The sequence below is a fragment of the Macrococcus capreoli genome, assembly GCF_025628935.1.
In the GTDB taxonomy this organism is placed as follows: Bacteria; Bacillota; Bacilli; order Staphylococcales; family Staphylococcaceae; genus Macrococcoides; species Macrococcoides capreoli.
Genome location: NZ_JAOTIS010000005.1, coordinates 57,672 through 144,691, shown reverse-complemented (window position 1 = coordinate 144,691; position 87,020 = coordinate 57,672). Strand labels below are relative to the sequence as shown.

Here is an 87,020-nt window from a genome sequence, read left to right as displayed (position 1 = left end):
GCAATCTTAAACCGCTAAAAAACGACATTTTCAAACCGCCATAAAACAGCATTTTTAAACCGCTATTGACAACGCACGTTACGTCCCACTACTCACATTATCAATAAATTGATTGAATGATGGTTCGTAGTACTTTCTAAACTGTTCAACTAGCCTTGCGATTGTTTTCTTCACATGCGATATATCATGCATCACGCGATCTTTCACTAAAATGTAAATACAAAAAAATTTCTAAAAAAATTGTTCTTCCATTATTTTATTTTCGAAATATTTAGCTATATAGTTAATCTATTTGTTTAGATTTACAACATTGCCAAAATCAAATATTTATAAAAATAAAACAGAAATCCTTCATCATGAACTTCTGTTTTAAATTATATTTTATTTATTGTTTATTAAATTTTTTATCTCTTTAAAAAACAAATCAATATCTTTTTCTAATAATATCTCATCTTTTTCTGTAATAACTTTATCACTGTGTAATATCTCATCCTTAATTAATACTATCTTATAATTTTCATTTTCTATTTTTAAGCAAATTGCTGATGTATCAAATATATCACAATTATATGAAACAAGTAGAAATGGCACTAATTTTCCAAATCGTTGTTTTCCACCTTTATTTAATAGATAATTTTCATAATTTAAAGTAGAATTTTTATTAAAATTTAATACGTGAGTTATTTCAAAATTATGTTCCGAATAGTTAACTTCACCTATATCAATTCTATGTCCACCATATGCTTTCATGAATTTTATATATGATGATGGTAATTTTGTTTTATAATTTTTTAAGAAGTCTTCAAATGTTCCTACATCAAATTCATAAATGTTTTTTTAATTTTATCACTTGAAACTGATATTGTTAAATTATTAATAAATGCATTAAATGAATCTGCTACGAAATGGATAGCCCATGGAAAGTCTTCTAATTTCTCACTACTCATCATTTTATCCAATTCTTCTTCTTTAAAATCATTTTCAGAAGTACCTTCTGGAAGTTCAATGATACCTAATTCTTCATGATCTATAAAAACGACAGAAGGATTTAATTCATCTTTAGAATAATCAAATGCGATATAGTTTCCCCCTGGGTCCTCACCGAATAAAACATATGGTCCGAAATCTGTAATATCATATGCTTCATCCACATAAATCGATGAATACCCCTTTTTTGAAAACCTCAAAAAATCACTTATCATTGAAACTGGTCTTCCATCCGCATCAAACTCTGCACTCATATGCGCAAATGGGTATTTTAATGTAAATTCTACAAAATCCTTTGGAAGCTTATATCCACACCATTCTTCAAACTTTTCTATTTCAGTTTTATTTATTTTCTTCCCTCTAATTTTAATGAAATCTTCCACATCTTGAATACCCATATTTGTTTTCCCCTTGTGACTGTATGATTTCTTAAAGATTTATCATATATCTATCCTTCTATAATTGCTGTTAAATCTTCAAAGAACTTATCAATATTATCAGTAATATAGATTAAATCTTTTTCATTAATAACATCCTTTTTATGAAGAACGTCATGAGGTATTACTACAATACTCATTTTATCATTTTCCATATTTAAAGCTATCATTGAACTATCTCTTAATTCGTTATTATAACTAATTAACAAAAATGGTATTAAATTTTTAAATTTTTCCTCTCCACCTTTTAACGAAATATATTCATAGTAATCAATTATTGATTTTTTGTTAAAGTTAATAACAGTATCTATCCTGACAACATGTTTCTCTAAATTTACAACCCGACCATTAAATTTTACACCAGCATAGTGAATAATAAATTTTCTGAATGAATCTGGCACATCTGGTTTTATATCATGAATGAATTTCTCAAATTCATTAATATCTAACTTTTCATAAGGTAGATCGTATTTTTGAGGGACTGAATATTTTAAACTATTCATAAAATCAGTAAATGATGGAGAGACATAATGAATCGCCCATGGAAAATCGATAAGTTTATCGCTATTCATCATCTTATCTATTTCAGCTGCGGTAAAATCATCTTCGGTAGTGCCTTCAGGTAGTTCTATCAAACCCAATTCTTCATGATCTAGAAATACTACAGACGGATTTAACTCATCTTTCGAATAATCAAATGCGATGAAGTTTCCACCGGGATCTTCTCCAAATATGACAAAAGATCCAAAATCCTTAATTCCATATGCTTCATCTATATATATTGAATCTTCATCATCCTTACTAAATAATAATATATTTGATATTAATGAATTCTTTCTTCCCACGGCATCAAATTCACCTTCGAAATATGCTCCAGGTAACTTCAAATTAAATTCAATGAAATCTTCAGGAAGTTTATATCCACGCCAAATTTCAAACAATTTGATATCTTTTTCAGTAACTTCTCGGCTTTTTGAAACAATGCTTTCTAAATTATTAATGTTCATTTTTAAAACTCCTTTTTCTACCTAATATTTTCTCCCCAAAAAACATTACCACCAGTATGGCCAGTTAATTGATGTATTTTTCTGTCAACTAAAAAGATTATTCCGGGTTTATCAGAGTGATGCCATGTTAAATTTTTAATTCTTTCTGAACCTTTAATTATTGATTCTAGTTGTTCGTTAGTAAATCTTTCTGATAAATTGAAATCATTTTTCACTAAATCTTGTAACATTTTAGTTGCATACTTAAATTGTTTTTCATCACTTGCAATCCATAGTTCCTTAGGAAGTGTTATTTTTCCATACACATATTTATCATCAAACCTTGGCTGTGCTAAACAATTTATTTTTTGTTCACTTATTTCATGAACTCCACCGGCATATTTTTGATTAATGATTCTAGGGTTTTTAGAATTTTCTAAATAACTTTTCATGTATGCAATCGTTAATTTCGCTTGCTCTATACTCTCAAACTCTTCATGTTCCATAAATTCTTTATTTATTCTCATATGCTCAATATAACTATCCGCATCTTCAAAGCCTTTAGGGGTTATTAATATACTACCATCCTCTAGTTCTTTAAATACAATTCGGCACTTATTATGCACCAGCGCTCTTACATTCCCAACGAAATAAGTATGATAATCCTCCACCTCAAAGTTATATACTTCCGTGCCCTTCTCGTTTGTTTCAATTGATTTAATTCTTATCAACTGATTTTGACACAACAGCGTATCACTATCAGTTAATTCCTCTGCCACGATGAATCCTCTATTCGTAGTGAAGTATAAATATTGTGGTGTGGATTGAATCGTTTCACCATTTGTGAGTGTGATAGTTTTGATGACATCTGCTTGTTTACTGAACGTTTCAGTGACTGCCTTGTAGCTGACATACCCTGTTTCCATGCATCGAGATAAAACTTCATCTCCGACTTGAATCGTTTCAATTGGTTTTAAACCAAACTTAGTTTGTACTAAAGTTCCCCCCACGAAACAGTTCTTAATAAGATTCAACTCACACAACTTAGCTTTGACATCCGTCATCCTACTTCTTAGTATAATCCCTAATTCCTCTCGTGTTAAACGAAACACAGGCTTATCAAACATCTTCACATGCAGATGATTGCCGACAAGTTTACTATATTCTAAGTTGTTAAACGCGCGTTTCGTCCCACTACTCACATTATCAATAAATTGATTGAATGCTGGTTCGTAGTACTTTCTAAACTGTTCAACCGGTCTTGCGATTGTTTTCTTCACATGCGATATATCATGCAACACACGATCTTTCACTACATGATATGGAATTACTTTCTGACTCATATGTCAAAATGAGTTTATTTTATAGATAAGAGTCTAAGGGATTAAAATCACCTTAGACTCTTCGTTTTTTATATTCATTTTCTTACTTTTCAGGTATCTAATTTATTATAATCCACTTTGCTACACCCATTACACATTCAATTCTTTAAACAACAGTATAAAAATTTTAATTAAATTCATTTTAAATTCAAAATTTTTGAAATTACTATAACGTTTTTCCTTCAGTATGACTTTCATCTTCATGAATTTCAGTATATACTAAGTGTTTTTAAAGTTATTTCATAACCATGTTATCAAAGTTATACAAAATATGATTAACTTGATATTACAAACAAATATATATTTATTAATTATTTGTTGTATTTTATAATTATTATAAATAAATTTTATCAAGTAATTTTTCTATAAACTCATCAATATCATCAGATAAAAAAATTAAATTTTCATCAATTATCATTTCATCTTTTTCAAATTCATCATTTGGTATCAAGTAAAGAGAAATTTGATTACCAATTTGTTTTAATGTAATTGCAGAATATCCATATATCTCATCTTCCATTTTTACTAAAATAAATGGAAAAAGTCCCACATATTTTGAAATTCCACCTTTATTCGAGATAATGTTTCTGTAGTCCAAACTATCTCGATAATTAAAATTCAATATAACTTTTAAATTAAATTTTACATTGTTTATCTCGATATTTGTTTTTCCTGATATTTTCGAACCACCATATTTTTTTAAAAAAGAGTATATCTTCGAATTTGAATTTACATAATTCGTTTTTAAAATTTCATAATATTCATCTTCATTAAAAGTATATTTTGAGTATCTTACTTTATTATTTTTTAATATTTTTAATATTTTTAAAAAATCTGTAAAGGATTCACTAACATAATGTATTGATCCTGGATAATCTATGATTCTATTACTATTTTGTAATTTTATATATTCAATTTCAGACAGTTTTTCAACTGTTTTACTTTCTGGTAATTGAATTAATCCTAACTTCTCATGATCAATAAATACTACTGATGGGTTCAGTTCATCATTTGAATAATCAAACGCGATATAATTTCCACCTGGATCTTCTCCAAATAACACATATGGTCCAAAATCATTTATATCATAGGCTTCATCTACATAAATCGATGAATACCCATCTTTTGAAAATCTCAACATATTACTTATCATCGAATCTGGTCTTCCTTCAGCATCAAATTCAGCACTCATATGCGCAAATGGATACTTTAATGTAAATTCTACAAAATCATTGGGTAGTTTGTATCCTCTCCATTTTTCAAATGATTTAATATCGTTTAGATTCAATTCAGAACCTTTTACTATTAAACTATCAAAATTCAATGTAATCTCTCCTTATAATTTATCTATTACCATTGCCCCAAGTTGCTCTTCCACCTAAATGTCCAGACTTTTTATGAAGTTCTTCCGGTACAAGTTCTAATTTTCCAGGTTTATCCGAATGATGCCATGTGAGGCCGGGTATCTTTTCCGCTCCATTTTCAATAGCTTCTATTTGTTCACTTGTAAATCTTTTTACTAAATCTTTATCTTGTAATATTTTGTCATAAAGCTCTTCTGTTGCTTTCTTAAACTGTCTAGAGTCACTTATCGTCCAATCTGCATCTTCTAACTTAAATTCAAATTTTATATCCTCAGGTTTAAATCTTGGTGCTGCGATACAATTGTATCGCAAACCTGTTTTTTTATGGTATCCATTCGCATATCTTTGATTAATTAACACAGGCTTTTCCGTTTCTTCTAAATAGTTCTTTAAATGCTTTATTGTACCACTAGCTTCTGTTAAATCTTTGTAACCTTCAAAATCCATGAATGATTTATTTCTTGACATATAATCAAGATAACTTTCTGCATCTTTAAATCCTTTAGGAGTTATTTTAATAGTACCATCCTCTAATTCTTTAAATACTATTCGGCACTTATTATGCACCAACACACCCGCTGTTCCTACGAAGTATGTATGATTATCTGCTACTTCAAAGTTATATACTTGTGTCGTCTTCTCAGTTGTCTCAACGGATGAGATTGATAAGATGTTGTGCTCACCTAATAGCTTATCACCATCAGTTAACTGTTCTGCTACGATAAAGCCTCGATTCGTAGTGAAGTATAAATGATGTGGTGTGGATTGAATGGTTTCACCATTTGTGAGGGTGATTGTAGTGATAACATCTGCTTGTTTACTGAACGTTTCAGTGACTGACTTATAGCTAACATACCCAGTTTCCATGCATCGAGATAAAACTTCATCTCCGACTTGAATCGTTTCAATTGGTTTTAAACCAAACTTAGTTTGTACTAAAGTTCCCGCCAAGAAACAGTTCTTAATAAGATTAAACTCACACAACTTAGCTTTGACATCCGTCATCCTACTTCTTAGTATAATCCCTAATTCTTCTCGTGTTAAACGAAACACAGGCTTATCAAACATCTTCACATGCAAATGTTCACCAACAAGTTTAGTATATTCTAAGTTATTAAATGCGCGTTTCGTCCCACTACTCACATTATCAATAAATTGATTGAATGCTGGTTCGTAGTGCTTTCTAAACTGTTCAACTGGCCTTGCGATTGTTTTCTTCACATGCGATATATCATGCATCACGCGATCTTTCACTACACGATAAGGAATTACTTTCTGACTCAATACAGATGGTAGACGTTGTATGTTTGTATTTTTAACGATTTGGTTTAATACATGATCACCTGACATCTTAGGTTTTAAGAAACTATCTAACCCAAAGCTTTTGTCAAACGTATGCTCTACCGCTTGCTTAACAAATTGATTTGACTTTGAAACCCATTCCCTGGATTGATTCACCACCGTATGTCCATTGATTTGGTCGACTAATCCTTGAATTCTTGCTTGATTTAACCTTTCTGCGAAATTGGATTTCAATGTAATCAAATGTTCAGGCATTTTGAGATGACGTGCCATCCCACTCGTAATCACTTTCGTCGATGCCTTTAACCCCGTCTTCTCAATCGACTTCATTAATAATTTCTTTCCTGCGCCTTTCAGCGCCGGCGGAACAGGAATTAGTGACGCTGCTTCAACCCCTCGCTCAAGATTAGACAACTTTCTACCGGATACCAGATTCCTTCCAGACACCGCATTATGTACAGAATACGCTGAATATGCAGCAGCTGCCGCTGCACCTGCAAGGGGGTTGATAATAGAAAGCACAATTATCCCCGCGGTCGCTTTCATCTCAAACCAGAATTCTTTACTTTCCTGCGCTTCTCTCTTTAATTCCGCCTGCCTTTCGGCCTCAAGCCGTTTCGCTTCCTCTTCATAACTTTCATAATCAAAGCTTTGCCCTTTCAGCACCATATTTTGAAAGTCAGTTCGCTTTAAATCTTTATTTTCTTTCTGTTTTTTTAATTGTGCATAATTTTGATCAATAATCTTCTGAATATTTTTATCAGATTTAAGTAATTCCTCTAACGTATACACATCTTCTTTTTCAGCGTTTTTCACTTTCTCTTTAACAACATGTGCTGATGAATCGTGTAATGAAGGCGTATCTACACCATTCTTCTTTATATGAAATGCATTGATATTTATATTTGAAATACTTTCCATCACTTGATCAAGCTTTGTCGTAAATGGATCATCCACCCGTTCTTTCAATCGATGATCGATTTGTGATACGTAATCCAGCATTTCATATTGATAGTAATCCATCACTTTCTTACCCGTTAGACCTATTTCTTTCGCTTCAACGTGACATACATGATCGACGTCATATGCGTTAATTGCCGACTGTATTTCTTGAATGGCGTCATCAATTTTTTGAAAGTCCGAACCCGATACTGCATCAAGTATACTTTGAATCTTCCGACGTTCATTATCATAATCGTGCGATAAGTAATCTATGGATCTCAAAATCACCATTCCTTTATATATGATATTTAGAAAACTATTTAATCAATTTTTTTATTTTCTTTTATTCTAATTTTTTGATTATATTCTTATTTATTTGCCTATTAATTTAATTATTTAATAATTTATTTATCCAATAATTTATTTATTTGCTTATTAACTTATTTAAATTCTTTTAGATCTACGTAATTGTTTTTATATATTCAAGTTTAATTTGTATTCTAGTTATTCGACTTCATGAATAATCTAGCATTTTAATTTTATTATCATTATTTGTTAATCATCCTAAGTTACTTAGCTGCATTATTTGTTGTTCTACCTATGTTACTTCGCAACATTATTCATTAATGTTGTAATACAACTTAGCAAATTCCATTCCCCATGCTTCATCTTGCTTAATAAATTCCTCAACAGCATACCCAACAGAACCAGCTACAAGAGAGAATTTATCGTCTAAATTTGCTACAACAACACCTGCTGCTTCATACGTCCCCATTGATTTAACGGCACGTTCACTTTGATAATAAGAATTATCTTTTACCCGATTAAATGCTTCAACACCTTCTTTATATTTCGCATTTATCGCTTCTAATTTCGACATTACTTCGTATATCGTATCAGGTGACACTTGTATTTTACTCATTCACTACCACCTCTTTTGCTGATAAATTTAAACTTTCAATAATAAATGTATTGATAACCCCAATATTAACTACTTTGATGGTTTCATCTGCCACATCGTACATATAAAGGACATCATTTTGTTCAAACAATTGATATATACGATGTGCTTTATTTAATGATTGATGGTATATCTCTACTTCCAGTGTATTTGTCACACTTTCTATACCTGCTTCCTGAATAAATGCATGTGCTTCCTGTTCTACGTCCATAAAGTCAAAATCAATTGCATCTTCCTGGCGAAGCAAAATCGGATACTGATCAATTAGAGATGCAAACAGTGTTTGATTACTAACAATTCGAATCTGAAACTTATTTTCTTCGAATCTACTCAACATAAAATATCTATGCTCTAAATCGATACAAGGACTAAAATGAATATCACCGATTCTGACATTACTTAAATGCATACAATACGCTTTTATTAATGTCGCAATTTCATACCCAGTTTCTGTTAAAGATAAATCCTCAGTAAAATATCCTTTATCTATTAATGCGTATACTGCCTCATTCAAATCATCCGGTTGACGCCATTCAAAATGAACAAGTGGTATATCACTACCTGCAAGCAATTTCAATTCTTCATAAGTATAATAATCTGTTCTATTAACCATTACACATTCACTCCTCTTACAGCTTGTGTAATCGATAATGCATCGTATTCACTTAAACTTTGATATAATGCATCAATCGCTTCGACATGTTCAGATATTGCTCCATTTAAATCACCCTGAAATGATGCCATAATATTTATCATGTTATACACCGATTCCTTATACTCTCCATGCCATTCTGATCCTTCAATAAAACTGACTAATTCTTTTGTCATTCGATATGCTTCGTTAAATGCTTGCTCTGCTTTCTTCGCATCATTTAATGCTTGTTGTATTCTATCTTCTTTCGCTTTTATCCCAGGATAACCACCATTTGAGCTCCCTGCATAACATACTTCATGCATCATTACCCCTCCTAACTAAATATTTTACTTTCATATTCTGATTGTTTCATACGTGCCTGTTCAATTGCCTGATCAACACTTTGTTTCGCTTGTTGTGCATCTTGTTTTAACGAAGTTAGCTTTTCTTTAAGTAAATCACTTTTTTCTATGTATAATTGATTTGGATTATCTTGATGAATCGATAATTGATTTCGCATTGCATTACTTAATGCTTCTTCAATATTCCGATAAGCTTGTTGAATTGTATAACTTTCCTCTTCAAGCTTACTAACGAGTTGTGCATAAGATATCGCTTTACTTGCAAATTCAGTTCTTCTGCCAATTTCTGCTGCAATTTCAGAAGCAAACTTTTCAACATCTTCATATTTACTTTTTACAAATTGCTCAATATCGTGAAACATAGCGATACCTCATTTCAAATATTTTTGTCTTTTCTATTATAATAAATTTATTCCTATAATTTCAAAAAATCGTATGCTTTCATGAAACAAAAATATAAAAAAAGAAAATAGAAAATAGAAAAAAATAGAAAAAAAAAGAAATAGGCACAATCGCCTATTTCTTCTTCTCATAATACGTTATAATTTTTAATATGCTTATTGTAATTCAAAATGAAAACTAAATGCTGATAAAACATACAACGGTGCGGTTTCTGCTCTTAATATACGTGGCCCTAAACCTACAGTTGTTCCACCAAACAACTCAATTTCCGTCTCACTAAGTCCACCTTCCGGACCAAATATAACACAAACTTTATCACCATGTTTAATATGCTTTATCGCTTCAGTAAAACTTTTCGTTTCACCCGTTTTCGCAGTTTCTTCATATGCAATAAGCACATGATCAAACACTTCTAATTCCTTTACAAGTGATTTCCCGCTATTTGCAAATTGAACATAAGGTACAATTTGTCGATAACTCTGCTCAGCAGCTTCTTTCACAATCTTCTCAAATCGTTCTAATTTCTTCTGAAACTTCTTCTCATCAACTTTAACAATCGTTCGTTCACTTACAAATGGTATAAAGCTATGCGCGCCGAGTTCTGTTGCCTTTTGAATCATCCACTCATACTTGTCATTCTTCAGTAATCCGCTCGCAATCGTCACTGATATCGGCATTTCTGTTTGGATATCGAGTTGATCAATCGCCCTTACCGTCACTTCATTTCCGATGTCAGTCAGTTCCACAACCATCGTGCCATTCATAAAGTTGATAATACACTGATCTCCAACTTGTTGGCGCATCACATTCTTAATATGATGTACGTCATCTTTCTGTGCAATCGTATAATGTTCACCTAATTCAGCATGTGCCTCAAGAAAATATCGCTGCATCTTATGCCTCTTTTCTAGCGGCAATTGCAATCCATCCACTGTCTCGCGTAATTTCAAGTATGCGATAACCTACGCGTTCTAAATGCTCCACAATCATTGTTTCTTTTTCTTCGATAATACCAGAAGTAATAAATAGTCCATTATCATTTAACAATGCGTAACTATCATCAATCATTAAATCAACAATGTGAGCTAATATATTCGCAAAGATTACATCACGTTTTTCTGTTTCACCTTTTAATAAATTACCTGGTTCAGCCGTAATCGCATCCAGACAATCATTTTTCTCAAAATTATCTTGTGCAACTTTCACTGCAACCGCATCTAAATCCAGCGCTTTTATCGGTGCAGCGCCAAGTTTATGTGCTGCAATACTTAAGATTCCAGACCCTGTCCCGACATCAATCACGGATTGATTCGGCAAGACATACTTTTCAATTAATTTTAAGCACATTGATGTCGTTGCATGATCACCTGTACCAAACGCCATACCAGGATCTAAATGAATTGCGTGTTCACCTTCTTGTAACGCGTCATAACTTTCCCAGCTCGGCACGATCACAAATTTATCAGACACTTTAAATGCATGAAAATGATTCTTCCATTCATTCGCCCAATCTTCTTCCTGTACTTCATCTGTCGAAATTTCCAGACGCGTCACTTTCACATCATGCAATTGATTAATTTTCTCTTCTATCGTTTCGATGATGCCATCATGATAATCCAATTCGCTAAAATACACTTTCACACGTACATCTGACTCTGGATAATCCGCAGGGTCAAGTTCGTATATTTCACCAAATGTTTCAATGCGTCCTTTTTTTAATTCTTCACTGTCTTCAATCACGACACCGTTGGCACCTACTTCATTTAATATATCCGCAATAAAAGGTTCCAGTTCGTGATTAATCATTAACGTAATTTCTTTATAATTCATTATTATTCTCCTTTAAAGAAGCGTTTAGTTTTATCAAAGAAATTAGAAGGTTGTTCTGTAATATCCGTGCCATCAATTTCAGCAAATTCACGTAATAATTCCGCTTGACGATTTGTCATTTTCACTGGTGTCTTCACATTTACTGTAACATATAAGTCACCATTACCATAACCATGAACATTCGCAACACCTTTATCACGTAGTCTAAAGCGTTTACCTGTTTGTGTACCTGCTGGAATCGTCAACATGACTTTACCAGTCAATGTCGGTACTTGAATTTCATCACCTAATGCAGCTTGAGCAATCGTTAAATCCAACGTGTAGAATAAATCATCGCCTTCACGCTCAAACTTATCACTTGGTTGTACTCGGAATACAACATATAAATCACCTGCTGGTCCACCATTCACGCCAGGTTCACCTTGACCAGATAAACGAATTTGTTGTCCATTATCTACACCTGCAGGTACAGTTACTTTAATTTTTACCGTTTTGATGACGCGTCCAGTACCGTGACAGTCATGACATTTCTCTTCGAAAGTTTTTCCTGTACCGCCACAATCCGGACATGGTCTTTCTGTTCTTACTCGACCAAATGGTGTGTTTTGCTCAACATGAACATTACCACGGCCATGACATGTACTACATGTATTTACTTTCGTACCAGGTTTAGCACCTGTACCATGACATGTATCACACTCTACTTCTTTCTTCACTGAAATTTCTTTCTCTGTACCAAATACTGCATCCTCAAATGAAATATTCATTTGATATTGCAAATCGTCACCTTTACGTGGTGCATTTGGGTCACGTCGCGTAGCACCACCAAAGAATGAACTGAAGATATCTTCAAATCCGCCAAAGCCGCCGAAGTCTTGTCCACCAAATCCTTGTCCCATGCCTGCATGACCAAATTGATCATACTGTGCTTTCTTTTGTTCATCACTTAATACTTCATATGCTTCTGCAATTTCTTTAAATTTTACATCAGCATCTGGCTCTTTGTTAATGTCAGGATGATATTTTTTTGATAACTTTTTATATGCGCGTTTTATCTCTTCTTTAGAAGCACCTTTTTGAAGGCCAAGTACTTCGTAATAATCTCTTTTCGCCACGTTTCATTCTCCTTTACTACACATCAATTTAAGAAAAAGCCAAAGCCAATAAATTGACTTTGACTTTTAAGATCTTACTTATTATTTTTTGTCGTCATCTTTAACTTCAGTGAAGTCAGCATCAACTACATCGTCTTGAGGTTTGCTTTCAGCGCCTTCAGCACCTTGTTGTGCTTGTGCCATTTGCTCATATAATTTCATTGATAATGCTTGAACCACTTCATTTAAAGCATCTTTTTTCGCTTTAATTGCTTCGATGTCATTACCTTCTAATGCTTTTTTCAATTCTTCTTTTGCAGCTTCTGCCTTTTCTTTCTCAGAAGCATCAACTTTATCTTCTAAATCTTTAATTGCTTTATCTGTAGCAAAGATCATTTGATCTGCTTCGTTACGTAAATCTACTTCTTCACGGCGTTTTTTATCTGCTTCAGCATTTGCTTCTGCATCTTTCACCATACGTTCGATTTCTTCGTCACTTAAAGAAGATGAAGATTGGATAGTGATTTTTTGTTCTTTTTGAGTACCTAAATCTTTTGCAGTTACATTAACGATACCGTTCTTATCGATATCGAATGTTACTTCAATTTGTGGTACACCACGTGGTGCTGGTGGAATATCTGTTAATTGGAAGCGACCTAATGTTTTATTGTCTGCTGCCATTTGACGTTCACCTTGTAATACGTGAATGTCAACTGCTGGTTGATTATCTGCTGCTGTAGAGAATACTTGTGATTTAGATGTTGGAATTGTAGTGTTACGTTCGATTAATACTGTAGATACACCACCCATTGTTTCAATACCTAATGATAATGGTGTTACGTCTAATAATACGATATCTTGTACATCACCAGTTAATACCCCACCTTGAATCGCAGCACCCATCGCTACTACTTCATCAGGGTTTACACCTTTGTTTGGTTCTTTACCTAATTCTTTTTTGATTGCTTCTTGAACAGCTGGGATACGTGTTGATCCACCTACTAATAATACTTCATCGATATCTGAATTTGATAATCCAGCGTCTTTCATCGCTTGACGCGTAGGACCCATTGTACGTTCTACTAAATGACGAGATAAATCTTCGAATTTTGCACGAGATAATGTCACTTCTAAGTGTAATGGTCCCGCTTCTCCAGCAGAGATAAATGGTAATGAAATTTGAGTAGAAGATACACCTGATAAGTCTTTTTTCGCTTTTTCAGCAGCATCTTTTAAACGTTGCATTGCCATTTTGTCATTTGATAAATCTAAACCATTTTCTTTTTTGAATTCTTCTACTAAGTAGTCAATGATGACTTGGTCGAAATCATCTCCACCTAAACGGTTATCCCCAGCAGTAGATAATACTTCGAATACACCGTCACCTAATTCTAAAATAGAAACGTCGAATGTACCGCCACCTAAGTCGAATACTAATACTTTTTGTTCTTTGTCTGTTTTATCTAAACCATAAGCTAAAGCTGCTGCTGTTGGCTCGTTGATGATACGTTCAACTTCAAGACCAGCAATTTTTCCAGCATCTTTAGTTGCTTGACGTTCTGCATCGTTGAAGTATGCAGGTACTGTAATAACAGCTTTAGAAACTTTTTCACCTAAGTAAGCTTCTGCAGTAGCTTTTAAGTTTTGTAAAATCATTGCTGAAATTTCTTGTGGTGAATATTGTTTTCCATCAATATTTTCTTTATGGTCAGTACCCATATGACGTTTAATTGAAATGATTGTGTTTGGATTTGTAATTGCTTGGCGTTTTGCTACTTCACCAACTTGTGTTTCTCCATTTTTAAATGCAACAACTGATGGTGTTGTACGGTTACCTTCTGGATTTGCGATTACTTTCGGCTCGCCACCTTCTAATACAGATACACATGAATTTGTTGTTCCTAAGTCAATTCCGATTACTTTACTCATTATATAATTCCTCCATTATTTAACGTTTTAAAAAAAACATTGTGTTTGATTCAAGTTACTTCGTAAAATCTATAGCACAATAATACGATGCAATCGCATTACTCATTCACTTTAACCATTGATGCACGTAATACGCGCTCTTTTAATTTATAACCTTTTTGAAGCTCTTCTAATACGATACCAGAAGCTTTATCAGGATCACTTTCCTGCATCACTGCCTGATGATAATTTGGATCAAACGGTTGGTCTTTCGCTTCAATCACTTCAAGACCATTGTCTTTTAAAGAGCTTAATAAACTTTCATAAACCATCTCTACACCTTTATGTAGTGATTTAAATTCTTCACTTTCACCTTTTTGGGCGAGTGCGCGTTCGATATTATCGACTGCAGGTAAGATATCTCTTAATACACTTTGCGCACGATAAGCTCTTTCAGTATCTAATTCAGCACGTGTGCGTTTTTTATAATTTTCAAATTCAGCATAAAGTCGTAAATACTTCTCTTCTGCTGCATTTAATGCATTTTTCGTTTCAGTTAATTCATCAATTTCTTCTTGTTCAGTTGCTTCTACAGGTGCTTCTGGTGCAATTTCATCAGTAACATCTTGTTCAACTGTTTCATTTGATTCGTTTACTACTTCTACTTTTTTATCTTCATTTGTTTCTGACAAGATAGTACCTCCTTATAACAAGTGATGAATACTTGCTAATTTATTAAAGACTTTTCGGTAGCTCATTTGTGTCGGTCCAATGACTGCAATCTTCCCATTCACTTTATTTAAATGAATCGGTGTCGTTACAATTGAGATGCCTTGTAAGTTCTTATCAATTTCCTGACCTAAAGTCACTTGAATATTATTGGATTCTAAATTACTCAACACTGCAGGTAAATTGTCAGAATCAATAAACTTCAAAGTTTCTTTTACTGCTTGCACATTATCTGGATCAATCAATTCATACAAATATTCTCTACCCTCAAAATAAATGGCGTGAGATGTTGTTTGTGCTTTCTTGACAATTTCAGATTTTAAATGTGTCAATGGCAATTGTTTAAATCCTTGATGATTCACATCAAAGTGAATATTACCTTCAATAATTGCAAGTAAATTCTGATTTAAATAATTGTTCATACGCTCAATTTCTTGTCTCGTTAAACGTACTTGCCATGAAATTTGTTGATGTTCAACATTACCATTTTCATAGACAATAATTAATACCAAATTGGTCGGTGTTAAATACGTCAAATGAATTTGTGAAATTGATCGCTTATCGATTTCTGTCGTCGTTGCAATAGATAAATATTGTGTATCCATCGCAATTTCCTTCGCGAGCATTCTAAAGTCAACAAAGTTTGTTTGATCTGAAAAGAAATGTTCTTCATAAGGAAATTCCTTTTGCAACGCTTCAACATAAAATTTGTAGCCTGCTTCAGATGGGATACGTCCGCTTGAAGAATGCATCTTTTCAATTAAACCATGGTCTTCAAGTCGTTTCATTTCCGCTCTGATGGTTGCCGGACTTACGTTTAAATTATGTTGTTCAATCAGTTTCTTAGAACCGATAGGTGATCCACTATCAACAAAATCCTCAACAATTACGTTTAGTAAATGTAATTGTCTATCTGTTAGCATATTCCACCTCGTTAGCACTCTATTACCTCAAGTGCTAATAACAATTTATCAAATTGGTCAAAGTATGTCAACATATAACCCTCAAAAATAATAAAAACAAAAAAAGTTCTTAAAAACCGTGTTATTACACAGTTAATAAGAACTTTTCAAATACATCATTACCACGCATACGGCCTTGATTCGTCAACTTTATTTGATTATTTTCAAAAGTAATTTGACCTTCATTTAGCAAACGTTGAACGACAGTGCCAAACACTGCGTTAAAAGTAACGCCATAGCGCTGTTCGAAATCAAGCACATTAATCCCTTCATTTAACCGTAATCCTAAAAACATATATTCTTCCATTGATGCTTCTTTATCGACGGGTATCACTTCTTTAACAGCATTGCCTGCTTTCATCGCTTTTATATAATGTGGTACAGGCACAACATTGTAATACCGTTTCCCATTGACATACCCGTGACTACCTGCACCGGCTCCATAATACTCATTATTTGTCCAGTATACTTTATTATGCAGTGATTCAAAGTCGCCTTTCGCATAGTTCGAAATTTCATACTGATGAAATCCATGCTTCGCTAAGAAATCCATCGTGTATTCATACATTTCCTGAGCCAACGTTTCATCCGGCATTTGAAGTAAACCTTTCTTATATTGATTATAGAATTGAGTCTTCGGTTCCAATATAAGTGAATAACTAGAAATGTGATTAATGTCTAGTTGAACCGCTTGTTCAAGGTCATACATACATTCTTCTAATGTTTGTGTGGGCAAATGGTACATTAAATCAATACTCACCGATTCAATGCCTAAACGATTCGCATCATCTACAGCACGTTTTATATCACTTTCCACATGCGTCCTACCTAAAGACTTTAATAAACGATTATTGAACGTTTGGACACCAAGTGATAAACGATTGACACCAAAATGCTTCATAATCGCAATTTTATCAGTTGTGAGTTCATCAGGATTAGCTTCGACCGTAAATTCACTAGCAATTTCAAATCGGTTCGTCACAAAGTGAAGTAAACGTTCTAACTGATTGTTAGATAATGCTGTCGGCGTTCCTCCTCCAATAAAAACGGTATAAATGACATCCTCTGGAATCATATCCAGTTCTTTTATTAGCGCGTCTAAATAATCATCCACCGGCTGATTCTTAATTAAAAATTTATTAAAGTCACAATACGTACAAATACGATTACAAAAAGGAATATGAATATATAGACTTCTCACGTTTGTCCCTCCAAATTGAAAACACGATTGCTCTTTATAAGATACAATCGTGTTCCAAATTTATTCTTCGTCCATTTTTAATACGGCTAAGAAAGCATCTTGCGGGATTTCAACAGATCCAACTGCTTTCATCTTCGCTTTACCTGCTTTTTGTTTTTCAAGTAACTTACGTTTACGTGATATATCTCCACCGTAACATTTTGCAAGGACGTTCTTACCAATTGATTTGATATTTGTTCGTGCAATAATCTTTTGACCAATAGCAGCCTGGACAGGTACTTCGAATTGTTGACGCGGGATTAACGTTTTTAATTTTTCTACGATGACTTTACCACGTTCATAAGCGAAATCTCTATGCACGATAAAGCTTAATGCATCGACACTTTCTCCATTTAATAAAATATCCATCTTCACTAAACGACTTTCCTGATAGCCGATTAATTCATAATCAAATGAAGCGTAGCCTTTTGTATTTGATTTTAACTGATCAAAGAAATCAAACACAACTTCAGATAACGGAATTTCGTAAATAATATTCACTCGAATATCATCCATATAGTCCATCGTCTTAAAGTTACCACGTTTTCTTTGGCATAATTCCATAACAGAACCTACGTAATCATTCGGTACCATAATACTTGCTTTTACATATGGTTCATAAATTTTGTCAATTTTTTGTGGATCCGGCATTTTTGATGGATTATCTACAATCACTTCAGTTCTATCCGTCATTTCACATTTGTATATAACAGATGGTGCCGTTGCGATTAACTCAATACCGAACTCACGTTCAATACGTTCCTGAATAATTTCCATATGTAATAAACCTAAGAAACCAACACGGAAACCAAAGCCTAACGCTTGAGATGTTTCGGCTTCAAATTCAAGTGAAGCATCATTTAATTGAAGCTTTTCAAGTGCTTCACGTAAATCGTTGTATTTACCAGTATCTATCGGATAAATTCCGCAGAATACCATCGGATTCATCTTCTTATAACCTTGTAATGGTTCTGGTGCCGGGTTATTCGCTAACGTAATCGTATCCCCTACACGAGAATCTGCTACGTTTTTAATAGAAGCAGCGATATATCCTACATCTCCGACTGTCAATTCCTCAACCGGTAATTGTTTCGGTGTATTAATCCCAACTTCAACGACTTCAAATGTTTTACCTGTCGACATCATTTTAATTTTATCGCCGGCTTTCACCGTTCCATCAATAATTCTAATAGAAGAAATAACACCACGATACGCATCGAAAGCACTATCAAAGATTAACGCTTTTAATGGCGCTTCAGGATCACCAGTTGGTGCCGGAACTTTCTCGACGATTTGTTCTAATATTTCATCGATTCCAATATTTGCTTTCGCTGAAGCTAATACGGCTTCACTTGCATCCAAACCAATCACGTCTTCAATTTCCTGACGGACACGTTCTGGTTCTGCTGCCGGTAAATCAATCTTATTAATTACTGGTAATAATTCTAAATCATTGTCTAGAGCAAGGTAAACGTTCGCAAGTGTTTGTGCTTCAATACCTTGCGCCGCATCGACAACGAGAATCGCACCTTCACATGCTGCTAAACTACGCGATACTTCATACGTAAAATCGACGTGTCCTGGCGTATCTATTAAATGGAAAATATACGTTTCTCCATCTTTAGCAGTATAATTCAGTTGTACTGCATTTAGTTTAATGGTGATGCCGCGTTCACGTTCTAAATCCATAGAGTCAAGTAACTGCGACTTCATTTCACGCGATGCCACTGATTTTGTATTTTCTAATATTCTATCTGCTAATGTCGACTTCCCATGATCGATATGTGCGATAATAGAGAAGTTTCTAATTCTTTCCTGACGGCTTAATCGCTGTTCATTATTCATGTTTATTTGCCCAACTTTCTTAAATTGTACGTATATTTGATTATAACAACTCTTAAACAGTTCTTCAATTAGTTTTAAAAATATAGATTGCATATAACGCGTGAATTTGATAAAATATTTCTTGTTGCAATCAAAATATCTATTTTAAGTGCAAGACATTTCTAGGAGGTGACATTATGCCAAACATTAAATCTGCAATCAAACGTGTTACAACTAACAATAAAGCACAACAAGCTAACATTTCTCAAAAGAATGATATGCGTACTGCTGTGAAAAATGCAAAAGCGGCAATTGAAAACAACGCTGACAATAAATCAGAATTAGTACAAGTAGCTGTTAAAAAGATTGATAAAGCTGCGAAAAGCAACTTAATCCACTCTAACAAAGCTGACCGTTTAAAATCACAAGTTATGCGTAACAACTAATCACAATAAATGAAGCGACCCTCGGGTCGCTTTTTTTAATGGATTAAATCTTTAATATGAATAATTCTAATATTAATACTTTATCTAAGTAGCTCGATTTCAATGCATAATCTGTTTCAGCACAATCTTTCATTATTGCGAGTAATCGATTTAAATCCATTGCTTTCACTTTACGTAAAGCCAGTTTAACACGATACGGATGCACGCCTACTTGTTTGGCAATTTGTGCTTCACTAAATCCTTTTTGAGATAATATTTTTACCTGGTAATAAAGGCGATATTGTCCACTAATTAAAGCCAACAATTTAATCGGTTCTTCTTTCATATTAATCAAATCTTTCAATAATGTGATGGCGCTTTTTTTATCACCTTTTGCAATATAATCTGTTAATAAAAAGACATTCTGTTCTAAACTACGACTAACGACTTCGTTTACATCTTTTTTTGTAATAATCGGCTGCTCTCCGATGAATAACATTAATTTATCCATTTCTTTAACAACATTACTATAGTTAAGGCCAGTTAAATGTACAAATGCATCTAATGCATCTGCTTTTATATCTTTAAATTGCTGGTTAAAGTTCGATTTAATAAGCTGCTTCATACCCTGCTCATCTAAAGGTTCAATTTTTTCAACGGTATGCATCTTTTTTATACGTTTAACGATTTTTTTACGCTCATCTAATTTATCGTTTAACACATTAAAGATCACTATGTTAGGCCCATCAAATTTTTCTAAAAAATCGACCACTTTATCTAGATTGATTTCATGTGGTGTCTTTACTTTTTCACCAGTAAAAATAAAACTATTGTTAACTAAAATTACTTTTTGATCACTTAAGAAAGGTAAAGTCATCGCATCTTCAGCAATCGCTTCAAAAGTTGATTCCTGTAAATCATAACGACTGAAATTAAAATCATCTTGTTCGCTAATAAATTGTGCGATTATACTTTGAATTTTATCTTCTACGAGTGGTTTTGTACTGCCGTGAACTAAATATATGTGACTCAATATGAGCGCTCCTTACATTAAAATCTTAATTTCATTATAGCTTTTTTTTGAACATTATCATATACTTAAATAGATACAAAAGTAGGGGGTTTTAGAAATGAATCATTTCGAGAAAAACACACAATCTAAAAATAATGACGTTCAAGATTCAGGATTTGCATTTTTATTTGGCTTTGGTGGATTCGCTACAATTTACATCATCGCACAAATCTTTGACTTAGTCGCTGGGAAATAAGAGAGGCTATTTTTAATGCGTTAAGGGCCGAACAAATTGGAAGCTCAACCGTAAATCAATTTTGATTTTGGTTGAGCTTTTTTATTTGTTCATTAACGATTGATATTGCGTTAATATTTTTCCCTCCTCTAAATCTATCGTTATCCTTCCCTCTGTCTGTGTATTCAGCACTTGTACACCTGCATTGTGTAATGCATCCATCGTCTCATTATGAGGATGTTGAAATCGATTGTTTCTTCCAGCTGAAATTATACCTACTTTTGGTTGACGAGCTAACAAATTTTCACTCGTGCTAGTACGACTACCATGATGTCCAATTTTCACAATATCGATAGGCGCTTTGATTTGCTTCAAAATTTCTGCTTCATAATCTTTACCTAAGTCTGCTAAAAATAAAATATTTCGTCCCTTTTTACCATATTCCAAAAACACAATAATACTATCGTTGTTCTCTTCACCTGTTGGTCCAACAGTTAAAAATTTTAAGGAAGATTTTTTTGTGTTGTTTAAACCTTTGGATTGTACGAATTGCATATCGTCATGTGTAATCAGTAGATTCACATCAATTAACGGTATATGTTTTTCTCGTGCTAATTGAATCACTTGTTGATATTTTTCACTGCCATGCGCACGCGGGTTGAATATTATACTGTATATCATATCCTGTTGTATTAAATACGATGTTTCACCAAAATGATCTGCATCTGGATGCGTTAATATTAATGTATCAACTTTCTTTATCCCACGATGTTTCAAAAATGGGATCGTCACTTTATCACTAATCGTCTGTGCATTATGTCGTTTCTCCCATTGCTCACTAAAGTCCGGTTTCCCACCTGTATCAATCATCATTACTTTATTCTCCAGTTCAAGTATCATCGCATCCCCTTGTCCTATATCTAAAAAGTGCACACTATCATTCGCTTGTTTTCCACTGACGACTATCAAAAGCATCATTAATATAATACTTATGCCACGTTTTAATTTTTTAGTACTAAAAACCAACATTAATACGATAAAAAGCAATATATACAGCAAAATATGCTGTTGTCCGACAACCATTTCAAATCTCGGCAACTGCATAAAAATTGTTGTAAGCATTTCATTGATGCTAAAAGCTATATTAATGAGCGGAATAATCCAGTCCACCGGAATATTAAACATCATTAACAATAATCCAAATGTACAAACCGGGAAAATAAAAAACGAAAACAACGGAATGAAAAATAAATTTGTCATTAGTCCGATAAAATAATTATTATTAAAGTGAAAGAGCAATATAGGAATCGTTACCAATTGAGAGATAAAATTGACGAGGAAAAACTGAAACAGATTTGAATATTCTCGATAAATCGGTAATATGAACACAAAACTATAACAAATGATATAGGATAATTGAAAGCCAACATCATAAATTGAAAAAGGTTCATACAACAAATTAATGATGAATGTAAGCGATAATAAGTCAGATATTTGTACTACACGTTTTGGATACAATAATATGAGCAGAATAAAAATTGTCGATCGAAAGACTGACGGCTGACCCCCGGTAAAAATCATATACAAAGGCAATAAAAATATTAGAATACATGTACAAAGTATGAGTGGTACATGCATTCTGCGTAAACAATAAAATAATTGAACTGATAATAGTGCAACATGACTACCACTAATCGCATACAAATGATAAATGCCCAGCGATTTAAGACGATCCATTTCTGCCTTACTTAAGAAAGACGTATCACCTAAAGTTAATGCTATAAAATATCCAGTATGTTCAATGTTTGTCCTGGACATTGTTAACGCGAGAGACTTTCGATATGCTTTAATCCATTCAATAAATGATAGCTCTGAAGGTGTACATTGCTGCCAATTAACATTTGAAAGTTTAACACTTCCCCATTTATGATGATGATATAAAAATGTATCAAAGTGAAAACCAGAAAAATTAGTATTCGGTAATACGTGTTGCCGCGTCACTTGTGCGTCACATTGCAAAAAAGAAAGATGCTTTGTTTGCAGTTGATGTTTCTCAATTTCATTTTTTATTTTATAAAAAAACTGAAACTCACCATCACGTGTCGTCATCGTTCCAGTTAATAAATTGCCATCGATTTGATAATCGTCCAATATTCTGATAGTCGTTACAGCTGACTGATTAATTTCATAATCAAACGGCAATCTTTCTCTTTTATAATCATACGTATGATAGAAATAATATGACAGTAAGAACATACTCATAAAAACAAAACACCATTTATAATATTGTTTCTTAAAAATGATGACGATGGATAAGATGATTAAACATAAAGCGGCAAGAATAGAATGTGACCATAATACGCCTGCAATAATGAGCAAAACGACAATAAAACCCACATACGCCTCCAATCTTTACATTTGTTCAAAATACCCCGCAACATGCTCTGGATTAAATTCAATCTTTTCAGTCTCAATATTTGCTTTTTGTAACAGTTCTACTGCATACGGATGATTCTTATAATCATTTGCATAGTAAATTTTCTTAATACCCGCCTGAATAATAGATTTCGTACAATGAATACACGGGAAATGTGTTACATAAATTTCTGCACCTTCTGTTGATACACCCATTTTTGCACATTGCAATAAAGCATTCATTTCAGCATGAATCGTACGGATACAGTGTCCATTCTCTACGTAACATCCTTCATCAATACAATGCACTTCACCCGAAACAGAACCGTTATAGCCACCAGCAATAACACGATTATCTTTCACAATCGTAGCACCTACACTTAAACGTGTACATGTAGAGCGTAAAGCTAATAATTGAGATTGTGCCATAAAATACTCTTTCCATTGAATTCTTTCCATGAGATCACCTACGTCGTTTTGAACTCATTGTAATATTTATTCAAACTTTATTCAAGTTGCATATTTTCCAGTTGTTTTGTGTATTATAATGAATACGTATCAAATTGATTTAATGTGCTATCATTCGTATAACATAATTACACCGAAATATAATCTTTTAAATGCTCAAACGTTTTATCCCCTATGCCTTTAATTTCTTTTATTTCTTCAATCGATTTAAATCCTCCATTCGTTTCCCTATAATGAATGATATCCTGCGCCTTTTTCTCCCCAATCCCAGGTATTTCTTCCAGTGCACTTTGTTCTGCCGTATTAATGTTGATGACCTTTTGATTTGTCTTTAACGGACTTTGACTACGTTGAATAGCTTGTTGATACATCGCATATTTATTTTCTTTTACTTCACCTTTATAAGGAATATAAATCACCATTCCATCCTGGACGGTTTGTGCTAAATTCACTGCATCCAGATCAGCATTTTTTAAGGGTACAGCTAATTTTATAAGTTCATCAACAACTTGATTATTTTTCGCCGGATATACGCCACTAAACTTCACTGCTCCTTTAATATCCACTTTAACTTCATCAGTCTTTTCTTGCTTTGGCTTACTTTCCTGTTGCGTTGTTTGTTCTAAAGCTAGCGTTGCTGATTTTGATTTTTTATCACCTAAAGTAGCAAACTGACTTATCGGTAATGCTTCCTTATCACCTTGATTGGCAGGCTGCCTTTGTGTAATAATCACGCAAACAAGTAAAAGTATCACAGCGACTACACCTAATATCAGTTTATTTTTGATGAGCCATTGTTTTATTTGATCTAAATCCATAAAAAAACACCTCCACATAATTATCTGTAGAAGTGCTCAATCTATTTTATTTGTCACAAATTAAATTTTATTTTAATGATTCTTTCTTTTTCACAACAAAAAATACACGTTCAACGTTATGCAAGTCTACTGAGGTAATCGTTGCATCGGGATTAAAATCAGCAAATATAGAGGTTGCTTCTAAACCTGCCTGATTAAGCATCGCGTTATATTCATCAATTGCAAACGTTCTTTGATAATGTTGCTCATCAAAACGCGCATATAGCCCTTGTGTTTCAATAAAAAACGTTAAGTCATGATAAACTGAATAAGGTGCTTCACCTTGAATCGCATGCCAAACGTATAGCATATCTTCCAGTTCATCACTGTATGTTTGATTCTCAAAATACGTTTCAAATTTAGCTGTACTATGCACATCAAAAATAAAAACACCATCATCATCTAAATGCTCTGCAACGCGTTGAAATGTTGTAATGACATCGTTACGTTCTGGCAAATAGTTAAGACTGTCACACAAACAAGTAATCGTTTGAAACTTCTGATTTAATTCAAGTTCCATCATATTTTGCGCAATAAATGTCACATCATTGCGTTTAGATGCAGCGATCGCAAGCATTTCCTCACTTAAATCAACACCGGTCACTTTCACTGACTGAGGTATCTTTTCAACAAATGTACCTGTCCCTGTTGCTAAATCGAGTAAATTTCCCTTTAAATAAGGCGCTATTACTTCAAGCCATTTGTCATACGGCTGATCATACATAAACTGATCATATATCGATGCAAATTGACCGTATGCCATTAAATTTGCTCCGGCATGTATTCGATAATTTCCTGATCACGATATAATTTTTCTAAATTATAGTAATCACGTTCTTCATGATGGAAGACATGCACTACAACATCCCCTAAATCAACTAATATCCAGCGGGCTTCGTTAAATCCTTCTAAACGGTTCACTTCAACACCATGTTTTTGCGCTTCGTCTTTTACTTCACGGGCAATCGCTTGTACTTGACGGTCACTATTACCTTCACAAATTACGAAATAATCTGTAATTCCTGTGACATTTGCTACATTAATTCCAATAATATCTTCTGCACGCTTGTTGTCACAAGCGTTAAAAGCAAATTCTAATAATGCTTTCGCTTCCATTTCATCATTCCTTTTCATTTTACTTTTCTAAATTATAATAGTTTAAACATTCAATTGTTTTCGGATAAATCGGTTTATCATGTTCAATTAAATACAATACGGTGCGTTTAGAAATTTCATATATTGCTTTGTCAAGATTCTTTTCTTTGAACACGATATCACGAATATCTTCAACACCCGGTTGTGTACGTCCTGGCTCAATATAATCGCTGATAAAAATAATCTTTTCATTTAATCCCATACGCGCACGACCTGTCGTATGATAATAAATCGCATCATATGTTTCTGAATCAATATCATGTTTATCTTGCATATATGCTGCTGCGACAGGTCCATGCAGAATCTCTGAATTATACGTTAATAAATCATTATCTAATTTGTATTGCGTCACAGCCTGGTATAACACACTTAATTCATCATATTTCGCATAATCATGTAAAATACCAGCCATTTCAACGATGTCTTTATCACCATCATAAATTTCTGCCATCTTCACTGCTGTTTCAGCAACACGTATTGAATGTTCATACCTTTTCTTTGGTAACTTCTCTTCAACGAGCTTTCTCGCTTTCTTTTGTTTCATATAAATGTTCCTTTCTAATAAAGCGTTCAATCGTATCAATCACAAAACAACGAATTGTCTTATGATTCGCGATACGTTCACGAATCATTGTTGAACTAATATCCATTCTCGGAATTTGAAATGGTTGAAATGGCGACGGTAAATCAAGCATTTCAACGTCACGATTCACAACGATAAAACGTACCATTGATTTAAGCTTTTCAACTTCAAACCATTGATTGAGTGACATATATTGATCCGTGCCGATAACTATTGAAAGCTCTGCATGAGGATATTTATCTTGTAAATATCGCATCGTATGATACGTATAACTTTTACCTTCGCGTTCCATTTCAACTGTATATACAGACCCAAATCCAAGATAATGGATTGCCAGTTTAAGCATTTCAACTCTCGCCTCATCACTAGCACGCGCACCTGTTTGCTTTAATGGACTATGACCTGTCGGAATAAATAGAAATAGATCTGGTCGTTCTTGCTCATACACTTCGTTTGCCACCGTTAAGTGACCAATATGGATAGGGTCAAATGATCCGCCATATACGATGATTTTCATCGTGGTAATTCAATCTTCTTATTGTTGACTGAAGGTTTGTATAAAATAATCGTAGATCCTATCACTTGCACAAGTTCCCCGTACACACGACGTGCAATTGTTTCAGCTAGTTCTTGTTTATCATCATCATTATTTTGCAACACGCTCACTTTAATGAGTTCACGTTTTTCTAACACATCATTTAATTGTTCAATTAAATGATCGTTAATGCCACCTTTACCAATCTGGAAAATTGGATTTAAATGATGGGCTTCTGCTCTTAAAAACCTCTTTTGTTTACCTGTTAACATTATTTTCTTCCTTTCAAGGCTGTTGTAACTGCTTCGGTCATCGCTTGAACATTTGCCACTTGCCCTGTCCAAATTTCAAAACTTCTGGCACCTTGCATTACAAACATACCTAATCCATTTATAGTATTTAATTGATGCTGTTGTGCATCTTTAAGTAAAGCTGTAGTTTCTGGTGTATAAATAATATCACTTACGATACAACTTGCTTTCAACTGGTCACATGCAATTAATGACGTATCTTCATAACCAGTCATACCGACTGGTGTAGTATTAATGACTAAATCATAAACAGATAAGTCATCCAGCTGGTCATAAGTTTTGCACGCTACTTCGAAAGGCCATGATTGCACGCGTGAAACTGTTCGATTAGCCACAGTAACACGATGATGTTGCACCAGAGTATAACTGATGGCTCGACTCGCTCCACCTGCACCTAATATCAAGACGTTCATATTGTCTTTTAAATGTTCCTGGATACTAAATAAATACCCGATTCCGTCTGTATTATAGCCAATCCACTGTCCATTTTTAATATGTACAGTATTCACTGCACCTATCATTTGCGCTGCTGTATCGATTTCATCACAATATTGCATAATATCAACCTTAAATGGAATTGTTACATTAAATCCATCTAATGCTTTTTCAGCAATGATATCTTTAATATGATGAAAATGTTTCGGTTCAATATTTAATGCACAATATTCATCGTCACGCCATAGTGCTTTAAAGTTCGCATGGTGCATGACTGGAGATAATGAGTGACTAATCGGATGGCCAATGACTGCAAAGTTCATAGCACCACCTGCTTTATAAAATACTAGGTCTTAAATATACATCGACTTGTTTCGGTGCATATACGTCAATTACAGCACCTTGTTCGACGGTAATGAACCCAAGACCAGAGATTATTATATCCTGCTTATCGTCTTTAATCGATAGTGTCGTTTTCTTTACATTACCGAAATCAAAATCTTTCGTTCCCGGTGGTGTTAATAATTCACCGATTTGGCGATGCCATAAATCTTCTGCATTGACTTGCTTTGTGCGATGAATATTTAGTAAGTTTGATACGAAACAGTTTAAGCTGCGACGACCACCTGTCATATAATCGACGCGTACTAATCCACCTAAGAATAATGTTTGACCTTCATTTAATTGGAAGTTACGAGGCTTAATTTCATCTTTCGGCATAATGATTTTTAATTCTTTATCACTTACATAATGCGTCATTTGATGTGCCTGAATAATCCCTGGTGTATCATACATGAAAGAATGTTCATCTAACGGAATATCGATTAAATCAAGTGTCGTACCCGGGAAGTGTGATGTTGTAATCACATTCTTCTCACCAACACTCGTCTCGATTAATTTATTGATTAATGTTGATTTCCCTACATTTGTAGTACCTATGACATAAACATCTTTACCTTCACGGTGTGATTCAATCGTTTCTAATAATTCATCAATACCATGATTCTTTTGGGCTGAGATTAATACGACATCATCAGCTTTCATACCAAGTTCTTTTGCTTGTTTCTCGATCCACAGCTTCACACGACGTTTGTTGATGAGTTTCGGTAATAAGTCCATTTTATTTGCTGCAATAATGACCTTCTTATTCCCAACGATACGCTTTAAACCATTAATCCACGAACCCTGGAAATCAAATACGTCGATAACGTTTACCACAATACCGTCTTTATCGCTTAGCGCATTCAACATTGTTAAGAAATCATCACTTGTTAAATGAACATCTTGAATTTCGTTGTAATGCTTTAATCTAAAGCAACGTTTACAGATGACATCTTCTTTATTTAAACTTGAATTTGGAACGTACCCTGGCTTTGATTGATCAGTAGATTGCAAAATCGCGCCACAGCCAATACACTTCATTTCATTACTCAAATATTGTTCCTCCTGAATATCAATTATCAATACTTCTATTCTAGCACATAACACACTTTAAGTATTGTAAGACAAAATAAAAGGGCAGTGCGTTCATGCACGACCCTCTCTTTAAGCGGGTGATCGGAATCGAACCGACAACATCAGCTTGGAAGGCTGAGGTTTTACCACTAAACTACACCCGCATATATTAAATTCGTATAAATATAATAACGAATAATCAATACTTTGTAAAGCCTTCGTGATTATTTTTATTCATTTGTTTTTAATGTTTCATCGATTCATTAATCCTTTAAAATATACGATTGTTCGTTTACGCTTGAGATAACGCATAATTATCCTAAATTCGGTACCAATTGCTCGTTTGATTCACGCCAAATGCTATTGCTCAGTTAAAGAAAAAAGAGACAACATACGTTATCCCCTAATTTTCCCAGTTTATTAAACCTTTCTTTTTGAAGTAAGCTAAAAACTTACGTTCTATCATACGATTAACACGTGTTTTCCACTCATCATTAGATTTCACAGGCACAACCATAATAGAATAAAAACCATTTGAATTCGCTGCTAATACATCTGTCATCATTTGATCACCAATGACAACTGTTTCTTCTGGTTTTACACCCATCGCTGCACAAGCTTTCTTGAAGGATTGTCCCATAGGTTTACGTGCATTAAAGATATAATCGACTTCCAAAGGCGTCGCAAATGTTGCAACACGTGCCTGATTATTATTGGATACAATCGTTACTTTAATATTGTGTTCTTTCATACTGTTAAACCATTGAATCACTTCAGGCGTAGCAAGTGCAACATCCCAACCGACTAATGTGTTATCTAAATCAGTAATAATAGCTTTCACGCCACGACCAGACAATTCTTCTGGTGTAATCTCAAATATTGATTTTGCATACTTACTTGGTAATAAATACTTTTGAATCATTCCCATATGTCACCTCAAAATAATGTGTTATTACTCTATTACCCCATTCATACAATCAATAACCCCAATCCATGATGGACTGGGGTTTATATCACTATTCGATTTCTTGATTTGGAGCGTAATCTACTTCAGTACCAGTGTAAATTAAAAACCCGATAATTGCTGTTGCAATCACAGATAAAGCCATAATAAAAATCATCAATGCGCCCTCCTATCCCTTTAAGCAGGTAATGTCTCTAATACTGATTTTACAATTTTAGAACTTGATACGCAAGCAACTTTTAAAAACTCATCGAATGTTATGCCCGCTTCACCGTTTGCTAAATCAGAAATCGCACGCGTAATAATAAATGGTACATTAAACTGATAACATGTTTGTGCAACTGCAGCAGCTTCCATTTCAACAGCTAAACTTTCATTAAAATGTGTTAAAATGGCTTGTTTTTGTTCAGCAGAACCGATGAAACTGTCCCCTGATACAATTAAGCCGATATGCGCTGTTAAATCATTTTCTTTTATTGCCTGTTCAGCAACTTCAATCAATTTAACGTCTGCATCGTATCGTTCCGGCATACCAGGAACTTGCCCTAATGCATAGCCGAATGCTGTCGCTACGACATCATGATGTAATACGCTCTGACTCACTACGATATCGCCTACGGATAGTTCAGCGCCTAAACCACCCGCACTACCTGTATTAATAATCATCTCAGGATTATATTCTTTAATTAATAATGTTGTACATATCGCAGCATTCACTTTACCAATACCGCTTTGCATTAATACTACATCCTGCCCATATAAACGACCTTTATAAATTTCAACATGCGCTTGTTGTTCTGTCACTAAATCAACCATGTCGTTTTTTAAAATTTCTATTTCTTCCTGCATTGCACCGATAATTCCAATCATTTATATTCCTCCTAAATAAAAAGCAGATCATTAAGATCTACTTTTAAATTATCACTATTTTATATTAGCTGATTTCTACGATTTTAACACGCATTTCATTACCATTTGGTAATGGTACGTTAATTTCATCGCCAACTTTTTTTCCTAATAACGCTTTCGCGATTGGTGATTCATTTGAAATCTTACCTTCGAAAGGATCAGCCTCTGCAGAACCTACGATTTTATATGATTCTTCTTCATTACCTGGAATTTCAGTAAATGTCACTGTTCTTCCTAATTGAACTTCTGATTTAGAACCGTCGTCTTCAATAATAACGGCATGACGTAACATCATTTCGATTTTTGTAATTTCTTGTTCAACGAATCCTTGCTCGTCTTTTGCTGCATCGTATTCTGAGTTCTCTGAAAGATCACCGAAACTACGTGCAACTTTAATTTTTTCTACTACTTCTGGACGACGTACAGTTTTTAAATGTTCTAATTCAACTTCTAATTTTTCAAAGCCTTCTTTTGTCATTGGGTATTCTTTTTGCATTTCCATGGATAAATCCTTCTTTCTACTAATTCACGCGAATTAATGATTGTATTTTTGTTGTCATAATATCGATCGCTACTGCATTACTTCCACCTTCAGGAATAATAATGTCAGCGTATCGTTTCGTTGGTTCAATGAATTGATTATGCATCGGTCGAACAACCGTTAAGTACTGATCAATAACTGACTCCATCGTACGTCCACGTTGTTCTATATCTCTAACAAGCCTTCTTAAAATACGAAGATCTGCATCTGTATCTACATAAATCTTAACATCCATTAAATCACGAAGCGTTTCATTCTCTAAAGCAAAAATGCCTTCTACTATAATAACATCTTTCGGCTCAAATGTAATCGTTTTCTCGCTTCTCGTATGTTTTGTATAATCATACGTCGGCACTTTTACCGTTTCACCGTTACGCAAATCAATTAAATTTTGAATTAATAAATCATTATCGAACGCTAGTGGATGGTCATAATTCGTTTTTAAACGCTCATCAAAACTTAAATGTGCCTGATCTTTATAATAATAATCTTGTTCGATTAAAGCGACGCTATAACCTTCTAAATTTTTAAGTATTTTTGAAGTTACTGATGTCTTTCCAGAACCAGAACCCCCTGCTATTCCGATGATCGTTGTAGATGCCATTAGTTCAGTTCCTTCCTCATCATGTTCATTGGGTAAACTGGATGATCAACTTTAATTTGAACGATTTGAAGTGGATGACGTGCTGCATCTAATGCTATACCCTCTTCATCGTAAATTACGTCAATCACTTGTTTAAAGTTTTCAATTTCAGGACCAAAGAATTCTACTTCCTGACCTGGTTTAAAGTTATTTCTTTGTTGTATTGTTGCAATTTGCGTTTCTTCAGAATAGTCTAACACTAATCCACAGAAATCGAAAGGAGTTTTTTTAGATTGTTCATGCCCAAACATTTGCTCCTCAAATCCTGGCACACCTTCAAAGAACGCACTTGCAGTGTCACGGTTTGCACATTTGTCTAATTCAATTAACCATTCCGGATCAATTTTAAAGTTTTCAGGATCTGCACAATACGCATCAATCACTTTTCGGTATACAGAAACAACTGTTGCAATATAGTGAATCGATTTCATACGTCCTTCGATTTTTAATGAATCGACACCGATATCAATCATTTTAGGGATTGATTCAACTAATTTTAAGTCTTTCGGGCTCATCGCAAATGGTGTCGCATCACCGTCATATACAACGTCCAGTTCCCCATCATCGACTGATAATAAATCATAGTCCCAGCGACAACTTTGACAACATCCACCACGATTTGAGTCACGTGCTGTCATATGGTTACTCAATGTACAACGACCTGAGTATGCAATACACATCGCACCATGAATAAATGCCTCAATTTCGATATCAATTTTTTCTTTCATTTCTTTAATTTCTTCTGCACTTGTCTCACGTGCCAGTACGACACGTTCTAACCCTTCAGACTTCCAGTACTCAACAGCTTTAACGTTAGACAATGATTGTTGGGTAGATAAATGGATTTCTAAACGTGGTGCTACGCGTTTACATGTTTCGATGATAAGTGGGTCAGCAACGATAATACCTGTCGCGCCTGTACCTTCTAATGCGATCAAATAATCTTCTAAACCATCCATATTTTCGTCATGTGCGATAATATTAGTCGTAACGTAAATCTTTGCACCATATTGATTTGCAAATTCTACGCCTTCTTTAATTTCTTCAATAGTGAAATTATCTGCGTTTGAACGCAAACCGTATTCCTGTCCACCAAGGAATACTGCGTCTGCACCGTAATGTACTGCGATTTTAAGCTTTTCTAGGTTACCTGCTGGTGCTAATAACTCAGGTTTTTTTAATATTTGTTTTGGTTTTTTAATTTCTAATTCCGTTTTCATCAAATCATTCCTTAATATACAGTTTGTTTAAATAAGAACCCTTGGTCTAATGGACGGTGTTCCGGTTGAATTTCCTCTATCATATCGATCAAATCAAATTTAGCATCTTCGTATGCTTCAACATCTTCTTCATATAAATCTAATGCTTTGCGATATGCACCAGTCACTGTTGTAATATACTCTTCAGAATGTAAGACACCATCAATCTTGAAAGCATCAATACCAGCTTCAATTAACTCCTCTAACTCTTCAATGACACAAATATCGTTCGGACTCATTATATGTGTACCGTTACCATCTTCAAAGATTGGATATTTATTATTTCGTTCTTCATCATATAACAACATTTGATCCTTTATTTCACGGTTCTCAATCTTCATCACTTTATCCTGATACATAAAGTAATTGCCTAATAATTGACGCTTCGATTGGAACATACACGTCATGCCATGCACTTGAACTTCAATCTCAACGTTGCTATGCGCCTTAATATTAAGTACTTCATCAAGCGATAATTCACGTGCTAATACTGCACGATTCGCACCACGTTCACCCCAGTAATTCACCTGGAAGTGGTTTGTCACTAATGTTTCCTGGTTCCATTGAAGGGGTATCGAGTTACCTAATTCACGTTCATACATCACGATAGCCGGATCGCCAAACAGAATTGCATCAGGATGAACTTCATGTAAATATTTCATATAATCTTCTACAGCATCTAGATGTTCATTATGAAAAATGCCGTTCACTGCGACATACGCTTTTTTACCATGTGCATGGATTAATTCAATGGCAGCTTTTAAATCTTCACGGTTAAATTCACCTGCTAAACGCAATCCAAATTGTTGTTCTCCAATTACAAAGGCATCAGCACCTGCTTTAATTAAATCTTTAATATGTGATAACGACTTTGGTGTTACTAATAATTCTGTCATAATAGTCTCCTTTATTTTTTCACTGAAATACTCATACCATCGCCAATATCGATGAAATTCGTATCATAATCTTTATTTTCACTGAGCCAGGCATTATACTTTTCAATCTTTCTTACCATTTGTTTCACATTACGACTTCGTACAATTTCAATATTGCCTACAAAATCATGATATAAAATATTGTCAGTAATGATGAGGCCGCCTTGTCTTACAAATGGACTATATAACTCAAAAAACTTGAGCGACTGTGCTTTTGCAGCATCGATAAATAATATATCATATTCTTTATCGTTTACATCATTTAATGCTTCCAGTGCATCTTTAAATATCGGTCTAATTTGATGCTGTTTTTTGTAATCATCAATATGTTGTAATGCAAATTGATACATCATTTCATTGCGTTCAATTGTCGTAACGTGCACATTATCATTGACAGATGCAAAATGCAATGCACTATAGCCGATTGCCGTTCCAATTTCTAATATATTGTGTGCTTGATGTATACGAATCAGTTGTTTTACAAATTCAACCGATATCTTATCCATAATCGGCACTTCATGTGTCTTTGCAACTTCAATTAAATCGTCAATCGCATTGACTGGATTTAATCTGCTAATATAGGTTTCTTCTTTTATCAAATTAAAACAATCCTTTAACGAAAAAATTACCAACCAATACGGCTGGTAGTTTTGTTTTTTATTTTCATGATATTGTATCATAAATCAAGAAAAATTGTAATGGTAAATTTACAATCTACTGCATCAACAGAAAACCCAATGCGCATTTCATATTTGATTGCGCATTGGGTTCATTTTGAAGCAAGCTTTATTGCTGGCTATCAATATGTTCTTCTTTTAATTTTAAATGTTCATCATACGTTTTTGAAAAGTAGTTCTTACCATCTTTAGCCGCTAAGAAATATAAATATTCCGTTTTCGCAGGGTTTAATACGCTTTCCATCGATTCTCTACCACTCGTAGCAATTGGTCCGGGTGGTAAACCTGTATGAATATACGTATTATATGGCGATTCTACTTTTAAATCATCTTCATATGTTACAGATTTATGTCGACCTAATGCATAAAGAACAGTCGGATCAGTCTGTAAAGGCATTTCTGGATTTTCTGCCATACGATTAATAAATACTGAAGCGATTTTCGCTCGATCAGTTAACCCTGATGCTTCACGTTCCACAAGTGATGAAAATGTTAAGAATTCATGGAATGTTAATCGTTTTTCTTTGCCTTGTTCTTTTATCACAATACCTCCATACTTATCCCATAAAGGGAAAGCATTTTCTTCGGTAGCTTTTAACATTTTCTCAACAATTTCTTCAGTTGTAGGATTTTTCTCGGTAAAATCATACGTAGCAGGGAATAAATAACCTTCTAATGGATATTTAATATTTTTATTAAACACATCATTCGTTATTAATTTCGGATGTTTTTTCTGCATTTTTTTCACAAATTCCGGATCGTTTACAGCCTTTAAAAATTCTTCTTTCGTAATTTTCGTATTTTGAGCTACAACGTCAGCAATTTGATCAATCGTTTTACCTTCAGGAATACTCATTTTAAAAGCTACAGGTATATAAACTTCACCTTTTTGTAAACTTTTCGCAATTTGCTTATATGTCATTGAAGGTGAAAATTCATAACTTCCAGCCTGGAAATTTGAGATATTATTAAATTTCAAATAGTACTTGAACATCGTACTATTTTTAATAATTTTTTCTTTTTCTAATTTTTCTCCAATCATTGTCGCAGACTCACCTGGTAATACTTCAATCTTAGTCGTTGACTTATCATTTGGATTCAGTGGTTTCTGGCTAGCATTAATGTAAAAGTAGCTACCTAGCCCAATAAGACACACGCCAATCAAAATAACACCTATAATGATAGAAGAAAGAAGTTTAGAGAAAGATTTCGAATCTCTAATTTCTTTATTTCTATTCGCCATATTTAGACTCCTTTAATATTAAAGCTCTTCTTCGTCAAAGTTTGTATTAACAAACTCTTCAATCATATCCCACTCTTCATCTGTTTCGATAGGCATGAATTTTCCGCCGTCACCTTCACTGTCAGGTTCGTTAATCATTGGGATTAATTCGATTTCTTCATCTTCAGCTGAACCTTCTTCTGCTAAAATAACATATTCCTTCTCAAAGCCAGGGTGATAGAAGCTCACTAGTTTACGATATAATACTTCATTACCCTCTTCATCGAATAATGTTAATAATTCTTCTTCATTGTTAATATCTAATGTTGCTTCGTTTACTGCTTGATTGTTCATTTCATCTGTCATGTTAATCATCCTTTTTATTTTGAATTTAAATACCCTTGCAGTATAAATACTGCAGCCATCTTATCTATAACCTGTTTTCTTTTCTTGCGGGACACATCAGCTTCTAGTAATGTTCTCTCAGCACCAACTGTTGAAAGGCGTTCATCCCACATCACTATTGTAATATTCGGACAAACACTTTTCAACAATTCACTAAACTTGATCGATGCTTCTCCGCGCGGACCTACTGAATTGTTCATATTTTTCGGTAATCCGATGACAGCAGTATCGACTTGATGTTCATCAATGATTGCTTTGAGTTCATCCAGACCGAATTCATTTTGCGCTTCATTGATGCGGAGTGTAGTTAAACCTTGTGCAGTCCAACCCATTGCGTCACTTAATGCGACACCGATTGTTTTTGAACCGACATCTAATCCGATTACTTTATTCATTTCCTTTTGTCTCAGTCTGGATATAGCTAGATACAAGTTGTTCCATAATATCATCTCTGTCTAAGCGACGAATCTGATTACGCGCATCGTTATGTCTTGGAATATAAGCGGGATCACCAGATAATAAATAGCCTACGATTTGATTAATTGGGCTATATCCTCTTTCTTCTAAAGTATTATACACGTTCAATAATACAGTTCTAACTTCTTCTTTCGGTAATTCATCAAAATTGAACTTCATCGTTTTATCGAAATTTTCCACTGCAATACACTCCTTTGTATGACATTTGTTCAATCATATCATACTATAAATCAATTTTTAATTACAATGTATTCATATAGTCCTTTACAAATTGTAATGCTGTTGTAATACCAGATGGATTATTTGCAGCACCTTGTGCAGAATCAGGTCGGCCGCCACCTTTACCACCTGTCGCATTTGCAACGCCTTTGATGATGTCACCCGCTTTAACTTTTGCAACTAAATCTTTCGGTACGCTTGCCATATAATTTAATTTATCATTCGCTGCCGCTATAAATATTACTGCATCCTGTAATTTAGAACGGTAGTCATCCATTAACTCTCGTAACATTTTATTATCTTCAGCATCCACTTCAACTGCTAATACTTTAAAGCCATTAATGACTTCAACTTGCTCCGTTATATCTCCCATTTTAAGTGATGCAACAGTTTTATTTAAATCTGTAATCGTTTTTTCCTGAGAACGAATCGTTGTCGTTAATTCATCAATCTTACCGACTAATTGATCTTGATGCTTCACTTTCACTTTCGGTAAAATTGTATTCACTGTCTCTTGATATGTTGATAAATATTCAAATGCTGCTTTACTTGTAACAGCCTCGATACGGCGGACACCTGCACCTGTTCCTGATTCAGAAACAATTTTGAATAAACCAATTTCTCCTGTATTACGGACGTGAACACCTCCACATAATTCGATAGAGTAATCACTCATTTCAACAACGCGCACGATATCGCCATATTTTTCACCGAATAATGCCATCGCGCCTTTTGCTTTCGCGTCTTTAATCGGCATTTCATTAATTTCAACAGGTAAGTTAGCCCAAATCTTTTCGTTAACAATTTGTTCGATTTTAGTAATTTCTTCCTGAGTTACAGGCCCAAAGTGAGAGAAGTCAAAACGTAAACGTTCAGGTGTAACTAATGATCCTGCCTGATTAACGTGTGTTCCTAATACGTCTTTTAAGGCCTGATGCATTAAATGTGTTGCACTATGGTTCTTAATAACAAATGTTCTAAAGTTCGGATCAACTTGCGTTGTCACTTTTGCCCCAACACTTACTTTACCGAAACGGATTGTTCCAGTGTGTAAGTTTTGACCGTTTGGCGCTTTCGTCACTTCAGTTACTTCGATTTCAAAGTCATCATTTGTAATAATACCTGTATCAGCTACTTGTCCACCACTCACTGCGTAGAAAGGTGTTTCTGTTAAAATAAATTGAATGGTATCCTCTTTAGAACTTTCAACACTTTCACCGTTCTCAATGATTGCAACAAGTTCTGTTTCGTTTGACAATGCTTCATACCCAATAAATGTACTTGGCATTGTCAGACTTGATAGTACTTCGTTTTGAACTTGCATACTTTGCGTTTTTTGACGCGACTCACGAGCACGTGTACGTTGAGCTTCCATCGCGATTTCAAACCCTTCGTGATCCACTTCAACACCCGCTTCTTCTGCAAGTTCTTCTGTTAATTCAACCGGGAAACCGAATGTATCATATAATTTAAATACATCTTCGCCTTTTAATTGGTTGTTCGAATTTTTAGCTGCATCTTTTAATGCATTGAAATGGACCAAACCTTCTTCAAGTGTCTCGTGGAAACGGTCTTCTTCAGATTTAATCACTTTCTTGATGAAGTCTTTATTTTTATCAACATCTGGATAATACGGTTTCATAATGCTTGCTACGATGTCAACCAGTTCATACATAAATGGTTTATTAATGTCTAATTTTTGTGCGAAACGTACTGCACGACGTAATAAACGTCGTAATACGTAGCCACGTCCTTCGTTTGAAGGTAATGCACCGTCACCAATTGCAAAGCTTACAGTACGAATATGGTCTGCAATCACTTTAAACGCAACGTCATCTTCTTTGTGCTCACGGTATTTCTTACCTGAAATCGCTTCAGTCTGTTCAATAATCGGCATAAATAAATCTGTATCATAGTTTGTTGGGACGTCTTGTGAGATTGAAGCCATACGCTCTAATCCCATACCCGTATCGATGTTTTGCTTTGGAAGTGGTGAATAAGTATGATCTGGATTATGGTTAAATTCAGAGAATACTAAGTTCCATACTTCTAAATAACGTTCGTTTTCCCCGCCTGGGTACATTTCTTCAGCAGGATCGTCTTGCCCGTATGCCGGCCCGCGGTCATAGAAAATTTCTGTATTTGGACCACTCGGACCTTCCCCGATATCCCAGAAGTTACCTTCGATACGTGTGATACGATCATCTGTTAAACCAATTTCATTCACCCATAAATCATAGGCTTCAGTATCTTCCGGATGAATCGTCACGTATAATTTTTCAGGTTCAATCGCCATCCATTTTTCACTCGTTAAGAATTCCCATGCAAATAAAATCGCTTCTTTTTTGAAATAATCACCTATAGAGAAATTCCCTAACATTTCGAAGAATGTATGGTGACGCGCTGTAAATCCAACGTTCTCAATATCATTTGTACGAATTGATTTCTGTGCATTCGTAATACGGGGATTTTTTGGGATAACACGACCATCAAAATATTTCTTTAATGTCGCAACACCTGAGTTAATCCATAATAATGTGTCATCATCAATCGGCACAAGTGGTGCTGAAGGTTCTATCATATGTCCTTTCTCTACGAAAAAGTCTAAATACATTTGTCTAATTTCTGCTGCTGTTAAACGTTTCATTCATATCTCTCCCTTTAAATAAAAATACACGTCCATCCCTAAAAAAGGGACGAACGTGTTCGCGGTACCACCCTAGTTATGACAATGTCATCACTCGTTACATATTCATCTTGAATGAGATAAAGTAGCTTCAGTAATATCAAGCATATCTTGCACCAACCGATATGTCTCTTAGTCTTGAGTGATTACTTACTCATCTTTAAATTTGAATTATTTAAATTATAATTGATATGAATGATACACGTCAACTTAAAGATAATCATAAGGCGTAATATCTTCCATATTTATCATTGGTGAAACCAGATGCATGTTATCTGCTGTCATTTCACCCACTTTAAAAGGTAATACATTTGAAACGTGTTCAATATTATTTTGATTGATATTTTTTTGTTCATCTGTATTAAAATAATCTAATAGAAACTGATAAAACGAAGTAAATCTGGCATTGCCTAATCGCTTTATCCCTTCATTAAATGCATTGACATCCCCGCAAAATATAAGCGATTGTTTCGCACGGGTTAGGCCAGTATATAATATATTTTTCTGTAGCATTCTAAAGTATTGATTTACAACCGGCATGATCACAATCGGAAATTCTGAACCTTGCGATTTATGGATCGAACAGCAATACGCATGTGTAATCTCAATTAAATCAGCTTTTGTATACGTTACTTCATTGCCATCATAATCAACAATGACAACATCTTTATTCAATGCATTCTCAGCAGCTGTAAAAATGCCGACGATTTCACCAATATCTCCATTAAAGACACCATCTTCTGGTCGGTTGACGAGTTGCAGTACTTTATCTTGTTTACGATAGATTACATCTCCAAACTCCATTTCACGCTTATCTTCATCAGCTGGATTTAATATTTTCTGCAGCACTTTATTAAGTGCACGAATACCTGCATTTCCACGATAAATCGGTGCCAGTACTTGTATATCACGCATATCATAACCTTTATTCACAGCTGACGTCACAATTTTTTCGATGACTTCAGGAATTTGATCCGCTGTACAAGGAATAAAGCTACGGTCACTATAACGCTTTGTAATATCAAATGGTTCATTGCGTTTAATTTGATGTGCCAGTTCAACTATAGACGAACCTTCTTGCTGACGATACACTTCATTCAGTTCAATTTGAGGCATAATTTGAGACTCGATTAAATCTTTAAACACTTGACCCGGACCTACAGATGGTAACTGATCCTGGTCTCCAACGAAAATGATTTGTGCGTCATTCGGTACAGCTTTCATCAACTGGAACATCAGCCACGTATCCACCATCGACATTTCGTCGATGATGATAAGTTTGGCCGTAATTTCATTGTCCAGTATATCATCAGGTTTATTATCACGTGTCCAACCAATCAGTCGATGGATCGTTGTCGCTTCGAGCCCTGTTGATTCGTACAACCGCTTGGAAGCACGTCCTGTAGGGGCTGCAACGACAATCGGAAAGTCCTGACCATCATAATCATCGTAATCGAGACTGAGTCCATGCAGTTCAGCATATAACGTTACAATCCCACGGACAACTGTTGTCTTACCTGTCCCGGGTCCACCAGAAAGAATCATGAGTTTACTATTCATCGCCTGCATTAATGCTTCTTTTTGCTTTTCAGCGTAACTCACTTCAAACAGCTGTTCAATTTCACCGATTGCTAACATCACTTCTGACTGTTCGAATTGTTTCAAATGTTCTTTATGATGCATCAAACGATGTAAGATTTGTACTGTTTTCGTTTCCGAATAAAAAAGACTTGGAATATAAATATTTTTGTCATGTTCTACTAACAATTTCTTCTCTTCACATAATTCCGTTAACGCATGCACAAGACTATCAGGATTAACTTGTGAACCATTTTTCGTTAGTAGTTCATAACTTGTTTCCAGTAAGATCTGATCTGGAATATACGTATGACCATTTTGAAGTGATGCCTGGTCAAGACCATATACAAGCGCTGCCTTTAATCGTTCAGGATGGTTATTATCAATGCCGATATGCTTTGCTAAATCATCTGCTTTATTAAATCCGATACCATCAATATCTAACACAAGTTGATACGGAGATTCTTTTATAGCACGAATCGTATCATCTTTATAGAATTGATAAATTTTCATCGCAAGTTGCGGACCAAATCCCCAGTCGTTCAACTGAATCATTATTTTTTCGATGGCTTGATTTTCATTGATTGTATTATAGATTAGATCCTTCTTTTCCTGAGATAATTTCGGAATCTTATCTAGACTTGATTTATCATCCAGAATAATATTCAGCGCATCTTCACCAAGTGTTTCAACAATCGTACGTGCTGTTTTCTTCCCGACACCTTTAAACATTTCACTGGACAAATAATGAATAATACCATCTTTAGACTGTGGTAAGTCTTTTTCAAACTTTTCTGCCTGTAATTGCTTACCGTACTTTGCATGCGTTACAAGTTTACCTGTAAACGTATAAGTATCCCCTTCTGCAATTTGTGGGAGAAATCCTGTGACCGTCACTTCATCGTCAAAATCTTCATTTGTATCCATAACTTCGGCTTTTAATACCGTATAAAAGTTATCGTTATTTTGAAAAAGTATACGGGTGATTGTGCCTTTTACGTAAGATTGATCAAATAAAGTGGCGTTCTCCAAGTTTATTCCTCCTTCATTGCTTTAAATGTTGTGATGGCATGGCCTGCAAGTAAATGGTCTGGCTGAATTGCTATGACACGCTCAAATTCAGTAATAGCTGCATCGATATTCTCTGTCATCATATAGTCTGCGAGTGCTTTATTGTAAATCGCATCCGTATGTTCTGGATCATCACTTAAGACGCGTTGCAATGTCTTTGATGCTTCAGCAAACATATTCATCTGGCACATCACTAACCCATACTGGAATGTAATTTCGGTATCATCTGGTTTCAATTCATTAGCACGCATTAAAAACGGTAGCGCTGATGCGAAGTCACTTAAATTCACAAATGACATCCCTAACATATAATATGTATCCCCGTCTTCAAGACCATTTTCGATAGCTTTATGATATAACTTCACCGCTTCATCAAAGCGATCGACATTATAATAAATATTGGCTAAACCATAATAAGCGCCGCCGTGTGTCGGATCAACCGTTATTGCTTTCTGGAAGAAGCGTTCTGCTTCTACCGGTTTATTTGAATCGAGTAAAATAGTTCCGACGTTAATGTAATGTGTCACTTCTTCAGGTTCTGCTTCAATTGCCTCGATTAATATTTTTAAAGCTGCTTCGTATTGTTTATTTTCAATGAGTTGCATTAAATGTTTATCGTCCATGCTTGAACTCCCTTTTCCATAGTCGTTGTTATATTATATCAAAAAATAAAAAAGAAGACATCGCTGCCTTCTTTAAAAAATTATTGTGTTACGACGTATTCTAATTGACCTGATTTTTTGAATACATCATCAATTGTTGCGCCACCTAGACATACTTCGTCTTGATAGAATACAACCGCTTGACCTGGTGTAATCGCTCTTACAGGTTCAGCAAAGATGACTTTCACTGTATTATCGTCAATTTGTTCAATCGTGACTTTCGTATCTTTTTGACGGTATCTGAATTTCGCAGTACATTCAAATCCATTTGTTAAATCAACGGGATTAATAAATGATACGTCAGAAGCGATTAAATAATCACTGTATAATGCATCGTGATCAAAGCCTTGTTCAACATATAAGACATTTTCTTTTAAGTTTTTACCAACAACAAACCAAGGATCTCCGTCGCCACCAATTCCTAAACCGTGTCGTTGACCAATTGTATAGTACATTAATCCCGAATGTTGCCCCATCTCAACGCCATCTAAAGTCATCATTTTACCGTTTTGAGCCGGTAAATATCCGCTTAAGAATGCTTTAAAGTTACGTTCACCGATAAAACAAATGCCTGTAGAATCTTTCTTTTTCGCTGTCGCTAAATCGTGTTTAATCGCAATTTCACGCACTTCTGGTTTTTGTAAATGTCCAAGTGGGAACATAACATGTTGTAATTGTGCTTGGGATAATTGATTTAGGAAGTATGTTTGATCTTTGTTATTATCAACACCACGTAACATTTCGACAGTACCATCATCATTGCGTCGTATTTGTGCATAATGACCCGTTGCAACATAGTCAGCACCTAATGCTAAAGCATGATCTAAAAATGCTTTAAATTTAATTTCTTTATTACACATCACATCTGGATTCGGCGTTCTACCCTTTTTATATTCATCTAAGAAGTAAGTAAACACTTTATCCCAATATTCTTTTTCGAAGTTAACAGCATAATAAGGAATACCGATCTGATTACATACGCGAATCACATCTTCGTAATCTTCTGTCGCTGTACATACGCCGAATTCATCCGTGTCATCCCAGTTTTTCATAAAGATGCCGATGACATCATATCCTTGTTCTTTTAATAGTAAGGCAGTGACTGAGCTATCAACGCCACCACTCATACCGACGACTACTTTTATATTTTCATTTGTCATATTATCTACTCATTTCATATATTTTCTTAATTTGTTGTGCAATATAAGTGACTTCTTCTTCTGTGTTCTGATGTGACAGGCTAAACCTGATAGATTGTTTCGTTCTTGGATGTTCACCAAACATCGACGTCAAGACATGACTTGGCTCAATACTGCCAGCAGTACAAGCGGAGCCACTAGAAACATATACACCATTCATATCTAAGATGGTTAACATCTTTTCTACATCACTAAATGGGAAATATAAATTTGTAATATGCGGTAACGTCATATTCATATCACCATTCAGTTCGAACGGAATTTCAAGCGTTTGTAAAGCATTGATAAAGGTTTGTTTAAGCTGAGACAATTGAATATTTGATGATGCGATGTTTTCAGTAGCAAGCTCTAACGCTTTTGCCATCCCTGCAATATACGCAATATTTTCTGTTCCCGCACGACGCTTCGTCTCTTGAGCACCGCCGAGCTGCTGAAATTGAATTGGCGTCTTGTCTTTAACATATAAAAGTCCCACACCTTTCGGACCGTAAAACTTATGCGCAGTAATTGTAAATAAATCCACATCAAGTGCTTTTAAATCAATCGGCATATGTCCAATTGTTTGGACACCATCAGTATGGAAGATTGCTTGGTGATCCTTTAATAACTGTGCAATTTCATCGATAGGCTGAACAGTTCCAACTTCATTATTACCAAACATGATAGATACTAGGATGGTATCATCACGAAGTGCATGCTTTAGCGCTTCTATTGTAACAAACCCGTGTGAATCTACAGGTAAATAGGTCACTTCGAAACCTTCTTTTTCTAATTGCTCGAACACATGTAATACAGAATGATGCTCAATCGATGAAGTAATCAAGTGCTTACCTTTATGCTGGTTCTTATATGCAACACCTTTAATTGCTAAATTATTCGATTCAGTTGCACCACTTGTAAAGATGATTTCTCTTGGTGTAACGTTTAATCGTTTAGCGATGGTTGATCGTGCTTGATCTAAAATTCTACGACCCTCTCGACCAATTGTATGAATTGACGATGCGTTTCCATATTGATTGCTTAATACATCCGTAATCTCAGCCACCACATCAGGCGCTACATTCGTTGTTGCTGCATAATCTGCATATACCTTCATGATTTGAACATCCTTTCGTTTTTTTCAATAACTTATCATAACACCCTTTTAATAAAAACTCTATCTAATTTGCTCAAGTGTAAAAATTGTAAAGATTTATGTTGTTAAAAATACTTTGACGATTCTCCGCTTTATATGTAGGGAGAGATATTATGCAAAAAACAATATTTGTGATATTAAGGGGAAGAATTCATTTAATGTAAAGGCTTTTCATGATTACATTGGTAAAATAATTACTAAACGTGCATTAGAAAAGTATTTTACAAAATGGATTGACTGAAAACTACTTCTTTATATAAAAAATGCAAATATCAATTGTTGGATAGTTTATTTTATGAAGGCTAGCGTACTATTTATATTTTGATTAACTCGATTGTTCGTTCGTACTAATCCAACCTCTAAGCAAATAATTATCCTTATTCCCGACCCAAGTGCTAAACTATCGGTACAAAAATAAAAGGAGATTATCGAATGTCTAATATTAATATCCCTGTTTCAATCCTTAACCTGGCCCCCGTTCGTAAAGGTGATACGAATAAAGATGCAATTGACCAGGTCGTTGCGTTGGCTCAACTAGCAGAAGAGCTCGGCTATAACCGATACTGGATTGCTGAGCATCACAATACGCCAAGCTTAGTGAGTTCAGCAACAACAATACTTATGAGTCACGTATTACAAAATACGAAAACAATTCCTGTCGGTTCAGGTGGCATCATGTTACCAAACCACGCACCACTTGTTGTTGCAGAACAAATTGGTACGCTTGCTACCATTTATCCAAACCGCTTAAACTTAGGGTTAGGTCGTGCGCCTGGAACAGATATGATGACAGCAAGTGCATTACGTCGTGATCGTCATGACAGTGTCTATACTTTCCCGGAAGAAATCCAGGAATTATTAAAGTATTTCGGACCTGAAGAAAAACAAGGATTCGTCAAAGCCTATCCTGGTGCCGATACAAATGTTCCGATTTACGTATTAGGCTCATCAACTGACTCAGCTCATTTAGCTGCGCGAATTGGATTACCGTATGCCTTCGCCGGTCACTTCGCACCAGAACAAATGAAAGAAGCGATTGCAATATACCGCAATCTATTCCAGAAATCAGAGTATCTAGATCAACCTTATGTCATGGTTGGAACAAATGTCATCATAGGAGAAACTGATGAAGAGGCAGAATATTTAGCAACGTCTACACACCAATTCTTCTTAAGTGTCGTTAGAAATTCAAGATTACCACTACAACCTCCTGTAGAAGATATGGATTTATTATGGACGGCTCAAGAAAAACAAATGGCAATGTCACGAACAAGAACAGGATTTATTGGTTCTAAAGAAACTGTAAAAAAAGAACTACAAGCTTTCCAGGATGAATACAATGTCGATGAATTAATAGTTGTGAGCTACATTTATGATTTAGATAAATTATATCAAAGTTATCGCTGGCTAAAAGAAATAACCGAAGAAAAATAGTGGTCGCATTCTCGCGACCACTATTTTTTATGTTGACGGTATAACTCTTTCGTTTTATAACCTTCTCTTAAAATATGATGCATTTCTTCGATTCGTTTTAACCGTGTTTTTTCTTGTTTCGCACTGAATAAATAACGTGCCCAGTCTTTCTTATAACCAGGTGTTAAGCTATTAAAGAAAGGTATAACATCTTGTTGTAATATTGCTATAACGTCATCTACTTTATCCGCATAATCTGCAACACACTGACTTGCAGCTTTTGACACTTTTCGTTCTGGTACATATTTAATACCAACAACCGTATATACTTCGTCCATTGATACCATACGATTAAACTTATAATCTGTTCCTTGAATATAGCCATCATCCATCACTTTTAAAGCTGGAAATATTTCATCGCGATGTATATATGAATCATATTTCTTATTACCTTTCTTCGGATAAGCGACAAATAACAGGCCACCTTTATTCAAAGATGATGAAGCCAGACAACTTTGAACGGTTTGTTTAAACCCTTTAATATCTACTACAAACGCAAAAATAATATCATGATGCCCAGTGATATGATCATGACTTTCACTAAATACATTATAATCTGCCGGTTGATTTACGACAAAAACGGATTTATCTTCAATTTTTAATTTTTGAAATATCGTCATATTATTCACCTAAATATAGAACATATAACCTTCTATAATATCTTCATCTTTATAATTCATTAAATCCTCTAACGTCGTTTCATCCAGCACTTTCTTCACTGCATCGCGAATGTCCATCCATAGCTGCTTTTGTGCTGGCGGTTCTTCTTCAATACCTTCAACAGGTGTAATCGGGCCTTCCAGTAATCGAATAATATCTGCAGCCGTCACCTCTTTAGGAGATTTTACTAACATATAACCGCCTTTTGCACCACGAACACTTTTGATTAATCCTGCATTACGTAATGGACCAACCAGTTGTTCTAAATATAAATCACTTAATTGATTTTCTTCTGCTATTATTTTTAATGATACAGGCTTTGTCTCATATCGTTTCGCTAGTGAAATCATTAATGTTAAGCCGTATCTACCTTTTGTGGAAATTTTCATTTTGCTACGCTCCTTTTCAATAAATCAATTTTATCACATTTTCACTTAAAATAAGGTACACTTTTGCTAAAGGAGTGAATAAATTGGAACCTTTAGCTTATAGAATGCGTCCGACAACGATTGATGAAGTCATAGGCCAGCAACATCTAGTTGGCGAACAAGGCATCATACGTAGAATGGTTAATGCAAAGCGCCTTTCATCAATGATTCTGTATGGTCCACCAGGTGTCGGTAAGACGAGTATTGCAAGAGCAATTGCTGGTAGTACCGCTGTTAAATTTCGACAGCTCAACGCAGTAACCCATACTAAAAAAGATATGCAAATGATAGCAGATGAAGCAAAAATGAGTGGTCAGGTGATTCTGTTACTCGACGAAATTCATCGCCTTGATAAAGGAAAACAAGATTTCTTGTTACCTCATCTTGAAAATGGTCAAATAATATTAATCGGGGCGACAACGAGCAATCCATATCACGCCATTAATCCTGCAATTCGTAGCAGAACACAAATATTTGAGCTTCATACATTGTCAGAGGAAGAAATAAAAACTGCGCTGTTACGTGCGATACACGACAAAGCAAATGGATTTGGTAACGAAACAATTGAAATTGAAGACGCTGCTCTCAACCATTTCGTCCAAAGTGCGCAAGGTGATATTCGTACGAGTTTAAATGCATTAGAACTTGCAATACTTTCATCAGAATCGAAAGATCCGATAAACATTACTTTAAAAGATGCTAAAGATTGTTTACAAAAATCGAGTTTCCAGTTCGATAAAGATGGTGATATGCATTACGACTTAATGAGCGCATTCCAGAAATCGATTCGCGGGAGTGATGTTGATGCCGCACTGCATTATTTAGCCCGCCTGATAGAAGGTGGTGACTTACCGACCATTGCCCGAAGATTGCTCGTTATTAGTTATGAAGATGTAGGACTCGCCAGCCCATCCGCTGGTAGTCGCACACTTGCCGCTATTGAATCTGCTGAACGACTTGGCTTTCCGGAAGCACGCATTCCGTTAGCGCAGGCGGTTATTGAACTCTGTTTATCACCGAAATCTAATTCAGGTATTGTGGCAATTGATGCTGCATTATCAGACGTACGTAACGGGAAGATCGGTGCAATTCCGAAACATTTAAAGGATGCACATTATCAAGGTGCGAAAGACTTAGGCAATGGAATGGGGTATCAATATCCACATCACGCAGCATCAGGATTTATCGCCCAGCAATATTTACCGGATACTATGAAACAGAAACAATACTACATACCGAAGACTACGAGTAAAGCAGAAACTCAATTTAAACAAATTTACGATAATATAAAAGCACAGCAAAACAAGCATTGAGATAAGGATACACCTTCTCAATGCTTGTTTAATTAATTTGCTACGTCACGTTTATTAAAGATCCATGCTGCTACAGTCAAAATTACGATAAGCATTACAATATCATAACTTAAACTAAACGCAAACGATAAATCTTTATCCACCAGTTCCGATGAATTTGTCGCTAAGTATTTTGATAAATCCCAGTTCGCCGGCCATATCCATTCTACCAACTTCGTCTTACTGCTTAAGAACATAACAACTAAATCACCGAAGAACATCAATGCAAATGTTACACCTAAGCTAAGTGCAGTATTTTTAAAAATGACAGATAGTACGAATGCAATTGTTGCGAATGTTACGATAAATAACAGGTTAGCAAATAACTGCTGACCTAATACATCATATACGTTGATCATTTTTAATCCTTTTCGACCAGAAACAGCAAGTGTTGCTGACGGGTTCATTTTTGTAGAGAACAGACTTATGAGCGCTGTCATACCGTAAGTAAAAATTAAGAAAATGAATGAAACTAAAATTGCAAAAATATATTTCGAGAAGAATATCTTTAATCTAGATGCTGGTCTAATCAGCAATAACTTAATCGTGCCTTGCTGATGTTCTCTTGACATTAAACTGCTACAGATGATGATGATCATAATTGTTACAAATGAAATAAAACCGTTTGTATCTAATAATGTTTGATAAAAATTATTCGTTGCAGGAGGCTGAACGTCTTCCTTTAAGTAAAATTCTAACTTCTGAATTTTTTCTCCTAACGTCGCTTCGTCTGTAATATCATTCAGTGACTTATTATCTTCCTTCTTTTTGGCAATAGTTGCTAAACGTTGATGATATTTTTCAATATCTTGCTTCACTTCCGTTTTCCAGTTACTAGTATATTCTTTACTATTATCTGCACTGCTAAACTTCATTCCTAAAAAAGTTCCCAGCAACATAAAAGCAACAATGATGACAAGCATCATATACGTACCGAGTCGATTAAAATATTTATTAAATTCATTTATCACTAACTTAAACAATGCTACCGCCTCCTTCTTTTGTTAATGCCATAAAACGATCTTCTAAAGATAATTTCTCTTTTGTCACACCGTATATATCAACATTTGCATTAACGAGATCGCGCACCATTTGTGGTACATCTTTTGGGGCGATATCGACGGTAATCATATTTTCGGTTAATGTAAAAGGGATATTTTTTTCGTTTAAGCATTTTACTGCCTGATCTACTGGATATACATCGAAATGATGTTTTACAACATCATTAACAGTTACGACAGTATTTACGTCTTCAATGCGCACCATTTTTCCATTTTGAATGATACCGAATCTGTCACACATCAATTCCATTTCACTCATTAAATGGCTGGACACGATGACTGACATATTTTCTTCACGGGCTAATTTTTTAATGTAGTCACGAATTTCGCGAATCCCTGCTGGATCTAAACCGTTTGTTGGTTCATCTAATATTAATATTTTCGGTTGGTGAAGTAATGCTTGTGCTAAACCTAGGCGTTGACGCATACCTAATGAATAACGTTTCACTTTTTCTTTAATACGATTTTCAAGCCCAACTAATTTAACTACTCTGTCAATATCCGACTTGCTAATACCTTTTTGCATTCTTGCGTATTGCTTTAAATTTTCTAAACCGCTTAAAAATGGGTATAATTCAGGATTCTCAACAATCGCACCGATATCTTTCATTACTTCATGTCGATCTGTAACTACTGAACGTCCGAATACTTTAATATCACCTGAAGTGGGTGATGTAAGGCCAACAATCATACGAATCGTCGTTGTTTTCCCGGCGCCATTAGGCCCTAGAAACCCAAAGACCTCACCTTTTTTTACGTCGAAACTTAAATCTTTAATGATGTGTTTCTTGTTGATTGTTTTGTTTAAATGACTCACTTGTAAACTATAATGATTTTCTTCCATTTTTACACCTCCGTTAAAACAATCATACACTATAAATCCAAGTATTTACTTTAAAGGGGACATTTTTAAGGTAAATTTAAGGTTAGAAAAACCCAGGACATTTCCATCCTAGGTTTTTAAATGTTATTATTTATCTTTCACGCGTGTCACAGGGAAGTCTTTTAATATATCGTTAACGACCCAACTTGCACAAATCAGTCCTACAACACTCGGTACAAACGCATTACTTGATGGTGGCATTTGTGCTTTACGTACTGGCGCATCCGCATTGCCTACATATGCTTTTACATCTTCACGAATAACAATCGGACTTTCATCACTGAATACAACTGGTATTCCTTTATGAATACGTTCTTTCTTTAATTTCGTACGTATGACTTTTGCCATCGGGTCTGTATGCGTCTTTGAAATATCGACAATTTTAAAGCGTGTCGGATCAGTCTTATTCGCTGCACCCATACTTGAAATAATCTTTATTCCACGTTTTAAACACTCTTTCATCAAATGGATCTTATACATGATCGTATCACTTGCGTCAACGACATAGTCGATATCATAGTTAAAGATTTCTTCATACGTTTCATCGGTATAAAACATATGGAGCGGTGTCACTTTACAATCTGGATTTATCAGTTTAATACGCTCTTCCATTAATGTTACTTTAGACTGACCGACTGTCGTTGTTAATGCATGAATTTGTCGATTCACGTTCGTAATATCGACATCATCCTTATCGATTAAGATAATATGTCCAATATTTGTTCTCGCTAAAGCTTCTGCAGCAAACGATCCTACGCCACCTACACCTAGTATCATTACTGTCTTACCCTTAAGTGCATCTAAACCTTCTTTACCATATGCTAATTCATTTCTAGAAAATTGATGTTTCATTTTATTTCTCCATTTCTTATATTCAATAAATATATCCTACCACATTACTATGTCTTAATCATTACAAAATAAAAGACGAGAGACAAAAGTCTCTCGCCTTACGATAGTATCCAAGTGAGCCGTTGTTTTTAAGTGTTGATCATTTTGGCCTGCTATAAACAGGTGGGTGTCCCGTTTCTAATTTTGCAAGTCCTCCATTATGAGGCGTGTGCGCTAAAAGAAAACCTATTAGACTCCCGATCAGAAAGTGTTAGGTCAAAATAGAATAAACAAACATCGAACTCTTCAGACACCTATCTTATGACTATATAATAGCACATATTTTTCGTTTTGCAACTATTTCATTCTTATTTTTTATTCTTTTTCATCTTTTGATTTTTCTATTGCTTTAACGTTTAATGCAATGTGTAAATCGTCTAATTGTACTGTTTCAACCGCACTTGGTGCTTCAGTTAAAAGGTCTGTTGCAGATGCAGTTTTAGGGAATGCAATGACGTCACGTAAGTTTGTGCGTCCTGCAAGTAACATCACCATTCTATCTAATCCTAAAGCGATACCGCCATGTGGTGGTGCACCATATTTAAATGCATTCATCAGGAAACCAAATTGCGCTTCAGCTTCTTCCTTCGTAAAGCCTAATGCTTCAAACATTTGCGCCTGTACTTCCTGATCGTGAATTCGGATAGAACCACCACCTAATTCATAACCATTTAATACAACGTCATACGCATTCGCTTCAGCCGCTTCTGGATTTGATTTCAATAATTCTAAATGTTCAGGTTTAGGTGCTGTGAATGGGTGGTGTGCCGCAAAGTAACGATCAAGTTCTTCATCATACTCAAATAATGGCCAGTCCGTTACCCATAAGAAATTAAATTTATTGTCGTCGATTAATCCTAAGTCTTTACCTAATTTGTTACGTAAGTTTGCTAAGCTCGCATTAACGACAGATAATTTATCAGCAACAAATAATATTAAATCACCAGTTTCAGCTTCAGTTGTTGCAATGAGTTCGGCCGTAATTGCTTCATCAAAGAATTTAGCAATCGGTCCGTTTAATCCTTCTGCAACAACTTTAACCCATGCTAAACCTTTTGCACCGTAAATTTTTGCAAATTCTTGTAATGCATCAATATCTTTTCTTGAATACTGATCAGCTGCGCCTTTAACGACGATTGCTTTTACCGCTCCACCGTTTTTCACAGCTTCACTAAATACTTTAAAGTCCATTTTAGATGCTAAGTCATTTAACGTTTTTAACTTCATGTCAAAACGTGTATCTGGTTTATCAATACCGTAATCACGCATCGCTTCTGCATAAGTCATACGTGGGAATGGTGTTGTAATGTCAATGCCTTTAACGTCTTTCATAATACGGGCAAGCATGCCTTCGTTCATCGCCATCACGTCTTCCTGATTTACGAAACTCATTTCAATATCGATTTGCGTAAATTCAGGTTGACGGTCTGCACGTAAATCTTCATCACGGAAACATTTAACGATTTGATAGTATTTATCGAATCCACCAATCATTAATAACTGCTTAAAGATTTGAGGAGATTGTGGTAAGGCAAAGAATTTACCTTCCTGTACACGTGATGGTACTAAATAGTCACGTGCTCCTTCAGGCGTTGATTTCGTTAATACCGGTGTTTCCACTTCATAAAATCCTGATTCGTCTAAATAGTTACGCACTGCACGTGTGATTTGATGACGCATCTTAAATGTATTCGCAAGTGGCTCACGACGTAAGTCTAAATAACGATATTTTAGACGGATATCTTCTGCAATATCTGTTTCTGCTTCGATTTGGAACGGTGGTGTTTCAGATTTATTGATAATATTAACTTCAGCAACTTGAACTTCAATTTTACCAGTCTTGATTTTAGGATTAACAACCGCTTCGTCACGTGCAGTTACTTTCCCTTTCACTTCAATTACATATTCAGAACGAATTGTTTCAGCAATCGCTAACGCATCTTTTGAAAAATCCGGATTAAATACGATTTGTACAATACCTTCTCTATCGCGCAAATCAATGAAAATTAATCCACCTAAATCACGGCGTTTTTGCACCCACCCTTTTAATACAACTTCTTGTCCAATATATGATTCCGTGACTAAGCCACAATATGTTGTTCTTTTCTCCATGTTATTTCTCTCCTTTAATGAATGATGCTAATTGATCAATGTCAATTTCAGTACTTTCCCCTGTTACCATAGATTTTACATTTATCTTACCGCTCTCAAGCTCATTCGAACCTAATACGATCGTATTTTTAGCATGAATTCGGTCTGCCTGTTTCATCTGACCTTTCATTTTTCGGTTTAAATAATCGATATCAGCTTTTATGCCATTATTACGTAAATCAGCTAATATTTTAATCCCTGCATCAACTGTTTCCGGCATTGTGACGATATATAAATCAATTTGATCTTCAATATCTAATGTGATACCTTCCGCTTCAATTGCAAGTAATAAACGCTCGATACTTAACGCAAATCCAATACCTGTTTCTTTTGGTCCATCTAACATTTCTAATAAACCGTTATAACGTCCACCACCACATAAAGTCGTAATAGCACCAAATCCTTCAGCATCACTCATCACTTCAAATGCTGTATGTGTGTAATAATCTAATCCACGTACTAAATTCGCATCTTCAACGTAAGGCACGTTTAATAAATCTAAATAGCGCTTCACTTCTTTATAATAATTTAAAGAATAGTCATTTAAGTATTCAGTTATTTTCGGTGCATTTTTTACAGATGGCTGATCACGATCCACTTTACAATCTAATATACGCATCGGATTAGTATGCAAACGGTTCTTACAGTCATTACAGAAATGTTCAATATGAGGCTCAAAGTGTTTCACTAACGCTTCTTTATATGTGGTACGACTTTCCATATCACCGATAGAATTTAAGACAATCTTAATATGCTTTAAACCAAAAGATTTATAGATGGTATAAATCATATGAATCACTTCTGCATCCATCGCTGGATTTTCAGCGCCGATTGCTTCTACACCAAATTGTACGAATTGACGATAGCGTCCTTTTTGTTTACGTTCATATCGAAACATCGGGCCATTGTAATACAATTTGATTGGTTGATTTGCATCACCATTCATTTTATTTTCAATATAACTTCTTACGACTGCTGCTGTACCTTCAGGACGAAGCGTAATGCTTCTGTCACCTTTATCTTTAAATGTGTACATTTCTTTCTGAACGATATCTGTCGTATCTCCCACACCTCTGGCAAATAGGTCCGTTGATTCAAAAATAGGTGTACGTATTTCTTTATAATTAAATGATGCTGCAATTGCATGTAGTTGATTTTCGATATAACGCCATTTCGGTGTTTCACTTGGTAAAATATCTTGCGTACCTCTAGGTATATTAATCATAATGATTTCCTCCTCATATCATAAAAACGTCATCTAATAAAAAAGTCCCTTATGCATCATAAATAATGCATAAGGGACGTAAAATATTCCGTGTTGCCACCCTAATTGGTACTAAACGCGTACCCACTCCAGTACATTTAACGCATGTAAAACGGTGATACTTTCATATCACAGCCTCATCTATTGTTACACAATATAAGTATTTATCATCTAATTTCAGCAAATTTAGATGTCTCTATTCAATAAATTTCTTATAAATGATAGATTAAAACGGCTTATTGTTAAGTTTGAATAGGTTTATATTACTAAGTTAACTCACTAAAGTCAAGTTAATAAGAAAAGTAATTGCGCAAACCATCTACGATACTCGTCGTAATAATTTGTCGATATACTTTATCATTCATTAACTTTTCATCTGTAGGATTACTGATATAACCTAGTTCTAATAACACTGCTGGTGATTTTGTCTGACGTATCACTTGATAATTTTCGATACGAACACCACGATCTGATAATAATGCTTTTTGTTTAATCGCCAGATGCAACGTATCAGCAAGCGCCTTTTGTTTATCATGATAATAATAAACGGTTAAACCATGTGGATTCGACGAGGCTAGTGCGTCTGCATGAATACTAATAAATACATCAGCAGCACCTTTACGGTCATCCAGCTTGACGTATTCATCCGTCGTTCTTGTCATAACTACAGTCGCTCCGGCATCTTCAAGCTTTTGCTTGAGCATCATACCAGTTGCAAGTGTAATTTCTTTTTCTACCGTGCCAGCTTTACTGGAAGCGCCTTGATCACTTCCACCATGTCCCGGGTCGAGTAATACAACTTTACCTTTGAAAGGATTCGCGCCTGTTACTGTATCTTTTTTTATATTTAAATTGGTATGCCAGCCCGCAATCCAGCCCTTTTTCTTACCATTATCGACGTAATACCATTTACCCGTATGTTTTAATATTTTAAATGTATCACCTTTACTCACATTAAAAATGACTGGATAAAATGCCTGTGGACCTGTTCGCAGCTCACTATCTTCTTTCATAGATAGTTGCGTCGGTTCAGCTTTTTGTTTCGTGAATAACCAGAACAGTAAGGTAACAATTAAGATTATTAAAAGTGATAATAAAACGAGACGTAAAGGTCTTGATCTTTGTATCGGTCTTAAATCAATTTTTTTCATTGTATTTTACCTTCGATACTTTCAAATAAAATCGTAACCGGACCATCATTGATTAAATCAATCTCCATCGATTCGCCAAATGCTCCTGGGAGCACGTCAATACCATATGATTTAAGCAAGTCATTAAATTGATGATACATTGCTTCAGCAATGTCAGGTGTCTTCGCATCAGTAAAACTTGGACGATTCCCCTTTTTCACATTTGCATACAATGTAAATTGTGATATGGATAATATTTTACCTTTGACGTCATGAATGGATAAATTCATTTTACCAGCATCGTCTTCAAAAAGGCGTGTATTTGCAATTTTCTTAGCAACAGCATGTAAATCTTCCTCAGTCGTATGCTCACCAATGCCTACAAATAAGCAGAACCCTTGCTCAATGGATTGATAATAGTTATCTGCTGTAACAGATGCTTGTTTCACTTTCTGTAATACGACACGCATGATGGACACCTCAATTTAATATTCTAGTGACAGTATATATATCACCAAGTTGTTTAATTTTATCTACGACACGCATCAGTTCGTTCACATTTTTAACCATAATACTAATATTGATTTTAGCATTTTTATCAATATCTGCTTTACCGATAACTTGTGTCAATGTAGTCTTCGTCGCATTGACTGCCTGTAATACTTCATTTAATAATCCGAGGCGATCATATGCAGTGATTTCAAGATCAACTTGATACGTTTTATTTTCAGATGCTTTAACCCACTCTACATCGATGATACGTTCAGTTTCGTTAATAATATTTGGACACTCTGCACGGTGCACTTTCACACCATGGCCTTTTGTGATATAACCGAGGATTTCATCGCCCGGTATAGGATTACAACATTTCGATAATTTAATCAGCATGTTATCCATGCCTTCAACATAAACACCAGTTTCTGTTTGGATATCTCGCTTCACATTTAACGTTTTATTGACTTCCTGAACTTGATTTAAACGTTGTTCTTTTTCTTTTATGCGATAGCGCTCCGTTAATTTGTTAACAACAGCTGAAGCAGTTAAACCACCAAACCCAACAGCTGCATACACATCATCAATCGTTGAAAAATTATATTTATCAATTACTACTGATATATTTTCTTCAACCATGATGTCATCCATATTAATATGTTGTTCTTTAAATTCAGCTTCGATCATGAATTTACCTTTTTCAACATTGCTTGAACGATCCTGCTTTTTAAAGAAGCTTTTAATTTTACTTTTAGCGCTAGCTGATTTACATATCTTTAACCAGTCGCGACTTGGTCCATATGAATGTTTAGATGTACGTATTTCAATAATATCGCCGGTTTGTAACACATAATCAATCGGCACAATCTTCCCATTGACTTTAGCACCGATCATTTTGTTACCGACTTCACTATGTACAGCATATGCAAAGTCTATCGGTACAGCACCAATTGGTAATTCAACAACATCGCTTTCTGGTGTAAAGACGTAAACTTTATCAGATTGCAAATCGTATTTCAATGATTCCATAAATGCTTCTGCGTCAGGAGACGTTGAATCCGTTTCTTCAATTTCTTTCATCCAGCTCATCTTACTTAAGCTTTTCGCTTCATCTGGATTGACTAACGTCTTTCCTTCTTTATAGGCCCAGTGTGCTGCTACCCCATGTTCTGCAATTTCATGCATTTCATGTGTTCTGATTTGTATTTCAAGCGGATCACCATTTGGTCCTACTACTGTAGTATGTAATGACTGATACATATTCGGTTTCGGCATCGCAATATAATCTTTAAATCGACCTGGCATGGGCTTCCATAATGTATGCACAAGTCCTAATACTGCATAACAATCTTTAATAGAATCAACAATGATTCTGATAGCTAATAAATCAAAGATTTGATCGAAATGTTTCTTTTGTTTAACCATTTTGCGATAAATACTATAAATATGCTTAGGTCGACCTGTAATATCGCCTTCAATACCTGTTATCATCATTTCTTTACGAATATTTTCAATTGCATTTTCAATATAAGCTTCACGTTCACTACGTTTCTTCTTCATTAAATGAACGATTCTAAAATATTGAATACTATCAATATAGCGCAATGAGATATCTTCCAGTTCCCATTTAATTGTGTTAATCCCTAATCGATGCGCTAATGGAGAATAAATTTCTAACGTTTCTTTAGCAATACGGACTTGTTTTTCATGCGGCATCGCTTTTAACGTACGCATATTATGTAATCTATCTGCTAATTTTACGAGGATGACACGCACATCTTTTGCGATAGCAATAAATAACTTGCGGTGATTCTCAGCTTGTTGTTCGGCTTTTGAACGATATTTTACTTTTTCTAATTTCGTTACACCATCAACTATGTACGCGACTTCTTCATTAAACATTGCCTTTAAATCTTCATAAGTATAAGGCGTGTCCTCCACAACATCATGCAGAAATCCAGCGACAATCGTCGGACCATCTAATTTCATTTCTGCTAATATACCAGCCACTTGAATCGGATGCATAATATAAGGTAAACCATTTTTTCTGAACTGACCTGTGTGCGCTTTCTCGGCAAGTTGATAGCTTTTTACAACGAATTGATAGTCCTCTTCTGATAAATACGCTTTCGTCATTGCAAGGACATCGTCTTTTGTATAAGGATATTCATTGTTCATTCTATCACCACCTCTTTTTATAATGTATTAATAATACTATATTATCACGTATTTTTAAATGAAATATAAAAAAGACTGAGTCAATTTATTGCAACTCAATCTTTTTTACAAATATTTCACTATTCTGCGTCATATTCTACTAATGTTAATACGTCATAGCCTTTTAATTTTTCCATACCATTTAAATATTTTAAATCGATGATAAATGCAATACCAGCTACAATACCACCAAGCTGTTCGATTAATTTAATTGTCGCTTCAATCGTCCCACCTGTTGCGAGTAAATCATCTGTAATTAATACACGTTGTCCCGGTTTAATCGCATCTTTATGCATCGTTAAGACGTTACTACCATATTCTAAATCATATTCGTAACGAATCACTTCACGTGGTAATTTACCTTCTTTACGTACTGGTGCGAAACCGATACCCATTGCATAAGCGACTGGACAACCGATAATAAATCCGCGTGCTTCAGGTCCTACGACGATATCAATTTGTTTTTCTTTTGCAAATGCAACAATTTGATCAGTAGCATATGAATACGCTTCTCCATTGTCCATTAATGTTGTAATATCTTTAAAGCTGATGCCTGCTTTCGGCCAATCTTTCACTTCTGCAATATACTTTTTTAAATCCATTGATGTGCCTCCATGGTCTATTCATTTTTTTAATGATTATCTGAAGTAATGTGTGCTTTCAATTGTTCAAGTGTAGAGAACAAGAAAGTTTGTTCTAACTTTAATGCATTTAATCTTTTTAAATAGCTTTCTGATGACTGAATATCTGCTTTTTGAATTGTTGGATTTAACTGATATGTTAAATCAGACTGGTGAATAAAGTTTAAATCTTTATATACCGATAACATAAAGAGCAGCGTTTCAGGTTTAACCTTAAGCAGGTCAATAAGATATCCACCGTCAGCTTTTAAATCAATTGTCGGTTTCATTTTAAAACATTTAAACAACACTTTGAATTTCTCTAAACTTGGCATACCTTCAAAGAAGATTTGGTTTTTTTTATGGAAAATAAAATATACCGTATCTGCATCGATTGCGTCAAATGTTTTTTTGAAATTATCAAAAGAGTCAGGAATGTCTCTAAACACTATTTTATCATGACCGGATACGAATTCGCCATAATAATAATAAAATTCGTTAAGTTTAGGCTGACTTGGGTGAATTACATAGGCCACTTGTTCATCTTTCAAAAATGCAAACTTACGCGGATGCGTATTCCGAAAATCAATAAATTTTACAGCTTCTGATTGCATTGACTGAACAATCATTTGTGGCGACACATTACCATTCCATTCGTTTAACTGTAAAGTTCCAGCTAAATTAACTTGTGTTCCTACCGTAAATTCATTGATTAATTCACCTTGTTGCCACATTAAACAATTTAAATCTGACATCGTCTTAAACTTTAAATGTGCTGCATTTTGTCCTATTTGCTTAATTTCACTAATAGTTTGATTAAATATGCCTAAACACGGAGCTGGAAAGTCTGTTCCAAAAGGTCGAAGCAGCGTTAAATCACTGATGTTCTTTACGGTAATATCATTCATTTCAATCACTGCATCAATACTCAGTTGAGGAACGATTGGTTCTCCTTGCAATATTTCTTCTAAATAAAGATTAATACGACGTTCGAGCTGCTCAATATGATCAATTGGTAAAGTCATCCCTGCTGCCATATGGTGTCCACCAAACTTTGTGATTAATTCACGTGCTTGATCCAGACTTTCGTACATCGATATTTGTTCGACACTACGTGCTGAACCTTTTGCATAATCATTAACATAATCTATGTTTAACACGATGGTTGGTAAATGATATTTTTCTACGATACGACTTGCAACGATACCGACGACGCCTTCGTTCCAGTTTTCTTTTGCAAGTACTAGAAAGCGATTCCCATTATTAATTTTTTCTTCTGCTTCTATCATTGCTTCTTCAGTAATTGTGTCGACGATGGCCTTTCGCTCATCATTAAAGGCATCCACTTGTTCAGCAATCCATTCCGCTTCTTCAGGATCATCTAATTGTAATAATTCTGCAGCGATTCGCGCATCATCTAATCGTCCGACTGCATTTAATCTCGGACCTATAATAAAACCTATCGTTTCTTCATTCACTTCGCCGCTAAATTTAGCCTGTTTTAATAGTGCTGCTATGCCAACAGGTGGTGTGTCATTTAATATCGTTAGTCCGCGCTTTACCAATGCTCTGTTTTCTCCAGTCATCGATACAAGGTCACTAATCGTACCAATCGTAACAAACGGTAAATAGTTTACGTTTGGTTCACCCAACAGTGCATGACTCACTTTATAAGCAACACCGACGCCAGCTAAATGTTGAAATGGATAGTTGCCTTCTGGATGCATCGGATGAATAATAGCAAATGCATTCGGTAACGTTTGACCAATTTCATGGTGATCCGTAATAATGACGTCCATTCCCAGTTCATTTGCCACATCAATTTCATGATGACCTTGTATACCATTATCCACTGTAATAATGAGCTTTACGCCCTCATCTGCAGCTTGTCGGAAAGCCTCTTCATTTGGTCCGTATCCTTCTGTAAAGCGGTTTGGAATATACCATCCGACCGTTGCGCCCAACGATTGTAATGTCTTTACAAGTACAGTCACACTCGTTACACCATCTGCATCATAATCACCATACACGAGTATTGGCTCTGCATGATCAATTGCAGATTTTATACGCGTCACAGCTTTCTCCATGTCAAATAGAAGGTAAGGATCGTGAATCTTACCTTCTGAGAATATATCATTGAGCTGTTCTTCTGTAATAATATTGCGGCTACTTAATATTTTTTGATTGATACTAGAGATTTTATATTTTTTTATCAAGTCATCAGGAATTGTTTGTTCTATCCTGGACACTTGCCATTTCATTTTGTTCATAACAATCCCCCTACAATCTAGCATTATACATGAAGGCATTCATTTTAGAAAATGAATGCCTTCAAATTAACTTACTTTTTTATCTAATTTTTTGATAACATCATAATAAATATTAATTGCAGTAAATATCGACTCTTTATCGTATTTCATTTCGGGATGATGTAAACCGTGATTCATGTTACAACCAATGCCAAGCATCGTTGTTTTAATTTCAGGTAATGCGTGTGAATACGTGTGAAAATCTTCGGCTCCTGGCGTAACGATCGTTTCTATATATTCGTGTTGTTGTTCTCGTAAAACTTCAGATAAGATATTTTTTGCTTCATCGCTAATATCTGCTGCAACTGTATTACTCGTATAATAATATTTCAGCGTGCAGTCATATTGTCCACGAACTGTTTCACATATCTTATCAATATTATGTTGTAACGATGCCATCGTATTGTTATACTGGGCACGAACATCAAATACACAATTGACAGTACCAGGAATCGTATTATGTGTACCCCCTAATGTTTCAATCGTTGTCATTTTCACAGAATAAGAGCGGTCATTTACATCGTTTAAACCTTTAATTTGTTGATTTAAATCCATTGCAATATCAATACTATTAATCGATTCCCAAGGACGACCAGCATGACCTTCTGTCGTTGTAATATCTACATGAAGCGTCGCACTCGCACCATGTTGAATACTACTTGAGAATTCATTCCCTTTTAATTCATTTTTCGGGCGCACATGCATTCCAAACATATATTCAACATTATCTAATATATCATGTTCTAATACATATTTTGCACCGCTTCCCGCTTCTTCAGCCGGCTGAAAAATAAATAATAAATTATATTTCGGTTTATAATTCGTAATCTTTAATTTAAACAATAAACCGATTAACGTTGTCATATGCGCATCATGACCACATGCGTGGATTACCTTTAAACCATCATCAAAATTATACGGCAATGCATCAATATCACTTCTAAATGCGATTGTCTTATCGATTTCGCCTGGTACTTTAATATAAAGTCCAGTTTTGTTAAAACGCTGCACATCGAACTCATCTTTAAATAATTTCTCGATATACTTTGTTGTTTTTTCCTCATCCCAGCTTACTTCTGCTCTTAAATTCAATTCACGATTAATATCCAATATCTTGTCATGAAAATCCGTATTGTCCATGCTTATCCCCTTTTATTTTTAGCTTTATCCTGATTATTTGCTTTATTGTTTTTATTATATAAATTAATTATTATTTTTTTACATTACACTTCAAATTGTTTTACTGTTAGCTTTGCTAATACATTTGTGTCAATTTGAATCCCTAATCCTGCACCATTACCTAAATCGACATAAGGAATATTGTATGTCAAATCACCAATATCCTGGCTAAATAATAACGGCCCAGTCAGCTCAGTAGTTTTCACGTTTTCAAGCGCCATCGCTGTGTGATATCCTGCAGCACTGCCTATAGATGACTCAACCATTGATCCAATTTGACATTCTATGCCTAAAGCTTCTGCAATGTGTATAAGTTTCACAGCATTATGAATGCCGCCACACTTCATTAATTTCACATTTAATAAATTAAAATGCGGTGTCTTTAAACGTACTAAATCATCAACATCTTTAATCATTTCATCAGCCATTAAACTCACATTCATATGGTCATATAAATACTTCATGCCATCCATATCGTTGTATTTTAGGGGTTGTTCAATCCATTTTAACTTTGGATCATGAATCGAACTAAATGCCTGTACGATTGCTTTCGGATTTGACCACGCTTGATTACAATCAACACGTATTTCTGCATCTGTATCTTTAATATAATCCAGAATCTGTTTCAGCTTCTGAATATCATCATTAATATTGTCTCCTAATTTAACTTTAATCACTTTATAACCTGATGCTAGTAAAGTATCGATATCTTTTCTTGTTGCTTCAATTGATTTTACGCTTAAGACTTTAGCATAATCCAATCGTTCAACAGTTTTCCCGCCGAGCAACTGATACACTGGAAGATTGGCATGCTTTCCTAATATATCATACAGCGCAATATCAATACTTGCTTTCAACTCTGGATTACCTAATATTAATGTATTTATATATTGGTGCATTGATTCTATGTTTAAAGGATCTTGCCCAATTAGTTTTGGTGCTATCCATTGCAGGTTAGCATAAATTCCTTCCGCACTTTCACCCGTTACATGTTCATCTGCAACACCTTCGCCATATCCGACGATACCAGCATCCGTATGCATTTCAACAATTACTGAATGCATACAATGATACGTTGCATAATTGATAACGAACGGTTCAATTAAAGGAAGTTCAATATAATACCCAACAATTTTTGTTATTTTCATATTACCCCTCCTGAAATACAGTTATGTATATCATAATAAAAATTGAGTGAAATTTGTGCATTTTACGTAAAAAAAAGAAAAATCATGTATAGACATGATTTTTCTTTTGACATTCAGCTTATACGTATATCTTTTCATCATTTGCTTTCTTTTCTTCATAAACAGTTAAACGGCCACCATTTGCTTTCAACTGACGTTTCTTTAAAATACCCCAAAGTGGTACTGCGATAAAGATAGAACTGAATACACCTGAAATTAATCCAACAAATAATGCAAGCGTAAAGTTAAAGATGCTTGCAGCACCTAATAACATTAATGCAACAACTACGATAATTACTGTCAATACTGTATTGATTGAACGTGTCAATGTTTGACGGATTGAGCTGTTAACGATGTTGTCGATTTGTTCCGGTGAAGTAATCACTTTCATCTTCTGTAAGTTCTCACGTACACGGTCGAATGTTACGATTGTATCATTAATTGAATAACCGATGATCGTAAGAATAGCTGCAATAAATGTTACATCCACTTCAATTCTAAAGATACTAAAGAATGCAATGATTAAAAATGCATCATGTAATAATGAAAGTACAGACGTTAACCCCATTCTCCATTCAAATCGGAATGTCACATAAATGATAATTCCAATTGATGCATAAATCACTGATTTAATCGCATTTTTCGCTAATTCTTTACCAATTTCACTTGAAACGGTATTCACATTTGGCTCATGGCCATATGCTTTCGTAAATGTCGATTTTAAATCTTTAATTTCATTTTTCGTTAATGGATCTTTAAACTGAATTACACCCATTTTATTAGATTCTGAATTGATAACGATATTGTCTGTTTCTAATCCAATCGATTTTAATTGTTGCTTCACATTATCTGCTTTTAATACTTGCTCACTTTTCACATCAACGCGTGAACCAGATTTGAAATCAATACCTAAATTTAATCCCATCATCGCAAGGATGATACTACCAATAATAATAGATGCAAGCGATGCTGCGAGTAATGGTTTTGCTAATTTCACAAAATTGATACGATCCCAGCGTGTTTTTAAGTCATATACGTCGATACCTTCAGAAATATTGTGACGTTTCTTATTGCTAACGCCAAAGAAACTAAATTTATTATCAAAGAAACCTGAATTCACCGCTAAACTTAATAATAAACGTGTAAAGAATACTTGCGTCACAAAGATCATAATAATACCTAATAATAACATCGTGGCAAATCCTTTAACACTGCTAGTTCCAAAGAAGAATAGTACTAGAGCTGCAAGAACTGTCGTAAGGTTGGCATCAAGAATCGTTAAGAATGATGAATTTGATCCTTTCTTAAACGCTTGCTTCACACTGCGTCCAATTTTCAGTTCATCTTTTATGCGTTCATACATGATAATATTTGCATCGACTGCCATACCGACACCTAATACTAATGCGGCAATTCCTGGTAATGTCAGGACACCGTGTATCATATTAAATGCAATCATCGTTAACCATACATAAGCTGATAATGAAATCACGGCTAATATACCTGGTAATCGGTAGTAAATAATCATAAAGATAAAGATAATCCCTACACCGATGGCAGAAGCTAACATTGTATTATGTAATGCATCTTGACCAAACTGTGCACCAACTGACGTAGAATATACTTCTGTTAATTTCACTGGTAATGATCCTGAATTTAATAAATCAGCAATTTTCTTTGCTCGAAGTAATCCTTCTTCACCTTTAAATCCACCTGAAATTTCTACGTTTTGTGAGTTAATTTCTTGTGCTACACCCGCTGCACTTACGTATTTTGGTTGTTTGCCTTCTTGCTCTTTTTTCACTTCTTTTTTATAGCTGTCTTTACCTTCTTCAAAGTCCATCCAGATAACCATAATATTTGGGTTTTGCTTTGAAATTTTTCGTGTCACATCAGCAAACTTCTTCGCTGATTTTAACTTTAATGTAACGACTGGTGCGTTAGAGTTTTGGTCGAAAGCTTGTTTAGCGCCGCCTTGTACTAAATCTTTACCTGACAATAATAATTTATCGTTGGCATCACGTATTGATAAATTCGCACTCGTAGATAAAATTTCACGCGCTTCATTTTGATTCTTTACACCTGCAAGTTGTACACGTATTCTGTCTTGATTCTCGATTTGAATTTTCGGTTCTGATACCCCTAATACGTTGACACGAGATTCTAACGTTTTACTTGTTGCTTTAACTACTTCACTATCAATTTTGTCGCCTTTATCTAGTTTATCAACTTTATAAAGTACTTCAAAACCACCTTGCAAGTCTAATCCAAGGTTTACTTTCTCCAAAATTCCTTTTACTGTTACACCCATAGAACTAAATAATAGAATTGTTAATAACAACAATGCTATTAACCTGCTTCGCTTTTTCACATTTCCACCTCGAAATCAAATTATTGTATGATGGCAAACCATTTATTCAATTATAATATCATAAAGTTAATATTATGATAAATTTACTTCGCTTTTTTGATCGCAAGTTTATCAAATGTCATTTCTGTACCTTTATTGTTCACAATAATTGTCACAAAATTTGTATCTACAGATTTTACTGTCCCTTGTAATCCTCCGATTGTAGCGACTTTATCACCACGTTTTAAATTACGGAGCAGTTCCTGCTGTTCTTTCGTGCGTTTTTGTTGTGGACGTATCATTAAGAAATACGCAACAACTAACAATACGATAAGAGGTAATATTTGTACGATTAATGCTTGCATTTCAGCTGTCATAACGACCTCCTAGAAATTTTTTGGGTTTTCTACATTTAAACCGTATGCTTCAAAGAATTCTTCTTTGAAATCGAGTAAACGGTCGTTACGGATTGCTTCTCTTACTTGTTCCATTAAATTCAGTAAGAAATGTAAGTTATGGATGGTCGTTAAACGAATACCAAACGTTTCGTCTGCTTTAATTAAATGACGAATATAAGCTTTCGTATAATTTTTACAAGTATAGCAATCACAGTTTTCATCTAATGGTGTATAATCACGTTCGTATTTCGCGTTCTTAACAACAACGCGCCCTTTACTTGTCATACACGTTCCATTACGTGCAATACGTGTCGGTAATACACAGTCAAACATATCAATTCCACGAATCGCACCTTCAATTAATGCATCCGGTGATCCTACTCCCATTAAATAACGTGGTTTATCAAATGGCATGAGCGGTGTCGTATGTTCTAACATTCTATACATGACAGGCTTCGGTTCTCCTACAGACAAGCCACCGATTGCATAACCAGGGAAGTCTAATGAAATTAAATCTTTCGCAGATTGTGAACGTAAGTCTTCATATTCACCACCTTGAATAATGCCAAATAATGCTTGGTCTTCAGGTCGTTGATGCGCTTTTAAACATCTTTCCGCCCAGCGACTCGTTCTTTCTATACTTGCTTTTACATATTCATAGGATGCTGGCATAGGTGGACATTCATCAAAAGCCATCATAATGTCAGACCCTAAATCATTTTGAATATGCATCGCTTTTTCTGGGCTTAAGAATAATTTTGAGCCATTTAAATGATGTCTAAAGTGCACACCTTCTTCTTCAATTTTGCGCATATCACTTAAACTGAAGACCTGAAATCCTCCACTATCTGTTAAGATTGGTCGGTCCCAGTTCATAAATTTGTGCAACCCACCCGCTTCTCGAATAATATCACTACCTGGTCTCAACCATAAATGATACGTATTACTCAAAATGATTTTTGCGTTCATTGTCTTTAATTCTTCCGGACTCATCGTTTTTACTGTCGCTTGTGTTCCGACGGGCATAAACATCGGCGTTTCAAAAGAACCATGAGGTGTATGTACGATACCTAATCGTGCACCTGACTGTTTACAAGTTTTTATATGTTCATAAGTTACTGCTGGCATAATAATCTCCTTTAATAAATAAACATTGCATCACCGAAACTAAAGAATCGATATTCTTCTTTTACTGCTTCGTTGTATGCATTTAATATTATTTCTTTTGTCGCTAAGCTAGATACAAGCATAACGAGTGTAGATTTCGGTAAATGAAAATTCGTAATCATCGCATCGATTGCTTTGAACGTATAACCTGGATAAATAAAAATATCTGTCCAGCCACTTTGCGCTTTAAAATGACCAGTATCATCTGCAATTGTTTCAAGTGTACGTGTTGATGTCGTTCCTACAGAAATGATTCGATTGCCATTAGCTCGCGTTTCATTTAATAATTGAGCCGTTTGTTCTGTCATTTCATAATATTCACTATGCATATTATGATCTTCAATTGTATCAACACTGACAGGTCTAAAGGTTCCTAAACCAACGTGTAGTGTAATATAAGTGATGTTCACACCTTTTGCTTCGATCTCATTTAACAATGCTTTAGTAAAATGCAGACCTGCTGTTGGTGCTGCAGCTGAACCTAACGCTTTTGCATAAACCGTTTGATAACGACCCTGATCGTCTAATGTTTCTTTAATATAAGGTGGTAAGGGCATAAGTCCTAGTTCATCTAAACGTTCCTGCAATATGCCGTCGTATTTCAACTGCATAATACGACCACCTTGCTCAAGTGTGTCAACACATGTTGCGATAATCTTACCGTCACCAAATGAAACTTCAGTGCCTATTTGCACACGTTTAGCCGGTTTAATCAATACTTCCCATCCATTTTCGTGTTCTGTTAACATCAACATTTCAATTTTAGCTCCGGTATCACTTTTCACACCAAATAAACGCGCCGGCATAACTTTCGTATCATTTAAAACTAACGTGTCACCCGGATTTAAGTAGTCAATGATTGACTTGAAATGCGTGTGCTTTATTTCCCCGGTCGTTTTATTTAATGCGAGCAACCGGCTTGCTGTACGATCGAGTAAAGGTGTTTGTGCAATAAGTCGCTCTGGTAATTCAAAATCAAATTCATTTACGTCCAAATTTATTTCCTCTTTTCATTATCATACGGTAAATTAAAGTGTTCGTATGCAAGTGGTGTTGCAATACGCCCACGTTGCGTTCTTTCTAAAAAACCTTGTTGAATGAGATACGGTTCATATACATCTTCTAAAGTCATTCGTTCTTCCCCGATAGATACAGCTATCGTATCTAATCCAACAGGACCACCATTGTAACGCTCAATGATAGCTAATAATATTTTATGATCAATATGGTCTAATCCATAGGCATCGACTTGTAATAAGTTTAAAGCGCTAGATGTAATTTCAAAATCAATTTTACCTTCATTTTTCACTTGGGCAAAATCTCTTACTCGTCGCAGTAATCGATTAGCAATACGTGGTGTCCCTCTACTTCTCATTGCAAGTTCCGTAACTGATGCATCATCTATTGCTACATCAAACACATCTGCAGTTCGACTGACGACTTGTGACAAATCTTCTATAGAATAGTAATCCAGTCTTAAATGCACACCGAATCGATCACGTAAAGGGGCAGAAAGGCTGCCTGCTCGAGTTGTCGCACCAATTAAAGTAAATGGTGGCAACTCAATGCGAATACTACGTGCCTCTTCACCTTTACCAACGACGATATCCAGCATAAAGTCTTCCATAGCAGGATATAATACTTCCTCAACAACACGACTCAGTCTATGAATTTCATCGATGAAGAGCACATCTCCAGCATTTAAGCTTGATAATATTGCTGCTAAGTCACCCGGCCGTTCAATTGAAGGGCCTGATGTTGTTCGAATATTGACATCTAACTCATTTGCAACAATTGTTGCAAGTGTTGTCTTACCAAGACCTGGTGGACCATACAGTAGCACATGATCTAATGATTCGTTTCGTAGTTTCGCCGCTTGAATAAAGACATCTAAATTATGTTTAATTTTTTCCTGTCCAATATATTGTGAAAGTTTCGTTGGACGGAGACTTAATTCATCTTGATATTCATCAGCATTTAATAGCGATTCGTCTATTATTCTGTCATCCAATCAATCCAACTCCTTTAAGACACAAGCATTTGAAAGGCACGCTTAACATTTTCATCTACTGTTGCAAGTTGTTCCTGTTTCAATACTTTTTCAACTTTTTGTAATTCACGTTTCGTATAGCCTAAAGCTTCCAATGCGAGTAACGCTTCTGCAATCACTTCAGTTTTCTGTTCAGTTATTTCTTTAAATACGTCCGTTTCATCCGTAATGACAAGCTTACCTTTTAAATCTAGGATTATTTGACGTGCAGTCTTTTTACCGATGCCCGGGAATTTAATTAAATAGCTCTCATTTTCACTCTCAATCGCATTTTTAATTTCACTTGGTGAACTTGAAGCTAATATCGCAAGTGCAGATTTTGGACCAATGCCGGTTACTTTATTAAGTGATAGAAATAATTGCTTTTCTTCAACCGAATCAAACCCATAAAGCGTATGGGCGTCTTCGCGCACAACTAATTGTGTATATAATTTAAAATCTTTCTTAAAATACTTTTGAAATCGATAAGGATTCGGGACTAAACATTCAAAACCAATCCCATTTACACCAACGACTAAATGTGTTGGTAAAATGACTTCTAGTTTACCTTCTAAATACGCGTACATAGTGCCTCCTACAAACTCATACCAAGTAATTGAACATGATTCACATTATCCATTAATTTTATTTTTTCGAGTAACTCATTAATAGTCAAATCCATATTTGTTGCATTTAAAGAAATGGTTATCGTCGTCTTATCTTTAATCGGAATCGTCTGGTGTATTGTTAATACTGAACCATTTTCCGATGCGATAAACTTCAATATTTGACTTAATAAACCGACTGAATCATTAACTTGTATCATCATCGTAATATTACGTTCACGTGTTTTTTCATCTACTGGAAAAATGGTATCTTTATATTTATAAAAAGCACTTCGAGATAAATCGTGCGCTTTTACAGCATCAAAAATCGAAAGTTTTGGATTTTCATCCAGCATATCTTTAATGAGTAGTGTTTTCTTAACGGATTCAGGTAGTACATCTTCACGAATAAGATAAAACTTTTTATTTTGCTCTGACACATTTATCACCTACTACTCTACAAATTCAAATTCACCGCGCATAATACGAACGATATCACCGTTCTTACATCCACGTTCACGTAATGCATCGTCGATACCCATCGTACGCATTTGACGTGCGAAACGACGAACAGAAGCATCACGCGTGAAATCTGTCATTTTGAATAAACGTTCGATTGAGTTACCACTAACGACATATGCGCCATCATCCGCACGTGTAATTTCGAAATGGTCTGCTGATTTTTCATGTTTATACAATACTCGGTGTACAGCAGTATCTTCTTCATCAACATCATAATCCACATCTTTCGTAGCATCTAATAGATCAGCTGCACGATATAATAATGTATCAATATTCTGGTATGTCGCTGCACTTAATTCGATAATTTCAATATCATCACCAATTTGTTTCTTAAATTCAGCTAAATATTCTTCAGCATTTGGCATATCCATTTTATTAGCTACGACGATTTGTGGACGACGCGCTAATTTTTTATTATAGTTTTCTAATTCTTTATTAATTGTTACGTAATCTTCATATGGATCACGACCATCCGTACGTCCCATATCAATAATGTGGATAATGACACGTGTACGTTCTACATGTTTTAAGAACTGATGTCCTAAACCAACGCCTTCAGACGCACCTTCGATTAAACCAGGTAAATCCGCCATAACAAAGCTTCGGTTATCTTTCGTCTGTACAACGCCTAAATTGGGTTTAATCGTTGTAAAGTGATATGCACCGATTTTTGGCTTAGCTTTAGAAACGATTGATAATAATGTCGATTTTCCAACACTCGGGTAACCTACTAAACCAACATCTGCTAATAATTTAAGTTCTAATGCAACTTCTAATTCTTCACCTGGTTCACCATTTTCACAGAAATCAGGTGCCGGATTGCTTGCTGATGCAAATCTTGAATTACCACGACCACCGCGACCACCACGTGCCACGACAGCACTTTGTTCGTGCATTACTAAATCGGCAATAATTTCGCCAGTTTCAGCATTTTTGATGATAGTGCCAGGTGGTACTTTAAGAATTAAATCTTTTGCGCCACGACCATGCATGTTACTCGTTTGCCCGTTTTCACCTTTTTCAGCTTTAAACATACGTTGGAAGCGGAAATCAAGTAATGTACGTAGTCCTTCGTCTACCTGGAAGATGATTGACGCCCCTTTACCTCCGTCTCCACCTGCTGGTCCACCTAATGGTACATATTTCTCACGACGATATGCAACGATTCCATTACCACCATCACCTGCTTTTAAATTAATCTTGACCTGATCTATAAACATATAAACACCTCTTATTTTATTATTTCTAATTTGTATTCAATTATTTCTGTCGTCGCAATGATCATATTGGGCAGTAAATACTGCGTATCAATAATTTCACCGGTTAATGCGAGCATACATTCAATCGTTTGTTCATTTTCAAACAAACTTAATGTTAAGAGTGACTTTGTAGCAACACGTTTCTCAAAATCTTTGACACACACATCGATAAAGGATGTAAGCACACTATCATTAAGTCCAATTGCACTGGTTAAAAGCTCAATTTCAAACGTCCAATCAAACAATTTATTTTCAAGTACTGTATCAATATAATAATGAATTGCATTTGGACAATTTAATTTTAAAAATTGTTGTTCATCCCTAAATTGCATTGTTATACGACGCGCAAAATGTCTTGCCTTATCAACTTGTCCTAACGAAAAATAAGCTTCTAACAACTGCAATTGGTTGGCTATATCATGTTTCGTCTTATAGTACGTCTCTATATTATGCATTAAATCACCTTTTATCATTATACCATGTAAACATCATTTGTACGACTGACGTGAACAAAAAAAGAAAAGCACTGGATAAACATCCAGTGCTTTATTGACATTATTTTGCTTCAGCGTATACTGAAACTTTCTTTTTATCGCGTCCGAAACGCTCAAATTTAACAACGCCATCGATTTTAGCAAATAAAGTATCATCGCCACCACGACCTACGTTTTCACCTGGATAAATTTTAGTACCGCGTTGACGGTATAAAATTGAACCACCTGTTACGAATTGACCATCAGCACGTTTAGCACCTAAACGTTTTGATTCAGAGTCACGTCCGTTACGTGTAGAACCTACCCCTTTTTTCGATGCGAAGAATTGTAAGTTTAATTTTAACATGAGTTACACCTCACTTATAGTTTAATTTAATATATTGTCCGTATTCTGCTTCTATCGTTTGTAATGACACGAGCATTGATTGAATGATTAATTGTGCTTCTTTATTGTTTAAATCTAAGATTCTCGCAGTAAAGTAGCCACCATCATCCGCATAATCAATATCCGGTCTTTCATCTGTCAAACCAATGACTGCGTTCATACTACCAAAGACGACAGCGGATGCGCCAGCACAAACAAGATCTTGTCCATGAGGTGCACTATCGGCATGCCCTTCCATAGTAAACTCGGTCACTTGACCTTCTTCATTTACTAAGATAGTAACGTTAATCATTACGCGTTAATCGCTTCGATAACTAATTTAGTGTAAGGTTGACGATGACCTTGTTTACGTTTGTAGTTCTTTTTAGGTTTGTATTTGAATACAGTAATCTTTTTACCGCGACCGTGTTTTTCAACTTTAGCTGTAACAGTAGCACCTTCAACTACAGGTGAACCAATCTTAACTGAATCTCCACCAACCATTAATACTTGATCAAACGTAAATGTTGAACCTGCTTCTGCGTCTAATTTCTCAACCCAGATTTCTTGACCTTGCTCAACTTTTAATTGTTTTCCACCAGTTTCAATAATTGCAAACATACTTGCACCTCCTATTTTATTTAAGTCACGCCATCTTTAGGTGGATTACTCACTTTAAACCCAAAGTTGTGCGGTTGTATGTAGCTTCTGAAACTACTCAACTTCAATATAATATCATTTCCACAGTTTGCCGTCAATATTTATTTAGCATACTTATCCAGCAATTTTAATATTAACGGAAATATTAATAAAATAAGCACTAAATTAATGATCAATGCCGGGATGACATGAGTCCATAAAAATAAGAAATAATTAATATGCACGATGCCTAACACTGCAAAGGTAATGTAATAAAAATGTTCAAATAGGAAAATGAATCCTAAAAATAAAACAATCATCATTTTTAAATCTTTATAAAATACTTTAAACAATTGATTCATTAAAAGTATGGCGATGATAAATCCAAATAAGTGTACTCCATAAATTGTATTAAAGTAAATATCTGAAATCATCCCGAATAATATACCAAGGATTAATGCAATTTTTGGATTTTTATAAACCGTAATGATTAGCAAATACATCAGTAGCAAATGCGACTTAAAGAAATAATCCATTCCAAAGATTGTCACAGGCCACGCTGTGTTGATGAGTGAATCGATATAAAACAAAATGAGCGCTAGCAGTGGAATCATTACTAACTGCATTATTCGCCACTTCCTTCAAACGTCATCACTTTAGGACTTTTTTTCGCGATATAGACTTGATTCAAATCTTTAATGTCAGCTTTTGTTTCAACATAAGCAATTTGACTTAATCCAAACTCATCATTTTCTACTTTTTTAACTTCTCCGATTAAAATACCTTTCGGGAACTGACCGCCAAGTCCACTCGTTACAACTTTTGTCCCGATTTTAACTTTTACGTTATTATTAATATCTGAGAGCACGAGCAAATTCTTGCTTTCATCAAAATGATCAATCATACCAAAGATATCCTGACCTTCTTGTTGTAAAGTAACACTGATTTTACTTGTTTTAATACTTGATGTAATTAGTTCAACTTGCGAAGAATAACTATTCACTTTTTTAATACGTCCTACTAAACCTTCTGTTGTCATCACAGCCATATTTTCTTTCAATCCAGATGACTTCCCTTTATTAATAATAAATGTGTTCATCCATTGATCTTGATTTCTGGCAATAATTGTTGAAATCACAGGTGCGTATTCCGCAATACTATCTGTTTTTAATGCATTTTTTAATTCCTGATTTTCTTTTTGAAGGCGATAATTATCTGCTTCAATTTGAGCGAATCCTTTAATTTTTTCTTTTAGTTTTTTATTTTCTTCATTGGCATGCCACATATCGATTAAATTATTAATATTGCCATTGATAAACATAGCAGGATACGAGACTACACGTTGTCCAGCTGCTGTTGAATCTCCTACGAATGATTCAACAGTTGAAGTCTCTCGCTCTCTTAATGAAAAGCCGATGCATACCATAAAAATAATTAATCCAAAGAGGAAAAATACTAACTTGTTTCTTTTATAAAAATTGGGCAAACTTAACACCTCGTTCAATTGACTTTAATATATTATACGATACCATATTTATGCTTTAACTTGAGAATTTTTTGTACATTTTCTTCAATAATTTTGCGATCAATCTTTCCAGTTTCGACTTGTACTTTAAGATATTGAATTTGCGACTTGATATCCCCGATATCTGAACCGATGAGTAACATCGTTTCACCTGCGTTTAACGCTTGCGTGAGCGCTGCTTCACGAGAATAACTATTTTTAATTGCACCCATTGCTAAATCATCTGTAATTACAATGCCATTATATTTCATTTGCTTTTGTAAAAGTGATTGAATCATTTTAGGACTTAGTGAGCTTGGATGCGTTGCATCAATGTCAGGGAATAATATATGACTGACCATAATCATGTCAATATTTTGCGCAATCGCCGCTTTAAATGGCATCAATTCCTTCTTTTGTAACTGTTCGAGTGTTAGATTGCTGACTGGTAGCGTATCATGACTATCAACAAAAGTATCACCATGCCCAGGAAAGTGTTTCGCACTTGTGATTATCTGTTGTTCATTAATCCCTTTGTTAAAAGGCAAACCATATCGAATTACATCTTGTGATGTTTGCCCAAAACTACGATCGCCGATAACTTTATTGCCAGGATTACTCCAAATATCGAGTGAAGGTGCAAAATCAACATTAAATCCTAATCGTTTTAAGTTCTTACCGATAAATGCACCACTTTGATAAGCATGGTCGGTACTTCCAGATAACCCAATTTGGTAAGCTGATTCTATATTCGGGATATTGGATGGCAGACGATTCACCCTTCCACCTTCCTGATCGACTGCGATAAACATCGGAATAGACTGGGCATTTGACTGAATTGTTTCATTTAATGTTTTAACTTCTTCAGACCCCGCAATATTATTTGCAAACATTAATACGCCACCTATATTAAGGTCATTATATTGTGCTAATGTTTCATTATAAGAAGTACCTTGAAAACCTAAAATAAAAAGCTGTGCGATTTTTTCTTCAAGTGTCAGTTGATCTGCTATCACTTGAATCATTGCGACATTTTTTATTGGTTTGACTGAAAATGTTCGAGGTGATTGTTCGTATTTGATAGGTTGATGACATGATGATAATAGTAGAACTGTTATAGAAAAAATCAAAAAAGAAATTAATTTGTTTATATTTAAAGGCAAAAAAACACATCCAATTCATTTCTGTTTATGTATTTACCGTATTCATTATAAACAAATTCAAGAAAAAAACAAAATGATGGGAGAAATTGAGCTGATACGATATATATTTTTTCAGTTGAGTTGAGGAGATTCATTGCCGGTATTTTTAGTTTACCGGCAATCATTTTGTAAAATGGCTGTTAATTCTGGATTCATTGCCGGTATTTTTAATTTACCGGCAATCATTTTGTGAAATGGCTGTTAATTCTGGATTCATTGCCGGTATTTTTGATTTACCGGCAATCATTTTGTAAAATGACTGTTAATTCTGGATTCATTGCCGTTATTTTTGATTTACCGGCAATGAGCATCAATCTATGTGTGCCGCAAACAAACCAAACAAAAAAGAAGATATGAAATTCATTCATACCTTCTCTTTTATAAACGGCGTCTCATGAGCAGACGCCTGATAATCTTCGACAAATCTTTCAAAATCAAAGATCGATTTTTCAGCTTTGTCTCCAGTTTCCTTGCGTCTGAACGCTCATTCGTCAGCCTCTCTTATTAATACTGATTTCTGTCTTTCATTTGTATATTTTGCTGACGTTCTGCCAACGCTTTATATAAATCCGCCTCATTTTGAAATACAGTGACTTGTCGTTCGCCAAATCGATACATGATATAATCGTTGCCACGCAGTCCAATTAAATACGTATCGTTATATCCCATCAAAGACAATCCCGATACATCCATAAACTCTTGTTTATCCATAAAGTTAAATACATTTCTTACTTGTGATAACGGAATATTCTGGAACAAAGCATTATCTTCAAGTGTATAACTTTTCCCGTTCGTCACTGTCGTTGCATTAGAATTACTTGTCGGATGCTGCGTGAACGGATTATTCTGTACAATTAAATATATCATTATTGCAATAATAATAAGTAATGTTAATTTAATTAATCTTTTTATTAATCTAAACATAAAATCCCCTACCTTCAAAATCTATTGTATATCGTTTGAAGGTAAATGACATCCGTCCTGAGATTGATTACGTAACATAATATAAAAAGCAACATCCTCATTTTCAATTTGTTCAGAAAATGTATCTGTAATAACAAACCCATATTTTTTATACAATGCAATTGCACGATTATTAAATACTGCAACGGTCAGCCTGAATTGATGATAATCCGCATAATAATCAAATATTAATTCTAGCAACGTGCGGCCATATCCTTGTCCAATAAATGATGGATTAAGCGCAAAGCCAATATCTATCATATCTGGGTCTATTTCATAATCATCGTGCATCCGTGCACTTTCTCCATCACAAAAGAACCCAAATATAACACCATCTTTCATGACCGTTTGATAATGACCGTTTAGAAACGTTTCAATGACATACGGATCTTCGTTTATATTGTAAAATTCATAACCAGAACCAAAGTCCCACCGACTAATCAATTCAGCAGTTGGACGGTCCATCGGTATCACTTTATACATTGACTATCGCCTCATTTTACACCTGATTGTAATGCATACATTTTAGCATAAACTTGGCCTAGTTGTATTAATGTATCATGCGTACCACGTTCTATGATATGACCTTTATCCAGCACAATAATTTCATTTGCATGTTTAATCGTTGATAAACGATGCGCAATAATAAATGTCGTTCGACCTTCTTTTAATACATCCATCGCTTGTTGTATAACCGCTTCTGTTTCGCTATCGATACTTGCAGTCGCTTCATCTAATATTAGTATTTTAGGATTAAACGCTAACGCACGCGCAAAACTAATCAATTGGCGTTGACCACTCGATAATGTTGCCCCTTTTTCTACGACTGGTGTATCGATTCCGTTCTCCAAAGATTGGAGTACACGATTCCCACCAACACGTTCTAACGCTTGAATTGCCATTTCACGCGTAATTCTCGGATCATTTAATGTAATATTGGATAGAATCGTTCCCGTATATAAATATGGGTCTTGTAATACAATTCCCATATGTCGACGCATTGACTGCTTCGTTACAGTTGAAGTATCAACACCATCAATGGTCACTCTACCTGTTGTCGGGTCATAAAACCTAAATAATAAATTCATAATTGAACTTTTACCTGATCCTGTATGACCGACTAAACCAATCGTATCACCAGGGCGCGCATCAATATTGATATGTTGTAATACGAGCTCGTCTGGTTTATATCCAAATGAAACATCTTCAAACTTTACATGACCAAGACAATGATCCAGCGTTTGTTGTTCTTGTATTTCAGCTGGTTCATCCAGCATTTCAAATACACGATTACTCGATACTCGCGCTTGTTCTAATACACTTAATTGATTGACCATATTAAACATTGGATTAAATAATCGTGTTAAATAATCTACTAATATATACATCATCCCAGCCGTAAGTGCCAGTTGTTCATTTAAAAATGATTGTCCAAATATATATATCATTATAAGGAACACAAAAGAACGAATCGTTCCCATTAAATTATGACTTGTTAAAGAATCAAGTTGAATAATCTTGCTATAATTCTTCAAATATTCATCATTTAGCGCATTGAATTCTGATTGTATTTTCGCTTCCTGATTGAACGATTGAATAATTGTCATACCATTTATCGACTCATTTAGCATGGCATTCATATCACTATTACGTTCACGCACGATATTATTATACTGGTCACTTATTTTTCGGTAAATGACTAGCCATGTAAACAATAACGGTACAACAATTAATGCCAATAAACCAATTTTGACATTAAAATAAAAAATGACTGCAATAATCCCTAAAATATTTGTAATACCTGAAATATATGTCGGTAACATTACCGTAAATAATTCCAGAATTGTTTGTGTATCATTTGTAATACGCGCAACAACTTTTCCAGCAGGTAAATTATCAAAAAATTTAATAGGTAATTGCTGAATATGGCTAAATAACTTTGTTCTTAAATGTTTAATGACATTTGAACCCGCTGTTTGAAAGAATAATGTTTGATAATAACTTAATATCGCATAAACAATCGCGATAACAAAATAAATTGCTAGTAACACCAATATTGGCTGCATATTGATGAGACCTTCTTTCGCTGTCTTAATATGATGGTCAATAATATACATACCAATGACAGGTCCAATCAATTCCATCACAACGGCCAGTAATAAAATAATAAACCCGATAAGAAATAATCGTTTCTCTTTTTTCGCTTCTATAAATAAACGTTTCGTAGTAGACACTATGCATCCCCTCCTAACTGTTGACGATCAAATTGAGACTTATACCAACCATCCTGCATTAAAAGTGCTTCATGTGTACCACGTTCAATAATTTCACCTCTATCTAATACAACAATTAAATCAGCATGTTGTACGGCTGATAAACGATGGGTTGAAATGATTGTCGTTTTTCCTTTTCTGGATGTTTGAATGTTGTCGATAATTGCGGTTTCAGTTTTCGCATCCACTGCAGACAATGAATCATCCAGAATCAATATATCCGGATTTTTAATCATCGCACGTGCAATTGAAATACGTTGTTTTTGACCTCCGGAAATCGCAATCCCTTTTTCACCCACTAATGTTTCCAGCCCTTGTGGCAATCGTTCAACGTCCTGTTCGAAATTTGCAAGACGTATCGCTTCATTAATTTCCGCATCCGTCGCATTGTCTTTCCCGAATTTAATATTTTCTTTTACTGTTCTTGAAAATAATATATTTTCTTGAGAAACGTAGCCAATTTTATTTCTTACTTCAACTTTCGATAAATCTTTTACACTGAAATTACCAATTTTAATATTACCGTTCCCCATCGGATATTCCTTTAAAATCTGCTTAATTAATGTTGTCTTACCGCAACCTGTCGGGCCGACAATACCAAGTGTTTCACCGACTTTAATTTCAATCGAAACATCCTTTAAGTTCACTGTTTCACTTGTTGGATATTGAAATGTAACAGCATCAAATGATACATGATGATCGCTTGGTACGAATGTATCGATAGGATCCTCCATCGTATCTTCTGTAGTTAAAGTCGCCATGACACGATCTAAAGATGCGTTTCCACGCTGCATAATATTAAATAATAATCCAATCGCAAACATTGGCCATACGAGCATATTCAAATACACATTAAATGAAATCAGCTCACCTACAGTTATTTCACCCTGGTTCACTAAATAACTGCCATAACCTAAACCAATCATAAAACTTAATGAAGTGACGATAATTGTAATAGGTTTAAATAAAGCATCTAATTTCTCAACATGAATAAATTTATTCACTACTTCTGTAGTCATCGCTTTAAAATTGTTATCAAGGTGCTTTTCCTGAGCAAAAGCACGTGTTACACGTACCCCTTCAATGGACTCTAATACGCTGTCATTCATCTCACCAAATGCATCTTGACTTACTGTGTAACGTTCATGAATCATCTTACCTAAACGTTGTTCGATATATGCTAACAGCGGCAACGGAATCAATGCTACAAGCGTCAACTTCCATGAAATCGCAATAGCCATTGTAGCGATGATGGTTATCATATACGTTGTACTATCGACCAGCGTCAATATCCCAAAGCCAACAGTTTGTCTTATTGCACTCAAATCATTTGTCGCTTTTGCCATTAAATCGCCTGTTCTATTTTTTTCGTAAAAACCTGGACTCATCGTTAAAAACTTTGCCATCATTTTTTTACGCATAATACTTTCAAGCAACTGCGAACCATTGAATAATAAATATCGCCATAAATAATTAATAAAGTAACTTAAAATAAGCGTTACTGAAAAAACAATTAATATCCAGTGAAAACGATCTAATGTCAATGATTTTAAATTAACATAATCAATCGTTTTTCCGATAAGCCATGGTGGTATTATTTCTGTTACATTGGCACATAATAATAACAGTACTGCTAATAGATAGCGTTTCTTTTCCTGTTTAAAGAACCATCCTAATTTAAATAGCACACTTAACATTTGTCACACTCCTCATTTCACTCATAAAAAAATACACATACTCATAGAATGAGCATGTGCACATTTTTGAGTGGGTATTCTCCCACAAACAATTGAATAAACAAAACCATTAAAGTTATATCATAACAACTAACTTTAATCGTCTATCCATTTATCTCATCGTATGCAGGAGGAAAATATAAACTTTGTAAAACATCATAATCATATTGTCGTAAGTTAATCATTGTATTTTCCTCCTTTCTTTAATCGTTGACTTAATCATAAATTAATCTTCTGAAAATTTCAATAGTTCAAATAAATAAATTTCGTTTTACGAATAGATTTTACATTAAATTTACATTGCTTAATAATCTGCCTGGTAAAAAATTTTATATTGCTGTCGATCGACTTTCATTAACCGCTTCAATACTTTATATAACTGATCAATATATTCAAAGTAGACGAATCCATATTCATAACTCCCGAAGAATGGCCCATAATAGACTGGTAATGCTTTTTCTGCAACGTTTGCATTCATACGAATCGCATTGACTTTGAACATTAAATGCGAAATGTCTTCATCCGTTATTTCAATTGAACATGGGTTATCTAAATCATATTTCATATCAAAGTAACCATGCAATGCATTAAATTTCCTGAAATATGAAAACTCTATCATCTCATTTGTTTCATTATCCATTAAATAAATATACATATCTAATCCCACTATAACTTTCTCCTTTCTTTCAAACTGGTGAATTCACCATCACCAATAATAATATGGTCCAGCAAATCGATACCGACGAGTTCACCGACATTTACGAGTCGTCTCGTCACTTCAATATCTTCATAACTCGGTTCAGCACACCCCGACGGATGGTTATGCACCGCAATGATATTAGCAGCACTGCGTTTAATTGCCTCACGAAATATTTCTCTCGGATGGACAATTGAAGCATTTAATGAACCGATGAAGACAGTATGTTCATGAATGACATAATTTTTCGTGTTTAACATGAGAATCATAAAATGCTCCTGCGTTAAATAGCGCATGCGTTCCATCAGTAAATCAGACACCGATTGTGGTGACGTGATGCGTACCTTCTCTTCAGGCGAATGTGTATGCATTCGTTGGGCTAACTCCACAACTGCCAATATCGTAGCCGCCTTCTTATCCCCAATACCTTTAATTTGTGTGAGTTCCTGAATCGTTAAGTACCTTAAATCTTTAATACTATCGACTTGATTTAATATATTGTCAGACACTTGATACACTGTTTCATCACGAACGCCACTCCCAATAATAAGTGACAATAATTCTTGGTTAGTCAGTTTATCCGGACCATAAATCATTAATCGTTCACGTGGTTTATCAATATCCAGTGCAAAATCAATCATTATACAAATCCTCCAAAATACAATTTCTTTATCGCATCGTAAAGTAGTATGACAACAAAAAATGCTGCAGTAATAAACGGTACTAGTGGTATGCGTTTAAGGTTTGATTTGTAACTTAAAAATACAATACAAGCCAGACCACCAATTAAATAGGTTATGAAAAAAAGTGCAATGAAAAATGGAATAGGTAGAAAGATAAGTAGAATTGAAAAAAGTTTAATATCACCATAGCCAATACTATTTGTTAGAAAGAAAAATAAATGTAGAAGGATAATCATTAATAATTTATATAAAATCGTCATCATATTGATCGTTAAATTAAAAGAAATCATTTCGTTATAATAGTCATGTATATTAGTAATTAATAAAATTAACATTAAAATGAGTAACATAAAATTAGGTATCTTCATACGTTCAGTATCATAAATCGCAAGTGGAATTAATATAATTGTTATCGTGTATAATAAAGTATTGTCTAGTGCTGGATTAAAATAAATTAGCATTAATGCACAACCTGTTGAAATTTCACTGATAATATACTTACTGCTTAACTTTACACCACAATAATGACAGCGTCCCCGCCTGATAAAGAAAGATAACACAGGTATCAAATCAATAATATTCAGCTGATGATGACAACTTTCACATTGTGATTTGCGTAATAAACTCCATTCTTCATACGTCAAACAAAGCATAAACGAACCAATGAATGCCCCTGTAATAAATAACAACATTAACGTATTTGACTCACCACATGAGTTCCTCCTTTCAATATTTTCACATTGACTATATAACAAGATTAAATTGTTGTAAAAATGCAGCAATTCAATTTTGAAAGCAATTTTAGTGCAAAAATTAAAAAATAAAGTCCCAAAATTAAAATATTGCATTAAATTGCTGCAATTTTTTAATTTTGGGACAAATTTCGCTTTTAGAAAAAATATGCGATAATGATTAAACTTGACAAAATGATATTGTTAAAATAATACCCTATTGTGCATGTTTTTTCAGCTTATCTTTAACTGTACTAATAAAATACAAACTGCCGGTGACGATTAGTAAATCTCCGTCATACGTTTTAATAAAATCACCATAGTCTTTAATTTTCACTTTCTTTTCGTGCTCAACACTTTCATAGATTGTATCAACGGGTAATGCTTTCGGAAAGTCAAAGTCTGTAACATAAAATGTATCTGCAATCTCTTCTAATGATTTAAGCATTCTTCCAATAGGTTTGCCATCGATAGCCGAAAATAACACATCGATGGTTCTATCTGGATAATGTTGCTTCATCGTCGCTACTAATACATCAATCGATTCTTTATTGTGCGCACCATCTAAAATGATAGTTGGCGATTCCTGAATCGTTTCAATTCGACCTGTCCATGTCGTAGCTTCAATTGCTTCTATCATCTTATTAAAGTCCAGCATAATCATGCCACGGTCAAACATTTCTAATAAGGTTGCAATCGCAAGTGACGCATTTTCCTGTTGATGTGCACCAATCATTTTAAGCTCAATATTTTCTAATTCGTAATCTTTATATCTAAACGTAAATTCTTTTCCGTTTGACACACATTGAATATCACGATTTAATTTAATACCTTTCACATGCTTTTCTTCAACTACAGCATTGATATATGCTTTTGCTTCATCATGATGTACGGCAAATACTAACGGAACACCTGTTTTAATTACGCCAGCTTTCTCTTTCGCAATGTCTAAATAAGTGTCACCTAATATATTAGTGTGATCTAAACCTATACTCGTCAATACTGTCATGATTGGCATAAACACATTCGTCGAATCATTTTTCGCACCTAGACCGGCTTCAACAATCACGAAATCAACGGGATGAATTTGTCCGAAATAGACAAACATCATCATCGTTATAATTTCAAATTCAGTCGCTACGCCTAAATCCGTTTCATCATGCAGCATTTCACTGACTGGCTTTACAATACTGACTAATTCAACAATTTCATCATTTGATATGGGTAATCCATTTAAGCTGATGCGTTCATTAAATGTTTCAATATAAGGCGAAGTAAATGTACCTACTGTATAATTATTTGCCATTAAAGCATTTTTTAAATAACTGACCGTAGAACCTTTTCCATTAGTACCTACAACGTGAATACCATTAATTTTACGTTCAGGATGATCTAACTTTTCAAGCATCCATTCCATTCGCTTAATGCCAGGCTTTATTCCAAATTTATAGCGTTCATGAATCCAGTATAAACTCTCTAAATAATTCATATGATTACTTCCCGTTCAATTGATTTAATCTTGCCTGAACACTTTCATATTTCTCTGTATAAAGTGCTTGTTTCTCTTTTTCTTCATTAATAATTTTTTCTGGCGCTTTACTAACAAATTTTTCGTTACTTAATTTTTTATTAACACGATCTAATTCTGACGACCATTTTTTCAGTTCTTTCTCAAGGCGTTCAATTTCTTTTGCCATATCGATTAATCCTTCTAATGGTAATACAACAAGTCCACCTGTAACAGCAGTTGTCATGACTTCTTCCGGCACTTCAATATCAGTATTAATCGTTAATTCACTTGGATTACAGAAACGTTCAATAAATGGACGTTCAGTTTCCAGTCGTGCAGCAATTTCAGCACTATTCGTCTTAATCATCATTGGAATTTGTTTGCTCATTGGCGTATTCACTTCACTACGTGTATTACGTACGGCGCGAATAATCTCCATTAATTGTTCCATATCTTTCTTACTTTCCAGATTTGAAAGTTCAGGACGAACAGCTGGCCAGCTTGCCGTAACAATTGAATCACCTTCAACCGGTAAGTTCTGCCAAATACTTTCCGTTACGAATGGCATAAACGGATGCATCATACGCATAATTGCATCTAAAGTATACGCTAAGATAGAACGCGTCATTTGTTTCGCAGCTTCGTCTTCACCATTCATCGGAATCTTACTCATTTCAATGTACCAGTCACAGAATTCATCCCAAATAAAGTTGTAAAGGACACGACCAACTTCGCCGAACTCATATTTATCAGCAAGGCGCGTAACTTCTTCAATTGTTTCAT

At 34.8% G+C, this 87,020-nt stretch carries 87 protein-coding genes, 1 tRNA gene, 1 other RNA gene and 1 other annotated feature (1 of these 90 only partly in view); of the genes, 4 read left to right on the top strand and 85 right to left on the bottom strand.

All coding sequences use genetic code 11. From position 1 onward, the window contains the following. Positions 1-381: 381 nt before the first annotated feature. The 18 genes from OCL94_RS05550 to lepA all read right to left on the bottom strand — a co-directional run bounded on the left by OCL94_RS05550 (position 382) and on the right by lepA (position 19,367). Positions 382-750: a hypothetical protein gene (locus tag OCL94_RS05550; RefSeq protein ID WP_262995388.1), complete on the bottom strand. Its 369-nt coding sequence runs from the start codon at positions 748-750 to the stop codon at positions 382-384. Between the two features lie 62 nt (positions 751-812). Then, on the bottom strand, positions 813-1,385 hold the full coding sequence (locus OCL94_RS05545; RefSeq protein ID WP_262995387.1) for an SMI1/KNR4 family protein: 573 nt from the start codon (positions 1,383-1,385) through the stop codon (positions 813-815). 50 nt (positions 1,386-1,435) lie between these two features. After that, complete coding sequence (locus OCL94_RS05540) at positions 1,436-2,431, bottom strand: SMI1/KNR4 family protein (protein ID WP_262995386.1); 996 nt, start codon at positions 2,429-2,431, stop codon at positions 1,436-1,438. A gap of 17 nt (positions 2,432-2,448) precedes the next feature. Then, the gene (locus tag OCL94_RS05535; protein ID WP_262995385.1) at positions 2,449-3,753 is read right to left on the bottom strand and encodes a polymorphic toxin-type HINT domain-containing protein; all 1,305 of its coding nucleotides are present in this window, start codon (positions 3,751-3,753) and stop codon (positions 2,449-2,451) included. Positions 3,754-4,126: 373 nt separating this feature from the next. After that, the gene (locus OCL94_RS05530) at positions 4,127-5,116 is read right to left on the bottom strand and encodes an SMI1/KNR4 family protein (protein ID WP_262995384.1); all 990 of its coding nucleotides are present in this window, start codon (positions 5,114-5,116) and stop codon (positions 4,127-4,129) included. A gap of 19 nt (positions 5,117-5,135) precedes the next feature. Continuing rightward, on the bottom strand, positions 5,136-7,682 hold the full coding sequence (locus OCL94_RS05525) for a polymorphic toxin-type HINT domain-containing protein (RefSeq protein ID WP_262995383.1): 2,547 nt from the start codon (positions 7,680-7,682) through the stop codon (positions 5,136-5,138). 334 nt (positions 7,683-8,016) lie between these two features. Further along, positions 8,017-8,322 carry a hypothetical protein gene (locus tag OCL94_RS05520; RefSeq protein ID WP_262995382.1) on the bottom strand — a complete coding sequence of 102 codons (306 nt, stop codon included), beginning with the start codon at positions 8,320-8,322 and terminating at the stop codon, positions 8,017-8,019. Next, a complete protein-coding gene (locus tag OCL94_RS05515) occupies positions 8,315-8,974 on the bottom strand; it encodes a DUF5081 family protein (protein WP_262995381.1) in 660 nt (219 codons plus the stop codon). The genes OCL94_RS05520 and OCL94_RS05515 overlap by 8 nt, the downstream gene beginning before the upstream one ends. Continuing rightward, on the bottom strand, positions 8,974-9,318 hold the full coding sequence (locus OCL94_RS05510; RefSeq protein ID WP_262995380.1) for a virulence factor: 345 nt from the start codon (positions 9,316-9,318) through the stop codon (positions 8,974-8,976). Before OCL94_RS05510 ends, OCL94_RS05515 begins: the two co-directional genes overlap by 1 nt. A gap of 11 nt (positions 9,319-9,329) precedes the next feature. Beyond that, positions 9,330-9,719 carry a hypothetical protein gene (locus OCL94_RS05505; RefSeq protein ID WP_262995379.1) on the bottom strand — a complete coding sequence of 130 codons (390 nt, stop codon included), beginning with the start codon at positions 9,717-9,719 and terminating at the stop codon, positions 9,330-9,332. 195 nt (positions 9,720-9,914) lie between these two features. Further along, a complete protein-coding gene (locus tag OCL94_RS05500) occupies positions 9,915-10,652 on the bottom strand; it encodes a 16S rRNA (uracil(1498)-N(3))-methyltransferase (RefSeq protein ID WP_262995378.1) in 738 nt (245 codons plus the stop codon). Between the two features lies 1 nt (position 10,653). Beyond that, the gene (gene prmA / locus OCL94_RS05495; RefSeq protein ID WP_262995377.1) at positions 10,654-11,589 is read right to left on the bottom strand and encodes a 50S ribosomal protein L11 methyltransferase; all 936 of its coding nucleotides are present in this window, start codon (positions 11,587-11,589) and stop codon (positions 10,654-10,656) included. A gap of 2 nt (positions 11,590-11,591) precedes the next feature. Next, positions 11,592-12,704, bottom strand: coding sequence for a molecular chaperone DnaJ (gene dnaJ, locus OCL94_RS05490; protein ID WP_262995376.1), 1,113 nt, complete (start codon positions 12,702-12,704; stop codon positions 11,592-11,594). Positions 12,705-12,785: 81 nt separating this feature from the next. Next, positions 12,786-14,612, bottom strand: a complete 1,827-nt coding sequence (dnaK, locus tag OCL94_RS05485; RefSeq protein ID WP_262995375.1) for a molecular chaperone DnaK — start codon at positions 14,610-14,612, stop codon at positions 12,786-12,788. 98 nt (positions 14,613-14,710) lie between these two features. Then, positions 14,711-15,283: a nucleotide exchange factor GrpE gene (gene grpE / locus OCL94_RS05480; protein WP_262995374.1), complete on the bottom strand. Its 573-nt coding sequence runs from the start codon at positions 15,281-15,283 to the stop codon at positions 14,711-14,713. 12 nt (positions 15,284-15,295) lie between these two features. Beyond that, positions 15,296-16,243, bottom strand: coding sequence for a heat-inducible transcriptional repressor HrcA (hrcA, locus tag OCL94_RS05475; RefSeq protein ID WP_262995373.1), 948 nt, complete (start codon positions 16,241-16,243; stop codon positions 15,296-15,298). Positions 16,244-16,367: 124 nt separating this feature from the next. Further along, positions 16,368-17,483 (bottom strand): radical SAM family heme chaperone HemW, encoded by a 1,116-nt coding sequence (gene hemW, locus OCL94_RS05470; protein WP_262995372.1) that lies wholly within the window; start codon positions 17,481-17,483, stop codon positions 16,368-16,370. Positions 17,484-17,543: 60 nt separating this feature from the next. Beyond that, on the bottom strand, positions 17,544-19,367 hold the full coding sequence (gene lepA, locus OCL94_RS05465) for a translation elongation factor 4 (RefSeq protein ID WP_262995371.1): 1,824 nt from the start codon (positions 19,365-19,367) through the stop codon (positions 17,544-17,546). Between the two features lie 176 nt (positions 19,368-19,543). Between lepA and rpsT the strand changes: the two genes are divergently transcribed. Next, positions 19,544-19,792 carry a 30S ribosomal protein S20 gene (rpsT, locus tag OCL94_RS05460; protein WP_262995370.1) on the top strand — a complete coding sequence of 83 codons (249 nt, stop codon included), beginning with the start codon at positions 19,544-19,546 and terminating at the stop codon, positions 19,790-19,792. Positions 19,793-19,835: 43 nt separating this feature from the next. On the opposite strand, the gene holA is transcribed toward rpsT, so the two are convergent. Beyond that, positions 19,836-20,807 (bottom strand): DNA polymerase III subunit delta, encoded by a 972-nt coding sequence (gene holA / locus OCL94_RS05455; protein ID WP_262995400.1) that lies wholly within the window; start codon positions 20,805-20,807, stop codon positions 19,836-19,838. 94 nt (positions 20,808-20,901) lie between these two features. On the opposite strand from holA, the gene OCL94_RS05450 reads away from it, so the two are divergent. Then, positions 20,902-21,039 carry a YqzM family protein gene (locus OCL94_RS05450; RefSeq protein ID WP_262995369.1) on the top strand — a complete coding sequence of 46 codons (138 nt, stop codon included), beginning with the start codon at positions 20,902-20,904 and terminating at the stop codon, positions 21,037-21,039. An 81-nt stretch (positions 21,040-21,120) separates the two neighbouring features. Here the strand turns inward: OCL94_RS05450 and OCL94_RS05445 are convergent, their stop codons facing one another. The 27 genes from OCL94_RS05445 to OCL94_RS05315 form a co-directional block, all read right to left on the bottom strand. Then, the gene (locus OCL94_RS05445; protein WP_262995368.1) at positions 21,121-23,415 is read right to left on the bottom strand and encodes a DNA internalization-related competence protein ComEC/Rec2; all 2,295 of its coding nucleotides are present in this window, start codon (positions 23,413-23,415) and stop codon (positions 21,121-21,123) included. Between the two features lie 15 nt (positions 23,416-23,430). Continuing rightward, a complete protein-coding gene (locus OCL94_RS05440) occupies positions 23,431-23,892 on the bottom strand; it encodes a ComE operon protein 2 (protein ID WP_262995367.1) in 462 nt (153 codons plus the stop codon). Between the two features lie 137 nt (positions 23,893-24,029). Beyond that, entirely contained in the window at positions 24,030-24,719 is a 690-nt protein-coding gene (locus OCL94_RS05435) for a helix-hairpin-helix domain-containing protein (protein WP_262995365.1), read from the bottom strand. 67 nt (positions 24,720-24,786) lie between these two features. After that, positions 24,787-25,521: a class I SAM-dependent DNA methyltransferase gene (locus OCL94_RS05430; protein WP_262995363.1), complete on the bottom strand. Its 735-nt coding sequence runs from the start codon at positions 25,519-25,521 to the stop codon at positions 24,787-24,789. Further along, positions 25,521-25,874: a ribosome silencing factor gene (rsfS, locus tag OCL94_RS05425; protein ID WP_262995397.1), complete on the bottom strand. Its 354-nt coding sequence runs from the start codon at positions 25,872-25,874 to the stop codon at positions 25,521-25,523. Before rsfS ends, OCL94_RS05430 begins: the two co-directional genes overlap by 1 nt. Before the next feature lie 19 nt (positions 25,875-25,893). Beyond that, positions 25,894-26,457, bottom strand: a complete 564-nt coding sequence (gene yqeK, locus OCL94_RS05420) for a bis(5'-nucleosyl)-tetraphosphatase (symmetrical) YqeK (RefSeq protein WP_262995361.1) — start codon at positions 26,455-26,457, stop codon at positions 25,894-25,896. Continuing rightward, positions 26,426-27,013, bottom strand: coding sequence for a nicotinate-nucleotide adenylyltransferase (gene nadD / locus OCL94_RS05415; RefSeq protein ID WP_262995359.1), 588 nt, complete (start codon positions 27,011-27,013; stop codon positions 26,426-26,428). The genes yqeK and nadD overlap by 32 nt, the downstream gene beginning before the upstream one ends. Then, positions 27,010-27,303 carry a ribosome assembly RNA-binding protein YhbY gene (gene yhbY, locus OCL94_RS05410; RefSeq protein ID WP_262995357.1) on the bottom strand — a complete coding sequence of 98 codons (294 nt, stop codon included), beginning with the start codon at positions 27,301-27,303 and terminating at the stop codon, positions 27,010-27,012. The genes nadD and yhbY overlap by 4 nt, the downstream gene beginning before the upstream one ends. Continuing rightward, complete coding sequence (aroE, locus tag OCL94_RS05405) at positions 27,303-28,100, bottom strand: shikimate dehydrogenase (RefSeq protein ID WP_262995355.1); 798 nt, start codon at positions 28,098-28,100, stop codon at positions 27,303-27,305. The genes yhbY and aroE overlap by 1 nt, the downstream gene beginning before the upstream one ends. Before the next feature lie 13 nt (positions 28,101-28,113). Then, positions 28,114-29,211: a ribosome biogenesis GTPase YqeH gene (yqeH, locus tag OCL94_RS05400; RefSeq protein ID WP_262995353.1), complete on the bottom strand. Its 1,098-nt coding sequence runs from the start codon at positions 29,209-29,211 to the stop codon at positions 28,114-28,116. A gap of 114 nt (positions 29,212-29,325) precedes the next feature. Beyond that, positions 29,326-29,396, bottom strand: a tRNA-Gly gene (locus OCL94_RS05395). A gap of 239 nt (positions 29,397-29,635) precedes the next feature. After that, the gene (locus tag OCL94_RS05390; protein WP_262995351.1) at positions 29,636-30,160 is read right to left on the bottom strand and encodes a YqeG family HAD IIIA-type phosphatase; all 525 of its coding nucleotides are present in this window, start codon (positions 30,158-30,160) and stop codon (positions 29,636-29,638) included. A 213-nt stretch (positions 30,161-30,373) separates the two neighbouring features. Then, on the bottom strand, positions 30,374-31,066 hold the full coding sequence (locus OCL94_RS05385) for a 5'-methylthioadenosine/adenosylhomocysteine nucleosidase (protein ID WP_262995350.1): 693 nt from the start codon (positions 31,064-31,066) through the stop codon (positions 30,374-30,376). Between the two features lie 64 nt (positions 31,067-31,130). Then, a complete protein-coding gene (greA, locus tag OCL94_RS05380) occupies positions 31,131-31,607 on the bottom strand; it encodes a transcription elongation factor GreA (protein WP_262995348.1) in 477 nt (158 codons plus the stop codon). A 19-nt stretch (positions 31,608-31,626) separates the two neighbouring features. Beyond that, positions 31,627-32,250 carry a uridine kinase gene (gene udk, locus OCL94_RS05375; RefSeq protein ID WP_262995346.1) on the bottom strand — a complete coding sequence of 208 codons (624 nt, stop codon included), beginning with the start codon at positions 32,248-32,250 and terminating at the stop codon, positions 31,627-31,629. Next, on the bottom strand, positions 32,250-33,509 hold the full coding sequence (locus OCL94_RS05370; protein WP_262995344.1) for a peptidase U32 family protein: 1,260 nt from the start codon (positions 33,507-33,509) through the stop codon (positions 32,250-32,252). Before OCL94_RS05370 ends, udk begins: the two co-directional genes overlap by 1 nt. A gap of 11 nt (positions 33,510-33,520) precedes the next feature. Further along, positions 33,521-34,444 carry a peptidase U32 family protein gene (locus OCL94_RS05365; protein WP_262995342.1) on the bottom strand — a complete coding sequence of 308 codons (924 nt, stop codon included), beginning with the start codon at positions 34,442-34,444 and terminating at the stop codon, positions 33,521-33,523. 11 nt (positions 34,445-34,455) lie between these two features. After that, the gene (locus OCL94_RS05360; protein WP_262995340.1) at positions 34,456-35,082 is read right to left on the bottom strand and encodes an O-methyltransferase; all 627 of its coding nucleotides are present in this window, start codon (positions 35,080-35,082) and stop codon (positions 34,456-34,458) included. Between the two features lie 187 nt (positions 35,083-35,269). Continuing rightward, positions 35,270-36,403, bottom strand: coding sequence for an endolytic transglycosylase MltG (gene mltG / locus OCL94_RS05355; RefSeq protein WP_262995338.1), 1,134 nt, complete (start codon positions 36,401-36,403; stop codon positions 35,270-35,272). Between the two features lie 18 nt (positions 36,404-36,421). Beyond that, a complete protein-coding gene (locus OCL94_RS05350; RefSeq protein ID WP_262995336.1) occupies positions 36,422-36,748 on the bottom strand; it encodes a DUF1292 domain-containing protein in 327 nt (108 codons plus the stop codon). Positions 36,749-36,762: 14 nt separating this feature from the next. After that, positions 36,763-37,182, bottom strand: a complete 420-nt coding sequence (gene ruvX / locus OCL94_RS05345; RefSeq protein WP_262995334.1) for a Holliday junction resolvase RuvX — start codon at positions 37,180-37,182, stop codon at positions 36,763-36,765. Continuing rightward, positions 37,175-37,444: an IreB family regulatory phosphoprotein gene (locus OCL94_RS05340; protein ID WP_262995332.1), complete on the bottom strand. Its 270-nt coding sequence runs from the start codon at positions 37,442-37,444 to the stop codon at positions 37,175-37,177. The genes ruvX and OCL94_RS05340 overlap by 8 nt, the downstream gene beginning before the upstream one ends. A gap of 61 nt (positions 37,445-37,505) precedes the next feature. Next, positions 37,506-40,130, bottom strand: coding sequence for an alanine--tRNA ligase (alaS, locus tag OCL94_RS05335; protein ID WP_262995330.1), 2,625 nt, complete (start codon positions 40,128-40,130; stop codon positions 37,506-37,508). Between the two features lie 249 nt (positions 40,131-40,379). After that, entirely contained in the window at positions 40,380-42,779 is a 2,400-nt protein-coding gene (recD2, locus tag OCL94_RS05330) for an SF1B family DNA helicase RecD2 (protein WP_262995328.1), read from the bottom strand. A 2-nt stretch (positions 42,780-42,781) separates the two neighbouring features. Further along, positions 42,782-43,441, bottom strand: coding sequence for a tetratricopeptide repeat protein (locus tag OCL94_RS05325; RefSeq protein WP_262995326.1), 660 nt, complete (start codon positions 43,439-43,441; stop codon positions 42,782-42,784). Between the two features lie 80 nt (positions 43,442-43,521). Further along, positions 43,522-44,640, bottom strand: coding sequence for a tRNA 2-thiouridine(34) synthase MnmA (gene mnmA / locus OCL94_RS05320; protein ID WP_262995324.1), 1,119 nt, complete (start codon positions 44,638-44,640; stop codon positions 43,522-43,524). Position 44,641: 1 nt separating this feature from the next. After that, entirely contained in the window at positions 44,642-45,775 is a 1,134-nt protein-coding gene (locus OCL94_RS05315; RefSeq protein WP_262995322.1) for a cysteine desulfurase family protein, read from the bottom strand. Positions 45,776-46,246: 471 nt separating this feature from the next. On the opposite strand from OCL94_RS05315, the gene OCL94_RS05310 reads away from it, so the two are divergent. Further along, a complete protein-coding gene (locus tag OCL94_RS05310) occupies positions 46,247-47,248 on the top strand; it encodes an LLM class flavin-dependent oxidoreductase (RefSeq protein WP_262995320.1) in 1,002 nt (333 codons plus the stop codon). Between the two features lie 20 nt (positions 47,249-47,268). On the opposite strand, the gene OCL94_RS05305 is transcribed toward OCL94_RS05310, so the two are convergent. Then, positions 47,269-47,907: a YdeI/OmpD-associated family protein gene (locus tag OCL94_RS05305; protein ID WP_262995318.1), complete on the bottom strand. Its 639-nt coding sequence runs from the start codon at positions 47,905-47,907 to the stop codon at positions 47,269-47,271. Between the two features lie 9 nt (positions 47,908-47,916). Then, a complete protein-coding gene (gene cymR / locus OCL94_RS05300; protein ID WP_262995316.1) occupies positions 47,917-48,336 on the bottom strand; it encodes a cysteine metabolism transcriptional regulator CymR in 420 nt (139 codons plus the stop codon). A 104-nt stretch (positions 48,337-48,440) separates the two neighbouring features. Here cymR and OCL94_RS05295 point away from each other — a divergent pair, with 104 nt between their 5' ends. Continuing rightward, a complete protein-coding gene (locus OCL94_RS05295; protein WP_262995395.1) occupies positions 48,441-49,688 on the top strand; it encodes a replication-associated recombination protein A in 1,248 nt (415 codons plus the stop codon). A gap of 32 nt (positions 49,689-49,720) precedes the next feature. On the opposite strand, the gene OCL94_RS05290 is transcribed toward OCL94_RS05295, so the two are convergent. From OCL94_RS05290 to OCL94_RS05110, 37 genes are all read right to left on the bottom strand, one after another. After that, positions 49,721-50,710 (bottom strand): ABC transporter permease, encoded by a 990-nt coding sequence (locus tag OCL94_RS05290; RefSeq protein WP_262995313.1) that lies wholly within the window; start codon positions 50,708-50,710, stop codon positions 49,721-49,723. After that, a complete protein-coding gene (locus OCL94_RS05285) occupies positions 50,703-51,632 on the bottom strand; it encodes an ABC transporter ATP-binding protein (protein WP_262995311.1) in 930 nt (309 codons plus the stop codon). Before OCL94_RS05285 ends, OCL94_RS05290 begins: the two co-directional genes overlap by 8 nt. A 126-nt stretch (positions 51,633-51,758) precedes the next feature. Continuing rightward, a complete protein-coding gene (locus tag OCL94_RS05280; RefSeq protein ID WP_262995309.1) occupies positions 51,759-52,523 on the bottom strand; it encodes a tRNA threonylcarbamoyladenosine dehydratase in 765 nt (254 codons plus the stop codon). 103 nt (positions 52,524-52,626) lie between these two features. After that, positions 52,627-52,818: non-coding RNA, 6S RNA (ssrS, locus tag OCL94_RS05275), on the bottom strand. 59 nt (positions 52,819-52,877) lie between these two features. Continuing rightward, positions 52,878-54,674, bottom strand: a complete 1,797-nt coding sequence (aspS, locus tag OCL94_RS05270) for an aspartate--tRNA ligase (RefSeq protein ID WP_262995307.1) — start codon at positions 54,672-54,674, stop codon at positions 52,878-52,880. Position 54,675: 1 nt separating this feature from the next. Beyond that, complete coding sequence (hisS, locus tag OCL94_RS05265) at positions 54,676-55,938, bottom strand: histidine--tRNA ligase (protein WP_262995306.1); 1,263 nt, start codon at positions 55,936-55,938, stop codon at positions 54,676-54,678. Positions 55,939-56,267: 329 nt separating this feature from the next. Then, positions 56,268-57,128 (bottom strand): N-acetylmuramoyl-L-alanine amidase, encoded by an 861-nt coding sequence (locus OCL94_RS05260; protein WP_262995304.1) that lies wholly within the window; start codon positions 57,126-57,128, stop codon positions 56,268-56,270. Next, entirely contained in the window at positions 57,125-57,577 is a 453-nt protein-coding gene (gene dtd / locus OCL94_RS05255; protein ID WP_262995302.1) for a D-aminoacyl-tRNA deacylase, read from the bottom strand. The genes OCL94_RS05260 and dtd overlap by 4 nt, the downstream gene beginning before the upstream one ends. Positions 57,578-57,587: 10 nt before the next feature. Next, complete coding sequence (locus OCL94_RS05250) at positions 57,588-59,777, bottom strand: RelA/SpoT family protein (protein ID WP_262995300.1); 2,190 nt, start codon at positions 59,775-59,777, stop codon at positions 57,588-57,590. Positions 59,778-59,896: 119 nt separating this feature from the next. Then, complete coding sequence (locus OCL94_RS05245) at positions 59,897-60,418, bottom strand: adenine phosphoribosyltransferase (RefSeq protein WP_262995298.1); 522 nt, start codon at positions 60,416-60,418, stop codon at positions 59,897-59,899. Positions 60,419-60,447: 29 nt separating this feature from the next. Continuing rightward, positions 60,448-62,706 (bottom strand): single-stranded-DNA-specific exonuclease RecJ, encoded by a 2,259-nt coding sequence (gene recJ, locus OCL94_RS05240; protein ID WP_262995296.1) that lies wholly within the window; start codon positions 62,704-62,706, stop codon positions 60,448-60,450. 66 nt (positions 62,707-62,772) lie between these two features. Next, the gene (locus OCL94_RS05235; RefSeq protein ID WP_262995293.1) at positions 62,773-63,885 is read right to left on the bottom strand and encodes an amidohydrolase; all 1,113 of its coding nucleotides are present in this window, start codon (positions 63,883-63,885) and stop codon (positions 62,773-62,775) included. Between the two features lie 83 nt (positions 63,886-63,968). After that, a complete protein-coding gene (locus OCL94_RS05230) occupies positions 63,969-65,072 on the bottom strand; it encodes a mandelate racemase/muconate lactonizing enzyme family protein (RefSeq protein ID WP_262995291.1) in 1,104 nt (367 codons plus the stop codon). Between the two features lie 118 nt (positions 65,073-65,190). Beyond that, complete coding sequence (secDF, locus tag OCL94_RS05225) at positions 65,191-67,482, bottom strand: protein translocase subunit SecDF (protein ID WP_262995289.1); 2,292 nt, start codon at positions 67,480-67,482, stop codon at positions 65,191-65,193. Positions 67,483-67,565: 83 nt separating this feature from the next. Next, complete coding sequence (gene yajC, locus OCL94_RS05220; RefSeq protein WP_411268478.1) at positions 67,566-67,838, bottom strand: preprotein translocase subunit YajC; 273 nt, start codon at positions 67,836-67,838, stop codon at positions 67,566-67,568. A gap of 9 nt (positions 67,839-67,847) precedes the next feature. Further along, positions 67,848-68,987 (bottom strand): tRNA guanosine(34) transglycosylase Tgt, encoded by a 1,140-nt coding sequence (gene tgt, locus OCL94_RS05215; RefSeq protein WP_262995287.1) that lies wholly within the window; start codon positions 68,985-68,987, stop codon positions 67,848-67,850. 11 nt (positions 68,988-68,998) lie between these two features. After that, positions 68,999-70,021 carry a tRNA preQ1(34) S-adenosylmethionine ribosyltransferase-isomerase QueA gene (queA, locus tag OCL94_RS05210; protein ID WP_262995285.1) on the bottom strand — a complete coding sequence of 341 codons (1,023 nt, stop codon included), beginning with the start codon at positions 70,019-70,021 and terminating at the stop codon, positions 68,999-69,001. 2 nt (positions 70,022-70,023) lie between these two features. Further along, positions 70,024-71,037, bottom strand: coding sequence for a Holliday junction branch migration DNA helicase RuvB (gene ruvB / locus OCL94_RS05205; protein ID WP_262995283.1), 1,014 nt, complete (start codon positions 71,035-71,037; stop codon positions 70,024-70,026). Positions 71,038-71,051: 14 nt separating this feature from the next. Beyond that, entirely contained in the window at positions 71,052-71,642 is a 591-nt protein-coding gene (ruvA, locus tag OCL94_RS05200) for a Holliday junction branch migration protein RuvA (protein ID WP_262995281.1), read from the bottom strand. An 8-nt stretch (positions 71,643-71,650) separates the two neighbouring features. Then, the gene (locus OCL94_RS05195) at positions 71,651-72,100 is read right to left on the bottom strand and encodes an ACT domain-containing protein (RefSeq protein WP_262995279.1); all 450 of its coding nucleotides are present in this window, start codon (positions 72,098-72,100) and stop codon (positions 71,651-71,653) included. A gap of 12 nt (positions 72,101-72,112) precedes the next feature. Continuing rightward, complete coding sequence (gene obgE, locus OCL94_RS05190; RefSeq protein WP_262995277.1) at positions 72,113-73,402, bottom strand: GTPase ObgE; 1,290 nt, start codon at positions 73,400-73,402, stop codon at positions 72,113-72,115. Positions 73,403-73,413: 11 nt separating this feature from the next. Next, positions 73,414-73,896 (bottom strand): Spo0B domain-containing protein, encoded by a 483-nt coding sequence (locus OCL94_RS05185; RefSeq protein WP_262995274.1) that lies wholly within the window; start codon positions 73,894-73,896, stop codon positions 73,414-73,416. A gap of 100 nt (positions 73,897-73,996) precedes the next feature. Beyond that, positions 73,997-74,281 (bottom strand): 50S ribosomal protein L27, encoded by a 285-nt coding sequence (gene rpmA, locus OCL94_RS05180; RefSeq protein WP_096076260.1) that lies wholly within the window; start codon positions 74,279-74,281, stop codon positions 73,997-73,999. A 10-nt stretch (positions 74,282-74,291) separates the two neighbouring features. Next, complete coding sequence (locus tag OCL94_RS05175) at positions 74,292-74,612, bottom strand: ribosomal-processing cysteine protease Prp (RefSeq protein WP_262995271.1); 321 nt, start codon at positions 74,610-74,612, stop codon at positions 74,292-74,294. After that, positions 74,612-74,920, bottom strand: coding sequence for a 50S ribosomal protein L21 (gene rplU, locus OCL94_RS05170; protein ID WP_233680445.1), 309 nt, complete (start codon positions 74,918-74,920; stop codon positions 74,612-74,614). The genes OCL94_RS05175 and rplU overlap by 1 nt, the downstream gene beginning before the upstream one ends. A 13-nt stretch (positions 74,921-74,933) precedes the next feature. After that, positions 74,934-75,006, bottom strand: a sequence feature (ribosomal protein L21 leader region). A 54-nt stretch (positions 75,007-75,060) separates the two neighbouring features. Then, a complete protein-coding gene (gene mreD, locus OCL94_RS05165; protein ID WP_262995268.1) occupies positions 75,061-75,564 on the bottom strand; it encodes a rod shape-determining protein MreD in 504 nt (167 codons plus the stop codon). Beyond that, positions 75,564-76,433 (bottom strand): rod shape-determining protein MreC, encoded by an 870-nt coding sequence (mreC, locus tag OCL94_RS05160; protein WP_317618543.1) that lies wholly within the window; start codon positions 76,431-76,433, stop codon positions 75,564-75,566. Before mreC ends, mreD begins: the two co-directional genes overlap by 1 nt. A 23-nt stretch (positions 76,434-76,456) precedes the next feature. Further along, positions 76,457-77,467, bottom strand: coding sequence for a glycoside hydrolase family 3 N-terminal domain-containing protein (locus tag OCL94_RS05155; RefSeq protein ID WP_262995264.1), 1,011 nt, complete (start codon positions 77,465-77,467; stop codon positions 76,457-76,459). A 681-nt stretch (positions 77,468-78,148) separates the two neighbouring features. Next, the gene (locus tag OCL94_RS05150) at positions 78,149-78,568 is read right to left on the bottom strand and encodes a DUF4930 family protein (protein ID WP_262995262.1); all 420 of its coding nucleotides are present in this window, start codon (positions 78,566-78,568) and stop codon (positions 78,149-78,151) included. A 21-nt stretch (positions 78,569-78,589) separates the two neighbouring features. Continuing rightward, the gene (locus OCL94_RS05145) at positions 78,590-79,090 is read right to left on the bottom strand and encodes a GNAT family N-acetyltransferase (protein WP_262995260.1); all 501 of its coding nucleotides are present in this window, start codon (positions 79,088-79,090) and stop codon (positions 78,590-78,592) included. Between the two features lie 11 nt (positions 79,091-79,101). Beyond that, complete coding sequence (locus tag OCL94_RS05140; RefSeq protein ID WP_262995258.1) at positions 79,102-80,841, bottom strand: ABC transporter ATP-binding protein; 1,740 nt, start codon at positions 80,839-80,841, stop codon at positions 79,102-79,104. Continuing rightward, on the bottom strand, positions 80,841-82,577 hold the full coding sequence (locus OCL94_RS05135) for an ABC transporter ATP-binding protein (protein ID WP_262995256.1): 1,737 nt from the start codon (positions 82,575-82,577) through the stop codon (positions 80,841-80,843). Before OCL94_RS05135 ends, OCL94_RS05140 begins: the two co-directional genes overlap by 1 nt. A 343-nt stretch (positions 82,578-82,920) precedes the next feature. Next, complete coding sequence (locus OCL94_RS05130) at positions 82,921-83,283, bottom strand: hypothetical protein (protein WP_262995254.1); 363 nt, start codon at positions 83,281-83,283, stop codon at positions 82,921-82,923. Continuing rightward, entirely contained in the window at positions 83,283-83,954 is a 672-nt protein-coding gene (radC, locus tag OCL94_RS05125; protein ID WP_262995252.1) for a RadC family protein, read from the bottom strand. Before radC ends, OCL94_RS05130 begins: the two co-directional genes overlap by 1 nt. Then, the gene (locus OCL94_RS05120; RefSeq protein WP_262995250.1) at positions 83,954-84,688 is read right to left on the bottom strand and encodes a prepilin peptidase; all 735 of its coding nucleotides are present in this window, start codon (positions 84,686-84,688) and stop codon (positions 83,954-83,956) included. The genes radC and OCL94_RS05120 overlap by 1 nt, the downstream gene beginning before the upstream one ends. Before the next feature lie 256 nt (positions 84,689-84,944). After that, complete coding sequence (locus OCL94_RS05115; protein ID WP_262995248.1) at positions 84,945-86,216, bottom strand: bifunctional folylpolyglutamate synthase/dihydrofolate synthase; 1,272 nt, start codon at positions 86,214-86,216, stop codon at positions 84,945-84,947. Between the two features lie 4 nt (positions 86,217-86,220). Continuing rightward, a protein-coding gene (locus tag OCL94_RS05110; RefSeq protein WP_262995391.1) for a valine--tRNA ligase crosses the window boundary here: on the bottom strand, positions 86,221-87,020 show its 3' end. The gene runs 1,834 nt beyond the window's last position; only the last 800 of its 2,634 coding nucleotides appear in the window; the start codon falls outside the window, past its right edge; the stop codon is at positions 86,221-86,223.

What these genes read in the sequence shown, in the direction of transcription:
- dtd (WP_262995302.1), bottom strand. Translation starts at nt 57,577, where the DNA reads ATGCGTGTCGTATTACAGAAAGTGAAACAAGCATCTGTTACAGCAGAT.
- OCL94_RS05245 (WP_262995298.1), bottom strand. Translation starts at nt 60,418, where the DNA reads ATGGATTTAAAAAAGTATATTGCAGAAGTGAAAGATTGGCCGAAAGCA.
- OCL94_RS05510 (WP_262995380.1), bottom strand. Translation starts at nt 9,318, where the DNA reads ATGCATGAAGTATGTTATGCAGGGAGCTCAAATGGTGGTTATCCTGGG.
- OCL94_RS05505 (WP_262995379.1), bottom strand. Translation starts at nt 9,719, where the DNA reads ATGTTTCACGATATTGAGCAATTTGTAAAAAGTAAATATGAAGATGTT.
- OCL94_RS05250 (WP_262995300.1), bottom strand. Translation starts at nt 59,777, where the DNA reads ATGAACAATGAATATCCTTATACAAAAGACGATGTCCTTGCAATGACG.
- OCL94_RS05260 (WP_262995304.1), bottom strand. Translation starts at nt 57,128, where the DNA reads ATGAAAAAAATTGATTTAAGACCGATACAAAGATCAAGACCTTTACGT.
- OCL94_RS05280 (WP_262995309.1), bottom strand. Translation starts at nt 52,523, where the DNA reads ATGAAACATCAATTTTCTAGAAATGAATTAGCATATGGTAAAGAAGGT.
- OCL94_RS05515 (WP_262995381.1), bottom strand. Translation starts at nt 8,974, where the DNA reads ATGGTTAATAGAACAGATTATTATACTTATGAAGAATTGAAATTGCTT.
- yqeK (WP_262995361.1), bottom strand. Translation starts at nt 26,457, where the DNA reads ATGAAACAAAAGAAAGCGAGAAAGCTCGTTGAAGAGAAGTTACCAAAG.
- OCL94_RS05435 (WP_262995365.1), bottom strand. Translation starts at nt 24,719, where the DNA reads ATGGATTTAGATCAAATAAAACAATGGCTCATCAAAAATAAACTGATA.
- rsfS (WP_262995397.1), bottom strand. Translation starts at nt 25,874, where the DNA reads ATGGAAGCGAAAGCATTATTAGAATTTGCTTTTAACGCTTGTGACAAC.
- hisS (WP_262995306.1), bottom strand. Translation starts at nt 55,938, where the DNA reads ATGATTAATATACCTAGAGGTACGCAAGATATTTTACCAAGTGAAACA.
- aroE (WP_262995355.1), bottom strand. Translation starts at nt 28,100, where the DNA reads ATGAACTTTGCAGTCATTGGCCATCCGATTAGTCACTCATTATCTCCA.
- OCL94_RS05325 (WP_262995326.1), bottom strand. Translation starts at nt 43,441, where the DNA reads ATGGACGATAAACATTTAATGCAACTCATTGAAAATAAACAATACGAA.
- OCL94_RS05145 (WP_262995260.1), bottom strand. Translation starts at nt 79,090, where the DNA reads ATGTATAAAGTGATACCGATGGACCGTCCAACTGCTGAATTGATTAGT.
- cymR (WP_262995316.1), bottom strand. Translation starts at nt 48,336, where the DNA reads ATGAAAATTTCCACAAAAGGTAGATACGGCTTAACATTAATGATTTCA.
- OCL94_RS05385 (WP_262995350.1), bottom strand. Translation starts at nt 31,066, where the DNA reads ATGATTGGAATTATCGGTGCAATGCAGGAAGAAATAGAAATTTTAAAA.
- udk (WP_262995346.1), bottom strand. Translation starts at nt 32,250, where the DNA reads ATGGCATCTACAACGATCATCGGAATAGCAGGGGGTTCTGGTTCTGGA.
- OCL94_RS05550 (WP_262995388.1), bottom strand. Translation starts at nt 750, where the DNA reads ATGAAAGCATATGGTGGACATAGAATTGATATAGGTGAAGTTAACTAT.
- OCL94_RS05155 (WP_262995264.1), bottom strand. Translation starts at nt 77,467, where the DNA reads ATGATTCAAGTGATAGCAGATCAACTGACACTTGAAGAAAAAATCGCA.
- OCL94_RS05310 (WP_262995320.1), top strand. Translation starts at nt 46,247, where the DNA reads ATGTCTAATATTAATATCCCTGTTTCAATCCTTAACCTGGCCCCCGTT.
- OCL94_RS05230 (WP_262995291.1), bottom strand. Translation starts at nt 65,072, where the DNA reads ATGAAAATAACAAAAATTGTTGGGTATTATATTGAACTTCCTTTAATT.
- ruvX (WP_262995334.1), bottom strand. Translation starts at nt 37,182, where the DNA reads ATGAATAAAGTAATCGGATTAGATGTCGGTTCAAAAACAATCGGTGTC.
- prmA (WP_262995377.1), bottom strand. Translation starts at nt 11,589, where the DNA reads ATGAATTATAAAGAAATTACGTTAATGATTAATCACGAACTGGAACCT.
- OCL94_RS05120 (WP_262995250.1), bottom strand. Translation starts at nt 84,688, where the DNA reads ATGTTGTTATTTATTACAGGGGCATTCATTGGTTCGTTTATGCTTTGT.
- aspS (WP_262995307.1), bottom strand. Translation starts at nt 54,674, where the DNA reads ATGGAGAAAAGAACAACATATTGTGGCTTAGTCACGGAATCATATATT.
- OCL94_RS05350 (WP_262995336.1), bottom strand. Translation starts at nt 36,748, where the DNA reads ATGACAGATGAAATGAACAATCAAGCAGTAAACGAAGCAACATTAGAT.
- rplU (WP_233680445.1), bottom strand. Translation starts at nt 74,920, where the DNA reads ATGTTTGCAATTATTGAAACTGGTGGAAAACAATTAAAAGTTGAGCAA.
- obgE (WP_262995277.1), bottom strand. Translation starts at nt 73,402, where the DNA reads ATGTTTATAGATCAGGTCAAGATTAATTTAAAAGCAGGTGATGGTGGT.
- OCL94_RS05150 (WP_262995262.1), bottom strand. Translation starts at nt 78,568, where the DNA reads ATGTTTAGATTAATAAAAAGATTAATTAAATTAACATTACTTATTATT.
- OCL94_RS05175 (WP_262995271.1), bottom strand. Translation starts at nt 74,612, where the DNA reads ATGATTAACGTTACTATCTTAGTAAATGAAGAAGGTCAAGTGACCGAG.
- OCL94_RS05430 (WP_262995363.1), bottom strand. Translation starts at nt 25,521, where the DNA reads ATGGCATACGGTCAATTTGCATCGATATATGATCAGTTTATGTATGAT.
- OCL94_RS05295 (WP_262995395.1), top strand. Translation starts at nt 48,441, where the DNA reads ATGCGTCCGACAACGATTGATGAAGTCATAGGCCAGCAACATCTAGTT.
- OCL94_RS05115 (WP_262995248.1), bottom strand. Translation starts at nt 86,216, where the DNA reads ATGAATTATTTAGAGAGTTTATACTGGATTCATGAACGCTATAAATTT.
- OCL94_RS05390 (WP_262995351.1), bottom strand. Translation starts at nt 30,160, where the DNA reads ATGGGAATGATTCAAAAGTATTTATTACCAAGTAAGTATGCAAAATCA.
- mnmA (WP_262995324.1), bottom strand. Translation starts at nt 44,640, where the DNA reads ATGACAAATGAAAATATAAAAGTAGTCGTCGGTATGAGTGGTGGCGTT.
- OCL94_RS05285 (WP_262995311.1), bottom strand. Translation starts at nt 51,632, where the DNA reads ATGGAAGAAAATCATTATAGTTTACAAGTGAGTCATTTAAACAAAACA.
- OCL94_RS05305 (WP_262995318.1), bottom strand. Translation starts at nt 47,907, where the DNA reads ATGACGATATTTCAAAAATTAAAAATTGAAGATAAATCCGTTTTTGTC.
- OCL94_RS05315 (WP_262995322.1), bottom strand. Translation starts at nt 45,775, where the DNA reads ATGAAGGTATATGCAGATTATGCAGCAACAACGAATGTAGCGCCTGAT.
- rpsT (WP_262995370.1), top strand. Translation starts at nt 19,544, where the DNA reads ATGCCAAACATTAAATCTGCAATCAAACGTGTTACAACTAACAATAAA.
- yhbY (WP_262995357.1), bottom strand. Translation starts at nt 27,303, where the DNA reads ATGTTAACAGGTAAACAAAAGAGGTTTTTAAGAGCAGAAGCCCATCAT.
- dnaK (WP_262995375.1), bottom strand. Translation starts at nt 14,612, where the DNA reads ATGAGTAAAGTAATCGGAATTGACTTAGGAACAACAAATTCATGTGTA.
- greA (WP_262995348.1), bottom strand. Translation starts at nt 31,607, where the DNA reads ATGGAAATGCAAAAAGAATACCCAATGACAAAAGAAGGCTTTGAAAAA.
- ruvA (WP_262995281.1), bottom strand. Translation starts at nt 71,642, where the DNA reads ATGTACGCGTATTTAGAAGGTAAACTAGAAGTCATTTTACCAACACAT.
- OCL94_RS05135 (WP_262995256.1), bottom strand. Translation starts at nt 82,577, where the DNA reads ATGTTAAGTGTGCTATTTAAATTAGGATGGTTCTTTAAACAGGAAAAG.
- OCL94_RS05450 (WP_262995369.1), top strand. Translation starts at nt 20,902, where the DNA reads ATGAATCATTTCGAGAAAAACACACAATCTAAAAATAATGACGTTCAA.
- hrcA (WP_262995373.1), bottom strand. Translation starts at nt 16,243, where the DNA reads ATGCTAACAGATAGACAATTACATTTACTAAACGTAATTGTTGAGGAT.
- OCL94_RS05535 (WP_262995385.1), bottom strand. Translation starts at nt 3,753, where the DNA reads ATGAGTCAGAAAGTAATTCCATATCATGTAGTGAAAGATCGTGTGTTG.
- recJ (WP_262995296.1), bottom strand. Translation starts at nt 62,706, where the DNA reads ATGAACAAAATGAAATGGCAAGTGTCCAGGATAGAACAAACAATTCCT.
- mltG (WP_262995338.1), bottom strand. Translation starts at nt 36,403, where the DNA reads ATGGCGAATAGAAATAAAGAAATTAGAGATTCGAAATCTTTCTCTAAA.
- OCL94_RS05545 (WP_262995387.1), bottom strand. Translation starts at nt 1,385, where the DNA reads ATGGGTATTCAAGATGTGGAAGATTTCATTAAAATTAGAGGGAAGAAA.
- tgt (WP_262995287.1), bottom strand. Translation starts at nt 68,987, where the DNA reads ATGCCAGCAGTAACTTATGAACATATAAAAACTTGTAAACAGTCAGGT.
- yajC (WP_411268478.1), bottom strand. Translation starts at nt 67,838, where the DNA reads ATGACAGCTGAAATGCAAGCATTAATCGTACAAATATTACCTCTTATC.
- radC (WP_262995252.1), bottom strand. Translation starts at nt 83,954, where the DNA reads ATGATTGATTTTGCACTGGATATTGATAAACCACGTGAACGATTAATG.
- OCL94_RS05440 (WP_262995367.1), bottom strand. Translation starts at nt 23,892, where the DNA reads ATGGAAAGAATTCAATGGAAAGAGTATTTTATGGCACAATCTCAATTA.
- OCL94_RS05235 (WP_262995293.1), bottom strand. Translation starts at nt 63,885, where the DNA reads ATGGACAATACGGATTTTCATGACAAGATATTGGATATTAATCGTGAA.
- alaS (WP_262995330.1), bottom strand. Translation starts at nt 40,130, where the DNA reads ATGAAACGTTTAACAGCAGCAGAAATTAGACAAATGTATTTAGACTTT.
- rpmA (WP_096076260.1), bottom strand. Translation starts at nt 74,281, where the DNA reads ATGTTAAAATTAAACTTACAATTCTTCGCATCGAAAAAAGGGGTAGGT.
- OCL94_RS05500 (WP_262995378.1), bottom strand. Translation starts at nt 10,652, where the DNA reads ATGCAGCGATATTTTCTTGAGGCACATGCTGAATTAGGTGAACATTAT.
- OCL94_RS05185 (WP_262995274.1), bottom strand. Translation starts at nt 73,896, where the DNA reads ATGCATAATATAGAGACGTACTATAAGACGAAACATGATATAGCCAAC.
- nadD (WP_262995359.1), bottom strand. Translation starts at nt 27,013, where the DNA reads ATGAAAATCATCGTATATGGCGGATCATTTGACCCTATCCATATTGGT.
- lepA (WP_262995371.1), bottom strand. Translation starts at nt 19,367, where the DNA reads ATGAATAATGAACAGCGATTAAGCCGTCAGGAAAGAATTAGAAACTTC.
- OCL94_RS05540 (WP_262995386.1), bottom strand. Translation starts at nt 2,431, where the DNA reads ATGAACATTAATAATTTAGAAAGCATTGTTTCAAAAAGCCGAGAAGTT.
- OCL94_RS05365 (WP_262995342.1), bottom strand. Translation starts at nt 34,444, where the DNA reads ATGACAGAATTATTAGTAACACCAAAGTCGTTATCACATATTAAAGAT.
- mreD (WP_262995268.1), bottom strand. Translation starts at nt 75,564, where the DNA reads ATGCAGTTAGTAATGATTCCACTGCTAGCGCTCATTTTGTTTTATATC.
- OCL94_RS05520 (WP_262995382.1), bottom strand. Translation starts at nt 8,322, where the DNA reads ATGAGTAAAATACAAGTGTCACCTGATACGATATACGAAGTAATGTCG.
- OCL94_RS05370 (WP_262995344.1), bottom strand. Translation starts at nt 33,509, where the DNA reads ATGAAAACGGAATTAGAAATTAAAAAACCAAAACAAATATTAAAAAAA.